We start from the raw sequence: 115,343 nt of genomic DNA, 5'->3' as shown, positions 1-115,343 counted from the left end.
GTGATGCACGGTCGTTTATCTGACATGTATCACAGCGATCAAGGCATTTTCAGCAACCTCCCTTCGCCATTTTCAGCAACGCGTTATCACTCTTTGGTAATTGATCAAGCGACTTTGCCTGAATGTTTAGAAGTGACCTGCTGGACCAATGAAGAAGATGGCACGATGGAAGAAATCATGGGCGTAAAACATAAGACATTGCCTGTCGAAGGCGTGCAGTTTCACCCTGAATCAATTCTTAGTGAACATGGCCATCAAATCTTTAAAAACTTCTTAGAAATTTACGCTTAATCGAGTGCAAAAAATATTATGAATATTCAACAAGCTTTAAATAACATCACTAAAAATATTGAACTCACTCAACCTCAAATGGAAGAAGTGATGCGTACCATCATGCAAGGTGAAGCGACCGATGCGCAAATTGGCGCACTCATGATGGGCTTACGCCAAAAAGGTGAAAGTATTGATGAAATCACTGCCGCAGCACGTGTAATGCGTGAGTTTGCGATCAAAATCGATGTCAGTGATTTGCCACATTTAGTGGATATCGTTGGTACAGGTGGTGATGGTCAAAACTTATTTAACGTCTCTACTGCGTCTAGTTTTGTCATTGCGGCAGCAGGTGCAACTATTGCTAAACATGGCGGTCGTGGTGTTTCATCAAAATCAGGTTCTTCTGATCTTTTAGAACAAGCAGGAATTAACCTTGACCTGAACATGCAGCAAACTGAACGCTGTATTCGTGAAATGGGCGTGGGTTTCCTCTTTGCACCTAATCATCATAAAGCCATGAAATATGCTGCTGGTCCACGTAAAGAATTGGGCTTCCGTAGTATTTTCAACCTACTTGGCCCGCTTACGAATCCGGCCGGCGTAAAACGTTTTGTGATTGGAGTTTTCTCTACAGAATTATGTCGTCCTATGGCTGAAGTTTTAAAACAGCTTGGTGCAGAACATGTCTTGGTGGTGCATTCTAAAGACGGTTTAGATGAAATTAGCCTTGCATCAAGTACTTATGTTGCAGAACTTAAAGATGGCGAAGTTACTGAATGGGAAATTCAGCCGGAAGCTGTTGATATCGAGTCGCAGACCTTAACAGGTCTATCTGTAGATAGCGCGGCTGAAAGTCTAAAATTAATTAAAGATGCTTTAGGTAAAAACAAAACTGCGCTCGGTGATAAAGCCGCGAATATGATTGCCCTAAATGCAGGTGCCGGTATCTATGTTTCAGGCTTAACCAATAGCTATAAACAAGGTGTTGCATTAGCACATGACATTATCTATGGCGGTCAAGCCTTAGAAAAAATGGGCATTTTGTCTGAATTTACTAAAACTTTAAAAGAATACGAAGCTTAAGATTAGGACACAGATCATGGTAGATATCGCCAATACAATTTTGGGTAAAATTGTTGAACGTAAAAAAGAAGAATTTGCAGCCCGTCTTAAACAACGTAGCTATAAAGATGTCGAAGAGCTAGCTCAAGCAGCTACACCCATTCGAGGTTTTGCACAAAACCTCGGCTCTAAACGTCCGGGGGTGATTGCTGAAATTAAAAAAGCATCACCATCGAAAGGCATCATTCGTGAAAACTTTAACCCTGCTGAAATTGCGCAGCAGTATCAAGATGCTGGTGCGGCATGTTTGTCTGTTCTCACCGATGTGGATTTTTTTCAAGGTGCCGATGAAAACATTCAGATTGCACGTACGAACTGTGACTTACCTGCGCTACGTAAAGATTTTTTAATTGACCCTTATGGCGTAATTGAAGCACGCGCTTTACATGCGGACTGTATTTTATTAATCGTGGCTTGTTTGTCTGATCAACAACTCGAAGAAATGTCGAAAACTGCTTTTGAGCACAATCTCGACGTGTTGGTTGAAGTACATGACGAAGAAGAACTTGAGCGTGCAATGCGTCTTTCTGACAACTGTCTACTTGGCGTCAATAACCGTAATTTAAAAACCTTTGAAGTTGACCTCAATACATCATTACGTTTGAAGAAGTTACTTGAGCCTTCTCGCCTACTTGTCACAGAAAGCGGTATTGCAACACCTGCAGATGTTGCCATGATGCAAGAACATGACATTCATGCATTCTTGGTCGGTGAAAGTTTTATGAAGCAGCCACGCCCTGATCAGGCGTTTAAGGAGCTGTTTGGTGTGCCTGATAAAATATAAATGGAATATGTAGGGTGAGTTCGCTCACCCTTTTTCTCCTTTGCATCCATATTAAAAAAATTACACATCCTTTTTATAATTTTTATTCAATTGAGAATTAAAAATAATGAAGTCGATTATTGCTTCTACTCTTCTATTCATTTCATTAATCTTGGTTTCACTACACCAGATAAGTTGGGCAAAAAATATAACTCTGTATACAGGCTCACCGTATCTTATTGACCAAAATCATATCCTCTACTTTAATATTTCCACTATGCCCGAAGGCATCATTGCTGCTCAGATTGACCTAAATCAAATTTTTCCAAATATAAATACTCACGTGCTAAAGGGCAAAAATTATGATTTCAATAAGAATCAAATTGAAATCATTAGTTATCAAGGCTTACCAATAGTCATTAATTTCTCAATCAATACTAAAAACAAGAATATTGAAAATTCAACCTATTTTTCTATTTCTAAAGGACATAAAAATTCTTTATCAAAACCACTCAATATTAAATCTCACCCTATTTACATGGAAAAATTAAATCATTTTGAACAGACTTTTTATAAAGATAATTCTCATTTATTGAAAAAGAATTTAGCTGATGAGCCATATTTAATAAATCTATTCATGTTCCATGCAGCAATAAATGATTTTGATGATATGAATGATTTTTTCCAAAATGCGATAAAGAACCTGACACAGAAAAATGATATTGATAATTATGAAAAAGCCAAAAATTTGTATCTTGAATATTTAAATTTTGGTGAAAACAATGAATTTTATGATACCACCTTAATTATGGCGGCAATCGAGCACACAGATATTTCTTTCATTAAAAAAATGAAGCTTAGGAAAATAAATGAACTTGTAGTAGATGAAGTTGAACCACAAACATATTATTTCACTAGATGCTCCCCATTAGGTAAAGCTATAGCCAAATCCTAAAAACTATAGAACAATAGAGATATGGGATATTCAAAAGATTTTAAAGACAAAGTCATAGAAATTATGATTCGAGATGAAATGTCTGTGCGAAAAGCAGCACAGCATTTTAACATCTGTATACAAACGATTCAGAACTGGAAAAAGTCCACTACAAACAAACCTATTCCTGGCCGTCCAGTTAAAATTAGCAGAGAGCAAATATTGAAGGATGTTGAACAATATCCTGATGATTATCAGTATGAGCGAGCTGAACGTTTAGGAGTAAGCACTCATGCGGTATTTAATGCATTACATGCCGCAGGAATATCGCGTAAAAAAAGACGTTAAAGCATCCTAAAGCAGATCAAAATCAACGTCAGCAATTTCAAAATCTCATAGAGTGTTTAGAAGGGAAATTGCCTCTGATTTACATAGATGAAAGTGGTTTTCAAAGTGAAAGTACCAGAACTCATAGTTATAGCCTTCAAGGAACACGTGCTGAAGGTGAATTTAACTGGCAGTTGAAGAATTGCAGTAATGCGATCGGTGCAATTATCGAAAATAGATTGTTGACAGTTGGTGTGTTTAATTGTTCTGTGAATACAGAAGTATTTGAATGTTGGATTGAACAGGATTTATTACCTAAGTTGAAAGAAAGCAGTGTTTTGATTATGGACAATGCGACCTTTCACAAAGGGAAAAGACTTCAGGAGTTGATACGTTGTGCAGGCCATTACATTGTGTGGCTTCCTAAATATAGTCCAGATTTAAATCCAATAGAAAATATGTGGTCACGAGTCAAGGCGATTCGAACTAAGTTTAGAGTTAAAGATATTGATAAATTATTTAAAGATTACTGTAATGATTTATTTGGTATTTAGCTATATTCGCCTAAATCAATATCAGATAATTTCTTATTTACTTGAAAAAGGCGCTTCAACCGAAATCGTGTGTATTTCTAAATTTAATGAAGAACAATCAGCATTAGCTCTTGCAGAACAATATAAAAATAAAAAAGTTATTAAATTAATTAATTCAACTTTGAAGCCCAAATAGGATTTGTAATGAATTAAGAGATCTTCTTTATATAAAGTCTTTCCAGTTCAAATCAGTGCCATTTAAGGCTATAATTGCTTTAAATTTTTGTATATTTCCCGTTTTTTCATTATGAGCAAACACGATTCTTCGCTTTCAAAAGATCAGTACAACCTACTGAAATCTTTTAAAAAGCAAATTACGAATCCACATTCCTCTACGATTGCTAAACAGCCTGAGCCAACGCCAAAGACTGTTGAACAAGAGCAGGAAGAAGACTTCGCGCTTTTCCAAAAGCAAATGCAAGGTGTTCAAAAAATGAATGCAGGAAATACTGCAAAAATGGAAAAAGTGGGTCGTAAAAAACCTGATGCGCAAACGTTGGCTAAACGTGCTGCTGCAATTGGTCCTATGGAAACAGATGATGCATTACTTTCTGATACGCAAGCGATGCTCAACCCTGTTGCCAGTCAAGCGGCCTTAAGCTATCGCATTGCAACCTTACAGCATAAAGTTTTTGAAGATTTAAAAGCCGGTAATCTACGTTGGTTCGAAGCAGTCGACTTACACGGTTGCACTGTAGAAGAAGCTCGTTCGGCTGTGCTGCAAATCATTCAAATGGCGAAAGATGACAATCAAAACGTCATTAAAATTGTGCATGGCAAAGGGCCAGAAGCAATTTTAAAAACTTATGTAAATAGTTGGTTACGTCAACACCGTGACGTATTGGCATTTGTGAGCGCCCCAGAAAAACAAGGCGGTACAGGTGCTGTACTGGTTCTGCTTAAACGTGCAGAAAAGAACCCACAGTTTAAACAATAATCGGATTTAACTCCAAAAGAAGGCATTGTAATAGTTTTCTGCTACAATGCCGTCCTTGTTCAATCTCTCAGTGTAAGTGAACACGTCTTATGTCTATGCAGCAATCCTACGCAAATATCCTAACTGCCGTTGGTGAAGATCTGAATCGCCCAGGTCTTAAAGATACGCCTATGCGTGCTGCTAAAGCTTTTTCATATCTTACTTCTGGTTATAGCCAGACACTTGAAGAAGTGACCAACAATGCGGTTTTCCCATCCGATAACCGTGAAATGGTCTTAGTTAAGAATATCGAATTCTATTCTTTGTGCGAGCACCATTTATTGCCATTTTATGGCCGTGTACATATTGCTTATCTCCCAGAAGGCAATGTTTTAGGTTTATCAAAATTCGCACGTATTACTGAAATGTTTGCCCGTCGCTTACAAATTCAGGAAAATCTCACTCAGCAGATCGCTGAAGCTGTGGCTGAAGTGACTGGTGCACGTGGTGTTGCTGTAGTGATAGATTCAGCTCACATGTGTATGATGATGCGTGGTGTTGGTAAACAAGAATCTACAACTCGTACCGTTTCTTTTGTCGGTGACTTTAAAACCAATAAAGAAGAACGCCGTGAATTCCTAAGTGCTGTACCTGAAAGCTATTAATAGAACATTCAGCGTTAGCACTCATAAAAAAGCCTCAAACTCTTGAGGCTTTTTTTATTTGTGTTTTAATGTCGCAAATCGTTTGCTTTGATAGCAAAGCACTATTTTCAGGATGAATCATGTCAGATGTATATATTGCCGGTCAGGGTTTAGCGCAAGCCAAACACAGCATAGACTTCCCTCGCCCAGACCGTTTAGTTCAGGGCAATCCTAAACGTGAAACTGCAAGCCTGTATGTACACCCCAATATGGACTGCGGGATTTGGCAATGTGAAGTTGGCGCATGGAATATTGTCTTTGCACCCAATAAACAAGAGTTTTTTACAATCCTTGAAGGTTTAGTACGTATTCATGATCAACAAGGCGGATATATCGAAGTTTCTACTGGCCATGCGGGCATTATTCCCCCATCGTTTCAGGGCAAGTTTGAAGTTGTCGAAGCCGTCAAAAAATACTATGTGGTTGTTGAAGTTTAAATTACGGCACATCTCGCCATAAAATGCATTTACCCATAAAAAACTCCCACATAAGGGAGTTTTTTATACTCTGAACGAATTAGATATACGACAAATGCTTAGTGACTTGGATACAGTTTCGACCATTATTTTTTGCCGCATACAGCGCATGATCTGCTGCATCTAAGAAACGCTGATAATCAGGATGTCCATCATACTGTACACAACCAATGCTTACGGTAAAACTAAATTGCTGACCTTGTGCCGTTCGGATCAAACCCTTTTCAATATATTGGCGAATATTTTCTGCAATTTTCATCGCACGGTTTACACCAGTATCCACCAAGAGTAATAAGAACTCTTCCCCACCAATACGGAATGCATAATCGCTACCTTGACTATAACGCTGTAAGGCTTCGGCAATAAATTTGAGCGCAAGATCACCTGCCGCATGACCAAACTTATCATTGATCATTTTAAAATAATCCGCGTCAAAGGCGAGCAAAGACAACGGCGTTTCATTTTGCCGCGCAAAGGTAATTTCACGTGAAATAATCGTACTGAGATAACGACAGTTTAGGAGTTGAGTCAAAGAATCATTGCCAGACTCAATATATTCAGCCACTTGAAATAGTTGATCAACTAGATGCTGAATTTCACGGTTCAATTCACGAATCTGTTGAATCAACTGTTGCAGCTGATCTTTTTCCGTCATCTGCATCGTTTGCTGGGTTAATTGATCCACTTCATAAATTCGATCAATAATTAATTGAACTTGATCTGAACCCGAAAAAGCATATGCCGCTTTATGAATAAACCACAATCCAAATTCTGATTTTGAAAGTAAGGAATGATAAAAACTGACATTTCCCGAAAAGATTTTAAACATCAATTCATTTTCCCAATTGAGCAATGAACCACGTTGTTTATCTTTATGCACTGCAACATCTTGCATCGCTGAAAATAAGCGATAATTATGCTTGGTTTCTTGCTTTTTTTCCGTATTGATCTCATAAGATCGGCACATAATTTCAGTGCTAAATCCCATAATTTGCACAATATAACTACACATATGGAGAATATTTTGAGTTTGGTTTAGCTCTAAAATTTCAAATATTTTACGTTCTATTTCACGTACACCACGCATAATCAACCATGACGGAATGCCGACACGCGCATGCACCATTCCAACTTTTTGCTGCCTTTTAACCGAAATTTCAAAATCATTATTTAGTGCAACATTAAATGTTTCTAATAACCATTTTCTTAAGGTGTCGATGAGCCTTTTTTGAATAATATCGTCTTTAAAAAATTCAGCTGACGCTGGTTCTCTCGACATTTGTTCATAAAAAACAGTAACTAAATGCTCAACATGCTTCTGGATAAATTGCAAAGCTGCAAGATGTTCATTTTCAGTATATTGATCACAAATATCTTTCCAAGCCTGACTTAGACCTGTAATATATTCTTGATTCATTTGGTGACACAAACCACAGCTATTACAAAGTTAGCAATCATACCTTGCTTTACTTACATAAAAAAACAAATTTATTTGATATTTCATATTTTATCTATTCTAAAAATTAATAGAAAAATACATAACTCAATTTCAATTTATTCCAATCTTGATCATCTTGTTGCTGGTATTCATAGCCAAGTCTTAACGCATTTTGCTGGTTAACGATATATTGTAATTCAGCATCGAGTTTCAGATTCCATTGATGTGCATCTTGCCAATACGGAAGCTCTGCTTGAACCAAACTATTGAATTTTTCTGACCAAGTATTTTGGCAACCCAGTGTCGGCCCAAGGCCCACTCGCCATCCATCATCTAGTGACTTACCGCCCTGCACCTGCATTTGAGACTGTACATAACACAAATGCGTACGTTCTTGATTAGCCCAGCTATAACCGGATTGCGCTTTTAATTCAGCAACACCATGTTGTTTCGTTTCACTAAATTGACCTGCATTTACAGACACTTGCTGCCAGCCAAAATTAAAACCCCAAGTTAGTGGTGTTTTAAATGGCGTGATCGGGTTGTAAGAATTGACCGATAAAAAATCAAAATGATTGATCTTGAATTGGTCGTCTCGATATTGGATCGAGCCATCCCAAAACATCAACTGCGTACCAATCCGAAAGCCACCTTGCGGATCGATCAAATCATGATAAGCCTGACGATGACCGAGTTCGATATATTTTTCACCTTGAACTTCACCTAATGTAGCTGAAAAATTTCGCGCATGATGTCCATTGACTGGATCTAGACTTGGCTGCTTAGGTTCAGTCCGTTGTTTTGGTTGCGAAGATTGACTACGTAAGGCCAAGATTTGACGTAATTTAGGCTGCGTTTCTTCCGCACTCACCTTTCTCCCAATCAGCAATAAATACAGATGGTCATACGCCATTTCTAATATTTTCGCTTGCTCTACTTCATTAAACTGAGAGAGTGCTGTAGACATGTTCTCAGTTTTAATTTCAGCGAGTTTATGCGCTTCGCGTGCTAAACGATATCCATGTTGCTGCGCTTGTGACAAAAGCTGCGTTTCTAATGCAGGACGATAAACCGCTGCTTGAATCAGTTGTTCATCATTGATCGCTTTGATCGTCTCAACGGGAATGGAAGCGACTTTAAATTTCTGGGTTAAATTCAGTGTCGGGCGAACCAAATCCATTAAGCCTAGTAAACGATAAGCACAGTTATCGCTAGCAAAATAATAGGGAAAACTGACATTTTGCATTTCCCAAATATGTTTAACCAAATAACTGGTTTCTTGCTCGGTCAGTGCTAGCTCATATTCCCACAAATCACGACTTTCAAAATCGCCATATTCTTTCACTTTACGGTAGTACGGCATCAAGGAATATTCGCCAGGATATTGCCCTGTTAATCCTTTCCATGCATAAGACCAGTTATCTTCTCCAGCAACTGTGGCTGCATAATTAATGGCGTAAGAAACCAGATTTAATTCTTTCTGATCTTTCGGATCGAGACGCAATAAGGTATGTCCAAACATAGAACTTGGATTACCCATAAAGTCTGTGGCGTAGATTAATGTCGCTTTATAAGGCTTAATTTTTCCAAACCATTCATCAAACTCAGGGCAGCTCACCACAGGTAACTGCTCTGAACGGATGGATAACTCTTGCATCAGCCACTGACTACGCGCTGGGAAACGACAACGAAAGGCTTGATTAGGTTCGGCGGTTTGAAACAATGCTGCGACATCTGCCTCTAATTCAGCTTGGGCATTTTGACGGCCATTTTCAGCTAAAAAATAACCTGTATAGGCAACTTCACTTTGTCCTTTATGATCTGTATATAAAAGTCGCTGCCAACTGATGTGTTCAGACAGTTTTTTTGATTGTGCAAGTTCAATATATCGCTGTAGCTCTGCGGTCTTAGAGATGTTTTGATCTACAACTTGCTGAGCATATAAGATGCTCGGAATCATAAAGGTACAAAATAAAGCAATTGATTTCATTCAGTTATATTCAAATCCATTTTTATATATTTTAGATAATAAAAAACCCTGCCGAGAGACAGGGTTTTGAAAGCATCGATTAAACGTATGCTTTAAGTACTTCGTCTTTCGCCATTACGCTTTGTAATGAAGCAAGTACTTGTAGAGAAGACTGGTTTTCAGCTGAATAGATTTCAGCAAAATTTGCTTTAGACACAGCAAAGAAACGTGCTTTATCTGTTGATTGAATGTTTAAAAGCTCAGCTAAGACATTCAAGCTCTCACCTTGACCAACAGCCATATCACGAGCAAGTGATTCAGCATTTTCATTGGTAAATGTTACTGCTTGGGCAGTCACTGTACCTGTACCGCTACAACCTAAAGTACCAAAGGTAATACCAAGTAACTGGTTAGTAAAAATACCGTTGGTAGTCGCAGCTAAAATTTTAGGAATTTTACCTGATTGACCCGCCCAAACTTGAGAACCAACACCACAACCTACGTCACGGTCAGCAAAAGCAGCTGTAGAACCTAGTGCAACGACTGCCACTAAAGCTAATTTTTTTAACATAGCACTTCTCCAGGGAATTTTATTCCATTGTTTTTAATTATTAAAACATGTGTAATTTTGATTACACACCTGTAGATTAACTTGATCTTTCAGATAAGGCAAAACATTTTCATCTAAAACTTTTGGCTAAAAATAATACGTTCTTTTTCACTATTTTTTGAGCAACCAAGTACCATTTTCATCACGTTTTCCAAGAATTTTGAGTACTAAAACCAAACTGAGTAATAGCAACAAATACCAAGAACCGAGTTTCCCCCAACCGACCATATGCCATGCATCGACCTGACTTGGATATAACCAAATTTGATAGAAAGTACTGATATTTTCTGCGATCCAAATCAAAAATGCCAGAATCAACAGTATTGGTAACATCGGCAACTGAATCACATGATTTTGTAATTGAAAACTGAGCTTAGTTTTCCAAAAGATCACCACACTCCAAGCAAACAAAAACATACGAATATCTGGCACAAAAAATTTGGTCATAAAATTAAGATATGACAAAACGGCTAAGCACAGCATATTGCAAAAACGCGGTAAGTTACTGAACGACACTTGATATAGACGTAGTGAACGTGCAAAGAAACTCCCCACCGCTGAATACATGAAACCTGCAAACAATGGCACAGTCAGCAGTTTAAAAACCGCAGGCTGCGGATATTGCCATGAGGCAATATGTGGATGGGTCAGAAATATTTCCATCCCCATTGCAAGGATATGAAACAGTGCTATGACTTTGGCTTCCGCCCAAGACTCGAGTTTTAAGCAGAGTAAACACACTTGAATAATCAGTGCATAAAACAATAAATAATCATAACGGAAAAAGCCAAAATATTCCTGACTTCCCATTGCTGCAGTTAATGCAAAAGCGATCAGCAGTAATATCCCAAATAAGGCAGCCGAAGCTGCCTTATAAGAGAACTCAAAACATGATTTTATAATCTTGACCACGGTTGAATCCTAAACCAATTTCCCTAAAGCCTTATAAATACTTGGCACTATATTCGTGTACCGTATCAATAAAAGCTTTTGGATTGGCTGGATCTACCCACTGGGTAATACCATGACCTAAGTTCGCCACATAACCGGTTTTTTCACCGTTGGCATATGCGTCATCTAACATGGCACGCGTCGCTTTCGCAATCGCTTCAGGCGAACCATACAATGTTGCTGGGTCTAAGTTGCCTTGCAATGCTGCACGGCCTGCGACTGTTTGACGTGCTACATTTAATGGCGTAGTCCAATCTAAACCAAAGGCATCTGCACCCGTTGCAATCATTGGCTCTAACCATTGACCACCACCTTTGGTAAACAAAATCACAGGGACTTTGCGTCCATCTTTTTCACGCTGTAAACCTGCCACGATTTTTTGCATGTAGTTCAGTGAAAATTCAATGTATTCACGGTGTGCTAATGCCCCACCCCAACTATCAAAGATTTGTACGGCTTGCGCACCTGCATCAATCTGCGCATTGAGATATTCAGTCACCGCCACAGCCAAACGGTCTAATAAGGCATGCAGCACTTCAGGTTGTGCATACATCATTTGTTTCGTAAAACGAAAATCTTTGCTTGAACCGCCTTCCACCATATAGGTTGCCAATGTCCAAGGACTGCCTGAGAAGCCAATCAAAGGAACTTGTCCGCCCAATGCTGAACGAATCGTAGTCACAGCATTCATGACATAATCTAAGTCAGATTTGGCATTAAACTTAGGTAAATTCAGTACATCTTGTTCAGTACGTACAGTTTTATGAAACTTCGGACCTTCACCAGCTTCAAAATACAGTCCCAAACCCAACGCATCAGGTACAGTCAAAATGTCTGAAAATAAAATGGCTGCGTCTAAGTCATAACGACGCAAAGGTTGTAATGTAACTTCACAAGCAAATTCTGTATTTTTACAAAGGGATAGGAAATCACCTGCTTTGGCACGTGTTTCACGATACTCTGGTAAATAACGGCCAGCCTGACGCATCATCCAAACCGGAGTTGCATCTACCGGTTCACGTAATAAGGCGCGCAAGAAACGATCATTTTTTAAGGTCGTCATTCACTTTCCCAACTTAATTCGATATTGGCATCATCATATCAAAAAGGTTGTAAATATAATAACTTCTCAAGCATTTAAAAACCGATCATGTTGAGTGCCAAAAATGATATTTACACAAAACAACTACTGCATCTCCACTTTTTTTCTGTAATACTTAGCCAGTTTTTAATACACAGTAAATGAATAATTCTTAAGGTTGAATTACATGTTCGTTCGCACCATGCTCGCACTGAGCCTAAGTTGCATATTTGCTGGTACAGCTATTGCCGCATCTACTGCTGAACAACCATTAACGCCAAAAAAAGTGACTAATGTTGCAGTTCAGGATCCCATTGATCCGTTAGCGACTGAAGCTTCATCTGCAACTAGCCAGATTAGCGCTCAAGAACAAGAAGATCTGAACCAAGCATCGCAAACTTTAGACAGCTTGCAACAATCAGAAGATGTTAAAGCCGACATCGGTGCTGCCCCTGCTACAGCGACTGCTACAACTCCAACATCAACTTCGCCTGCTGCCAAAGTTGCTTGGGGTTTAAATGACCTAAATAATGCACAGTGGTATGACAACATTGGAAAAGGTCAGTTCCCTGTTTATGCACGTGCTCATGTCATGCTCAATAATGCACATGCTTCACCGGGTGCAATTGATGGTACCAGTGGTAAAAATACCTTAAAGGCGATCGCTTCATTCCAACAAATGAATAGCTTGAAACCTACAGGGACTTTAACCAAAGAAACTTGGGATGCGCTGATTGCGAAACAAGGTTCTAAACCTGCATTTATTGAATACACGTTGACTGACGCAGACTTGAAAGGTCCTTATGCAGCATCGATTCCACACGACTATGCATTACAAGCAAAAATGAAAGGCTTGTACTACACACGTGTGACTGAAATGTTGGGTGAAAAATTCCACATGGATGAAGACTTTTTGAAAAAGTTGAATCCCAAAGCGACATTTAAAAAAGCTGGTGAAAAAATCTTAGTAGCGAATATTCGTAACGAAGTTCCTGAAGATATTCACCTGATCGTTGCACATAAAGGCGCGAAACAACTTTACTTGTTTAATAGCCGCAACCAAATGATCGGTTCATTCCCTGCAACGATTGGTAGTTCTGATACTCCATCGCCTACAGGTACATATAAAGTCACAGGTGTTGCACCAAACCCTTGGTACAGCTACTCACCGTCTAACTTTGTTCAAGGCAACAACAAAAAACCACTTTCATTACCACCTGGTCCAAATGGCCCTGTTGGTAATATCTGGATTGGCTTGAGCAAAAAATCATTCGGTATTCACGGTACACCGAACCCATCTGCTATCTCTAAAACTGCGTCACACGGTTGTATTCGTTTGACCAACTGGGATGCAAATGACTTAGGTAAGAAAGTGAAATCTGGTGTGACTGTTAAATTCTTAGAATAATTTTAGTCATATTTAAAAAAGCCTGCATCGTGCAGGCTTTTTTTATAGCTGTGCATTCATGCATAACAAAAGACTCAATCTTGGCTGAGCGTTGCAAAAATAGGATGAATTGTCGCTAAAAAACTATATATCCCAATTTAGTTCAATCTTAAAATAGGTACATATTCAATAATTAAGATAAGGATGAATGCCATGAATGCTTTTTTACATCCAAGTGAAAACCGTGGTCACGTAAAAATGGGCTGGCTTGAGTCTAAACACAGCTTTTCTTTTGGTAACTGGTATGACCCGAAATACATGGGCATCAGTGCTCTTCGTGTAATCAATGATGATTTAATTGCTGCGCATGAAGGTTTTGGTCAACACCCACATGACAACATGGAAATTTTAACCTGTGTGTTAAAAGGCACCATTACGCATAAAGACAGTATGGGCAACCATGGTGGCATTTCTGCAGGTGAATGGCAGCTGATGAGCGCAGGTACAGGTGTGCGTCATAGCGAAATGAACCAAGGTGATGAAGATGTACATTTACTACAAATTTGGATCGTTCCAAATGAACGTGATGCTGAACCGACCTATCAACAAATTAAATGTGATCCACGTGATCAACCCAATCAATGGCATTTAATTGTCGGTCCAAATGACAATGCAGCTATGCATATTCGCCAGCAAGCGGAAGTTAAATCTGCATTTTTGACGAATGGTCAAGCTTTAGACATCCATGCAACGCAGCATATCAACTATATTCATGTTATTTCAGGTTCAGTGCAAATTGCTGAACATAAAGTTGAAGCTGGTGGTGCAATTGCGTTCTTAGAAGATAGCCAAATTGAAGCACTTGAAGATGCTCAAGTGATTTGGTTTGATTTACCCGAAGTAAAATAATTAAAAGCCCTCAAATGTGAGGGCTTTTTTATCCAGCTTGGCTAAGGCGTTCACTGCGTTTATACAACCACATCAACACCAAAGTTGGAATGATAAATCCTGCAGCCACCATGATGCCATGTAGGATTGAGGCATAAGGTTCAGCAAGCATGGCCACATGTTTCATTGGAGATGTCAATGGATGGAATCACTTTAAAAGTCTCGAAGTCTAGCATTTCGAGATGTTTATATATGCCGCTCAGCATCTAATTATCGAGATAAAATTCATCAATCACTCGTGACCTTTTCTTAATGAACTTTCTCTTGGTGCACTTGCACTTTATGTACAATCCCTACAATCTACTCAATCAGCCTTAAGTTTCCACGCGATAAAAATGATTTTGCATAAAGACGCTATAGCTAAATACCAAATAAATCATTACAGTAATCTTTAAATAATTTATCAATATCTTTAACTCTAAACTTAGTTCGAATCGCCTTGACTCGTGACCACATATTTTCTATTGGATTTAAATCTGGACTATATTTAGGAAGCCACACAATGTAATGGCCTGCACAACGTATCAACTCCTGAAGTCTTTTCCCTTTGTGAAAGGTCGCATTGTCCATAATCAAAACACTGCTTTCTTTCAACTTAGGTAATAAATCCTGTTCAATCCAACATTCAAATACTTCTGTATTCACAGAACAATTAAACACACCAACTGTCAACAATCTATTTTCGATAATTGCACCGATCGCATTACTGCAATTCTTCAACTGCCAGTTAAATTCACCTTCAGCACGTGTTCCTTGAAGGCTATAACTATGAGTTCTGGTACTTTCACTTTGAAAACCACTTTCATCTATGTAAATCAGAGGCAATTTCCCTTCTAAACACTCTATGAGATTTTGAAATTGCTGACGTTGATTTTGATCTGCTTTAGGATGCTTTAACGTCTTTTTTTACGCGATATTCCTGCGGCATGTAATGCATTAAATACCGCATGAGTGCTTACTCCTAAACGTTCAGCTCGCTCATACTGATAATCATCAGGATATTGTTCAACATCCTTCAATATTTGCTCTCTGCTAATTTTAACTGGACGGCCAGGAATAGGTTTGTTTGTAGTGGACTTTTTCCAGTTCTGAATCGTTTGTATACAGATGTTAAAATGCTGTGCTGCTTTTCGCACAGACATTTCATCTCGAATCATAATTTCTATGACTTTGTCTTTAAAATCTTTTGAATATCCCATATCTCTATTGTTCTATAGTTTTTAGGATTTGGCTATAAACATAGAGGCAAATAATTGCCGATCTTGTTCAGCTTGAAAAATGCCCCCGAAATAGTCCAGATCTGTGGTTAAAATTAAATCTAAGAACGTTGCTTCCTTGGAAGTGACACCCTTTCTTTGGCAATATGCAAAATATGCGCTGACATCTTCAAATAAAATCCACCATTCCTGTGGACATCCAATTTGAACGCCACCTAATGAATGCTGAAGATCAAACATCGCATTGAGCAGATACTGAAAATTTTGCTGTGAACTCTGAAATTGAAATCTCGGATAATCTATTGTTAGATTTAAATCGATTAGATGTAAATGGACGCTCCGAGCACGCTCTAATCTACGTTTAACTTTTGAATATTGTTGATAACGATGTCGATCTTTTGCTGTGACCGTGGTTAAGCGAGACAAATCCATATTGTCATGCAAATCACTGAGTTTTACTTCACATGCTACTGCGTTTTTGGCGGTACGCTGCGCCGCTTGAAATCGGTTCTCACCTGCTGTTTTAGTCAGTGCCAGTATCGCGTCAATAATATGCGCTTGAAAACCCATGGCACGAAGCTCATCCGTCGTTGTTGGAGTATCTTCTAAAATGTCATGCAATACAGCAACGATTTTAGCGTCAGGATGTAGCACATTTTGCATCACACGAAGTGGATGCTGAATATAGGCTTGACCCGCTTTATCGACTTGTCCGAAATGGCGTTCAGTCGCCAAAGAAATCGCATTTTCTAAAGTTGAAATAAAGAATCTCCCCTTCGTGGTCTTTTTTATTTTTCTCCATCATATTAACCAATGAATACAGATATTTGTAACTCTAAGCGCTACTCGAACGACACAGATTGACTCGTAAAATACATATCTACCGTGAATTATCGTGAGGTAGATCTTTTGCAAATACTTCTATGCCATTCGCGCCAACATTTCCAAAGTAATTTTTTTCACCTCTTCTTTACTTTGCTGAATATGGCTGCGCATTTTCTCCAATGCCGCTGTCACATTATGTCCAAAGATCAATTGTAAAATTTGTTGATGCTCTGCATAAGTGGCTTCAATTCGATAATCTTTAGAAAAATCTAAACGTCGAATAATACGGATTTTTTCACTCACATCCCGATGCACCTTTGCCATTTCACTATTGCCTATTGCTTCAACCAATTGACAGTGAAATGCTTCATCTTGCATCGATAAAGTTTTTAAATCATGCAAATACTGCTCAGGCTGAATACACCACAGATTCACCAAGTCTTGTAAAGCCTGTTTGAGTTGTTCTGTTTCCATTTTGCAGAGCTGCTCAATGGCATAGCATTCAAGCAAAATCCGCAAATCATACAGTTCTTCATAAGCTTTAAAGTTCAGCGGCTTCACCTCCCAACCGCTACGAAAATGTACTCTTACATAGCCATCTTGCTGTAAACGGTATAAAGCCTGACGTACGGGTGTACGGCTCACTTCATACAACTCGGCAATTTCAGATTCGGTAAAACGTGCGCCCGGTTTGAGCTGGAAATCAAAAATATCGTTTTTTATTTTTTGGAAAACCAGCTCAGACAAGTTGTCTGAGCTTTTCCCAACAATGGTGGTTGTGGTCATGTTTATTCCATATAAACCAGCGGCTCACCGCTATGTACCGTTTGTCCTGCACGGCAGATAATCGCTTTCACGATACCATCATCATCGGCATAAACTGGAAGCTCCATTTTCATCGCTTCAATAATGGCTACAGTCTCACCTTTCTTCACAGACTGTCCCGCTTCGACAAAAATTTTCCAAATGTTGCCGGTCATCGATGCATTCAAGGCTGCATACTGGCTATAGTCGGTATCATCTTGCAGGATTTCCATTTCCGCAGGCGCATCAAACTCATCTTTCCAGCGTTCAACTTCAGTTGTAAATGCCTGCAGCTGCTGCGCTTTAAATTCGGCAATACTGTCCTTTTCTGTTTCTAAAAAGGCTTGATAGGCTGCAAAATCAAATTCAGTTTCTTCAATTTTGATTTCCGCCACACCATTGGCAAAGTCAGCACGGAATTGATCCAGTTCAGCTTCGGTTACTTCATAATATTTAATTTGATCAAAGAAGCGTAAGAACCATTGCTGATCGCCAAACTGTTTGTTCTTTTTAAACTTATTCCAAATAGGCAGTGTACGGCCAATCAATTGATAACCGCCTGGTGAGTCCATGCCATAGATACACATGTACATACCGCCAATACCCACTGTGCCTTCTGCAGTAAAAGTACGTGCAGGGTTATATTTCGAGCTGAGCAAACGATGACGCGGATCAATTGGCACTGCACAAGGTGCAGTTAAATACACATCGCCCAAACCTAAAATTAAGTAATTTGCATCGAAAATGATGTCTTTGACTTGCTCACGGCTGTCTAAGCCATTAATACGCTGAATGAAATCGACGTTATTTGGCAACCATGGCGCTTTGGCACAAACACTTTCTTGATAACGTTCTACAGCACCTAAAGTTGCCGAATCCTCAAATGCCATCGGCAAGTGAATAATACGGGATGGAATTTTAATTTGGCTCAAATCGCCCATCTCATTTTCGAGACCCAATAAGAACTGAATCAAATTCGCTTGGCTGAAACGCAATCCATCATATTTAATTTGCAGTGAACGTACACCTGGTGAAAGCTCTAAGATGCCATCAATATTCGCTTCACGAATCAGCTGCATCAGTCGATAAACACGTAAGCGCAATGCAAGGTCGAGAACGTTTTCGCCATATTCCAGCAAGATGTAACTGTCACCTGCCTGACGATATATAGCTTTCGGCGCATACGCATCTGCTTCACGCACTGCCAATATCCCTTCTGGCTTACATTCAAAAGTTGCCGCCTGTTTTGCTTCAGGTGCTTGAGCAAAGTTTTGGATATCGGCAATTTGTTGAACTTCCAAGGCATTGGCTTGTTCAACACTCATCGGATAGAAACTGATGCTGTCATCTGCTTTAAGCTGACCAATCTTCCAAAGTTCTGCTTTGGCAATGGTTACTGGGCAAACAAAGCCACCGAGGCTTGGGCCATCTTTAGCCAAAATCACAGGGAAATCACCGGTGAAGTTAATCGCCCCAATGGCATATTCACAATCATGCACATTGGATGGATGTAAACCTGCTTCACCGCCATTTTCACGTGCCCAGCTTGGTGTCGGACCTGTTAGGCGAATACCTAAACGGTTTGAATTAAAGTGCACATTCCATGTTGAAGCAAAGAATTCTTCAATATATTCAGGTTTAAAGAAATCGGGTGCACCATGCGGACCATACAGCACGCCAATTTTCCATTCTTTGCCATAGCTTGGAATACGCTCTGCTGCCAAAGCTTGTGGTGCTGCTGTAGCAATTTCCAATCCATCCAAAGGCAGGCTAGGGTTGACCATTTTAATCATGTCGCCTGCGCGCAGCACTCGCCCTGCATGACCGCCAAAATTACCCAATGCAAAGGTTGAACGACTGCCTAGATATTTAGGTACATTTAACCCATTGCGGATTGCAAGATATGTACGGCAACCCGATTCAACTTGTCCTAGTACCAAAGTTTGCCCAGCTTTGATGTTGATCGGCTGCCAAAAATCGACATTTACTCCATCTAGAGCCGCGCTGCATGGCGCACCTGCTAAGGCTACGATGCTGTCGGCATGAAATTTAAGACTTGGTCCTTGTAAGGTAAATTCAAAGCCTGCTGCCGATTTTGGATTACCCACAACTTGATTGGCCAACTGAAATGCATAATCATCCATTGGGCCTGATGGCGGTACACCAATATCCCAATAGCCCACACGCCCCGGATAATCCTGAATCGTACTTTGTGTACCTGGTTGCAGCACCTCAATCACATTTGGCACATATTTAAAATCATCCAGCAGGCGTGTCCAAATTTGCATATTTTCAAAGCGTGCATCAGACACTACGGTATGCGCATAGTCTAAGTTGGTGCTGATGCCATTCAAGCGGGTTTCAGCCAAGGCTGTTTTTAACTTGGCAATCGCACTGTCTCGGTCTGCAGCATGCACAATAATTTTGGCAATCATCGGGTCAAAATATTGTGAAATTTCAGTACCTGTAGACACCCAAGTATCCACACGAATATCTTCAGGGAAATACACATCCGTCAACACACCCGGACTTGGCTGGAAGTTTTTCACTGGATCTTCCGCATAAATTCGCACTTCAATGGCAGCACCATTGGGTTGAATATTGCTGAGTTTTTCCCAATCTAAAGCATCACCTGCCGCCACTTTCAGCATGCATTCAATCAAATCTAAACCCGTCACCATTTCAGTGACTGGGTGTTCAACCTGCAAACGGGTATTCACTTCAAGGAAATACACTTCATCACGGGCAGCATCATAGATAAACTCAACCGTACCTGCGCTGCGGTATTTCACCAATTGACCAAGCTCTACAGCAGCACGGTGCAATTTTTGACGGGTTGCTTCAGGTAAATGCGGTGCTGGTGTTTCTTCCACCACTTTTTGGTTACGGCGCTGCAAGGAACAATCACGCTCACCAAAGGCAACGACTTGCCCTAAACCATCACCAAAAATTTGTACTTCTACATGACGGGCTTTATCGACAAAACGCTCGAGGAAAACACCCGCATCTTTAAAAAACTGCTCGCCTAGACGCTTTACACTTTCATACGCATCTTTTAATGATTGTTCATCATCACAGCGGGTTAAACCAATCCCGCCACCGCCTGCGGTGCTTTTCAGCATGATGGGATAGCCAATCTCTGCAGCAGATGCGAGTGCTTCATCCAAACTTGCCAATAAACCTGTGCCCGGTGTCATGGGTACATTGGCTGCCGCAGCCAATTCACGTGCACGATGCTTCAAGCCAAATTCTAAAATTTGTTCGGCGGTTGGCCCCATAAAAGCAATGTTATTTTCCTCACATGCACGGGCAAAGTCGGCACTTTCAGATAAGAAACCATAACCGGGAAATATTGCTTCAGCACCAGTTTGTTTGGCTGCTTGAATCAATTTTTCAATACTTAAATAAGTCTCTGCAGGTTTAATACCTTCAAGAGAAACTGCCACATCTGCATCTAAGACATGTTGTGCATAACGGTCGGTCTCTGAATACACGGCAACAGATTTCACACCTAATTTTTTTAGAGTACGAATCGCACGAACAGCAATTTCACCACGGTTTGCAATTAAAACTGTTTTAAACATGATTATTTCCCCGATTTTTTTAATTTGATTTTGCTGTTGTTGCTTGCAGTGATTGGATATAGGCGCGCCAGCCGCCAAATTCACTGATATTTTTTGCACCGTTTAGGCCATAAGGTTCACAAATAAAGCCTTTCACCCAACGTCCATCGGCAAGCTCGATATTGCCCATACCCAGTGGTGTTGGAATTTCGGCGACAAATTCACCAAAGCGTGCTTTTGGAATATCCCAAAGCTCGACAATAATTTTTTGACCCGCTTCCTGACGCGCTAAACCTGGTTTCGGAGGTACTGTGCCCGGCAGTGCATAGAGGGCGTAATCGGCAGAAGTCGTTGTGGTTTCAACATGCACGGCTTGGCGTGTTGTCAGTTGGAAATTGAGTGGCATGCCTGTGAGATGTGCGCCTACGACTGCAACTCGAAAATGTTGTGCGGATGGTGCAGACATGACTGAATTTGCTTCAGGCAATGTTTTCGCTACTGCACCGAGTGGTAATTTCAAATACTTTTGCCATTTTTCGGCAAAATCTGCTAAAGCCGTATCGTGCCAAGCCGGTGCAATGAATGTGATTCCAAAAGGCAGCCCGTCGGCACGAAAGCCTGCAGGTACAGCGATGGCACTGAGGTCTGCTAAATTGGTAAAGTTGGTATAGGTGCCCAAGTGGCTATTATTTTCAATTGGCGATTCAGCCATTTCTGCAAGCGTGTGTATGGTTGGCGAGCTTGGCACCACTAAGGCATCAAATTGCGCTAAGGTTTGCTGAATGTCTCGAGCCAATTCTTGCTTTAAATATTCGGCGTTATAAGCATCAACCGCAGTGTACTGCTGGCCTTTTTGAATAATTTCTAAAACTGTTGGATCAAAGTCGTGTACCGATGTTTCTAATAAGTCTGCAACTGCAGCAGTACGCTCTGCAACCCATGACCCTTGGTAAAGTTGGCTCGCCAATTGACTAAAAGCACTGAAATCAATTTCAGTCAGTTCTGCACCTAAGTTTTTTAATTCAATTAATGCTTGCTGAAATGCAACAACAGATTGAGCATCGCCAAAAAAATCTAATTGTTTTGGAATGGCTAAATTTAATTGTGCGCTGAACTTTGCAGGCGCTGTAGCAGGATTCACACGTGAATAACTGTCGGTTACATCAAAACCTTCCATAACTTCTGCCACTACAGTTGCATCAGCGACGGTTAAGGCAAAAATTGAAATGCAATCTAAGCTTTTACACGCAGGCAGTAAGCCAGTATTTGAAAAGCGACCTTTGGTCGGCTTTAAGCCAACAATATTATTAAATGCTGCGGGTATACGCCCTGAGCCTGCTGTATCTGTACCGAGCGCAATCGGGACTAAACCGCGCGCCACCACACTGCCTGAACCTGAGCTTGAACCACCGCTTACATAGTCAGGATTAAAAGTATTTGGCACTGCACCAAATGGGGAACGTGTACCGACTAATCCTGTGGCAAATTGATCTAAATTGGTTTTGCCTACAATAATCGCACCCGCTTGTTTTAAGCGTTGCACCACAAAGGCATCTTCAGTTTTAATTTCGGTAAATAATTTAAATGCAGCCGTCGATGCAAAACCCACCACATCAATATTGTCTTTCACTGCAATAGGCACACCAAACAAAGGTAAAGCCGTAGCATTTTCAATTTGTTTTAAAGCTTCAATCTGCGCAGTTAATTGTTCTATCGATGCAATTGAAATCCATGCTGGGTCTGCATGGTCAAATTGCTCGACCAAGGCATATAAGTCTTCGAGTTGAATTGTGTTATTCGTGTAGCCCGCTTTCCATTCCGCTAAGGTCCAGCCTAAAGTTTTTATTGAGTTCATTGATGTGCTCATTCTTGTATCCAAGTTTGAATACTGTGTTGCACACATCATGCCAATTATAATTATTCCTTATTTTTCAAAAAGTTAATAAGTTTCACCAATCATTTACCTATTTTATTTAGGATGTACAAAAGGATAAGTGTTCTATTAAGTTTCCAAGCTCCACTATTTTGGTGCATGACTTTTATAATCGTGTTTTCAATAGAATCTTTTCATTTAGATGCAGATATAAATACAGTGAACTTTCTATTTTCAATATTTATAAGTTTTCGATTTAAATATTTTGTATGACTTTGAACTTAGAATAAAAACAACTGAGAAATATTTTGAACTTTATATAGAAAAAGATACATCAATGATGGCTAAAGCAATATTGGGCTTTGAGATTGATCGGGTTGAATAGAAAAGTAGTAATAAAAAAAAGCTATTGATTCGCAAAATTTAGTTAAACAGTCAAAACTAAAAAATGGTGCGCTCAGCGCGCACAATAAATACAGATCAATATATTAATTTATAAAGATATTTAAATTTTAATTTCCCTATATACCGTAAAAAATACCGCAATAACTCAACTCTCTTTCTAAACTTAACAAGAGATTAATTATGCAATCCAATAATCATGTTTAGATTCATGTCTTATCATAACCCGAATCCCGCTTAAGCCAATGATTCCATAATTTGAATTGTTGGTTTATTTTGATGATTAAGTTGATATGCACATAACGATGCGTAAATCCCACTCAGAAATCCATGAATACTACGAGCTTTACTCGTCACTAAATTGTATTGTCCTTTCAATAAGCTGAATAACGTTTCTATCTTATTTCGTTGTCTTAAGTGATATTCATCTGATGCAGATAGTTGGATGGATTGCATGTTTTTTCGATGGTAAGTAATTAAATCAATACCTTGATCTTTTAACCTGCTTTTTAGTTCCTGGCTGATATAACCACGATCTCCATATAGCTTTGCTTCTAAGCCGTCAGCCAATTGCTCAACCATTTTTATGTCAGCTATATGCCCATTTGATAAAGCAGAACAAGCGATTTCACCAAATGGGTTCATCGCAATATGTAGCTTACAGCCATAAAACCAGCCCATCGAGCTTTTACCACGAGATGCTATTTGAGCTAATGATTTATGGCGTTGAATACGTTGATTTTTACAGACTGGCAAAGTCGTTGAATCAATCCACAAATATTGGGTATTTTGACCTTTCATCAGAGCCACATGTAAAGCATGTATTGCTAATTGGTGCATATTGATCAGATGAATCATCCGTTGGTAACATGGTAAGCTTTTAAACAAATGTCTTTTATCTTCTTTTAACCATGTGAAAAAGGCTTTGAAATTGCTGAAATAAGAACATTTATACCAAATGGCAATAAAGCAGATTTCTGAGATCGTCAGATGAGCACGTCTGATTCTTAAAGAATGGCTATTTTGTTTGAGAAAGTTCCAATAAGTTGCTTCAAATTTAAGAAAGAAATCATCAATTACGCAGAATAATTCGGTACTATTGAACATTAGGACTAGAGTTGTGAGTTTTGTGTGGTAACTCAACTGATGGCTCTAGTCTTCTTATTTTCAAGTTTATTTCTTATCCGCGATTCGGGTTATCATATCATTTTCACAATATTCATCAGCTTATCTTAAAAAAATATTGAAGAAAATGCTGGCCTATATCGCCAGCAAAACGTATTGATTTCAGGTGCTACAACTACACCACCTGACTATACATTGCTCAATGACAAAATGGCTCAGCTAGTTGATTGGTACAACTCAGAATCACATAAGCTTCATCCCATTGAACGTGCAGCTAAAGTACATGCAGATTTCGTAGGTATTCATCCATTCATTGATGGCAATGGACGCACATCACGTCTATTGATGAACCTTAAGTTGCTGAAATCTGGATATCCACCTTGCGTTATTACAGTTGAAAAATCGCGTGGCTTACTATGAAGCTTTGGATCAGTGGATGGCTTATGACAAAACTGAAGCTTTTATCCAATTGATTTCTGAAGCAGTGATCGAAGGATTTAAACCATATCAGATAATTTTAGGAATTTAGAGTTACTCCCATTTATATATTTCTTTATTTGTACTGCTGCTTAGGACATTTTGTTTATTAGAGCCTTGTTGCCTAATGCTGTTATCAAAAAAATGTTCAGCAATATAATTTCAGAATGAAGAAGCCTACACATAGAATCTATCATACAAAGAATTGACCTTACCACAAACCTAATTTTATTAACTTATTCAATAAATTTAATTAACTATACAAAAAAAACCAACTTATCTTAAATATTGATGGTTTAGACAAGCCTCAGCTTTTGAGTGTTTTTGCAACAAAGCAGAACGCTAATAAAAATATTCTAAATAACATTTCACATAAAATTCACTATCAGATACATACTCTTTAATTGAGAGTAAAACGCTGAAATTTATAACTGCAAAAAATTCGGCCAATGCTTTTAAGATAGATTAAGTAAATTGTATCAAATATAAATTTATATAGGTGTATTCTTCAATGGCTATAGAATTTGTTTCCAAATCAAAGTTACCTACAGCGTTTGGTGATTTTGAAATTATAGCATTTCAAGATCAAAGTACTGGTGAAGAACATATCGCTCTTGCCAAAGATCTGGATACTATTTCTAATCAACCTGTACTCGTCAGAATTCATTCAGAATGTTTAACAGGTGATGCTTTTGCTTCACTGAAATGTGACTGTGGCCCCCAATTACATTCGACCATGAAAATGATTAATGACGCTGGTCAAGGTGTGATCTTATACCTGCGCCAAGAAGGTCGTGGCATAGGATTAACCAATAAAATTCGTGCCTATGCACTCCAAGATCAAGGACATGACACTCTTGATGCTAATTTATTATTAAATTTACCAGCAGATGCTCGTAAATACGACATGTGTACCATTATGTTAGATTATTTAAAAATAAAGAATGTAAAACTCATTACAAACAACCCATTTAAAATTAAATCTTTAAATGATTTAGGAATTAATGTTGTTGAACGTATTCCTTTAAAAGTTGGTTTAAATATTTTTAACAAAGCATATCTAGAGGCTAAGCAAAAACGTATGTCACATCTCTATGATAATAGTGATTTTTAAAAAGTGATCGATTTCATTAAAAATTTTACATAAAAAATTCCCTCTCCCTTACGGGAGACGGCTTTATGACATATAGGTCTTGATAAATTAACTCAAAGCATACTGATTTTAAAAAGGGATATTATTTATTTTCTCTAAGTATCTGTGCAAACAATTTGACCTTTTCTAAGGTCTCATTTATTCCCTTATTAAAAAAATTATCGACGAGTGCTGAACCGATAACAATAAGATCTACTTTATTTACTAGTGCTCTAACATGGCTTTCATTTTTGATCCCAAAGCCAATTGCAACTGGAATATTAAAAATAGGCTTGATTTCAGCAATCTTTTTCTCAAGATTAGACAAATTAAAGTCTCCTCCTGTTAATCCATTTTCTGCAACATGATATAAAAACCCTGTCGCGCGCGCTGAAATTTGCTCTAACCTTTCAACTGGGGTCGTCGGCGCGGTCATTGCAATTAAATGCATATTTTTTTCATTTAACTGCACTTCAAAGTTTTCTCGATATCCATATGGAGCATCTAAAATCAATATTCCATCTATAAGATTTTCTGTTTCGGCGATAAGTGTCTCGAAACCATATTGCATCATCGGATTTAAATAAGTCATGAAAATTATTGGTGTCTGGTCATCATGCAGTCTTATTGCTTTTACCAACTCAATGGTCTGTTTTACCGTTTGACCTGCACCTAAAGCCCTAAGATGCGCTGCCTGAATGATCTCTCCATCTGCCACTGGATCAGAAAATGGAATGCCAACTTCAATAATGTCAGCCCCAGCTTGACCTAATTGGCTCAACAGACGACAACTTTCTGCGAAATTAGGATCTCCAGCAGTAAAATAACAGACCAGACCACTTCGATTTTCCAGTTTCAATTGCTCTAATTTTTGATCTAGACGGTTCATGCTGTAGCTCCTGCAAGATATTTTTTGACCGTGTTTAAGTCTTTGTCACCTCTGCCGCTTAAATTGACAATAATGATCTGTTCTGGCTGCATTTCTTGAGCAAGTTGAATCGCATACGCAATTGCATGGGAACTCTCAAGCGCAGGAATAATACCCTCCTGTTGGCTTAAAAGCTGAAATGCATTTACAGCTTCTTGATCGGTTATAGCCGTATATCTCACACGTCCTGTTTCAAACAGAATGCCATGCTCAGGGCCGACACCAGGATAATCTAAGCCAGCCGATATAGAATGCCCTTCTAAAATCTGCCCGTCTAAATCTTGTAATAAATAGGTTAAATTGCCATGCAGCACACCAACTTGACCTTTGCAAATAGAGGCGGCATGTTCACCACTATTTGTTCCTTTTCCACCTGCCTCAACGCCAAACATTTTGACATTCAGGTCTTCTAGAAAGGGATGCATCAACCCCAATGCATTTGATCCACCACCCACGCAAGCAACTAGAGCATCAGGCAGTTTATTTTCTTTCAGGAGTATTTGATTTTTGGCTTCTAAACCAATAATTTTCTGAAATTCTCTCACCATGGTGGGATATGGATGAGGGCCTGCGCCAGTACCCAACAGGTAATAGGTTGTATCCACATGACGAATCCAGTCACGTAATGCTTCGTTCATGGCATCTTTTAAAGTCCCACGACCCTTTTGAACACTTTTGACTTCAGCACCGAGTAATTTCATGCGCTCAACATTCATTTGTTGGCGCTGAATATCTGTTTCTCCCATAAAAATGGTACATTTCATCTTAAACAGCGCGCAAACCGTTGCTGTTGCAACACCATGTTGCCCAGCACCAGTTTCTGCAATGATTCTAGTTTTGCCCATAAATTTGGCTAATAAGATTTGCCCTACACAATTATTGATCTTATGCGCGCCCGTATGGTTCAAATCTTCTCGCTTGAAATATATTCGAGCGCCGCCTGCATAAGCTGTTAGGTTCTTTGCATAAAAAAGAGGACTAGGGCGACCAACGAAGTCCGTTAAAATCTGCTGATATTCAGCCCAAAATTCCTGTTTGTGCCGAACAGTATTAAAGGCTTGCTCTAATTCTTGAAGTGCTGGCATTAAGCTCTCTGGCATGTAACATCCGCCAAATTTACCAAAAAATCCCAAGTCATCAGGACCATTACCTGTATAAGGAGTTGTCATCTCATATCTCTTTTACTATCAAAACTCGTTCGATCTTAAAATATTTTCATTTTGATGATAATTGATATATTTTGAGCTTATGGTGTTAGAAAATTTTACAACATGAAACGCAGAACATTACCTCCTCTTAATGCTTTAAAAGCTTTCGAAGCTGTCGCCAGAAATAAAAGTTTCAGCTTAGCTGCCGAAGAATTATGTGTAACCCATAGTGCGATTAGCCATCAAATAAAGCAGTTAGAAGAATGGTTGGATAAAAAATTGTTTATTCGACATTCCTCGACCATCTCTCTGACGGCGGATGCCGAAGAATTGTCGCTCGTTTGTATGGAGTTTTTTAATCGTTTAGAACAATGCGTCTTTGAGTTAACAAATAAAACTTCAGAAGTAGAAGTTGTCATAGGCGCTTCTCATAGTTTTATGGCAAATTGGCTGATTCCTCGATTAGAAAAGCTCGAAGTCATTTATCCCAATATCCATATCAAATTAATGACATGTAATGATTTAAAATTGTTAGAAAAAGAGAAAGTTGACATATTTATCAATAGCGTCAGTGAGCATCATCTACTTCCCAACTTTTTGAATAAATATCTGTTATTTCCCGATAACATGGGTCCTATTTGTAATCGTGAAATAAATCTTCTTCATTCCGTAAATGATCTTTTAAACTATCCATTACTTCATACCCACTCAAATAAAAGTGCATGGCATACATGGTTTGATCAGTTTCAAATAAGCTTTTGCCCAAAATCCAATGACCGTTATTTTGATAGTCTGAATTTAATGATAGAAGCTGCCGTGTCTGGGTTAGGAATTGCCATAGCACCTCAAATTCTAGTAGAAAAAGAAATGTTAAATGGAAAGATCATTGCCCCTTTTGGTTTTATCTATTGTGACTATAATTTTTATGCAATGGTCAGAAAAAATAATGAAAATCGTGATGTTATGAATATCATTAATTGGTTAATGGCCGAAGAAAAAAGTTAACCATTTAATCTTTGATTTGAAAAATTCTATTCAATTGCTTCATCTATAACGTCTATTTCACATTCTGTTCACGCTGTGCTGCCTAAGGTATAAACATACACTTCATACGGACACTGATGATGAGACTTGTAAAAACACTAACTGCTACAGCCTTATCCTTGCCGCTTCTGTTGTTAGCCGGATGTAAAAGTATTCCCAGTTATTCAGCCGATTACGCCCAATCCAGAAATGGTATTCAGGGGATAGCGCTGGATCAGGCTAAAGCTCAGGATATCGGCCTCCGCTTTACCTCAGCCTTTAATACCTTGGGCACACCTGAATTCGTTGAAAATGCTGGAGCACTGTATGCCGACCAGCTGTTTATTAACGATACGCTATCGCAATTTTCATCCCGTCAAAATCTACTCGAGCACTTTCAAGGCATGAACAAACGGGTCAGCAAGGTCAGCGTCAAGCTGTTAAACGCTTCATATCATCAGGACTCTGCCTATGTGCACTGGCATATGACCTATGATTTTAAAATGTTCGGCACGACCCGCAGTATGGACTCTTACGGTATCAGTGAAATCAAGATTAACGAAAACAACAAGATTATTTTCCAGCAGGATTTCTGGGACCCTGCGAATGGCCTGTACCGTTCCCTGCCTTATGTTGGAGGAGTCTACTCATGGCTACTGCCTTTCAAAAAATAGCGATCAGCACGGCGTTAGTGATGGGATGTAGCTTCAGTCCATGGGCCCAGGCACAAAGCCTGAATCAATGCGGCAATGGTCCGCTGATGGTGGGTCAAAAACAGGTCGGTATGGCCAGTTATTTTGCCCAAAACTGTAGCCAGTCCTGGGAAAAACAAAATATACAGATGGACTTTTCCTATACACAGAATATTCCGGAATGGGCATTTAAGCGTGTGGCCACACATTTACTGAAACGTAATGTTAAAGACGCAAAAATACATGCTCTATTCAACCCAATCACCGATTTGTATCGTCCGGTCAGATCAGGCGACCTCTACCGTTTAAAATACAACCATGCTACACAGACCCTGAGCTTATCTTTGAACCAGCAAAGTTTAGGGCAGCTTAAACATCCTCTGGCACAACAATATTTTAATATATGGCTGGGTCCCCAGCCATTTAGTGCTAAATTAAAACAGCAATTATTAAATTAGTGTCTGCCGCTATGTCGAAACATTTTATCCTGATGGTTGAAGACCATTATGAACTGGCCTCTACCCTATGCGAGTTTCTTGAAGAACATGGCTTTGTGGTCGATCACGCCCGCAATCTGAGTGCTGCTAGACAATTACTGAAACAGCAAAGCTACCATATCTTGCTACTAGACATTAATTTGCCTGATGGTTCTGGTTATGAATTGTGCGAGTGGTTACGCAATGAAGAGGGGTTGGACTTACCTGTCTTGATGCTTACCGCTCGGGATACCTTGGATGACAAACTTAAAGGCTTCAATTCCGGCACGGATGATTATCTGGTCAAGCCCTTTGACTTTAACGAGCTAGTGGTTCGGGTCAAGGCCCTGATCAAACGTTCCCTGGGTGAAGTATCTAGCAGTCGTCTGCAAATTCATGACCTAATTTTGGACCCAGCAACACAACAGCTAACTCGAGCTGGGCAGAACATTGAATTGCCTCCGATTCAGTTTAAACTTTTGAAGCTACTAATGCGACATTCTCCTAAAGTACTGACCAAACAGGAAATTATGATGCAGCTTTGGGGTGACGAAGAGCCAGAAAGTGATGCTCTGCGCAGTCATATCTATAATTTACGAAAAATGGTCGATAAACCCTTTGAACAAAAGCTGATTCACACCATATCTGGGATTGGTTTAAAGATTGCTTTCGAAGATGAAGCCTAATTTAGGTACACAACAACAATCAGTCCAGTGGTCATTGCTAGATCAACATTCTGATGAGTGTCAAGATAATATTGCCTGTCAAACAGCTCCACACGCCAACCTAGCTGTTTGCATAGCTTTTGCACCAATTGCAATCCAATACCATGCCCTTTGATTTCCAGTTGTAGCTGCTGACCAGACAGTTCCTGAACTTTAGAATTGTTAGGTAAAGGCATGCCGACTCCATTGTCAGCAATCAGTACTTTATTTTTTTCCATAATCACATCAATTTCTGTGCCCTGTGAATAGTTCAGCGCATTGCGCAGAATATTGCCAAACACCATTTTGGTCATGGATGGATAAAGTTTACGCGGCTGTTCATCGAGGTCTTTTTGCAGGTCTATCTGCATGCCTTTGTTATGACTGACACTCTCCAGATCCTGCACAAGATTGTCCAGACATTCTGAAAGCATGGTCGGTTCAGCAGTTAAAGTGTTGGTGGTATTGCGGGCAATTGCCAGCAAGGTATCGACCAGCAGCTGCATGTCTTCAATGGTGTTATGCAGGCGGGTAAAGGACTTGTTGTCGCCATAGCGTGCCTGACACAGCTGCACATTGCCTTTTAAAATGGTCAGTGGCGTGCGCAGCTCATGGCTGACATCTCCGGTAAATTCACGCTCACGCTGAATAAATTCGCTTAATACCTGATGATATTTTTCCAGCGCCTGCTTGAGGTATTCAGCTTCCAGATTAGAGTCGGTGCGGATGTCCTGAAAAGGCGAAGCCTGATTTTTCTGATGTTCCCAGTCGATATATTCCAGCGCATTGGCCAGACGGGTAATCGGGGAAAAATAGCGCCGGGCCCGACGGTTCCACCACCACAGCACACTATATAGCACAAACAGGCTGACCATCAGCGGTGCCAGACCAAACAGCCACACCAGCTTGTTGACGTTGCTTTCGCCAAAGACCAACAGGACATGCTGTCCGTCTTTTTCACCATACACAGTCATGCGCTCCTTGCCATCGACAAAATGCCGATTCACTCCTTGCTCAAGCTGCATAGTCTTAAATTGGGGTGGTGGCACAGTGTTCCAGCGGTAACCATACAGATTTTTGGTGTCGGGCAATTCTGCGGCAGGATTACGTTCTAATCGTTGCCAGTAGTGAGACATTTCCTGTTCTAGCGCCGTTCTGAGCAAAGAACCTTTAATTACCCAGGCACTGAAGCCAATCCCAATCACCACAGACAAGGCAATGAATCCGATTTGCAGCCAGTAATAGCGGTTAAACACCTCACCCAGAGGATGATCGTGTTTGTCCCTGAACAGCTTTAACATTGGTGCATTCCCCGCTACCCCATCCGATTCGCCATTCAATTATACGGTTTTCTTTTTAAACAGAAAGTGACCGATCACCCACTCGCGTCCATGCTCATAACCGAACAGCTCGGCACAGGCCATAAAGAAAATCCGCCAGCGTTGCCACCAGATTGCGGCATCCGCGCCATAAGTTTGTTCAAATAAGGGCTTTAGCTCGGCCTGTTTAGCATCCATATTTTCTAGCCAAGCATTTGCGGTACGTTCATACTGCGTGCCCGCCCATTGCCAGTGCTGTTCTAGCTGTAAATGCTGCTGAAAATGTAGGAAAGTTGAGGCTGCTGGCATCAAACCACCACTAAAGAAATATTGCGACATCCAGTCAAACTCATTTTTGACTTCAAAAGGATAATGCAAGAAACGATGACAGAAAATATGACACCACAATAAGCCATTTGGTTTGAGCCAAATACTGATATTTTCAAATAGTTTTTGATAGTTACGCACGTGCTCAAACATCTCCACTGACACCACACGATCAAAAGAGGCAAGTTCAAGTTGCAACACATTGACATCACAAGTGATCACCGTCAGGTTATCCAGTTTTTTTAAACGGGCTTGTTCCTGAATATACTCGCGCTGCGTTGAAGAATTTGACACGACTGTAATACGGGCCCTTGGATAACGCTCGGCCATATATAGACTTAAAGAACCCCAACCGCAGCCAATTTCCAAAATATCCTGCCCGTCTTTCAGTTGTGCTCGCTGGCAATAGCATGCAAGAGCAGCTTCTTCGGCTTGGTCTAGCGTTGTATCGGCATGTTCAAAGAGACTCGCGCTATATTTCAAACGCTTACCGAGTACTGCCTGAAAAAATGCGGTCGGCAGTTCATAATGCTGTTCATTGGCTTTGTCTGTCTCAATGGCAATTTCGCTGTTTTTCAGCATGGTCAGCACATCCATATAGCGCTGCGCTGCCAATGCGGGGTTAAACCGACCTTCTTGTGCCAAACGTTTTTTGCTTAAAGTACGAATGCCTGCACGAATCACTGGGTCTGGCACCTTGCCATTTTCGATCAGTTCTAAGGTTTTTTTAATCATAAAGTCCATGTATTTACCTACTCTTTGGGTGGCCACGGAATAAACATTGAAGTTCGTCGTTGATAGTCTTTATAGTTGTCGCCACGGTGGGCGAGCGCCTGTTTTTCACTAAAGGGAATACCTGTAAAGTAGTACAAGAATAGCCACATCAGCAGTGGATATATCCATAATTCATAGCATCCTGCTGCCAAACCGAGCACTGGATAGGCAAACCAATGCAGCCATTCAAAAAAATAATTCGGATGGCGCGAATATTTCCACAAGCCCTGATCCATGGTTTTACTTTGATTCTGTGGATCTAGCTTAAAACGGTAAAGTTGCTGATCGGCAGTGCTTTCACCTATCAAAGCCAAGAGCATGATCATACCCGCCCCAATCACAGTGACCAAAGTCCAGTCATTCCATTGCTCGGTCGAGATACTTAACAACTTCAGCATTGGGTAGGAAAACAGTAGCGCCAAACCTGCCTGAAATATAAAAAACACCAGAAAACCAAGATGCTGATAATCCCCCATCGCTCGGCGCATGTTGGCATAACGCGTGTCTTCTTGGGTTTCATTGGCATAGCGCCGTAACAGATGCCAAGTCAGTCGTGAAAACCAGATCCCACTCGCCAGTCCCAGAAATAACCGAACCAACAGTGGTGCACTATCAGTCGCCCAAGCGGCAATAATCACATTAAGAGCAATACTGAAACTCCAAGCGACATCGACCAGCCCTGCTCTGCGGTTATAGGTCACCAACACCCAGCTACAGAGCATGATGAAGACATTCAGCATCAGTAAATTCAGCAGCATGTCGCCCTCCTGTTTTATTTTTGCTTAGTAAGCACTGGCTTCAAACAGCAAATGAACATCGCTGATCACACCTTCGCGGAAGCCACCTTCGCAATAACACAGATAAAAATCCCACATGCGGATAAAGCGCTCATCAAAACCAAGTTGCAACACCTGATCACGTTGCTCCAGAAAACGCTGGCGCCAACACTTCAAGGTTTGTGCATAGCTTTGACCAATATCTTCCAGATGTTTGAGACGAAGTTTTTGCTCAGAAGCCGTTTGCGTCATCACACTGATACATGGAATAAAACTACCGGGGAAAATATAACGCTTAATATAATCCACCGTATTTAAAGCTTTAACATAGCGTGCATCTTCAATGGTAATCGCCTGTATCAAGGCTAGACCATTCGGCTTAAGGAGCTCGCGGCATTTTTGGAAATAAGTTGGTAAATATTGCTCACCCACTGCTTCAATCATTTCAATCGACACAAGCTTGTCGTATTTGCCTTCTAGTAAACGGTAGTCCTGAAGCTGTACAGACACCCGATGAGACAGCCCTGCTTCAGCAACTCGGGCTACAGCCTCATCATATTGTGCCTGGGAAATGGTAATGGTGGTCACCTTACAGCCATAATGCTGAGCCGCATAAATGGCAAAGCCTCCCCAGCCGCTGCCAATTTCAACCAAATGGTCCATCGGTTGCAATTGAAGTTTTTGGCAGATCAGTTCTTTTTTATAATCTGAAGCTTGTTCCAAGCTCATACAGGGCTCTTTAAACACTGCACTGGAATACATCATGCTGGAATCTAAGAACAATTTAAAAAAATCATTGCTCAAGTCATAATGCTCAGCAATATTCTGACGACTACCATCAATCGAATTATTGCGGGATTTATACCAAGCCTTGAGCACCAACTGGCTGGCTTTTGCCACTACATTTTGATTCATCCGATCAAGCACATCACGATTACGTGCTAGAATACGAATTACGTTGACCAGATCTTCACTGCTCCAGTAACCACGAATAAAGCCTTCTGCTGCCCCCAGTACACCATTACGGAACAACAGTTCCATTAGACGGGTATCGTGCACCTGAATCACGGCCTGCAGATCACTGTTTTCGCCAACTGTTCCGCTCCAGACGCCTTTAAAAATCAGCTGACCATGCCGCAATTTCAGCAAATGCCGTAATACCACCGGCAGTTCGGTGTGCTCTCCCATTAACAGTGTTTTCATAGTCATGTCTTTCCTTTTTCTTTTTTAGGATGGCGGTAAAACGGAATTTTCTTTTTCCATAAACGAAAGGCATGCAGATAAATTCCGCTGACCATCCTGAAGGGTTCAAGAACTTTCAGTACAGCATAGCGATGCTGCTGTGAAGGAACCGTGATGGCCTGCAAGGAAAATTTCAGGGTGGCATCGAATTGCAAGATTCCCTGCTCAAACAGCTGCATATAAATCACGTTCTGCCGATCCGAAAAGCTGAAGCGCCAGCGATAATCCAACCCCATTGGCATGAACGGCGACACATGAAAGGCCTTTTTAAAGTCAAACTGGTGACTCTGGTACGGCGCATGTTCGTCTGCATTGTTTCGGCAGTCGTGAATGTAGACCTGTCGTTCATTCCACGGTGTGTTGGTGATTTCACTCAGCACAAAGAGCAACTGGTCGGTCGCACTAAAGACCATATAAAACACTACGGAATTGAAACGAAAGCCGAGTGTGCGCGGTAAAGCCAGCACCCGGATGGAAGCGGCATGCGGTAACAGATAGTTTTCCCGCTTGATCAGCAGGCGTGCAATCTTCTGCCGAATCGAGCCACATTCCATAGTCAGAAAATCGAGCTCATCTAGGGTCAGGAAATTCCAGCGGTTAGATGACCACAGCCAGGATTTTCGGGTAAACGTCGCGAGTTGATCTGGATCAAACCACAGATAGCTCAGCTGGGTTTTAAAAGCATGGGCTTGGGGCAAATAACGACGATGCCGGATTTCAGCAGTGGCTATCGCCAGTGGATACATCTGCATCATGCGCTCCTAAGCTGCCTGTTCAGCCTGTTTTAATAACTGATCGATTACCCATGATGCGCTACGCGCCCCATCCTCATGAAAGCCCCAGCCCCAGTAAGCGCCACAATATGAGGTGCGGTTTTGGCCGTTGACCTCGGCCCAGCGTTGCTGTGCTTCAATCGCCGGGGCATCAAACACCGGATGACGGTAATGTCGTTCTACCCAGACTTTTTTTGGATTCAGGGCAAAATTAGGATTCAGGGTGGCAAAGACCTGGGTTTTGCAGTTCAGGTTCTGCAACTGGTTCATCCAGTAGCTAAAGCCATAATGTGTGCCACTGTGCTGGAATGGCGTCTGTTCAGTGACCTGAGTCGGCGTGACGTGTACATGCCAGCTGGCCCACTGGCGACGGGATCTGGGCATGATAGAGGTATCGGAATGTACCACCATGCGGTTATCCTGATAGCGGAACTTGCCTAGCACGTCCAGCTCCTGCGCGGTTGGGTCTTTCAGCAGTTTTAGGCTGTCATCGGCGTGGCTGGCGAAAATCACCCAGTCAAAACGCTCGCTGCCCTGTTGGGTTTCAATCAGTACATCATTGGCACTGCGAGACACCTGATGCACAGCAGTTTTACGAAGCGTGATATTGCACTGGGCCTGAATGGCATGGACGTAGCGAGCTGACCCACCCTTGACCGTCAGCCATAAAGGACGGTCTTTGAGCTGCAACATGCGATGATGCTGGAAAAAGCTCACCACAAACTTATACGGAATCTGTCCGGCCTGTTCCACCGGACAGGACCACAGCGCTCCACACATCGGATAGAGATGTTCATGACGGAAGGCATCGCTATAACCATGGTGATTTAAATACTCATCAATACTTAGCTGTGCATCGACCTGTCCCACATCCAGATCTTTATTGGCCGCATAGAAACGGAACAGATCCGACAACATCGCGCGAAAATCTGCATTAAAAAAGTTTTGAGGTCGGAACAATAACGAGAATTTTTTTGAAGGATTGTACTGTAAGCCACTGACCTGATTATTCACCGAAAAGCCCATGTCACTGCTTTGCGATTGAATCCCAAGTTCTTTTAGCATGGCGCAGAACAGCGGATAGTTATGCTCGTTAAACACAATAAAGCCACTGTCCACCGCAACCTGTTCACCATCGATATTCAGCTGATGGCTATCGGTATGACCACCAAAGTAGTTATTCTTTTCAAAGACTGTGACTTCATGCGCTTTGCTGAGTTTCCAGGCAGCGTACAGACCGGAAATACCTGAACCAATAATTGCAATTTTCATGGCGATTCCTTTGAATGAATAGTCGGAGTGCCGGTCTTGGCAGCTTTTTTCTGTTTTCGAGCCCGGGCAATTTTACTGACATCATAGACCCGTGGCGGAATCGGCTTGAGTCCCCAGACCAGCCCGAACAAAGACATGAGTTTCAGCAGGTAATAGGTCACATCAATCTGCCACCAGTAAAAACCCTGCCGTGTACTGCCAGCATAATAATGGTGATTGTTGTGCCAGCCTTCGCCCAAGGTAATGATTGACAAGAATAAGTTGTTGCGGCTGTGATCTTCAGTGTCAAAATCCCGGCTGCCATAATGATGCGCCAATGAGTTAATACACAAAGTGGCATGGAGCAGCAACACAGTGGAGACCACAAACCCCCAGACCAGCAATTGCAGGCCGGAGGTACCGAGTTGCGGCCAGGTCATAGCCAGCCACTCCCCTAGCGCATAAATACCGCCCGCGGTCAGCACCACCACAATTAAACTGAAACGGTCCAGCCAGATCAGTTCCGGATATTTCAGCCAATCTCTAATGACTTCTTTACGCGTGGCAAAGTTATATTCGTTTAAAAACCAGCCAACGTGGCTGTACCAAAAACCATGCGTGGAGGAATGCGGGTCTTGCAAGGTATCGGTATAGCGATGGTGATAACGGTGATGCGCCGCCCACCAGAGCGGGCCACGCTGCGCACTCATGGTACCCATCAACACAAACAGGAACTGTACCGGACGCGAAGTCTGAAAAGTTTTATGTGACAGATAACGATGAAAAAAAGCGGTGATGGAAAACATGCGGATCAGGTAGAACAGCAGCATAAAGCCAATCGCAAACCACGACACTCCCACCCAGAACACGGCGAGACAGGCTAGATGTAATAGAATAAAGGGTAAAATCCTCAGCCACTGAATCTTGCTGTTTTCAGCCGTCAGTGTTTCGGGCGCTGTGGGTGTAGACCAGCTGTCTATCCATCGCATCAGACTTTTCAACATGGACTCATCCTATTTTCAAGCGATTGTCTTTATTCTATTTGATGAGTGTAATCAGTCAGATATGAATTTTATGTGAAGTGAAATAAAAAAAAGCCGAACTGTAGAGAGACTAATGAGTTCGGCAAAAGAGTAACAGATTAATGCGGCAATTTGATCAGTTTTGTGATGTCATAACCATAATATTTTGCTGTATCCAGATAGGACTGATAGGTGGCTTCATCCAGTTGCGGTTCGCGCGATAAAATCCACAGGTATTTGGTACTCGGTCCACCGACCAGCGCCACTTTATATTCCGGATCCACGCGTAATACCCAGTAATGCCCTTTGGTAAACGGAATCCATCTTAAACCTGGCGGCAAAAAGCTGACCTTCAGTTTGCTGTTGCCCTGATTTTGCGAATAGGCAACACCTTCAGAGCTAATCATCTCTCCATTGGCAATTCGGCAACTATTCAATACGCCGATCGTTTGATCGGCATTGACACTATATTGTGCCGTGATATTCGATACACATTTACGCTGAAAATACATCGGTAAATGGGCAATTTCATACCATTTACCTGCATACTTCTGAATATCCACTTGATTTACTGCCTGCGGCCTCACCGTTTCTGCTCGGGTGGTCATACTTAAGCTAATGGTGACCAGCGCTGTAACTGCAAAAACCGACTTGTATAGCATCTTCATTTTTAGCCTTGTTAGATCTCATGATTAAGATAACCCAAGTCGATGTGAACAAAGTGTGAAGATTAAATGCAGCATGAAGGTAGGAGAAATTTCACTCTTACAGCCTGAGAAAATGGGGAAAATCATTTCTTCTTGGATCCCCTTTTAAAGCGGTAAATTGGTTTTTTAGATTCAATGTAGCAATATTGTCGATAGTATTATTTTAAAAAAGTCAACTAGATCAACATATTAATTCCTGAACTAATCATCTTTTATAAGGCAATTAAATATACATATAAAAAAACTTGATTAATTTTATTTTTAAGGTATAGTTAACTCAACTAGAAAAAAGTCTTGTTTCATTAAATCTCTCTTAAGTATCGTCGTTTTATTCATAATTCTTCGTTTTTTTCAGATTTTAAGTTTCATTCTTTATTATTTTCAAAGTTATATGCAGTCAATAAAATGACTAAAAATTATTAAAAAATCAGTAGGATTTATTATGTCAAACTCAAATGTTGTTAAAGGTACCGTTAAGTGGTTCAATGAAACTAAAGGTTTTGGTTTTATTCAACCAGAATCAGGTCCAGATGTTTTTGCGCACTTCAGTGAAATTGCTAACTCCGGTTTTAAAACCTTATTCGAAGGCCAACAGGTTGAATTTAGTATTGCTCAAGGTCAAAAAGGACCGAATGCAGTCAATATTGTTGCTATATAAGCACTAATACGAGTTGAAAAAGCACTACTCAGTGCTTTTTTAATTTTAAAGAAAAAGTTGTTCTTCCATATTGGAAAAAATCATAAAAACAGGATATAAATTGTTAAAAGTTAATAAATTAATTGCAAAATCTAAAAATGGTACTGAAATTATCGTTTCTTTAATTCCCTTAAATAAAATGCAGAATACACGTCAAGGTTTTAAAGAAATTGAAGTGGGGAAAAGAGTTCTGCTGGAATCTGGAATTGAGGTAGATTTAAATTTAGATGGTCGTACATTTTATACGTCTTTAAATCAATTATTTAAGCTAAATCAAAAAGTTATTTAAAAAATAATATATTGCTTAATTAATTAAATCGCCGCTCTGCCATAGTCTTGTTAAAGGTAAACTAATGTTTAAACAAAATCTAAATGTAAAAGACCAATTTGGTATCAAATATTCTATTCAGGCCACAGTTAATCACCATTTTGACGCTAGCCAGTCTTACTCCCATATCAAATATATAACCGTGGATGGTGAAGATATTCGACCTAGCTTTGATATGTTTTTCCAAAGTTCTTCAAGTGGAAAAATTTTCAAGATTATCTAAATTATTCCCAACCTATTCAGGACGGCATCTGTTTATAGAGGTCTGTAAAATACAGCACATTCACATGGTCGAACCGATGATACCACACTAAAAAACTATGCAGCACCATCATTGCCAAGCTCTTTATTTCAGTCTATAGAGTGAAAACGGGCAAAGTCCGTGGCAAGTGCTGAGAGTTCCTTTTCTAGATTTCCGTTCTTATTTCAGCCTGAAATTATCATCTAAATATTCAAACATTTCTCTTTTTAAATTTCAAAGCCATTCTTTACTGTCATCTGCAACAGGCGTTTCATGCATCACGTGCTGAATCATGGCATAAGCGATACTACCCTTGAACGGAATTTCTGGTAACTGATTAAACTTAAAAAATTGCGCATCGCTGAGCTCATCTTCCTGAATCTGAATCTCACCCGAGTGATATTCTGCTCTGAAAGCCATCATCAGATTGCTGGGAAACGGCCACGGCTGACTGGCTAGATATTGAATATTTTTGATTTGTAGCCCCACTTCTTCCATCGTCTCACGGCGTACCGCCTCCTCCAGGGTTTCGCCCACTTCGACAAATCCGGCAATCAGGCTGTACATCTGGGTTTTGTTGCGGGCATTTTTTGCCAACAGAATTTCATCTGTACCCCGAGTAATGATAGTGATCACACAAGGATTCACACGTGGATACTGGTTATAACCACAGGATGGGCAGACCATGGCATAGTGACTGACGTGTGCTGGGTCGGGTGGCCACATTTACTGCAAAAGCGGTGATTACGGCGCCACTCTAGCAACTGCACAGCACGACTGGCTTGTTCAAACTGTGGCCTGCTCCAGACCTGCACCAATTGCCGGATCGGGACTAGTTGATAGCCTTCAGGTACTAATTCATTTTCTTTTAGATCTCGTGCAATGACCTGGCCATTTTCCGACAGATCCAAGTCGTGCTGCAGTTTGGCTACCAGCGGCAACTGAAAATGCTCATCGACCATTAATTGCTGCTGTCTGAAAATATACGCTTTTGAATGCATGCTCATGACATCCACTGATTAAAAAAAATCCCATACATGGGGGTGTATGGGACAAAACTAAGGAAGCTTACATAGAGTAACTTCTCTTTAGATACTAAGCGCACGCTGCCTGAATTACAACCATAATAATTTGTATCTTTTTGATTAAAATCACATAATTTTCACAACAATTATGTCTTCAGGAATAATGCGAAGCGAATTTCATCAACTGGATGTAGCATTATAGAGATGAACACTCTGTTATTGTAGCAATCATGATTCATGTGCAATGTCAGCAGATCATCTGGTCGGGTTGAATTTACTGATCATGCGGACTGATCTGTGTTTTCACAAAAAATTGAACTGTCTGGCTTTACACTAGACTATCTTTGATCGGGTCTGGAAGGGCTATGCGTTTCGGTTTAATTTTAGGTGACCAGCTTCATCATCAGCTCGCTACGCTTAAAGCGCTGGACCGTACCCGGGATGTGATCCTGATGGCCGAAGTGGTTGAGGAAGCGACTTATGTCGCCCATCATCCGCAGAAAATTGCCCTGATTTTTAGCGCAATGCGGCATTTTGCCAAAGAGCTCAAAGCGGAAGGCTGGCGTGTACGTTACCATGCTTTTCAGTACGGCAGTCCGATTCGTAGCCTGCTGGATTTCGTACAGGCACAGCAACTGCTGTTCCCCGTCACAGAATTGGTCATGACCCGATGCGGGGAATACCGCCTGCAGCAGCAGATTGAAAAGCACTGGAGCCAGCAGCTGCAACTGCCGGTACAGTGTCTGGATGACGTTCGTTTTTTCTGTAGCCCGGAGCAGTTCCGGCACTGGGCCAGCCGCTACCAGACGTTGCGCATGGAATATTTTTACCGGGAAATGCGTAAACAGACCGGTTATTTGATGCAGAGACAGCAGCCGCTTGGACAACAGTGGAACTATGACAGCGCCAATCGCAAGGCATGGTCAGGCACTCCACCATTGCCTCCAACACTTCATTTTGAACGCGATCAGATTGATCTGGATGTAATGCAAATGGTTGAGCGCGAGTTTCCGCTTCACGCTGGCAGCCTTGACAACTTCCGCTGGGCCACCACACGTAGCAATGCTCTGCTTGCACTGGAGCATTTCATTACCCACAGTTTGCCGCATTTTGGAGATTATCAGGATGCCATGGTTCAGGGTGCAGACATGCTGTTTCACAGCCTGCTCTCGCCTTATCTAAACTGTGGCTTGCTGCTGCCGCGAGAAGTCTGTGATGCCGCAGAAACGGCCTACTATGCCGGTCATGCACCACTGAATGCAGTGGAAGGTTTTATCAGGCAAATCCTCGGCTGGCGCGAATATGTCCGCGGAATTTACTGGCTGTACATGCCGGAGTATGCCAGCCGCAATGCGCTGCAGTACTCAACCCCGTTGCCACAATTTTACTGGACTGGCCGCACTCAGATGAACTGCATGGCTGAGTGTTTCCATAATACTTTTCAGCATGCGTATGCACATCATATTCAGCGTTTGATGGTGACTGGAAATTTTGCCCTGTTAACGGGTGTAGACCCTCAGCAGATCAGCGAGTGGTATCTGGCAGTCTATGCCGATGCCTATGAATGGGTAGAACTACCGAACACACTGGGCATGGTAATGCATGCCGATGGCGGCTTGATGGCCAGCAAACCCTATGCGGCTTCGGGCAATTACATCCATAAGATGTCGGATTACTGCAAACACTGTAGCTACAATGTCAAAACCCGTACCGAGCCAGACAGCTGTCCGTTCAATAGCCTGTACTGGTATTTCATGATCCGGCATGAAGCGATATTCCGTACCCATCCACGTATGGGCATGATCTATCGGCAGCTGGACAAACAGAAAGATCGGCAGCAGATCATCAGCCATGCCCAGCAGCTTCTTAGCCGGATCAATGAGTTATAAACGATGAAAAAACAGCACCTCCCTGAAAAAATCTGTATTCACTGCTTGCGCCGTTTTACTTGGCGCAAAAAATGGCACCGTTGCTGGGAGGAAGTACGATACTGTTCTGAACGATGTAAACGTGAGTCCAGACGTTTATCAAAATCAAACACTTAGAAACGCCTGTATTGGCGTGAACAATAGGCCCGTATCACATCAGGTAAACGCAGCTGCAGATGTTTGGTTTTTCGGCCAGTCACGCGTGCACGCCACATTTTAAAGCTACTGTGTTTCATATTTTGCCGCATCAAGCGAATCACCGCCGCTTCATTTAAACCATACTGACATAAAATAGCTTCAAAAGGAGTTCGATCTTCCCAAGCCATTTCTATAATTCTGGATAAGTCCTCTTCAGAAAATTGATTCATACCATTCTCGTTTTTAATCATCACGAAGCGTCAATAAGCTTTATCGACTTTAATCTGACTAAAAGAATAACAATACAATCATGAATTTTTTGTGATTTTTCTCTAGTTTACGGACTCAGCACGAATAAAAGGGCTAGTTAAACTAGCCCTGTTAAGTCTTAGTTACCTCTATAAGTCGAATATCCATAAGGACTTAAAAGTAGAGGAATATGATAATGGCTGACACTTCCATCTACCTTAAAAATTACAGGAACTTCAGGAAAGAAAGTATCTTGCTTATTTTTTTTAAACCAGTCCTCAGTTTTAAAAGTAACTTTATAAATACCGGCTTCAAGCTTCTGATTTTCAGGAAACAATCCAGTAATACGGCCATTAGGACCAGTATATTGCTGATTTAACTTCACCCATTTATTCCCAGTACTTTTTTCGAGTACCACTTCGACTTGAGCTGAGGGTAGACCATTTTCTAGATTCAACACATGCACACTTAAAGGGTTAGTTTGTGCGAAAGTCTGAACCGTACCGGGTTTGTCGGAGACTTTTTTATTTAAGTTAGGCCACCTGACCTAACGGATTAATTTTATCATAGTACATTGCTTCAAAATCAAAAGGTGGCACATAACCTAGTGCACTATGTACACGCTCTTTATTGAACCAATCTACCCAATTTAATGTCGCAAGTTGTACATCCGCTAAACCTTGCCAATCTGCTTTTAAATATTCAATCACCTCTGTTTTGTATAAGCCATTCACTGTTTCAGCCAAAGCATTATCGTATGAATCACCGGTCGTACCGACTGATGCTCGTAAATTTGCTGCTTCTAAACGATTGGTATAACGAATGGAAAGATATTGCACACCTCTGTCACTATGATGAATCACGTTCTTTGGCATGCCTCGATCATGCAATGCTTGCTCCAGTGCATCGAGCACCATGTCTGTATTCATCCGTGTTGATACTTTCCATCCAACAATTGCTCGCGAGAACACATCAATAATAAAGGCGGTATAGACCCAGCCTGAATTTGTTTGAATATACGTAAAGTCAGCGACCCACAGCTGGTCAGGGTGATCAGCACTAAAATTGCGTTTCACCAAGTCATCTGCTCGTTTTTGATCATCTCGGCTATGGGTAGTTTGTTTATTCTTACCTCGCCAAACACCTTGTATACCTAGCTTTTGCATCAATCGAGCAACTGTACAGCGTGCAATAATATAGCCTTCACGTTTCAGTTTTTGCCAAACTTTACGTACACCATATCGACCTGAACTTTCCTTCCAAATTCGTTTAATTTGTTCAGCATGATGCAAGTCATGTAGATCTCGCTTTGCTCGATGTTCTGGGTTTTCGCAGAGATCTAGAGTCCGGTAATAGGTTGAGGGTGCGATCGGTAAAATTCTACAAATCGCCTCGACTCCGTACAGCTCTTTATTATTATGGATAAAATCCACCATTATTTGTGTGGGCGGTCGAGTTCCGCCTGGGCGAAAAAAGCGGCTGCTTTACGTAGAATCTCATTGGCGCGTTGCAGTTCTTTATTTTCGCGTTCGAGTTGTTTGATACGTTCTTGGTCTGAAAGCTGCTGTACTTTAACTGGATTTAGTTTATCTAAATATTTTTGATACCAAACACGTAGTGTTTCAGGAGTACAACCTATCTTGGGAGCAATAGCGGTGATCGCAGCCCAATTCGATGGATAATCTTTTTCAGATTCAATCAATAATTGAACCGCTCTTTCTCTGATTTCAGGGGCATATTTTAATTTTGTCATCGGGATAGTCTCTCAGAATATTGACTCTCCGACAAACCCGGTACGGTTCAGTCATTGAGGTCAACAATAGTGTTGAAAGTGGCAATAATTTTTTAAACATGATGAATTCCTTAAGGATTGAAAATAGACTTAACAGCTGTTTCAGCGCAGTAATGGTCATTTTTTGCACCCCCTGCTCCGGCAACACCAATGGCACCGACCACCTGATTTTCATAACGCACAGGTAGGCCGCCACCCAACAGCAGTAGATTAGATAAGGTGGTTAAATTTTTTGCATCCTTGTTTTCATTGGCATTTTGACTTAACAACATAGTCGCCGTTTTGGTCGATAAGGCGGTATAGGCTTTCTTTTCAGCTGCGCCCAAATTATGCGGTCCGACAGTTTCATGCCTGTTTGCCATTAACGTATTTCCGCCCCGATCCACCACCACCACAGCGATATTGTGCTGTATTTTTTGACACGCAGTCACCGCAGCATCCGTAAGAGTTCGTGCTGACTGAGAATCAAGTGAATAAACTTGATTGAATTGAACGGATTGTGCAAAAGTACTGCTACTCATCAGCATTACTGTTGCAATAAGCCCTTTGAGTTTGTTCATCATGATTGCCCTGAATTAAGTTTTAAAAATCTTATACAACCTGAACGATTTGAAGGATGACAATCACATTACAAAGTTGTCATCTTTAAAATGAGTCTGAACAAAATGTGTATTCTAATTATCGAAGATGAAGCGAAGATCGCCTCATATCTGGTTAAAGGGTTAAATGAATCTGGCTATGAGGCGCAATGCGTCCATTCAGGACTAGAAGGTTTGGAAAAGTTAAAGATGCATGCATATAGTCTAGTCATATTAGATGTAATGTTGCCCGATATTGATGGCTGGGCAGTCCTGAAAGTCTTGCGACAATTTTCCCAAATTCCGGTCATTTTTCTTACAGCAAAAGATCAGGTGATTGATCGGGTCAAAGGTTTGGAACTGGGCGCCGATGATTATCTGGCCAAGCCTTTTTCTTATATTGAATTACTGGCCCGAATTAAAAGTCTACTTAGGCGCCAGCAGTATGCACAGGAAAACCAATTAGAAATTGCCAATCTGAAATTGGATTTGATCCATCATAAAGTCTGGCGTAACGAGCAGTCGATAGAACTCAGTAGAAAAGAATTCAACCTTTTGCGCTTTCTGCTGCGCCATCCGAATGAAATTATTACGCGCAGGCAAATAGCTTCTGAAGTCTGGCAGATCAATTTTGATACCGATACCAATTTTATTGATGTAGCGGTAAGGCGTTTACGTAGTAAAATTGATGAGGGACATGATATAAAGTTAATTCATACTGTTCGCGGTTTGGGCTATAAAATTTCGGCAGAGAAATAATGTTGAAACCGATTCGTTCGCTAGAACTCCGATTAACACTCTTGGTTACAGGGTGTGCTGCAATGGTCTTGTGCGGTGTAGCATTTATGACCTATCTGGGTATCAACCAGATTTTAATTGCTCAGCAAGATAGGGCTTTGATTGAGCGAATTGAGCGACTGGAAATATTACTACAAGACAGTAGCAATATTGAACAGATTATCGCTCGCCCGAAGCTGTATCAAAACATGTTGGGAAATCAGGATAATTTGTTTTTATTGATTCAGGGTGATCAGGCGCTGATCAGCATTAATCCTCTTGGCATTCCTCTACCTGAATTTACCCATCAGCCCCAAATTCAATTCCAAGATTTATCGGCGCATGCTTATCCCACCCGCATTGCCTGGAAAACTATTCAAATTAATCGCCAGCCGTATCTGTTAATTGCAGGCAAACAGTGGTCTGAACGTTTAGGCATCATTGCACCTTTTCAAAAGAGCCTTGTCATTTATGTTTTCACAGGTATCTTGGCGATTTTCATCCTTTGTGCTATTGCTAGCCATCTGGGATTAAAAGTATTAAGAACCCTGCGAGAACAAACCCATGCGATAAATATTCAGCAACTTGAACAGCGACTCAATCTGCCCTATCCCCCTCAAGAGATTGCACAACTAGCCTCCGATATCAATGCCATGCTCGACCGTATTGAGCTGGGATATAGCCAGCTGAATCGTTTTTCAGAAGACATTGCGCATGAATTTAGAACACCATTGAATAATTTAATAGGACAAACCGAAATTTTACTCATGAGTGAACGCAGTCCCGTACAATATCAGGAAGTGCTGATTTCCAACCTAGAGGACTATCAACGCTTAAAAAGAATGATTGACAGCATGTTATTTCTGGCACGTGCAGATGCGCAGAAGGTTTGCTTAAACAGACAAAAAATCCAACTTCAATCCTTTATAGAAAATATCTTCAGCATTTTTGAGTATCAAGCCGAAGAACAACACTGCAATTTTGTTTTAAAGCTTGAGGCAACTGAGCTATTGGCAGATCCAGAACAGTTACAACAAGCTCTGTATAATCTGCTCTCCAATGCCCTGATTCATGGCGGCAAGCACCGGACTATTTATGTGCATAGCTATCGAAAGATCATCAACAAACTGCCTATGATTGCGCTATCGGTCGTGACCAGTGGTTTAGAAATTGCCCCGGAACATTTGCCGCATATCTTTGAGCGATTTTATCAATGCAGTTCCAGTAGACAAAGTTATCATCAAACAGGTGGTTTGGGACTATCCATTGTGGCATCTATTATGACGCTTCATCAAGGGATGTATCAGGCGATTAATAGCGCAGAAGGTATATGCTTTGAACTGCTTTTCCCAGATACGTGATTCACATTCACACTGAGCTTATATCATTTTTTGGAATCACTCTGAATTCTCCCATCCACCAAATTAATGGTTCGATCACAGGTTGCCGATAATCTAGGATCATGAGTCACCAATAATACTGCACAGCCATGTTCGCGATGAACTTTACGAAATAATTCAAACATTTCCGCAGCAGTTTGAGTATCAAGATTACCTGTCGGTTCATCGGCCAACAATAGTGCAGGCTGAGTAATCAGTGCACGTGCAATCGCTATGCGTTGCTGTTGCCCTCCAGAAAGCTCATTGGGTTTACGGTCAGCGAACTTATCTAACCCTACAGCGGCCAATAATTCATGGGCATATTGCAACGCAGATTGATCTGGCTTACCTTGCTTCAGCATTAATGGCATAAGCACATTATTTAAGGCAGTAAAGGCCTGTATAAGATGATGGAATTGAAACACAAAACCTATACTGTTGCCACGTAATGCTGTCCGAGCCATATCATCCATACGACTTGTTGCCTGACCCAACAAGTACAACTCACCACAGCTAGGCTGATCTAATAAGCCAAGAATATTCAGTAAAGTACTTTTGCCTGAACCAGAAGGACCAATTAATGCAGCAAAGTCATTCCGTTGAATACACAGGTCAATTCCATGTAATACCTCCACTTCATTAGGTTGCCCAACATTATAGGACTTTCGCAATGCTTCTAAACGTAGTACTTCCTCAGATGAATCAGACATGACGAATTGCCTCCACAGGATCGAGTGCAGCAGCCCGACGGGATGGTATTGCAGCAGCCAAAACTCCCGTTAAAGTCGCCAAGAATAATGCTGACAAGATAAGCTTGATTGAAATCGAAATATAAAACAAGCCGGGACCAAACTGATTAAATCCCCAAATTAGACAATAACTGACAACACTACCAAGCATCGAACCAAGCAGACCAAAAATTGCTCCCTGAAATAAGAAAACTCTTAAAATTTGCGTTTGTGTAGCCCCAGTTGCACGTAAAATACCGATTTCCCGAGTCCGTTGCACCACACTCACCGACATCACACTGGCAATTCCAAAAGCGACTGAAATCCCTACAAAAACAATAATCATGTTGGTCGAAAGACTTTGAGCGGTAATCGCATTCATTAATTGAGCATTGGTTTCAATCCAGCTTTCTGCTTTTAATCCTGTCAGGCGTCCAACTTGTGAGGCAATTTGATCCGCCTGAAAAATATCCTGAATCGTCAGATCAATCACGGTCACGCCACCTGGCAAATTAAGTAAAGATTGCGCCTGTTTCAAATCCAGATAGACATAGCGCGCATCCAATTCACGCACACCCAATTCAAATATTCCAGAGATGTTCACAACTGCATTTTTCTGTTGCCCGGTATCTAACCTTAATTTGCTCCCGACTTGCACACCCAAATCTTTGGCCAATTGACGCCCAATTAATACATTATCCGCACTAACTCGTAGTTCACCACTCACCATATATTGCTTTAACGGAATAATCTGTTGATAACGTTCAAGGTTGATACCAACCAATGCAACAGATTGAATTGCATCTCCGCGCTGTACAAATGCAGGACCAGAGACCACAGGAGAAACCGCCGTCAACACGGGCAACTGATCTAAAGTCTCAGTAATCTGCTGCCAATTATTAATAGAGCGTAAGCGTTGTGCACGCTGATCTTCTAGTAACAACTGAAGTGTTCCTGCTGCTGGTGGCACAATGTGATTCACCTCATCTGGTGAGAGCAAACGAATATGCGCCTGTGTCCCTAAGGTCCTTTCTACAATATTCGATTGTAAACCCTGAATTAAGGCGCTAATGAACACAATGACGGCTACCCCCACCGCGACGCCAATGGTAATCATCATCGACTGTGTGCGACCCTCTCGCAAAAAACTGATTGCGATGGTCCACTCGGTCCAAAGTCGCCTAAAAAAGTTTTTCAATCGAATTTCACCGGTAATTCATTTTTGCTATTTTTCTGATCCGTTTGACTCTGGAAAACAGGTTTAGTTTTCTCTATTCGGACACGAGTTCCATCTTTAAGCACTGATTCTGCATCGGTAAGGACGTGATCACCTTCTTTCAATCCAGCTACAACTTCAGACATAACCAAACCACGTAAACCCAGTGTGATGGGATGACGTTGAATTTTTCTATCTCTTACTAAAATAACCATAGCCTTGTTTCCACTTATACTGCTTAAAGCATCATTTGGAATGACCAGGGTTTGCTCGCGCTTGTTGGTTTCAACATTTACCGATACCGTCATGTCTTGACGCAAAAAATCAGGGACTGGATCAACTGTTAATCGAACGTCTACTGTGCCACGTTGAGCATCAATACTTGGGGCAATAAAATTAATATGGGCAGGAAAAGGTTGATCTGGATAGGCATCCGTAATCACTGCTGCTTTTTGTTGTAAAGCCAGCAGTGGTAAATTTCGCTCATCAAATGGCACTCGTATTTCAGTCGCACCATCCAGTGCAATAGTGAACAGAGTCTGACTCGGTTGTACCAAATCCCCTGGCTCAACATTACGGGTTAAAATAATACCTGAAACTTCTGCGCGAATTTTGGTCTTGGCGAGTTGCGCTTGTAATGCAGCGAGTTGTTCGCGTAATTTTGTCTCTTCAACTTTATTTGGGGCAAGTGAAGCAACTTTTAATCGAGCTGATTCCAAATTATTACGGGCGAGTTTTTCTGCCTCTATCGATTTCTCCCTTTCCTCTGCTGATAATATTCCTAATTCGGTATTTCGTCTGCGTACCGCCTCTCTTTGAGCCTGTTCTAATTTCACTTTGGCATTCGCTAAATCGAATTCTGCTTGCGGACGTCTAGTGGTTGCGAGTTCCTTTAATTCAGCTTCTGCCTGCCGCACCTGCGCTGAAATTTCATCAGATTTCAGTACTAAAAGAACATCCCCTCGAGAGACCCGATCTCCCTCTTGAACCAAGCGCTCAAGAACAACCCCTGTAATTTCACTACCAATCTGAGTCCGAGATACTTTCTCTACCCGTCCTGAAGCAACAACTGTCTGAATCAATGGACTAGATACGACTTCATAACTAGGTAACAATGGTCCTTGCCACCAGCGATATATAGCAAAACTGACGAGCAAAACCAGTAGTATGATCATGATCCAAGGCTTATAACGGGTAACAAGCAATTCCATTCTCCAAGCCAGTTTTAAGAAAAGTTTTTGAATTGAATAATTAATGTCTAGTTAAATATATATGAAAATTTAGTTACAACACACCAAATTAAAAAAGCACACCATTTTTATTAAATTATTTTCTCTTACTGTTATAGTTTTTTCATAATTTTGATTAAAAAAACAAACAAAAAATAAACCTATATTTCTATATATTTCATAATTTTATATAAAATAATAACACGTTTTAGACTTTAACATTCCAGCTATCAATAACGTAATACATAGCCATATTTAGTAAAGTAGCTGTGATGGTGGCAATTGAACTCAACTCCCAAGCTATTGATTTAGTGAACCATAAAGCCAATAGCATTTTTCCTGTACCCATTTTTTACCCAAATTAGATTTAGTGCATTGAATCACAAAATTTATTTTGTTCAAATCCATTAACAGGATTTGAAATGGTGTCCCGATTTTAACACGTACGCATTCAATATTAAACAATATGTTATAACATTACTTTTTTATATTTGTTTTTTTCATGTATCATTCAAGAGTACAACTTCAGGGTGAAAGTTATGTTTGACAATATAGATGCCTTAAAAACAAAATTAGATCAGCATCGCCCTCTTTCTCCTGCAATTGTAAAAAATCTACAAGAAGATCTTATTGTTCGCTGGACATATCATTCAAATGCAATTGAAGGCAATACACTGACATTGCTAGAAACAAAAGTGGTTTTGGAAGGCATTACCGTTGATGGAAAAGCATTACGAGAACATTTCGAGGCAATTAACCATAGAAATGCGATCTATTATGTTGAAGATATTATTCGTAAAGAAGAACCTTTTTCTGAATGGCAGATTCGTAATATCCATCAACTCATTCTAAAAAATATCGATGATGACAATGCAGGACGTTATCGCCAACAAAACGTGTTGATTTCAGGTGCTACGACTAACCCACCCGACTATACACTGTTGAATGATAAAATGGCTCAGCTTGTCGATTGGTACAATACTGAGGCACATAAGCTACATCCTATTGAACGTGCAGCTAAAGTACATGCAGACTTTGTAGGCATTCATCCATTTATTGATGGGAATGGTCGTACATCACGCTTATTGATGAATCTCGAATTACTTAAAGCTGGATATCCGCCTTGTGTGATTACAGTAGAAAATCGTTTGGCTTACTATGAAGCTTTAGATCAATGGATGGCTTATGGTAAAACTGAAGCATTTATCCAATTAGTTTCTGAGGCTGTGCTTGATGGATTTAAACCATATCAAGTTGTATTGGGGATTTAAGTATATCTACTAGGCCTCTACTTGAAACTTCAATTATTTTAGGGGGTATTACCCTACAGAACAATGAAATAAATATCATTCAGACACTAAAGTATCTCTAGAGACACCCATCATTTTACATGCTCTAGAAACATTCTGAAGTTCTTCAGCTAAATTAAACTAAAGCAATGACTAACATCTTATAATAAAATATTCTTAAAACCAATAATTTATTACTTATACAAAATACTTAAACATTATCACTTATTAAACAATTGCTCGCATAATAAAAAAAACTATTGCTAATAACAAAAACAACCATAAAATATCATTTATTTTCAATAAAAATCCAATCCCTCCTTGATTTTTGAAAATCCTATTCAAATTATAGTAAATAAATGCTAAATCAAAAATAACTACTACTGGAATACCAAGTATTGTACTTATTCCCAAAATATTAATAACAAGCAGTATTAGAATCTTTTTTAGATTACTCGATGTATAAACTAAATGATTTAAAAAAAAATTCTTCAATATAGCCTCAACATAAAATCAGTAGAATCTCCTTTAAATTAAAAGGAGATTCTCAAATAAAACAGCATTATTTTTAAGGTAATTAGCAAAGATAAAATCTATGATATGCTTCTAAATTCACCTTCAATAATCATCCCCTCTTTTCTCCAAGAGGCAAAAGACTTAGTCATTGATTCATGATCCATATGCATCAATTTTATCTCTTCAATTTTATCTTTGAGTTCTTTGTAAATAGGGAAAAATTTTAAAATAAATTCATCTTTATCAATTAACTCTAAAATCTCTCTTTGCTGGTTTTGTAAATTCGCTACTAAACTCTTTCTTGCCAACTGAAACTCTTCTTGTTTCTTCGCCTGATTCCAAGTATCCCAAGCTTCTACCGCAATACCAATAAGTGGTAATGCTGTGTTAATGTTGCTCGCCAGGTTAACAGCTCCCCACGGTTGGAACTTTAAAGCTTCTTTTAAATTAAGCCCAATAAATTGCCCACCCGCAACTAAGCCATCTCTTGCAGCTAAAATAGTTGTATTATCCAACTTAATATTCTTCGCTAAATGATTGAGACCTTTTTTAGTCAATGACCCAACAGCGGTGTCAATATTATCAATTTCTGCGTTAAAATTAACTGCTTGTGTATTTAATGCAATATTGATTTGATTGGTTTCATTTTGAAAATATTCATTAATCTTACTTGAGATAATTGATCCCTTATCACCAACTTCCCTCACTACGAATTCACCAATTGTTTCTAGACTCGTACCTTGGACCTGCATTACTAAGTCTTGGAAATATCCATTAAAACTAGATCTTAAATTTGTTTTTGCATTGGCAATTTTTTTGGAAATTACATTCAGTGCACCAGTTTCAATTTCATAAACTTGATTAAGTTTTTCCATTTCCTTTGATAGCAGGGATTGTTGTTCTTCAATTTCAGGTATTTTCTTAATCAAAATATCACTAATAATGGACTTTCTCGTTTCTTCAATTAAACCAGTATAACCACCACTTTTTTTCACAATTTCACTAGTTGCATTTTGCAACAATTTGATATGAGACAATTGTTCAAACTCATCTCGATTTTCCATCCAATAATTAACACCTTCATCAAATGGATTTGCTGAAACTGCCACTATTTTTAAGTTATGGGTTTCCTGCATAGAAAGAGATAAGATCGAACTTAATCTTTCTTTAACATTTTGCTCTTTAATTTTAAATTTATCTTGGTAGTCTAATTCATCCTCTACATCTGCAACTTCATCAAAACGGCTAAGAACAAATACTGTTCGTGGAAGTAAGTTCAGATCTTTAAACAACCATTTTAAATCTTCAATATGACTTTCTTTGATCGGATTTTTAGAGTTCATGACATAAAGAACAATATGTGCTTCACTTACATATTTTTTTGTGATGTCTTTATATTTTTCAATCTCTTGGGCATCGGTGTTCACTTGCTCTTTATAACCATATAATCCTGGTGTATCAATGAGTTGATACTCTTCATCAATGTCATAAATTTTAACTGCATTTGATGATTCAGAAGCACTAATATTCATGGTTGCTGGGTCAATTTTACCAGAGATGGATCCGTAAATTTGAACAACTCCTATAAGTGATATTCTGCTCCTCAAATGATGTTATAAACATCAATATATGGAGTATTTTATGGCACGTAGACCAAGAAGAAATCATTCAAATGATTTTAAAGCTAAGGTAGCACTTGCTGCGATTAAAGCAGAAAAAACACTTGCTGAATTGAGTGCTGAGTTTGATGTTCATCAAAACCAAATTATTGACTGGAAAAATCAATTGATCTCAGCTTCCTCGCAAGCTTTCGATCAATCAAAAGCTCCAACAGAACCACCCATCGATCTAAAAAAACTACATGCAAAAATCGGTGAGCAGGCATTAGAAATTGATTTTTTAGAAGGTGTGTTGAAGAAACTGGGCCGCTTCAACCACAAAAGTTAATCGACGACTCACTTCAGATTTCAGTATCTAAGCAAGCTAAGCTGCTGAAAGTCTCCCGTGGTTGTTATTACTATCGCCCAAAACCTGTGAGTGCATCAGATCTGAAGCTGATGCGATGTATTGATGAATTACATATGCAATATCCTTTTGCAGGCAGTCGTATGATGCGTGATTTGTTGAATCGTCAAGGACATCATATAGGACGACGTCATACACGTACTTTAATGAAGAAAATGGGTATTCAGGCGTTATATTGCAAACCAAATTTAAGCCAGGCTAATCAAGCTCACCGTAAATATCCATATCTGCTCAAAGGGTTGGCTATTCAGCGCAGTAATCAAGTGTGGTCTACGGATATAACGTATATCCCTATGGCAAAAGGCTTTGTTTATTTATGTGCTGTGATTGATTGGCATAGCCGCAAGGTACTTGCGCATAGGGTATCGATTAGTATGGAGGTGGATTTTTGTATTTCGGCTTTAAATGAAGCGATTGAAAAATATGGTCGACCTGAAATATTTAATACAGACCAAGGCAGCCAGTTTACCAGTGATGCATTTATTGATGTATTGAAATCAAATGGCATTCAAATCAGTATGGATGGTAAAGGTCGATGGGTAGATAATGTGATGGTTGAACGATTATGGCGGAGCGTTAAATATGAAGAGGTGTATCTCAAAGCTTATAGCAGTGTCACAGATGCGAAAAAGCAATTAAGTGCATATTTTGAGTTTTATAATTTGAAACGACCTCATTCGAGTCTAGACAAAATGACACCAAATGAGTTTTACTATGATCAGCTACCCCAACAAAACAAGGTGGCTTAACTAGAGCGGAATATCACTTATAAATACGCTTTTAGTTGTTCAAACAAGTGGGACCACCTCTACCTAACCATGCAGCAGCAATTGAGGTCTTTCCTTCAGAGAATCCACCTATAAGTGCAATTTTAAGTTTATCTCCTTGCAAAGTATTCAATGAGTTCTTTAACTTAGCTTTAATATCTGTTGATACATCTAAACCAAACTCTTGACCTTGTGTAATAAAACCTTCTAATTTACTCAATAAGTTGATAATTTTAGCCTGATTATCCTGATGATTTTTTAAAGTTTCAGACATTTATTTGACCTCATAAGCACTGCTAATATTATTTGATAACGTTTTAAACATATTGATTGATTGATACATATCTTCTACAAGCCCTGTGATTTGATCACTTGGCTCATTCAACTTTTTCTTCAAATCTGATATTGATGGCTCAATTTTTTCTTCAACATCGCTCACATTCTCCCTAGCAACTTTTTTAAGCTCTTTCACAATATTTGATAAATTTTTATCAACACTTTTCTTTTGCTCAGATTTTTTAAAGTCTGAATCAAAAAAGCTCCAAATTGCTTTTGCAAAACTAAATAACAAACCCGCAGCCGTTAATGATATTGCAACCCAGCCGACTGGATTCCACCACATTGCAGCACCTACACCAATACCAACACCAAGTAGTCCCATTTTGTTGATGCCATTATTGATATCAAATTTCAATGAAACATTATTATTCAATCCTGTCACATCATCAGCTTTAAAGTTATTTTGAATACTGGCTAACCGTGAAGAAAGTTTCTGTAATTTTTCCTTTAAATTTTCATCAAACTGCGAAGTTTCTGTTTTAAAACCAGCAATTAGATCTTTACTCACTAATTCAAGATTGTTATCAATCTGTCGCTTCAGAATACCTTTAAACTCATCATTACTAATATCACTTTCAATCCGTTTATAGACTTCTTGACGAGTCTTACGCTCAAAATCTTGAATGATTTTTTCAATCATCGTTTTAAGGCTTTGCACTAGGTCCAAATATTCACTATCAATTTCTTGCTTAGTGACAGCCACTTGCTTATCAATATTCAGCTTTAGATCACTAAAGCCATTATGAATATTATTTAACTTCTCTACTGTTTGTTTTAGAACATAATTCGCTTTATTGAAGTTACTCGCCTTAATTTTATAAGGTACGTCTCCAATGACTGTTTGAGTTAAGTGGTTTTGAAATGCGCTCAGTCCTGACTTTTCCTTTAATTCATCTCGATCAGAATTATTTAAAAACTTGATCTGATTACGATATTTTTCACCAAATGGCACCAAGCAATTGGCTACTGCATAAAATGCAGCAAGTCCAGCCACCACAGTATAATTCTTATAATGTTTATCTAATGCTGATTCCATCTGTTTATTCAGATCATTTAAGGCACCTCTTTCATCATCATTACTGATCAGTCCATTTTTTAATGATCTAGGCGATGTAACTGGTTTATTGTAAACAGTCCAAACTTCTGTCTGATCTGCTAGGTGCGTTTTTATTTTTTGAAGTGTGCCTTCATTTGGAGCTGCATCTTTACTTGTGACATAGAAAACAGCATGTGCTTTTTTAACGGCTTTAGAAATTTCGTTCTCAACTAGTTTTTCATCACCCTCAATTCCTGGCACATCGATTAATTTGACCTGTGTGCCATTAATATCAAATAAAAACTCTTTACTCTCTCGAGTGAAGTCACTACGGCCATCCCCCATAATTTGGCCATCTTCAAACTCTCTTAGCTTCTCCAACATTTTTTCAAATTGCTGTAACTGCTGTTCAACTACTTTCTTTTCATTTTCTAATTGTAAAGTAATAGAGTTGATTGGTTTTTTGGTTAACTCATATTCATCTTGTATCGTTGCAAGATGCGATTGTTTCAATGCATATTCTTTTTCGATTTTTTGCTTCAATACTTTCAGTTCAGAATCTAATAGCGCTTTCTGTTTAATTAACTCTAACTCAATTAAACCAATTTGTTTTTCCTCTTCTAGGCGCTTAAAAATATAAATAATTTTTAACCACCATGACATATTTTGTTTTTTATATTGAACTTTTTCTTTTAAAGACACAATCTGAGTATTAAAAATTTCAAGTTTTTGGTCATTTAATAAAGACTGATTAACAATCTGCTCATCATGCTCATATTTAAGAGCATTAAGTATTTTTTGATAATCTTCTAATTTTTGAGTATAGGTTTGATCTATCTCCTTTAATTTTTTATTATTTTCTAAAATTTTATGACTAATTTCATTATCAGCATTTTTTAACTCTCCGTATGCTTCTTCATCTAATGAAAATTCATCTTTAAGTGCTTTGAATTTTGCTTGTATTTCATTTTTAGTTTTTTCAGCGAACAGCAGACGTAACACTTCGATAAGTGTCGATTTACCTGCATTAGTTTCACCGAAAAAAGCAATCGTAAAGTAATCCCATTCGGAATTACGTTTAAGTTCATCTATCTTCCTTTCAATTTCTTTTTGCTGAAAGCTTAAAATTTGCTTAGATTCATTTAGTTTTTCTCCCACTAAATTAGTATCTAAAACCTGCTCATTTTTAACAATTTTCGCAATCAAATCTGATATTTTCTCTTTTAAATCATCATAAATATTCTCAGGATGATTTAAATTAATATGACTATTCACGTACCCTTACCCCTATCCAACCAACTCATAAATAATTTTTTAAATGAAATTTTTTTTAACCTAAAACCAAATATTCTTTTAAACTTATTTCTAATTGTCTCTGTAATCCTTTCGGACTCACTATTTTTAAATGAGGAATCCAGAATCGAATCAAAGGCAATAACTGCATGTCATGATTAATTTTAGAAGAAACCAGCAATCCACCATCATGTAACTCTTTGACAATTTGCTGCTCGGGCAGTATCGGACGTTGCTTAAAATAAAAAGAAACCTGACTATCAATAGATAAAATGATTTCCTGTTTATCCTGTCCAAACCAGATGCTGTCATCATCTTCCACAAGTTTTACAATATTTTGATCTGGAATAAATTGTGAATAATCATGCGAAGAGTGCGTAAGCTGAATATGTGAAATGCGATAAGTACGCAATTGATCTTTTCTAACTGCTGCCAAATACCAACTACCATGATGATGAATCAAGCGATAAGGTTGAACCAGTCTAGGTTCTCCTTTATATACAAAACCAATTTGTCGATATTCTTGAATTGCTTTTCCAAGAACTTTGAATAGTCCTTTAAACTGACTTGCATCTTCAAAAGAGTACCCCTTAGCACTATAAATCTGATGAGCTCGACTATCTAAAAGTTCACGCAGAAAGGACATATCCAATGAAGGATACAAATGACTAACTCCTGAGAGCTGTGCAAAATTACGGATATCTTTTGGTGCAATTTTCCCTAAATAATTTGATTCTAAGTAATATCTTTTATTTTCATTATCTTGTAGCAATGGCAAATAAGTATTGAGACGATCGAAATCTCTCGAGATAGTACGTGTACTTACCCCAAATTCTGAGGCTAGTTCTTTTATACTTAACTGATATCCCATATTTAATTTCGTTAAAATATTGGCCAATCGGTCAGCTAAACGCTCATGAGTAGAGTCATCACGTTTCATTAATTATCTCTAATTTTTAAAAAGTAACATCAAAGTTATATTTGATTTATATTTGAAATATAACACATTAAATGTACAAAAAGTTACACCAATTCACAAAAAATTAAGTCTTATTTTCTTTAAATTAAGTTTAGTCGATCTAAATAACGTGCTAGGTGCAACATTGCTAAATAGAATTTTCTTGATTCAGCCCACTTTATTTTCCCAAGTATTAATGCTCTAGAAATACGTTGTAAGGCGTTCTTCTTTTGTTTGTTCGTAAATGGAGTTGGGCATATTTTCATACAAATTTCCTTTCAATATTTCTATCAAACTTAACTACTTAAAGTATCAATTCAATTGAAAAATGAAGATAAGGCATGAAAATGACAGGAGATGTCATCAGTTGTACAAATTATCGTTTAAATTTCTTCTTTAGTATGTATTTCGCAGAGGTGGTGTCAACTTAACTGAAACTATAACTTACTAATATTTATTAAATTAATTACTCTACATTTTTATGCGTTAATTGATCCAAATAATCAGACCATGCTTGCATCATCACTGAACGCTCCTCCAAATACTTAGTACGGTTGTACGCTCGACCATGCATATCGCGAACCTGATGTGCAAGTTGTTGTTCTATACGTTCAATAGGAAATTTTAGAACTTCATCTAATAAAGTTCTTGCCGTAGCTCTAAAGCCATGCCCTGTTGTCTCACCATTTTCAAAACCATATTGTTTCAATCGTTTATTAATAGTTGATTCACTGATGGTTTTCGTTTTATCTCGCATAGACACAAAACAATATTCGGTATATCCAGTAATGCAATACAATTCTTGGAACAGCTTCAAGACTTGATCAGACAAAGGAACAATATGTTGTAGGGCTGTCTGATTTTTGGTCTTAGGCGGTGTATAACTCCATGTTCTATTTTTAAAATCGATATCTGCCCATTTTGCTGCACGTAATTCTCCAGGACGCACAAATACATGGGGTAAGATTTTGACTGCATAATCAATAGCAATATCCCCACGACCTGCATGTGTATTAATATTCTTTAATAGTTGTCCTAGCTTTTGCTCATCAGTAATAGCCGCTCGATGCTTAGTTTTACCCACCTTCAAAATACCGCTAATTTGGTCAGCAACATTAAATTGACATAAACCCAAAGCAATCGCATACCGAAACACCTGAGATGCTTTACTTCTCATTCGCTTTGCTGAGTCAGTCTTACCTTGTCTTTCATAAAGACGGCATACTTCCAAAATTTGAGTGGCTGTTATCGAATCAATGGGGAACTCACCAATAGCAACATAAAGCTTATCCCAGATAAACTGATTCCGACGTTGTGTACTTGATTCCAGCTCTTCAGTCTTACGGTATTCATCTGCTACTGATCTAAAACTATTATTTCGACATTGGGACTGTTTATCTTGCTTTTGAATTGCTGGGTCAATATTCTGCGCAAGCAGTTCTCTAAACTCACTTCGTTTTGCACGAGCTCTGGCCAATGTACAACTTGGATAAATACCGATAGCTATAGTGGCTCTTTTCTTAGAGATTGGGCGAATATAATCAAAACGCCAATATGCCCCACCTTTTCTATCTAACAATAAATAAAGGCCACCACCATCTGAAAGCTTAATATTCTTTTCAAATGATTTCTTTTGCATTGATATTGCAGACTTAATTTTTGAGTCAGTCAGACTGATAACTAATTTAGGCATTTTTACGGTATATTTTTGTCAGAAATGGGAATGTACCGTAAAAAATACCGTAAAAGATTACGGTATCCTAAAACGCCCTCGGACATTATCGGACAATAAGTAGATATAAGTTATTAATTTTTAATAATATTAGGATTAATTCGGATATGATCAAACAAGGAAATGGTGCGCTCAGCGGGACTCGAACCCACGCCACAGGCTTCGGAGACCTGTACTCTATCCAGTTGAGCTATGAGCGCTTATTTTGGATTGCGCACATCATAACAAAAAAAACTGTAAGGTAAAGCAACTATATAGATGTTAGGCTTTTTTCTGCTTAAGCTTTATACAACGTTCTATTTTTAAAATGCAGAATTCCATACGATTTACTTGGTTTATTTGCCCCGATATCGCACAATACTCACACTATTTATAGAGTGAATTATTTATGACTGATGCACTAACGTTAAAGCAGCTGTCAAAAACCTATAAAAATGGGTTTCAGGCGCTTAAAGGTATTGATTTAACAGTACCCGAAGGTGAATTTTATGCACTTTTAGGTCCCAATGGTGCAGGAAAATCTACCACGATTAGTATTATCAGTTCACTAACCCGTAAAACTTCAGGTACTGTCGAAATTTTTGGGCACAATTTAGATACCCATCCCTCGCATGCAAAGCAGTGTTTGGGCGTTGTACCTCAAGAATTTAACTTTGGTCAATTTGAAAAAACATTTGATATTTTGGTGACTCAAGCTGGTTATTACGGTATTTCTAAAAAGATAGCAGAGAAACGTGCAGAGGAATATTTAGAAAAGCTTGGCCTTTGGGAAAAACGTAGCACCCAAGCACGCATGCTATCGGGCGGTATGAAACGCCGTTTAATGATCGCTCGTGCCATGATGCATGAACCTAAACTGCTGATTTTAGATGAGCCGACTGCTGGTGTTGATATTGAACTACGCCGTTCGATGTGGGATTTCCTCACTGAAATGAACGAAAAAGGCACGTCTATTATTTTAACGACACACTATTTAGAAGAAGCTGAAATGTTGTGCCGTCGAATCGCAATTATTGATCGTGGTGTGATTAAAGAAGACACCAGCATGAAAGGTTTCCTCAGCCAGTTGAATGAAGAAACATTTATTTTCGATCTAGCCGAACCCATTGAACCGATCCATATAGAAATTATTGGTGTCCGTTTCAACTTAGTAGATCCTGTCACCTTAGAAGTCACTATGGATAAAGGCCATACCTTGAATGATTTATTCCAACTCATGGAATCTCAAGGTATTCAAGTTCGAAGTATGCGTAATAAATCTAACCGACTAGAAGAACTATTTGTCCGTATGGTCGAAAAAAATCTTGAAGGTGCAGCACAATGAATTTTAACCAACTGTGTATTGCCCTCTACACCTTAGTGTATAAAGAAATTCGCCGTTTCATGCGTATTTGGCCGCAAACCCTTCTCCCACCGGCAATCACCATGAGTTTGTACTTTGTGATTTTCGGTAATTTAGTCGGTTCACGCATTGGGCAAATGGGTGGTTTTAGCTACATGCAGTTCATCGTACCCGGCTTAATTATGATGGCAGTCATTACCAACAGCTATGCCAATGTGTCATCAAGTTTCTTTAGTGCAAAATTTCAAAAAAGCATCGAAGAATTAATCATGAGCCCTGTACCGTTACATATGGTGCTATGGGGTTATGTGATCGGTGGCGTTTGCCGTGGTGTTTTAGTCGGCTTTATTGTTACTGCCATGAGCCTATTTTTTACTGAATTACACCTGACCAATATCTTCGTAACTATATATACAGTTTTAATTACTTCGCTACTGTTTTCTCTTGGCGGATTTATTAATGCTGTTTATGCAAAATCTTTTGACGACATTTCGATTATCCCGACTTTCGTCCTGACTCCGCTGACTTATTTAGGCGGTGTTTTCTATGCCATCTCATCACTGAGTCCATTTTGGCAAAATCTCTCTTTAATCAACCCTGTTGTGTATATGGTCAATGCATTCCGCTACGGTATTTTAGGTCATAGCGATGTGAATGTCGGCATTTCACTGACAGTTATTACTGCATGTTGCGTTGTACTTTATGGCGTGGCGTATCATTTACTTTCTCGTGGTTCAGGAATGCGTGAATAATGAGTGTAGAACAATCCCTTTTAGGTAAAGACACCAACTACCCTACAGAATATCAACCCGATATTCTGTTTCCGATTGCACGTGCCACTGCACGTGAACAATATGCCCATGTGGAAGGCATACGCCAAGGTAAAGACTGGTGGCATGTTTTTGAAATTTCTTGGTTAAATGCTTCTGGTGTGCCTCAAGTTGCTATTGGTCGTTTAACTTTGCCAGCAAGTTCAGACAACCTGATCGAATCGAAATCTTTAAAGCTCTACTTTAATAGTATGAACTTTACCAAATTTGATTCTCAGGCAGCGTTTAAAGCAACTGTAGAAAAAGACTTATCAGCAGCAGCCAATGCCGCTGTGACTATTGATCTATTTCATGTCGATGATGTTGAAATTTCAAAACCACAAGGCATCTGTATTGATGACTTAGAACCCACTCAGTTAGAAAATCATCCAAATGCAGATTTACTCTCTTTAGATGAAGATGCAGCGCAAGAAGAAGTTGAAATTCAACTTTATTCACATTTATTAAGAAGTAACTGCCCAGTCACGGGTCAACCTGATTGGGGTACGGTATTTATAAGGTATAAAGGTACTAAGCCTTGTTATCGTAGTATTCTGGCTTATATTATTTCTTACCGTCAGCATAATGGTTTCCACGAACAATGTGTGGAGCAAATGTTTGCCGATATTTGGCAACATTTAAAACCAAGTCAGCTGATGGTATATGCTGCCTATACACGCCGTGGTGGATTGGATATCAACCCTTGTCGTGTATCGGATTTAACATGGATGCCTCGCCCCATTCGATTGGCGCGACAATAAAAAAATTGAGGTTAGTGATGCCATTTTTTGGTTTTATTCCTTCTGAGGAACTTCTAAGCAGTATCCAAAATGGTCACGCGAAAAAAAATTCGAGTGAACCACTTTATCCTTTACGTGATAAAACAGCTTTGCTGATTAATGAAGAAATCATTGGTGCAACTATATTAGCTCCTGTACATCTGTTTCCTGCAAGCGATAAGCGCGACACAGCAGAAAAACTGGCTGGCTATGTCAAATCAACAGTCGCTGTATTGTTAAAGCAGCTACTGGGTAAATCTCCGAATGATGTGGTGAAACAATCCATTGAATTTTCAGAACGAAGTTTATTTCAGGACACAGTCGGTGCTCATCGTGTAGGTCTGAGCTTAGATGCAGGACTGGTCACTAACCTTAAAAACAGTTATGCCGAAATTAAATCAGGTGTAGATGTCAATAAAGCTGCTTTTGGTGAGCTGTATAAACAGTTTGCTGAAGCTGCAGTACGTCATTTTATGAATGACTTTAATAAAACACTCGATTTAGGCATGATTAAGCGTAAAGCAGCCGATATCGGTTCTTCTGCCGTAATTAAAGCAATTCATATTGCGATTGATAAGATTTTCCCAAATCTGACTAAAGAAGAGCTAGGTGCCCTTGCAGAAGCACATGATGCGATGTTTAACAAATAAATCGCATTACTCGTCAAAACCTAGCTTCCGCTAGGTTTTTTTATGGCTAAACGCATAAAATCGAATCCCGATACAATGACTATATAGTCATGCAAACACAGTTCTAGAATTGAACAGATTTTTATTAAAAGAAAGACAGTACATTGATATCCACAATTTTTAAAAATCTACGCATAAAAGAAAGACCCTGATTAAAGATCATATTTTAATGTTAGCTGTCATTTTGGCTTAAATTTCAATGCGTCCATTTTAAAATTCAATCTCTTTGTTTTATCATTCAGTCTATATTTCTACTATATATAGCGACGTTTTCAACAGCATTGAAGCGCTGGCGAACAAAAACTATGTAATGAATAAACCACTGCTTACATATGGGTGTTTTAGACCGGTACCTTTTTAATCCTGTCCCTTTATTTTTAGATATAACATTGCAACTTTTTTAGCTTCTAAACAGTATTTCGCAACGCGATAAAGTTTATTCGTTCTGCGTTTTTATGACGCATGAGTTTTAGAGTCATCTATATTTCAAATGATTTGTGAATATTTGCAAGTTATGTAAATGAATATGTCACTTTTCAATATGTTAACTACGAAAAAATCCTTTGCTTTGTCTTTTTTTGTATATCTATTTATGAAAGCATGCGCTGTCAGTGGTATCTTAGTTGCTATTGGTAACCTTTACCTTTAATGAGCTATGAAACCAGAAGGTCATCACAATTTTCAGGATCTTTTCCCCTCGAAATTTTGTTCATACTCATCGCTAAAGCAACTGGAAATTTTTTATTTATGCTAAATCGAAATTTTTATAAAAAACTATCACATATTGCCATTATGGCCGGTTCAATTTCACTGACCAGTTTTTGTCAGGCTAACGACTTCCAATCTCATCCGGCATATGCAAGCTTTAAACAAAATGCAATGCAAACCTATGGTCTGAGTGAAAATCAAATTGATTGGGCAATGCAAGGCAGTAAAAACCTACCCAACATTATTAGCATTATGAATAGACCTGGTGAATCAAAGCCTTGGTACCAATACAAAACCAATTTTTTAGCTGAAAGTACAATTCAACGCGGCGTTCGCTTCAAAAATCAATATGCCGACACTTTAAATCGTGCAGAACAACAATTTGGTGTGCCTCAATCCGTGATTTTAGGCATTTTGGGTGTTGAAACAGGCTATGGCAGCAATAAAGGTAATTTTATTACCCGTGATGCTTTGGCGACCCTTGGTTTTGGCTATGAACGCCGTGCGCAATATTTCCAAGATGAACTTGCTGCACTGATTGCTTGGTCATATAAAGATGGTGTTCCAACCAACTCTGTCGTCGGTTCATATGCAGGTGCTGTGGGTTATCCTCAATTTATGCCAAGTAACATTCCAAAATTTGGTGTGGACTACGATGGCAATGGTCATGTTGACCTGCGTAATTCAGCTGTCGATGCCATTGGTTCAATTGCAAATTATTTAGCAAATTATGGTTGGCAGCGTAATCAACCGATTGCTTTTGCTGCTCGCTATAGCGGAAACAACCCAGATGCTATTATTGCAAAGGATTTAAACCAGCCAACACCCTATGGTGTACTCAAGGCTCAAGGTGTAACCCCTATGAATCCATTGGTAAAAATCGATGATCTCGATTTAGTCAATGTCATCCAATTGCAAGATAGTTATGGACCAATTTATTACATCACTTATCCAAATTTTCAGGTCATTACAACCTATAACAAAAGCCGTATGTATGCGACTGCACTATGGCTTTTAGGCACTGAAGTTACCAGTCGATAAGACTGGTTTTTTCTTATAGAGCAAAAAAGTCAATAAATATTTTCACCAAAATGAGCATTTATTCGACATTTTACACACCTTGTTACATTATTGATTATTTTTTAACCAGCTATTGTTAATTTTTTAGACATTTTAAAAGTATTTTAATTAAACACTAGACAGCCTATTGATGGCATGAATATTATCCATCTCGTTAAATATAGTTGCAAAAGTGAAATATCAGACGTGTTTACATGGATATCAGCGACTTAGTTGAACCAGTAAATATGCCATTGGGAGATAAACAATGCAGTCATCAATTATTAAATATGCCTTAGCGCTTGCCACGGCAGTTGCGCTAAGTCAGTCACAAGCTGAGATGGTTCAGTCATCATCATTCAATCATGATAATGACAACTCGCGTCTTGCAGCTCGTGTATTGAATAAAGAAGCTCAAAGCTTCAATTCAAACTTTACGAATTTAAGTAGCCTTTCAATCACTGAGCGTTCTGGCGATAAAATTCGTCGTCAAACAATCGCTGCTAAAATCGAAATTCCTGAAGATGAGCCTTCAGTGATTGAAAAGTTAAACACTGTCGCTTCGAATACTGTTCGTAAGTTCACTCAAACAGGTACTGCTTCTTGGTACGGTCGTCAATTCCACGGTCGTAAAACAGCAAGCGGTGAAACGTTTGACATGAACGCACTTACAGCAGCACATCGTAGCCTGCCACTTAATTGCTTTATTCGTGTTACGAATCGCAATAATGGTAAAAGCGTCGTGGTGAAAGTAAATGACCGTGGTCCATTCCATGGTAACCGTGTTCTTGATTTATCTTATGGTGCTGCTAAGCAATTGGGTATTACCAGTGCGGGTACTGCAAACGTGAGCATTGAACGCGTAGACGGTCCAAATTCTTAATTCTCCAATGAAGTGACTGCATTTAACAGACCACGCCTAGCGTGGTTTTTTATTTGAAGCCTCTTAGCCTTTCAAATCATCAGTAATCCTGATTTTGACCCTTCCCGCATTCTTGTTTATATTGAAGTCCTTCCCCATGATTAAGGACTATCATGAAAACAATCAACGAATGGTTTGATGAATACAGCGAAAGTCATCAAAATAAAACCAATAAAATGATTCACTGGATTTGCGTACCCACGATTTATTTTTCAATCGTTGGCATATTGGCACATTTTAGCGCGCTACTTACTGCTGTCTTACTTGCTTTAGCATTTATCTTTTACGCACGTTTAGACATTGTCCTTGCTGTTGCAATGGCCGCGTTAACGTTAATCATGGTATGGCTAATTTGGGTACTACCAGTTGGTTATGGCTTTTATATCGCACTCTTTGTATTCGCATGGATTGGTCAATTTTATGGCCATAAAATTGAAGGTAAAAAGCCCTCTTTTTTCAAAGATCTCCAATTCCTCCTCATTGGCCCTATTTGGTGTTTAGATACATTTGCAGACAAAGTACTTGATAATTGGAAAACACGCCATAAATCGCAAATAAAGAGCATTTAGAGCACGATTAATTTCATGGATCTCTTTTTCAGTTATTCCAGATCGGTTTTCTTCATATTCGATGCTTAAAACCCTATTATTTATAGGTGTATTTATCTCTGGTATTTCCAATCATTTTTTCTATTTATACGACCAAAAAGTCAGTGTTTAAACACTGGCTTTTACTCAATATGGTTAATCCAATTTTATGTTGATAGCTTCATCTGAATCATGATCATTTAAATGACTAAAGTTAAAAATGACTACGTGATTTTTATTGATAGGTTTTACCTTGATGCTTTAACCAACCATCCTGATGACGTCCATTCGGATCGTGATGTGTCCAGTGCATCACACCCCCTGATCTGAATATTCATATTCACCGTAAAATTGAACTGTATCGCCTTTTTGCAAGTTATCAATTCGTGGGGCTAGATCGATATTATGTGCAACTAAAAGGGTTTGACCATTATTTAAGGTCAAAATGAACTTTTGATGGCGACTACCTTCATTATCATCTCGAAGTACCGCTTTCACTTGACCTGTACCCTCAACCTGAACATTACTGAGTTTATTTTTAAATGCATGCGCAATAACATCTTCAGCACTCTGCCCTTTTTGTTGAGCATCTGCAGGTTGTACTGATTCTATTTGTGGCTGTGCGTTTTGTTCCGCTGTCGTCTGAACTGGTGCAGTTTTTTGTTGTTGTAAATCGATTCCGAAATAAGCGGCTGTAAGCGCAACAATAATTCCGCCGATGGTTAAATTTGTTTTGTTTGCCATAAGATAGTTTAAATCTAAATTTTCAACTCATTATAGTCATTAATATGGATAAAAATAGAATCTGTGAACAACAATGTACACAATATAAAGTTTAAATAGCTTTGAAATCAGTAAAGCTACAGCCATAAAAAAAGCCCTCTAAAACGAGGGCTTTTTTCTACAAATAATCAGAGATTATTTTGCAGCAGCTTGAGCAGCAGCGACTTCTTCAGCGAAAGAAAGTTCAGCTTTTTTCTCAATACCTTCACCAACTTCGAAACGTACGAAGTTAGCAACAGTAGTACCAGTTGCTTTAAGAACTTCTGCAACTTTCTTATCGTTGTCGATAACGTACATTTGGTTCTCAAGAACAACTTCGTTCAAGTATTTCTGAACTGAACCAGTTACCATTTTTTCAACGATGTTTGCTGGTTTACCAGATTCAATTGCTTTCGCTTCAGCAATTTCTTTTTCTTTAGCGATAAGTTCAGCAGAAACGCCAGCTTCGTTTACAGCAACTGGGTTGAATGCAGCGATGTGCATAGCCAAACCTTTACCAGTTTCAGCATCACCAGCGTATGCAACTACAACACCGATTTTTAAACCGTGTTTGTAAACTGCAAGGTTGTCGCCTTCAACGATTTGAGCACGACGCACTTGGATGTTTTCACCGATTTTTTGAACAAGCGCGATACGAGCTTCTTCTACAGTAGCACCATCTTCAAGTTTCAATTCAGCAATTTGAGCAACGTCAGTTACACCAGCAGCAAGCGCAGCAGCAGCAACTTTAGCAGAGAAACCAGCAAAGTTTTCGTCTTTAGCAACGAAGTCAGTTTGACAGTTAACTTCTACAAGGATTGCTTTGTTGCCTTCTTGAGCGATAGTGATCGCGCCGTCAGCAGCAATGTTACCCGCTTTTTTAGCAGCTTTAGCTTGACCAGATTTACGAAGGTTGTCGATCGCTAATTCGATGTCACCGCCCGCTTCTGTTAATGCTTTTTTACATTCCATCATTGCAAGACCAGTACGATCGCGCAATTCTTTAACCATGCTTGCTGTAACTGCAGTCATGTTAATCTCCTAAATACGGTAGAAAATGAATTCTTTTTAGAACAGAAACGGCCCAGAGCTGTCTCTTGGGCCGTCTGCATACATGACGCTTACTTTGCCACCATCACGTGTCGCAAAAATGACAAGCTTACGTCAAACGCATTAAGCCTCAGAAGCAGGAGCTTCTTCGCCTTTAGCTTGTGCATTTGCTTGTGATTGAGCATATTCTTTACCAGCAAGAATCGCATCAGCCATAGCAGAAGCGTAAAGAGTAACTGCACGGATCGCATCGTCGTTACCAGGGATAACGTAGTCTACGTTGTCTGGGTTAGAGTTTGTATCAACGATACCGATAACAGGAATACCAAGGTTTTTAGCTTCTTTAATTGCAATTGCTTCGTGATCAACATCGATTACGAATAATGCGTCAGGTAAACCACCCATGTTTTTAACGCCGCCAAGAGCGCGTTCAAGTTTTTCCATCTCACGAGTACGTTCTAAAGCTTCACGTTTAGTAAGTTTAGCGAAAGTACCGTCAGTAGATTGAGTTTGAAGGTCTTTTAGACGGTTGATTGACTGGCGAAGAGTTTTCCAGTTAGTCAACATACCACCCAACCAGCGGTGATCAACATATGGTTGACCTGCACGTTGAGCTTGTTCACGGATGATTGCAGAAGCTGCACGTTTTGTACCAACGAACAAAACTTTGTTCTTTTTGCTAGCCAAGTTGTTAGCAAAGTTCAAAGCATCATTTAACGCAGGAACAGTGTGCTCAAGGTTGATGATGTGAATTTTGTTGCGCGCGCCGAAGATGTATTCGCGCATTTTTGGATTCCAAAAACGTGTTTGGTGACCGAAGTGTGCGCCTGCTTGAAGAAGGTCGCGCATGCTTACGTTGTAATCTGCCATTTTCTTTACCTTAAAGTTTGGGTTAGGCCTCCATATACCCGCATTCTCCACCTAAAAAGGCACCCAGAGAAATGTGTCGATATATGTGCGGATTTTATTGCCCCATCGCACAAAGCTCGTGAAAGATATTCACGAAAAAGCATTTGATAAAATGGGCGGCTATTTATACCATAGTCACATACAAATTTCCAAAAGTTTTTAGAGATCATGAACAGTACTTACGAAGCTCCACGTCGATTAATTAAAACGCCTGACGAAATTGAAAAAATGCGCGTCGCGGGTCGACTGGCGGCAGAAGTTTTGGATATGATCAAACCGCATATTGTTCCAGGTGTGACTACCCTAGAACTTGATACGATTTGTCATGACTATATTGTCAACAAACAAGAAGCTATTCCTGCTTGTTTAGGTTATGGCGCTGCGCCGGGTCGTCCAGCGTTCCAGCACGTGATCTGTACTTCAGTGAACCATGTTGTGTGTCACGGTATTCCATCTGAAAGCAAAAAGTTAAAAAAAGGTGACATCTTAAACATCGATGTCACTGTGATTAAAGATGGTTACCACGGTGATACCAACATGATGTACATCGTGGGTGGTGAAACATCTATTTTAGCGAACCGTTTATGTAAAGTTGCCCAAGAAGCCATGTACCGTGGTATGGCGGTAGTAAAACCGGGCGCAACCATGGGCGATATCGGTAATGCCATTCAACAATATGTTGAATCAGAACGTTTTGGCGTTGTACGTGAATACTGTGGTCATGGTATCGGTACTGTTTTCCACGACGAACCACAAGTTTTACACTACGGTCAACCCAATACAGGCATGATCTTAGAAGAAGGCATGACATTCACGATTGAACCAATGGTGAATGGTGGCGACTGGAAAACCAAACTTCTTGGCGATAAATGGACTGTCGTGACTAAAGATCATAGCTTGTCTGCACAGTACGAACACACGCTACTTGTAACAAAAAATGGTGTAGAAGTGCTAACTGCTCGCCCTGAAGAAGATTTATCGCGTTTTGTTCAATAAGCAAAGTATTTGAAGCACAAAATTTTATTAAAAATGGTCACACATGTTGTGGCCTTTTTTATGCCCTATTTTTGTCCGTGACTTTAAGAATTTGCCATAAAATTTGATTAAAAATTTAAGTAACTCAATGTAAATTTTCTTAATTATAGGGTTAGGATGGAATATCACACTTTTTTGCACATTGTTGATTTTGCCACTCCCCATTACTGTGCATTTAAGCTAAGATAGTGTGCTTTTTATTTTTTAATCCCTATAAGAAGGAATACTGCCGTGGACGTACGTCTGTCTGATCGTGTAAATAGCATCAAACCGTCCCCTACACTTGCTGTTACTAACAAAGCTGCTGAATTGAAGGCTGCTGGTAAAAACGTAATTGGTTTAGGCGCAGGTGAACCGGATTTCGATACCCCACAACACATCAAAGATGCTGCAATTGCTGCTATCAACAATGGCTTCACTAAATATACAGCTGTTGACGGTACTCCAGGTCTTAAAAAAGCAATTATTGCTAAATTAAAACGCGACAATAACCTTGATTACGCTGCAAACCAAATCTTGGTTTCTTGTGGTGGTAAACAATCTTTCTTTAACTTGGCACTTGCTTTGTTAAACAAAGGTGACGAAGTAATTATCCCTGCTCCTTACTGGGTAAGCTACCCAGACATGGTGATCATTGCTGAAGGTACTCCTGTAATCGTGAAATGTGGTGAAGACCAACGTTTCAAAATTACGCCTGCTCAATTAGAAGCTGCAATCACTGACAAAACTCGTTTAGTGGTTCTAAACAGCCCTTCTAACCCAACAGGTATGATCTACACTAAAGAAGAATTACTTGCTTTAGCTGACGTTCTACGTAAATACCCTGAAGTTTTAGTTGCTTCTGATGATATGTACGAACCAATCCGTTGGGACGACGAATTCTACAACATCGCAACAGTTGCACCAGACCTTTACGATCGCGTAATCGTTCTTAACGGTGTATCTAAAGCTTATGCAATGACTGGCTGGCGTATTGGCTACGCAGCGGGCCCTGCTAAACTTATTGGTGCGATGAAAAAAATCCAATCTCAATCAACTTCAAATCCAACTTCTATTTCACAAGTTGCTGCTGAAGCTGCATTGAATGGTCCTCAAGACGTTCTTGAGCCAATGATTGAAGCATTCAAACGCCGTCACGACCTAGTTGTGAAAGGCTTGAACGACATCAACGGTATTACTTGCCTTCCTGCTGATGGTGCATTCTATGCATACGCAAACATCCGTCCATTGATTCGTGCAAAAGGTTTAAAATCTTGCACAGAATTCTCTGCATGGTTATTGGAAGAAACTGGTGTTGCAGTAGTTCCTGGTGATGCGTTCGGTCTAGGTGGTTATATGCGTATTTCTTATGCAACTGCAGACGAAGTTCTTGTAGATGCGCTTGCACGTATCAAGAAAGCTGCTGACTCAATCGAAGGCGTAGACGCTGCGATTGCTTCAATTGCTGCTGAAAAATAATTTGATCTAAAGATCAAATCAAAAAAAAACCCGCGAATATCGCGGGTTTTTTATACTCATCAAAAGAATAAATTAATACTCTTCACTTCAACACGCTTTTGATCAATTTTTTTCGCGGTTCAAACTAAATAACAAAGCTCATCCAGCCCATTTGACTTCCTTCAAATCGACTTAAATATTAAAAAACCAAACGATAAAACCTAAAACTAACCTTCATATTCAAATCCTTGGTTTGCATTCTTTTTACATTTTCAGCTATGTTATTTAAATAAGTTTCATTTTAGAACCCAGAACAACCACAAAACTAACCTATCCAGAGATCTACCAATGAACATCAAAGAAATGACTGGACTAGAAATTTTAAAGGCAATGATGCAAGGCCAAATTCCTCCAGCAAGTATTAGCGAAACTATTCCTATGCAGCCTTATGAAGTATCTGAGGGCAGTATTAGCTTTAAGGCTAAAGCAGATGCACGACACATAAATCCGCTAGGCGGCGTGCATGGTGGCTTTGCTGCTACGGTACTCGACTCGGTGACAGGTTGTGCCATTCACACGCTATTAGAGGCAGGTGTAGGTTATGGCACCATCGACTTAAATATAAAAATGTGTCGCCCAATCCCAAAGAATGTTGAACTTACTGCTATAGGAACAGTCATTAATATCAGTAAAAATTTAGGGATTTCTGAAGAGAAAATTATTGATGACAATGGCAAACTTTATGCACATGCAACTGCAACCTGCATGATTATACGTCCTTAATATTTTTATTTTTCTGCTCGCAATTCAATGCGAGCAGATGATGATTCAAACTTAAATTGCTGAATGTAAGGCACGAATTAATTGGCCTTCGCTTAGATCAATGCGATTACTGCCCTTTTGAAAGCAGTAATATTTTAAAGCACTATCTAACTCAACACGAAGTTCTTGTTGTTCTGAAATAGACCATACTTTAGAACGATTTGAGCCTGATAACGCATTACCGGCCAATTGGTATAAATACAAATCTTGCTTGCGTTGCAAAGGCACACGACGGCCATCATCTTGATGTTCAAAACGTAAATGACATGGCGTGTTGATCAACCATTTTTCACTAAACCACAGTTGTAATAAATCACCCAATGCCAAGTCACGTCGACCCAAAGGCCAAACGTCAACGTACGCACCTTCGACAGGTGTTTGATATTGCTCTTGATTACTAATAATGGAAAGATAGTTTTCTTGGTAAAAAGAAAAATTTGAAAAAATCTGAGAAATAGTCAGCGTATTCATTCGCTTTCTCCTGTTTAGCCATTTTAGTGCTGGCAAGTTGGGTTTAAATCCACACTGTTTAAACATATGTTTAAACGCTCTGTTGTTGCATTCAGACTATCAATTGAATTTTTTCTTTGCAAGCCTAAGATTCATTTTTTCTAAAAAATCCTTCTTTTTGTTCAAATAAAAAACATCTATCACGCATTTCTCCTCATATTGGTATTTTTAGCTTGACCCTCTTCAAAATCTGCTTATAATCGCATTCAGATTCTCCAATAGCTCAGTCGGTAGAGCGACGGACTGTTAATCCGCAGGTCCCTGGTTCGAGCCCAGGTTGGAGAGCCAAATTCTAAAGCCCATTTATTTAAATGGGCTTTTTTAATGACTATGATTTACATATAATCTATAAGTCATTGTCATTAAAATAAAAAAATGTTCATTCAAGTTGATGCTGAATCAAATAAAACTGCCTTAAAACACTATCTCACTGCATTCATTTTTCTTTTAATTTTTATCAGCCCATTTGCAATTTATTTGGTGAGCTGCACACCCGAAAGTGAAATTGAGCAACATTTCAAAACACCACCCAATTTATATAATAGTGAATCGAACACCCTTCTTGACAGCAAGCTACAATGGTTGATTCCACCTCAGCAGTTTCAAAATCACAATACTATTCCCGAAATATCTGAATCTGTATTGAACGAGATGACAGAAGGACTATATTGGTCAAGCACACCAATTACGCTGCAAAACCAATCTGATCAGTTATATGTTCATATCGATTTTGCAGGTCAGCAACAAACTCGAAAAGATCTTGAAATTTCGGTACTGCCGTTATGTATTGTTCACGAGAAAGAAACACCATGTATGAAAGCTGGGTTAAATGCAACTGGACAACTTTTTAACATCTCAACTCAAAAAAATACGCAATATCACACACTAGAGACCAATAAGTCATGGATGTTTTATGGCCATGAATTCCAAGAAAATTATATTATTCCACCACAAGCCACTCTCAAATTTTTAGTTAAAGCCAACATCCCTGAACACTTAACCCTGCAATGGCTTAGGCTAAGCATCAGTACTAGCCCCATTGTTGAGAAACAGCAAAATTTTATGCTCATGACGCAAAACAGTATAAGAATAAAATATGCACTTGCTCTATTGCCATTCTTCATATTAGCTTTGATGCACATTTTTCAAGGGTTTGAAAGCCTGCGTAATTTATCTATCGGCGCACTTTCAGCACTTTTATTTGCAATCAACACCATCATTTGGGATATCCATTATATGGTGATTGGCTGCCTGATTTTATGTTTTGCAAGTGTCTGTTATTGTTTTGAGAGCCGATATTATCGATTGCTTTATTTAACGGGTTGTTTACTGATTGCAGGCTATTCGCAGCAATATTATGGTGGTTTTAATAAACACTTTTTCACTCAAACCAGTTTAATTTTATTGATAGGTTTATCGATGTTTTATCTTGAACCTAAAGATAGCTAAATCATTTTCATAAAAAAGCTCCGCAAATCGCAGAGCTTTTTCTCTTTAAATCACATTAAAACTCAAAGTATATTTATATCGTTTTAATGCGTGTTCCTTCATTTCAAAAGGCTGTTGATAATCCATTTTCAGCAAATACTGACCACGATCTGATAGGTTAAAATTCAAATTTCCATCTTGATCAGTTTTAAGCGTTTTATAAACTTTTCCTTCACGGCTGTAATCCGTGGTTTGCTGCAAAATTTCAACCTGTAAACCCGCAACCGCTTTTTTCTGATCTAGCACTTTCAGTTGCACAGGCTCATTATGCTTTATAGCATTTGGATGGGTTTTAAATTGCACATCAAAGCCATCATGTAAATGATTCACCACATGTGTAGAGGTTGCACGGCGTGATACAAAAGTTTCAATGATTTCCTGCGTTTGAATACTTTTGATTTGCGACTTTTTAGTCAACTCGGCTGTATAAATGACATTTGCATTCGCAGTTTTTTGAGGATCACGCACACCATTGATTAACGCTTTCCACTGCTTTTGATCATAAGCAAAACGCGCTGTACTTCCCTGCTTTTCACCGCGAATACGATACGTGCCATCTTGCTTATTTTCTAAACTATAGCTGCTGACTGTTTGCGTTTTTGCCCAATCAGTTTCCGTTAAATGTAGCTTATCACCTGACGGTGTATGCACATGGAAATTAAAGTTTTTAATAGCTATTTCAGAAACAAATGGATTGTCATAAAAACCTGAAAGAATGGCACTGTGATTATTAAATGTTTGATAGTTTAGAGGCGCAACATAAGGATAATGCGCTTCAGCCTGACCAACCGCACACAAAGCGAAACAGAGTAAAGTGAATTGTAATTTCATATTGAATAAGAGAGCTTAAATTGTTTGATTCATAGAGATCGTTTCATTTTAGATTCACCCAAGCATATTGTAAATAATTCTTATTATCACTTGATTTATATGCATAAAAAATCCCCCATTCTGGAGGACTCTTTTATCAGGCTGCTTTAACGGGCACACCACTATGAAAGCGAAATAATTCATCTGGGCTGCTAATCAGATTTTTTTCAACTTCACGAATATGCTCAATACGCATCTGAATATCTTCTTTCGGGTTCTTTAGCTTATTGGTCGTCGCTACGTCCATAGCTAATGCTAAATAGTCCTCATAATGGCGTGATTCAGACTTTAGCAAATAGCGGTAGTAACGCCCCAACTCTTCATCCACATGTGGTGCAAGCGCATAGAAACGCTCGCATGACCGTGCCTCAACGAATGCACCAATCACCAAGATATCAATTAACGCTTCTGGCTCATAAGTCCGTACTTCTTTGCGTAGACCACCTGCATACCGACCAGCACTGATTGCAGTCCATTCCTGACCACGTTTTGCCATCAGTTCCAGCACTTGCTCATAGTGCAGCATTTCTTCACGAACTAGCTGTGCTAGTTTGATTTGTAAATCAGAGAAAAAACTATAACGAAACATCAAATTCATTGCTGTACTTGCAGCTTTCTTTTCACAATTGGCATGATCCTGCATTAGGATATCCAAATTATTTAAAGCTTCATCTAGCCATGCTTTTGGTGTTTCACACCCCAAGAAGCCAATGACTGGCTTCATTAGGGCATCATAATCAATATTTGACATATACTTTACTTAAAAAATTAACGTGCGGCTTTAATCGCAGCTTTCATTTGTTTCACAGACTGTGCCAATCCAATAAATAGAGCATCAGCAATAATCGAGTGACCAATATTCAATTCATGAATTTGCGCAATGCGAGCAATTGGAGTGACATTTTCAATATTTAAGCCATGACCAGCATTCACAATCAATCCTTTAGATGCCGCATATTCAGCACCTTGAATGATACGCTCCAGCTCTGCTTTCTGCGCTTCAGGTGTTTCAGCATCTGCATATGCACCTGTATGCAACTCAATCGTTGGCGCGCCACAGGCAATCGCCGCATCAATTTGAGCAAAGTCAGCATCAATAAATAATGAAACTTCGCAACCAATCGCTGCGAGTGCTTGAGTCGCATTTTTTACATCTTCAAAATGCCCAACAACATCTAGACCGCCTTCAGTCGTGACTTCTTCACGCTTTTCAGGAACAAAGCATACATGATGCGGCTGAATCTCTTTGGCAAATTCAACCATTTCATTGGTCACTGCCATTTCAAGATTCATATGGGTTTTTAATACAGAACGCATACGACGAACATCATCATCTTTAATATGGCGACGATCTTCACGTAAATGTAGCGTAATCCCTTCCGCCCCCGCTTGCTCACAAATAATTGCGGCATTCACAGGATCTGGATAAGTTGTCCCACGTGCATTTCGTAGTGTTGCCACATGGTCAATATTTACACCAAGCAAAGCTGCCATAATTCTTTCCTAATGACGTTGAGTTTGAGAATTCTGTATCCACAATTGACGACTTTTTAATGGACGATCGCCAAGCAAGGAAGTAATCATTTGTCGGTACAACTTAGACAGTAATTGTAACTGTTCAGAATTAAATTCCCCACCTTTTTCATAATCACACATACTTAAAATATGTTGACCTGACAATGTTGCGCGTGAGGCTTTAATGACAGGTTGAAAACCTTCATTTAAATGAAATTGATAATTTTCATGAAGCTGAATTTGCTGTTGATTTGCATCAGTTGAATAATCCAGCGCATAACCCAACTCTTCAAGTAGCTCATGCTCAAACTGTCTAAGGATTTGTCGCAAAAACAGGTCAGGATTTTCTTGCGCAGACATGCATTGGAGTTGTTCTAAGGTATGCGCATATTGAGCAAATGTCTCTGGCATCTCGACCTCTAAGGGACATAACCTCAATAAGACTTCATTCAAATAAAAACCTGAAAAAAAAGCATCCCCATAAAAGAATATGGGTTGATTTACAATTTCAAGTTTACTGAAATTTTTAAGCTCAGACTTGCCGGAGGCTTGCAAGCAGATCGGTTGATACTGAGGCGGAGGTGTTTGCCTGAGAATACCATCAACTCGGCCATGCTCCTGCGTAAACAAGTGCACGATATGACTTTTTTCACGATATTTACGATGGTGAATTAAATAACCATGCAGTATCTCATTACGCATGATTTAAGATATTAATCCTTGTCTTTCTTTTTCTTTTCGTCTTCTTCATCATCACCCCCATCTGGAATGACTGCACCTACAACTGCAGCGGTCCCTTTGACCACGCCTTTTGTGGTTTTATAAGCCACTTTGACAGGAACAGTAACGATTTTATGAATACACCCTTGTAGAAACAAAACACATGCCACTACAGCTAATACTTTCATCATTACTCTTCCCTCAAAGTTTTAAATGTCTAGCAATTAAATATCGCTATAACCCAAGCTTTTCAATGCACGTTCATCATCAGACCAACCACCTTTGACTTTCACCCAAAGTGTCAGCATGATTTTTTGCTCGAACATTTTTTCCATATCCACACGTGCATCCATACCGATTTTCTTCAGTTTGGCACCTTTCTCACCAATCACAATGGCTTTTTGGCCAGAGCGATCGACAAAAATCGTCGCATCAATATAGGTACACGCCGCTTTAGGACGACCTGTTTTTGGATTAATTGTTGCTTCTTCTGTTTTAAACGACTCAATTTGAACGGTTAAATCATAAGGCAGCTCTTCACCCAATTGACGCATGATTTTTTCACGGATAATTTCAGATGCAAGGAAACGCTCTGAACGATCAGTCAATTGCTCAAGTGAATACAGTGGTGGTTGGAACGGCAGATATTTCTCAATCGTACTGCGCAAATGATCCAAATTTGCACCGCGTAACGCTGATACAGGAACAATTTCTGCAAAATTCATTAATTTCGCACGTTCTTGTATCAAGGGTAATGCATGGTTTTTGTTTTCTAGCGTATCAATTTTATTGATCACAAGAATAACTGGCATATCGGCATTTTTTAGCTTCTCTAACACTAAATCATCATTCTGTGTCCATTTGTCTGCATCAATCACAAACAAAACCAAGTTCACATCACGAAGTGCAGAATGCGCCGCACGGTTCATCATTTTATTGATGGCACGAACTTCTTTTTTGTGCATCCCAGGCGTATCAACAAATACCGCTTGAGACTTTTCACGTGAGTCAATACCCACAATTTTATGACGCGTCGTTTGTGGTTTACGAGACGTAATTGAAAGTTTTTGACCCAAAATATGGTTCATTAACGTTGATTTACCAACGTTTGGACGACCAACAATCGCCACAAAACCACTTTTAAAATCGGCAGGGATTTCAGTGCCTTGTGCACTAAAAAACTGACTAATTAAATCGTTACTGTCGCCTTGCGACTCGTGATCAGCATCTACGTGATCGGAATGAGTAGTCATTAAGACTTTTTCTCCAAAATTTCTAAGATTTCTGCCGCTACAGCTTGTTCAGCAAAGCGACGGCTTGAACCTTCACCGTATTTAACAGGGAGCCCTTCGACTGTACATTCAACTTTAAAATGTTGGTTCGGAGCATCACCCTGAATATCTACAACCTCGTAAACCGGGAGAGGTTTTTTACGTGCTTGTAAATACTCTTGCAAACGTGATTTAGGGTCTTTCAGTTGATCGGTCGGTTCAATATGATCTAAATATGGCACATACCATTTAAGAACAATCGGTTCCAGAATTTTTAAATCCTGACAATCGACATAGATTGCACCAATGATCGATTCAACGGTATCCGCAAGTATAGACTCACGATGATGACCGCCAGATTTCAACTCACCTGTACTCAAGATTAATTCTTGACTGAGTTTTAAGTCATTGGCAATTTTTCCTAGCGCTTCCTGACGAACCAGTGTCGCACGCATACGCGTTAGACGCCCTTCATTTTCATGCGGGTAGGCATGGTACAGATAATTGGCAATTATCATACCCAATAATGAATCGCCCAGATATTCTAGGCGTTCATAATTGTATTTATGGCTCACCGATCGGTGGGTCAAGGCCAGTTGTAACAATTCAGGTTGTTTAAACTGATAACCGATACGACTTGCTAAACGAGCTTCATTTAGCTTGGACTGAGCTTTGATCAAAACTTTTCTCGAACTTCAACACAATATCAATATTCAATAAGAAAGGTTTTCTTATTTCATAATCTGTTTTCACTTGTAGACCATCTACATTAGTGACTTGAGCAATATCTTTAAAATTTAAATCACGTACACCATTCATATCTAAACGCTGTGACATTTGTGACTCAAACTTACTCGGAGCAATATTTTTAGGACTGCTCTTCATCAATTCTTCAATTTCATTGTTGACGAGACGGTCGTCAACATACGGTCCCCAAACCGCAATTAAAGCTTTAGCTAAAAAAGCAAACCCAATAATAGCAATTAAAATTGCGATATAAGACGTTCCCCGTTGATGTCTCATTTTATTTTCCTGATGTAAGACTAATCAATACTGCCATTACGACTAAATGAAGGCAGTTTTAAACCAGGTTCCTTATGCATCCACTTGTAAAAAGCACGTCCAGTGAGGTTTTCTTCAGGCACAAAGCCCCAAAAACGACTGTCCGCACTTTGATCGCGATTATCCCCCATCGCGAAATAGTGACCTTCAGGAACCTTAACTTCCCAATATAAACCATTTTCTGTTGAATATTTACCATTTTCAACATAGTTGATAAATGGTGCTTGGCGCGCAACATTGACGCCTTCAAGCTCACGCATGGTAAACGTATGCTTACCCATGGTTTCTTTATGATAAATCGATGTAGGTGTATCAAGTTGATCTTTTTCACGGCTAAATTCTACAGGAACTTTTGCCACCTTTTGACCATTCACACTCAGTTGACCATGATCGTAAATAATATGATCACCTGGTAAACCGACCACTCGTTTAATATAGCTGATGGTTGGTTGTGGTGGATAACGGAATACAATGACATCACCACGCTCAGGTTCACCGACATCAAGAATTTTTTTATTGACGATAGGTAAACGTACGCCATACTGATATTTATTCACCACAATAAAATCACCTGTTTCTAAGGTTGGAACCATAGAGTCAGATGGAATATTAAATGGCTCATATAAGAATGAACGCATCACCAAAACTATCGCTAAAATCGGCCAGAAATCATAAGCCCATGCGATAACGACATTTTCATTCCCCTTACCTTTGGTCTGCCGTTGCTTCCAGACAAACTTATCCAACAACCAAATTAAGAAAAAAATGACTGTGGCAGGAACAAGGATCAAATTAAAGTCAAAATCCATGAGCTCATAAACCTCTATTTATTATCTTTCTACTTTCAATACCGCAAGGAACGCTTCTTGTGGGATTTCGACGCTGCCCACTTGTTTCATACGTTTCTTACCTTCTTTTTGTTTCGCAAGAAGTTTCTTCTTACGCGACACGTCACCACCATAACATTTAGCCAAAACGTTTTTACGCATCGCTTTTACAGTTGAACGTGCAATGATCTGTGCACCAATCGCTGCTTGAATAGCCACATCGAACATTTGACGTGGAATTAAATCTTTCATTTTTTCCACAAGTGCAATACCACGATGGCGAGCATCTTGTCGGTGGCAAATCATGGCCAAGGCATCAACCTTTTCACCGTTGATTAACACATCTACCTTAACTAAAGATGAACTCTCAAAACGCACAAAGTTATAGTCTAACGATGCAAAACCGCGTGAACATGATTTCAATTTATCAAAGAAATCCATCACTACTTCAGCCATTGGGATTTCAAACGTGATCGCTACTTGGTTCGCCATAAACTTCATATTTTTTTGAACGCCACGACGTTCAACACATAACGTCATCACATTACCCAAGTACTCTTGCGGTACCAAGATATGACATTCAGCAATTGGCTCACGTAAATCTTCAACTGTTGAACCATCCGGCATTTTAGAAGGACTATCGATGTAAATAGTTTGACCATTTTTCATCACCGCTTCATAAATTACGGTTGGTGCTGAAGAAATCAGGTCCAGATCATACTCACGTTCTAAACGTTCTTGTACAATTTCCATGTGCAGCATACCCAAGAAGCCACAACGGAATCCAAAACCAAGTGCATCTGAACTTTCAGGTTCAAAGAACAACGCTGAGTCATTAATTTGCAGTTTGTGCAGCGCCTCACGGAACGGTTCAAATTCACTTGAATCGATTGGGAATAAACCTGCATAGACCTGTGGTTTCACTTTTTTGAAACCCGGTAAGCTTTGAACTTCTGGTGTAGTTGCCAAGGTAATCGTATCACCAACTGGAGCACCAAAAATATCTTTAATACCCGCGATCACGAAACCAACTTCACCTGCTTCGAGCATGTCAGTTTCTGTATGTTTAGGATTAAAAATACCTACTGAGGTGATGATGTGCGTTTGACCAGTTGATTTCATCAACATTTTATCGCCTTTACGCACACGACCTTCTTTAATACGAACTAAAGAAACCACGCCCAAATAGTTGTCGAACCAAGAGTCAACAATTAAGGCTTGTAATGGTGCATTACGATCGCCTTCGGGTGCAGGAATAACATTTACCAGTGTTTCAAGCACCCCTTCAATGCCTAGACCGGTTTTAGCTGAACATGTAGGTGCTTCAGTCGCTTCGATACCAATAATGTCTTCAATTTCTTGAATAACACGCTCTGGCTCTGCTTGCGGCAAATCAATTTTATTTAAAACAGGTAGGACTTCTAAACCTTGTTCAATTGCGGTATAGCAATTCGCTACAGATTGTGCTTCTACCCCTTGTGCAGCATCGACAACCAATAGTGCACCTTCACACGCAGCCAATGAACGTGAAACTTCATAAGAAAAGTCAACGTGCCCCGGTGTGTCAATGAAGTTGAGTTGGTATTCTTCACCATTAGGATGGGTGTAATACAAAGTCACTGACGCAGCTTTAATCGTAATACCACGCTCACGTTCCAATTCCATAGAATCTAGAACCTGCGCCTGCATTTCACGATCTTGCAAACCACCACAAGTTTGAATAAATCGGTCGGCAAGGGTCGACTTACCATGGTCGATATGCGCAATGATCGAGAAGTTACGAATGTTTTTTATATCAACAGATTTTTTAGCTTGCGCCATGGGCTACCTTGGAAAAATAAAAGCGCTATACATGCAATTCTTTATGCATAGCAAAAGCCGAATAGAAATTGCCGAGGATTATAGCAGATGGATTTTTCAAAGTATCGAAAATAATGCATTGCTTTTATGCAAGTCATTCATCCTACATGGAGAACTTGGCTAGTCTTGGTTTGAAATTTTGCGATAAAATCAAACTCAAAGATCATAAGCACTAAAATCCAGCGGATTTAGGCTATCCGCAATAGGTTGATACGCTTGGGTAAAGGTTGGCGACATGCGTTTTGGACGACCTGTGGCAATTTCAATGCATGCCCACTGCGTATTGCCTGTAAATAATATCGCTTTGTCTTTAGGTCGATAAAATACATACTGACGAAATGAATACAACGCATTGATATCATTGAGCCACGTTCGCAGAATAATCTCCTCACCTTCAACTGCTGCTTTGCGATATTGCACATGATGCTCAACAGCAACCATGGCATGCTTCAATTCAATATATTCTTTTAAACCTAAACCCAAGGCTTCAATATGTGCTGTCGCGACATCTTGCATCCAACTGACGTACACCACGTTATTCACATGATTTAATGTGTCGATATGTTCAGCTTGAACTGTAATTTTTAAATCAAAGATATCGCTCATAGCGTCCTGCAAATTTTAAAATATGCTCCACAGTCTACTCATTTTTATCTAAGGGTAAATTGCAAAAACACTAAAGTTAAAAAAACCACTCGCTTGGAGTGGTTTTCATTCAGCAAATCATTATTGAATGCGCATGCCCACAATCGCACGTTGCCCCTGACGAATCAAAGAAACACGTGCAATGCTGCCATTTTTCAATTCTGAAATAACTTTCACAAAATCTTCTGCATTATTCACAGCTTTATTATTAACTTGAGTCACAACGTCACCCGGCTGAATTCGCGCTTGTGCAGCAATACCACTAGCTCGTACATCTTGAATTAATACACCACCTTTCACACTCAGTTGCTTTAATTCATCTGCAGTTAAATTACGAATTGACACCCCAATCACCGGGCCTTTTTTCACAGGTGCAATTTCAGCTTTTGCAGGCGTATCATCTGGTGCAGTGATCAAGGTTGCTGAAATGTTTTGGCGTTTATCATCACGTAATACTTCAAGCTGAATACTTTGATTAGGACCTGTACGATTGAGATAATTCAGTAGTTCGCCAGTACGTGAAATCGGTGTACCATTAAATTTCAAAATGACATCACCCGCTTTAAAGCCAGCTTTTGCTGCGGGTGAATTCGGTGCAACTTGAGTAATCAATGAGCCCTCAGGTTTTGAAAGGTTATAGGATTCAGCAAGATTCCGATCGATATCTTGCAGCATAACGCCTAAGTAAGCACGTGTCACCTTGCCGTTTTTCTTTAATTGGTCTGCAACATCCATCGCCACATCAATAGGAATCGAGAACGATAAACCCATATAACCACCCGTACCACTAAAGATACGAGAGTTCACCCCAACCACTTCACCAGACTGGTTAAATAAAGGGCCGCCTGAGTTTCCGGGGTTCAATGCCACATCGGTTTGAATAAATGGAACCGAGGTTTCTCCCATCATATTGCGCATTTTCGCACTGACAATCCCTGCCGAAGCTGAATAGTCAAAACCAAATGGTGAACCAATAGCCAACACTGGCTCACCTACACGTAAACGGTCAACATTACCTGTGCGTAGCTCTGGAAAATTTGAACCTTTCACCTTTAGCAAAGCCACATCAGTCCGCTCATCACTCCCCACAACGGTGGCATCAATTTCACGGCGGTCATTCAATACGATGGTGACTTTCGATGCATCTTCTACCACATGGTGATTAGTTAATAGATAACCATCTTTACTAATAAAGAATGCGCTTCCATAACCGGTCTTTTCTTGCGGCATTTTTTGCTGCGGGATAACGACCTGATTACCGAAAAAGCGTCGTAATATTTCTGGGACTTGTTGCTGCAAAAGCTCTTCTTGACTAAGCTTTTTAACCACATTCACGCTTACGACAGCTGGGCTGACTTGTTCAACCAAATTGGAAAAATCAACAGGACCCGCTGCCTGAGTCTGCACGCTAGCAACCGTAAACACAGCTGCATAGAGTCCCTTTTGTAAATACGATTTATTCATTGTTAGCATTCACTCAATTGTGCTTATCATTTGAAATACGTTAGTTTTTATCACAATGCAAGTCTAAGCTTCGTAATAAAATGTTTGATGATTATTTATGATAAACAATCTTAAACATTCCTTAAATATTACAGATCTATGAATATTTTTCATTATTTAGTTAATTTATAGTCATTGCGTTTTTAGGCAAAAACAGTTGTGATGATCGGACATTTTTAAAATTAGCTGATGGACATGTCTAATTTAAACACGACACATCAATTTGATGTGATTATTGTGGGAAGTGGCGGTGCAGGCCTAAGTTTAGCCCTATCGTTACCAGATCATTTTAATATTGCTGTTTTAGCTAAATCGACGCTGACGGATGCCAGTACATATTATGCCCAAGGTGGTGTTGCTGCCGTCCTCGATAAAACAGATTCTATTGAACAACATATCAATGACACCATGATTGCCGGTGCGCATTTATGTGAAATGGCAGCGGTAAAACAAACCGTTGAAGGTGGTAAATCTTCTGTCGATTTTCTACTGAATCAGGGTGTGCAATTTACTTTAGACGACCAAGAACAGTTACATCTGACACGTGAAGGTGGTCACTCTCACCGGCGGATTATCCATGCAGCAGATGCCACAGGTCGTGCTATTTCCACAACATTGGTTGAACGTGCGCAAGAAAAAGCCAATATTCATATTTTTGAAAATTTTATTGCAATCGATTTAATCACCGCACAAAAATTAAATCCTGAAGCTGAAAACCGTGCTCTCGGTCTATATGCTTTAGATGAAAAAACCGAAAAAGTACATACCTTTTTAGCACCGTTCACTGCCCTTGCCTGTGGTGGTGCCATGAAGGCATATTTATATACATCAAATCCCGACATTGCGACGGGTGATGGTATTGCCATGGCGTATCGTGCAGGCTGCCGTGTTGCCAATATGGAGTTTAACCAATTCCATCCAACCTGTTTATATCATCCTCAAGCTCGCTCTTTCTTAATTACCGAAGCGATGCGTGGCGAAGGTGCCTATTTACGTCTCCCTGACGGTGAACGCTTTATGCTGCGCTTTGATGAGCGTGCAGAATTAGCACCACGCGATATCGTAGCGCGCGCTATCGATTATGAAATCAAACGTCTAGGAATCCGTCATGTTTGGCTTGATATCACCCATAAACCTGCAGAATTTGTCAAAGAACATTTCCCAACATTGTATGCACGCTTAATGGAACTCGGTATTGATATTACCAAAGAAATGATTCCGGTGGTTCCGGCAGCACACTACACCTGTGGTGGCGTTGTGGTTGATGAAAACAGTCAGACCGATATTCCAGGCCTATATGCCATTGGAGAAACCTCTTATACCGGCCTACATGGTGCAAACCGTATGGCAAGTAACTCCTTACTTGAATGTTTCGTCTATGGTATGAGTGCTTCAACACATATCACAGCACAGCATCAAGGAACTTATCAGGCGCCTCATGTCCCAGAATGGGATGACTCGCAAGTGACCAACCCTGATGAAGACGTGGTGATTTTGCAGAATTGGGATGAACTTCGCCAAACCATGTGGAACTACGTGGGTATTGTCAGAACAACCAAACGGCTTCAACGTGCGCTCCATCGTATTGAAATGCTCAATCGTGAAATTACCGAGTATTACCAAGACTACCAAGTCAGTAAAAATCTGATTGAATTACGTAACTTAGTGTTGGTTTCAGAAATGATTGTACGCTGTGCAATGGAACGTAAAGAATCACGTGGACTGCATTTCACTTTGGACTATCCTGAACAAGCAGCAGAATTACGAAAAACAGTCCTAACTCCACCCAATTTCCAAGTGGAATGTCCATTGGTGAATACAGAACTGGTTTCTTAAACATCTAAAATGTCTAAAAACCATAAAAAGCCGAATGTAAATTCGGCTTTTTATTTGAATCAGCAAATGCAATTGAGCCTTTATAATCGCTTCGGTGGAATAGAATAGCTCCCTGTTATATGTGCAACAGGCTCATCCACACCTTCTGAATACACCAACACCTCACCATAAATTATACTTTTGCCCACTTTTAACAATCGACACTCGCCTATTAAGTCTTTATTGGCTTCTGGTTTTCTTAAAAAATTAATATTCATATTGGTCGTGACCGCAAGCCCTACAATCCCGATCTCCCCCAATATAGCCACATATAGCGCAAAATCAGCCAAAGTCATCATGGTTGGGCCAGATATCGTATTGCCCGGTCTTAGATCTTGTTCTGTAACATGCCAAATTAAGGTCGCGGTTTGCTGTCCAACTTCTTTAATCGTGCAGTTTTTTAAACTTGGGGCAAATTCACGTTGTAAAAAATCAATAATCGCCTGCTTTCGATGCGGCATAAAAAAATCATCCATAACTTATGCTATGAATGATTTTTAAATCAAATACCTAAAGATTACTATGGCATTTTAGATCTGTTGCAAATGCAATAATGCCTGTTGAAAAACCTGTTCAGGTGTTTGCGTCGCATCGAGGCGCTTCATGCGTGCAGGCTCTTTTTCATGGATTTCAGCAAAACCTGAACGCACTTTCTCAAAGAACGTTGCTTTCTCTTGCTCAAATCGATCCAAAGCGCCTCGTTCACGCGCACGTAACATGCCCGTTTCAATTGGAGCATCCAGCCAAAAGGTAATATCAGGCATACGCGCCACAAAACCGTCATTTAAAACTTTCAGTTTTTCTCGGTCCAAACCACGACCTGCACACTGATATGCAAAACTCGAATCTGTAAAACGGTCACATAAAACGATTTTATCTGCAGCCAACGCTGGCAGAATCACGGCTTCTAAGTGCTGCGCACGTGCCGCATACATGAGTAATAATTCAGTATCATTACTCATGGTTTCTTCGTGGTTCACCGAAAGCAACAATGAGCGAATTTGCTCTGCCATAGGTGTACCACCCGGCTCACGGGTTAATACCACATCTTTTGCTAAGTGTTGGAAATGCTCATGTAGTTTACGAATCAACGTGGTTTTACCCACACCTTCCGTGCCTTCAAAACTAATAAACATGCTCACTCCTCAATTTTTCGCACGAATTACCGATAAATACTCTTGTACCGCTCGGTTATGGTCTGACAAATTACTGCTAAATTTATGACCACCGTTACCTGTAGCCACGAAATAGATGTTATTTGACGCATCTGGATGCATCGCGGCTTCAATAGCTTTTTGACTCGGCAAAGCAATCGGTGTAGGTGGTAAGCCGTTGATCGTATACGTATTATATGCAGTAGGTGTACGTAAATCTTGGCGAGTGATATTGCCTTGGTATTTATCGCCCATACCGTAGATCACAGTTGGATCTGTTTGCAAACGCATCCCTTGTTTGAGACGACGCACAAATACACCAGACACTTGCTCAAGCTCACTATCAATACTGGTTTCTTTTTCAATAATCGATGCCATGATCAAGGCTTCATATTTATCTTTATAAGGTAAATTTTGAGCTCGATTGTTCCAAGCCTGATCTAAGGCTTTGATTTGTCTGTTATACAAATCCTTCAAAATTTTGCGATCAGACTCGCCTTTTGCAAAGAAATAAGTATTCGGAGCAAATAAACCTTCTGGGTGTGAATAAGGAATACCCAGTTCCTGCAAAATCTTTGAATAAGGCAGATTGCTAATGTCATGTGTCACCAAAGGGTCATTTTTTAAAGCATCAATGAGTTGCTTAAATGTCGTCCCTTCGATCACTAAAATTCGATTCATTTGCGCATTTTCAGAGTTAGAAATCAGTTTCATGACTTCACGTACGCTCATGCCTTCATGGATTTCATACACACCCGCTTTCAAGGTGTCATTGATCATGAACTTTTGGTACAACTTCAAAATAATAGGAAAATGAACTTGTTTCTCTTTGGCCAGTCGGTCAATAAATCCTGAATAGGTATCCCCTGCACCAATCGCCAACATTTGCTTTTTGCCATCCACGGGATAGGCTTTAAATAAACTCGACCACAGTAAGATCGCCACAAGTACAACGATGCCAAGTAGCACAACCAAACATGCTTTAAATGGAAAACCTGCTTTGGCAGATTTTTTCTTATTTGTTTTTTTAGACGCGGTGGACATATTAACGAATCTGACTTAATTGAAGTGTTCGGAAAAGTTCAATACAAGCTTGAACATCTAACTCAACTCCATTCAGAGTTGATGCAATTTTCATGGGACTTAAAGCATTGCAGAAAAAAACACTCTGAAAATGCGTAATTTCATCCATATTGACGTGACGTTGAGTACATGGAATCTGAAGCTGCTGCATCCGTTTTAAAATTTCTGCACGCATGACACCATGTACGCCATTATAACGAAGTTCGGGCGTAATCCATCCTTCATTTGTACGAATAAAACAATTACTGCTCACACCTTCGACAACTGTACCTTGTACATCCGTCACCAAAGCTTCCCCCCATGGGGTTTGATCCAACTCTGCTTTGAGCATGACTTGTTCTAATCGATTTAAGGACTTTAAGCCCACCAAACTTGGCATGGTTAACCCAATAGCTTGATGTAATACACCACTTTCGACAGTTTCGTACTCAAAATCTGCAACAGCTTTGGGGTAATAAAACACCCAAACATCTGCTGGGTGCTCAGGTAAACTATAGCCACGCTGACCAATACCACGACTCAACACAATTTTTAAAGTGCCATTGACGACATCTTGTTTACGTAACAATTTTAGAGTGTATTCAATAAGGCTTAAATCTGCATTTAGCTTTAAACGTTCATTACTCAGTTTTAATCGTGCAATATGCAAAGCTAAAAGTTCTATTTGTCCTTGGCGAATACGTGCCGTGCTAAAACAGCCATCGCCATAGTGAAAGGCTCGATCAAGTAAATCAACTTGTTCTATTTGCTGCGCATTTTTAAAACAGTGCATACATCGTCATCCCAATTACATCACTTTATTTTAAAAAATAATCGTTCAGCATATATTTCTTTTTTGTTCATATTAAATTCTTTTTTAATTATTTTTTTCTGCATAAAAACTACAGATATTCTTGCCTCATCCAACAAAACATGTATAAAAATTGAGGACAACATGAATCTATCTAAATTAAAACTTGGGGTTTTGGCTGCATTCATTTCTGCCACAGCATTTAGTGCATCTGCCAAAGATTTCTTAAATGTGTCATATGATCCAACCCGTGAATTGTATGACAACTTCAATAAAGACTTTAGTGTTTACTGGAAAAAAACCACAGGCCAAGACATTAACTTTAAACAATCTCATGGTGGATCAGGTAAACAGGCTCGTGCTGTTATTGATGGTCTAGATGCCGATGTTGTCACTTTGGCTTTGGCTGCAGATATTGATGAAATAGCTGCACGTGGTTTAGTTGCAAAAGACTGGCAAAAGAAATTCCCACAAAACTCAACGCCATATACATCGACCATTGTGTTCTTAGTGCATAAAGGCAACCCGAAAGGCATTAAAGACTGGGGCGATTTAATTAAACCGGGTGTCGACATTATTACCCCGAACCCAAAAACATCGGGCGGTGCGCGTTGGAACTATTTAGCAGCGTGGGCTTGGGCCAAACATCAAGCAGGTGGTAATGATGCAAAAGCCCAAGAATTTGTCCGTCAAATTTATAAGCAAACCAAAGTCCTCGACTCAGGTGCTCGTGGTGCAACAACTACATTCGCTGAACGTGGTATTGGTGACGTGTTATTGGCTTGGGAAAATGAAGCACATTTGGCAGTTCGTGAACAGCCAGGTAAGTTTGAGATTGTGACCCCTTCACTTTCTATCTTGGCCGAGCCACCTGTTGCGATTGTAGAAAAAAATGCTAAGAAAGATGGCAATGAAAATTTAGCCAAAGCGTATTTAAATTATCTGTACTCACCTGCAGGTCAAACTATTGCCGCACAGAACTATTATCGTCCACGTAATGCGGCAGTTTTAGCAAAATATAAAAATGTTTTTAAACCTTTAAAACTCGTCACGATTGATAAAGAGTTTGGTGGTTGGAGCAAAGTGCAGAAAAAACATTTTGAAAATGGTGGTGTCTTTGATCAAATCGTGAAGATCAATAATTCAAAATAATGCTTTAAATACTGAAAAGCATCTTCCTTTCGAATAAGGTCGATGCTTTTTTTTCATAGACATGCCTTTTATCTTTTTTATTCATATAAAATTCGTTTTTAATTATTTTTTATGCATAAAGATTGGCGCTATTCTTCACCCATGTTACAGATAAAGTAAAAATTATTGAGGTTCACATGAGTATTTCCGCAAAGTTAAAATTGGGTGTTCTTGCTGCAGTCATTTCGACGGTTTCTTTTGGCGCAGCTGCAAAAGATTTTTTAAACGTATCTTACGACCCAACGCGTGAACTCTATGAAAGTGTGAATAAAGACTTCAGCAAATATTGGGAAAGCCGTACAGGTCAAAAAATTAATTTTAAACAATCTCATGGTGGTTCAGGCAAACAAGCGCGTGCAGTCATTGATGGCTTAGATGCCGATGTAGTGACTTTAGCACTTGCAGCGGATATTGATGTGATTGCAGAAAAAGCCAAACTTTTACCTGCAGATTGGCAAAAGAAACTTCCACAAAACTCAACACCATATACTTCAACCATTGTGTTCTTAGTCCGTAAAGGCAACCCAAAAGCAGTTAAAGATTGGGGCGATCTGGTTAAACCAGGCGTGGGTATTATCACCCCAAACCCGAAAACCTCAGGCGGTGCACGTTGGAACTATTTAGCTGCGTGGGCTTGGGCAAAACATCAAGCGGGTGGTAATGATACAACGGCTCAAGAATTCGTCCGTAAGATTTATAAAAACACCAAAGTACTCGATTCAGGCGCACGTGGTTCGACTACGACCTTTGCTGAACGTGGTATTGGTGATGTATTGCTGGCTTGGGAAAATGAAGCACATTTAGCGATTCGTGAACAACCGGGTAAGTTTGAAATTGTGACCCCTTCACTTTCAATTTTAGCTGAGCCACCTGTTGCTGTTCTAGAAAAGAATGCGGAGAAAAAAGGCAATCTTTATTTAGCCAAAGGCTATTTAAACTTCCTTTATTCACCACGTGGTCAGCAAATCGCAGCTCAGAATTTTTACCGTCCACGTAACGCCACAACACTTGCACAATACGCATCAGTCTTTAAGCCACTTAAACTCGTAACCATTGATAAAGAATTTGGTGGTTGGGATAAAGTCCAAAAAGCACACTTTGAAAATGGCGGCGTGTTTGACCAAATCGTCAAAGCCAACAATGGAAAATAAGACCAGTCATTGGCTGAATCAGGAGAACTTGACATGACACATACAGTAATTGTCCCGGGTGTAGGCGGTAGTGAACACGCGCATTGGCAATCTTGGTTACAACGTCAGCTCATGTCTAGCTCTCGTGTTCAGCAAAAGGATTGGAATCACCCTGTACTAAAAGAATGGATTAAACAATTCGTTCAAACCGTACGACCGTTACAGGGTGAAATTCAAATTGTGGCGCATAGCTTTGGTTGTTTAACCACGGTGGCAGCATTGGCCTTGCATCCAGAACTCAATAAAAAAATCAAAAATTTAGTTTTGGTCGCACCCGCCAATCCAGCACGCTTTGGAGAAAACGGCTTTGCACGCGACAGTACAACGGATTACAAAGCATTTTTTCATCAGCTAACTATTCGTGTGCCGACAACGATGTTGATTAGTGAAAATGATCCTTGGCTTGGCTTTGAAGATGCAAAACAACTTGCAGGTGCTTGGAAGCTTTACCCTGTGAATATGGGCGCTGTGGGTCACATTAATGTTGCATCAGGTTTTGGGCCGTTTCCTGAAATTTTCAATTACTTAATTTCAGAAAACCACATGAAACATATCAGCTTTACTGATGAAAACAAGTATTTATTTCAATTTGCTTTTTAAGTACTGAGCATTAAGCTTGTCGCAAAATCATTTATTCAATTTTGCTGACCTTTTAAGTCAGCTTTTCTCATTTTGAGGAGTCATCATGTCGCAGCGATCCCGAGTGCTGCCAGGATTTGGTCTTTCTCTAGGCTTTACCCTAGCGTATTTATCCTTAATTGTGCTCATTCCCCTTTCGGCCGTATTTATTAAATCGTTAGGTATCGGTTGGGAAGGACTATGGGAGATTTTAAGCTCAGAACGTATTTTAAAATCGTTACAACTGAGTTTTAGTGCCGCCATTATTGCTGCGTTAGTCAATGTGGTTTTTGGTTTGCTCTTAGCATGGTGTTTGGTTCGCTATACCTTCCCGGGTAAACGTATTATCGATGCATTGGTTGATTTACCTTTTGCATTGCCAACTGCCGTTGCTGGTATTGCACTGACTTCGTTATATGCACCGACTGGTTGGATCGGTCAGTACCTTGAACCCATTGGCATTAAAGTCGCATATACCCCGATCGGTATTACCTTGGCCCTCATCTTTATTGGTATTCCTTTTGTGGTTCGCACTGTACAGCCTGTACTGAGCGACCTAGAAACTGAACTTGAAGAAGCAGCTTCTGCACTGGGTGCAAATCGCTTTCAGATCGTGACCAAAGTGATCTTACCTATTCTATTTCCTGCGCTGTTAACAGGTTTTGCTTTGGCATTTGCTCGTGGTGTGGGTGAATATGGATCGGTGATTTTTATCGCAGGTAACCAACCCTTCAAGACTGAAATTGCCCCATTGATGATTATCTCTCGCCTTGAAGAATATGATTATGCAGGTGCGACCACGATTGCAGTTGTGATGCTGGTGATTTCTTTTGCTATTTTATTCTTAATTAACTTGGTTCAAGCATGGGCAAGTCGCCGTACAGGGAGAACTGCACGATGAATACGAATAGTAATGCGCTTGCGGAAAAATTACAGTCGCGTGATGCAACGCGTGAACCAACATGGGTTCGTTATACCCTGATCATCATTGCTTTAATTTTCTTCTTAAGCTGCCTGATTCTGCCATTGGTTTTGGTTTTCGTTGAAGCCTTTAAACAAGGTGTTGGCGTTTACTTCCAAGCACTGGTACATCCAGATACATTATCAGCAGTAAAACTTACGTTACTGACAGCTGTGATTGCCGTACCGTTGAACGTCGTCTTTGGTGTAGCTGCGGCATGGTCTGTTGCCAAGTTTAATTTCCGTGGTAAATCTATTTTAACCACGATTATTGATATGCCATTTTCAGTCTCTCCAGTTATTGCTGGCTTAATGTTGGTATTGATTTTTGGTACTCAAGGTTGGTTAGGCGGCTGGCTGATGGATAACGACATCAAAATTTTATATGCCGTTCCAGCCATTGTCCTTGCTACTGTGTTTATTACCGTTCCTTTTGTGGCACGTGAGTTGATTCCATTAATGGAAGCTCAAGGGACTGAGGAAGAAGAAGCAGCTATCGTATTGGGTGCTTCAGGCTGGCAGACTTTCTGGAAAGTGACACTTCCAAATATCAAATGGGGCTTAATCTACGGCGTGATTCTATGTAATGCACGTGCAATGGGTGAGTTTGGTGCTGTTTCTGTAGTTTCAGGTCACATTCGTGGCGAAACCAACACCTTACCGCTACACGTAGAAATCCTTTATAACGAATATACCTTTAGTGCTGCTTTTGCTGTGTCTTCACTATTAGCGCTCTTGGCGATTGTGACCCTGATTTTAAAAACATGGGTTGAACTACGTCAGGAACGACAAGACAAGCGTAAAGAAGATTCACAAGTTTCTTAAGGAATGACCTCATGAGTATTCAAGTAAAAAATATTGAAAAACACTTTGGTGCATTCCATGCACTTAAAAATATCTCTTTAGATTTCCCAGATGGTCAGCTCGTTGCGCTGCTTGGCCCATCAGGCTGTGGCAAAACCACCCTGCTCCGTATCATTGCAGGACTTGAATCTGCCGATAGCGGTCAAGTCATTCTAGAAGGTGAAGATGCCACTAAAGTTCATGTCCGTGAACGTGAAGTTGGTTTTGTATTCCAACATTATGCACTGTTCCGCCATATGACCGTATTTGACAACATTGCTTTTGGTTTACGTGTACGCCCACGTGCAACACGCCCATCTGAAGCCGAGATCAAAAAGCGGGTTACTCGTTTGCTTGATCTTGTTCAGCTTGGTTTCTTGGCTGACCGTTACCCTGCTCAACTTTCAGGTGGTCAACGTCAACGTATTGCACTAGCACGTGCTTTAGCGGTTGAGCCGCGTGTGTTATTACTGGATGAACCTTTTGGTGCATTGGATGCCAAAGTTCGTAAAGAATTACGCCGCTGGTTACGTACCTTGCATGACGAACTCCACATTACCTCTATTTTCGTGACCCATGACCAAGAAGAAGCGCTTGAAGTGGCCGATCAAATCATTGTGATGAATAAAGGCAACGTAGAACAGATTGGCTCGCCACGTGAAGTTTATGAAAAACCTGCAACACCGTTTGTATTTGACTTTTTAGGTCAAGCCAACCGTTTTGAAGGTCAAAATAGCAATGGCCTTATTCAAATTGGTGAAGACCGAATTTTGTTGCCACAAAATGCCAATGCACCGCAAGGCAATGTCATTGCCTTTGCTCGTCCGGATGAACTGCGTATTCATGCACAGCCGCAAGAAAATGCCATCCAAGCGACTTTTGTACGTGAGCTTTGGATTGCAGGTAAAGTCATTGCTGAACTGCATGACCGCCAAGGCAATCTGATCGAAATTTCATTAACGGCTGATGAAGCGAAAGCGCATCAATTCCGCCCAAATCAAACGGTATGGTTAAGTGCAACAAACTTGCATTTATTTGAAAACCAAGTTGCATAAAACAAAAAGTTGGGGCCGTCACAAGCCCCACTTGCTTTTAAGGTAAAATAAAATTATGAATTTCCAACAATTAAGAATTATTCGAGAAACAGTACGTCAGAATTTTAATTTAACAGAAGCATCTGCTGCACTTTACACTTCGCAGTCTGGCGTGAGTAAACACATCAAAGATCTAGAAGATGAACTTGGTGTACAGCTGTTCATCCGTAAAGGTAAACGTTTACTCGGTTTAACCGAACCAGGCCAGTCATTATTGGGTATCGTTGAACGCATGCTTGTAGATGCAGACAATATTAAACGTCTAGCAGATGACTTTAACAAAGTGGATGAAGGGACATTAACGATTGCGACTACACATACGCAAGCGCGTTATGTCTTGCCGCCGATTGTGAACCAATTTAAAAAAGAATTTCCAAAAGTTCATCTAATTTTGCAACAAGCAAGCCCTGTTGAAATTACAGAAATGCTCCTTCAAGGTGAAGCGGATATTGGGATCGCAACCGAATCGTTAACCACCGAAGATAACCTTGCAAGTGTGCCTTACTATAACTGGCAACACAGTATCATCACACCACAAGAGCATCCACTGACCCAAAAATCAAATATCACCATTGAAGATTTGTCGAACTATCCAATTATTACTTACCACGGTGGTTTTACGGGTCGTTCAAAAATTGATAAAGCCTTTGAAGATTCAGGCTTTGATGTTGATATCGTGATGTCCGCACTTGATGCAGACGTTATTAAAACCTATGTTGAACTCAATATGGGGGTTGGTATTGTCAACGATGTGGCATATGACCCAGAACGTGACTACCGTTTAAAACAAATTCCAACCGATATTTTTGGGGTCAATACCACTTGGATTGCTGTTCGCAAAGGACATTTACTACGCGGTTATGGCTATGAGTTTATTTCTTTATGTTCACCAGATGCTGACATCAAAGCGTTGAAAAAAGTCGCTTACCCAGAAGAATGATAGGCCAATTGACGAATTAAAGAGGACACCTACTGTCCTCTTTTTTTGGTAAACACATATTTTATCTAAGTTTTCTTGGCTTTATTTTTAATTTTGATTAAAATACATCCAACACAATAAAAATTAAAACCTTATTACTTCCGACCCATATTTATGAAAAATCAATTCGTCGCAGTGGCAGTCGGTATCGTCTGTCCCATACAAATCATGTATGCAGCAGGGATAGAAAACTCAGATCAATCGATCTCGGCCTTTCTTGAACCCGGAAATTATACTGAAGTCAGTTTCGCTTACGTCGATGCTCAAGTGGACGGCAAAGTTCAAAACCAAGGTTTAATCAGTGAGTTGGGCATCACTGATTTTTCTACAGGGAATCTCGCCCATCAACAATTTTCTGGGAAATTGGCACTCAAAATTCAACCACATAAAAATATTTCTGCGGGGGTGATTTATGAACAACCCTTTCATACCGATATCAGTTATCAATATAGTCCTCGCTTACTAGATGGCTCAAATATCGATATTGAAAGCGCCGATATTAACTTTAGAACGCATAACCTAACTGGACTGGTAGGCTATCAACCCAATAATAATTGGAATATTTATAGCGGTTTAAGCCTACAAACATTTAAAGGTGATTTAAAAATTTCTGGGCAACAATATGCTGCTCTCAATGGCTACCATGCCGATTTTAAACAAGATGAAGCGCTTGGTTGGCTGCTCGGTTTAAGCTATCAAATCCCTGAATATGCTATTAAAACTAGCCTAACCTATCGTTCAAAAATCAAACATGAAAATAAGACCTCTGAATCGACTTTGTATTCAAATGGTCCTTTTCAATTAGTACCAGACACCCATACCTCCATTCAAACGCCACAAAGCGTCAATTTTGAATTTCAAACAGCCATTAGCCCACATAATGTTGTATATGGCACAGTTCGGTGGATTAATTGGAAACATTTCAACATTCAGCCACCGCAGTTTAATGCCGTGCTTCAATACGCAGCACTCGATCCACAATACCGTGATTTAGCTGATATCCAATTGGTGGAATATCAGAAAGATCAATGGTCAGGAAAGTTAGGGATTGCACATCAATTGAATCCGAGTTGGCTCGCTGCTGCAGAGTTTATTTGGGACAACGGGACAGGAAATGCGGCGTCTACCTTAAACCCAAGTGATGGCTATCGAGGTTTAGGTTTAGGTATGATGCATAAATTTAACCCGAACAATTTTCTAGCGACTGGCCTGTATTATATGAAACTCTCAAAACCATCGAATACTGAAACATCTCATATTTCAGGTCTTGCAAGTGTCTCAGACAATGATGCCATGATCTATGGTCTGAAATTTGGTCACAGATTTTAAACGCTTTCTAAAAACAAAAAAAACGAGCCGAAGCTCGTTTTTTTATTTCAGTAAGAACTTACCAATGGTAGCTCACACCTACTTTACCTACTGGAAGCCATTCGTATTTGTCATCTTGTTCGATGCTACGTTCATGATCAGCAAGTAATTTGCGGTCATCAGCAGTACCACCAACAGCCGTTAATTTTGCAGTTGGGTTACCAGTGTAATAAGCACCTACTTCACCAAATACGCCCCAGTTTTTATTCAATTTTGGTGCAAAACCAAAACCTAGGTATGGTGCGATATCGTTATCGTAAGACACTTTACCGTTTAGACGATCGAAAGAAGTTTCTTTACCATCGATTTCGATTTCACCGCTTTTCGCTGTAGATTTCAAACCATATTCAGTGTCGATATAACCTACACCCGCAGCAACATAAAGACCTTGAGCCCATGGATTAGCACTTGCACCCCAAGGACGTACTTCTGCATTTAAGTAAGCTACTTTGTTATCCATATCCATGTCGTATTTTACGCCATCTACAGATAAGTCATCTGACCATGAAATATCACCACCGTTATAACCTAAAGCAAGGCCGACGTATGGGTTCGCAGTCCAAAGTAACGCACCACCATAACCAGTCGTACCCACTTCTAGACGAGCGCCAGTTGGGATAAGTTGGTTTTGATCAAATGCATAGCCATCATGAACTACAGAGGTATCTGCCATTGCAGTACCTGCAGCAGTAAGTAGAGCAGCTACTGTTAATAAACGTAATGATTTCATGTGTTTCTCCTCAAAATAAACTGTTATTCAGATTTTACAGACTTGTTATATGGCACATGTTAAAAGGAAACAAAGCTCAACATTTATGCAAATTTACTGATTTTTTGTTAACTTTTGATACATTTAGATTTTAATATTGATTAATAAAGAGTTTTTGTTTCACTTTTTTAAATATAATAATGATGCTTGAGAACAATTCTGTATATTTTGCGTATTTTTTATACAAACCTTATGAAAGTGCTACATCCATCACTCTTAATTTCTTGGTTTTAGTACTTGCTTAATAATTAATTCCGATCCTAGGCCGATTTACCATCTATTTTTAACTCAATTTAGTGTAAAATCTTGGAAAATTTTTTTCTGGATGGAAGAACATGTCTCAGCTTTCAACAATCATTGAACAAGCGTTTGAAGACCGTGCTAATTTCACTGCAGCTGACTGTCCTGCTGAAGTACGCGCAGCAGTAGAAGAAGTAATCGCTGGCCTAGATAACGGTACATTACGTGTTGCTGAAAAAATTGATGGTGAATGGATTGTTCATCAATGGGTGAAAAAAGCCGTTTTGCTTTCATTCAAATTGAACGACAACAAACCAATGGAAGCTTGTGACTTACGCTTCTATGACAAAGTAGATACTAAGTTCTCTGACTGGACTGAAGAACAATTTAAAGCTGCTGGTGTACGTGTAGTACCACCTGCTGTAGCACGTAAAGGTTCTTTCCAAGCAAAAAATGTTGTATTGATGCCTTCATATGTCAATATTGGTGCATATGTTGACGAAGGTACGATGGTTGATACATGGGCAACTGTTGGTTCATGTGCTCAAATTGGTAAAAACGTACACTTATCTGGTGGCGTTGGTATTGGTGGCGTTCTTGAACCACTTCAAGCGAACCCAACAATCATTGAAGACAACTGCTTTATCGGCGCGCGTTCTGAAATCGTTGAAGGTGTGATCGTAGAAGAAGGTTCTGTGATTTCAATGGGCGTATTCATTGGTCAATCGACTAAGATTTATGACCGTGAAACTGGCGAAATCCACTACGGCCGTGTTCCTGCGGGTTCTGTTGTGGTTTCTGGTAGCCTTCCATCTAAATGTGGTAAATACAGCCTATACGCTGCAGTAATCGTGAAAAAAGTTGACGCGAAAACTCGTGCAAAAACAAGCTTGAACGAATTATTACGCGAAGACTAAGTCTTTATTTCAGCGGAGCATTCGTGTTCCGTGGAGCCTCTATCGCTCCTCGTCTCTACGGTTAGCAATGATCGTAGAGATTTTTTGTTTTTTTATATCTGGTTAATTTTGTTATGAGTACCCTTCGATCTTCCGCTATTCCTGTTTCTGATCCGTCTGCGGGTTTACGTATTACGGAGATTTTTTATTCATTGCAAGGTGAAGCCAATACCGCAGGTTTGCCTACGGTCTTTATCCGCTTAACGGGCTGTCCGTTACGTTGCACTTATTGTGATACAACCTATTCGTTTGAAGGTGGTGAACGCCAATCATTAGAAGAAATTATTCAAACCACTTTAGATTTTAAAACCCCTTATATTTGCGTGACGGGTGGTGAGCCGCTTGCTCAACCGAACGCCCTTCCCCTCATGACTCGTCTGGCCGATTTAGGCTGCGAAGTATCTGTAGAAACCAGTGGTGCTTTAGATGTGTCTAAAGTTGACCCGCGTGTTTCAAAAGTTATGGATTTAAAAACCCCGACATCGGGTGAAGTTGCACGAAACTTGCTTAGCAACTTCGACCATTTAACGCCACATGATCAAATCAAATTTGTGATTTGTAATCGTGAAGACTATGAATGGTCAAAACAGCAAGTTGATCGCTATAAGCTAAACGAAAAAGTCAACACCATTTGGTTCTCTCCGGCCTTTGCCGTTGAAAAAGGCGCTGTTCGTTTACCTCAGCTTGCACGTGATTTAGCACAGTGGATTTTAGAAGACCATCTCCCTGTTCGCTTCCAATTGCAATTACATAAATTGCTTTGGAACGATGAAACTGGTCGTTAAGTTTTAAAGAATTATTTGGAGTAATGCATATGCGCCCTCGTGCCATAGTTTTATTGTCTGGCGGCTTAGACTCAACCACTTGTTTAGCTTGGGCTCAAGCACGTTATGAATGTATCGCCTTAAGTTTTATGTATGGTCAACGTTCTACGACAGAACTGGATGCTGCTCGTGAGTTAACCAAGCAGGCTGGTGTAGAACATCGTGTCATTAATATCGATTTAGGTAACTTAGGTGGCTCTGCGTTAACGGACCATAGCATTGAAGTTCCTGATCATGAACAAGCCGGTATTCCTGTAACTTATGTACCAGCGCGTAACACGATTTTCTTGTCATATGCTTTAGCTGCGGCGGAAGTTTTTGGTGCAGAAGCAATTGTCATTGGTATTAATGCGGTTGATTACTCAGGCTATCCAGACTGCCGTCCAGAGTTTATCGAAGCCTTTGCCAACATGGCTCGCCTTGCAACTAAAGTTGGCGTTGAAGGAAAACCACTTAAATTTGAAACACCTCTGTTACATTTATCCAAAGCAAATATCATTCGCTTAGGTATAGAACATGGCGTAGACTACAGTCAAACGGTGTCTTGCTATCAAGCAGATGACCAAGGTCGTGCTTGCGGTAAATGCGATAGCTGCCGTCTTCGTAAACAAGGTTTCGTTGACGCAGGTATTGAAGATCCGACACGTTACATACCGAAATAACAAGGTAGGGTTTATGAAAAATTTAAAATCAAACATTATTCTTTCTGCTGCTTTCTCTGCAGCTGCATTGTTTGCTTCAGTTGCACACGCTGACAACGACAAGCTTCAACAAGCATATAAGAGCACTAACGTAAAATCTTCGTTAATTAATGTTTGTAAAGAAGAAACTGGCAAAGGTAAAAAACTAACTGCCGCTGAAGTTAGCAAATACTGTACTTGTGCTGTTGAAGCAGATGGTCGTTTAACCAATGCTCAAAAATGGGAAATCCAAAGCACAATCAACCAGAAGAAAAGCCCTGCAACACTCGCTTTTGTTCAAAAACAAAATAAAGACCTTCAAGCATGTTTCGGTCCTCAGTTAACAGGTAAATTAAAAAATTTAACTGAAGAAGCAATGAAATCTGCTCAAGCGAAAAAATAATTTTCGTCTTAAAAAAGCCTGCAAATGCAGGCTTTTTTATTGCTTTAAGTTCAAAGTAAATTCTGTATGATGGTCATATTTCACATACTTTGTTTAAGCCCATTTAGGGATAAGACATGAAAAAGGAAATCTTCATGACTGAAATTAGCTTACCAAATCAAACCTTCCCAACCACCTCAGGTGAAGTCAACCTTGCAGAACTAAACAATGACTGGCTGATCATCTACTTCTACCCTAAAGATTCAACACCAGGATGTACGACGCAAGCCATTGGGTTTTCATGCTTAAAAGATCAGTTTGATGCGCTTAATACACCAATCTACGGCATTTCTCGCGACTCGGTTAAAGCCCATCAAAACTTCACTGAAAAGCAAAATCTAAGCATTGATTTAATCAGTGATAAAGAAGAAGTGCTATGTCAGCATTTTGACGTAATTAAAGAAAAAAATATGTATGGCAAAAAGGTTATGGGCATCGAACGCTCAACCTTTATTTTCCATCATGGCAAGCTGGTAAAAGAATATCGTAAAGTCAAAGCCGCAGGCCATGCAGAACAAGTCTTAGAAGATTTAAAAGCATTACAAGCAGCATAAAAGTAATGATTTGAGCCCGCTCCTTTAGGAATGGGCTCAAACTTAATAAGAAGCTTCTAACTAGAGCAATAATGAGGCTGCAATTCCCCACATCACAACGCCAATAATAAAATCTAAAACTTTCCATGCCTTTGCACTTTGGAAGAGCGGTAATAAATAGCGCGCACCAAATCCGAGGACAAAGAAAAATACCCATGAGGCTGTGATTGCTCCAGTCGCAAAATAGACTACTGTCGATTCAAACTTCGTGGAAATAGACCCAATCAGCACAACCGTATCGAGATATACATGTGGATTTAACCATGTTAAAGCCAAGCAAATCAGTACCAACTTCAATAATTTTGTTTCATTCTTCTCACTGGGCGCTAAACTGCTCGAAGTTTTAAAGGCTTGCAGAAAATGCTGTGCTCCATAAACTGCTAAAAACGTTGCGCCCAAATATTTAGCTCCATTGACAATTTCCGGATGACTTTCAACCAATTGGGAGAATCCGAGCACACCTAGTAAGATGAGTATCGAATCAGAAGCAGCACAAATAGCGCAGAGCCAAAAGACATACTGCTTTTTTAACCCCTGCTTGAGAATAAACGCATTTTGCGCACCAATCGCGATAATTAGGCTAAATCCAATTGCGAGCCCTTGCATATAACTGTGCAACATTTTTAACTACACTTTCAAAGCTTTAAATGAATCTTGCTATTATCCAAGCTAATTGCTAAAAATAAGTATTTATAAATAAATATCAATATAACTAAGTTTTTCTTAGTTTGTGAAATTTCTAATGCTCATAGGTGACTCATGTTACAAAGCAAACATAGCGAAGCTTTTCTTGCAGTTGCTGAAACAGGAAGCTTTGAACAAGCGGCACTGCGTTTAAACATTACGGCATCTGCGGTCACGCTCAGGCTGCAAACCTTAGAAAAGAAATTAGGTCATGTACTCATTGTACGTGAACGACCCTGCCGCCCAACACTCGCGGGCCAATCATTATTACATTATTTACAACACAGCAAATTACTAGAACATAATTTTCTGCAAAATCTAACAGGACAAACGGCGAATGCTTTCTATCAAGTCAATATTGCGACCAATGCTGACTCACTTGCGACATGGTTGCTTCCGCTACTCAAAGATCTCTTAATTGAAGAAAAAATCGTGATTCATTTTCAGGTCGATGATCAGTCACAAACACATCATTTATTAGAAGCAGGACTAGTCAATGCCTGTGTTACAACAGAATCAGAAGCCATGAAAGGCTGCGTTGCAGAATATCTGGGTGAAATGCATTATCGCTTTGTAGCAACCCCTGATTTTATCCAAAGATGGTTCGGTCAAGGTGTGACGCGAAATGCGTTAAGGGCTGCGCCTGCACTGATTTTTAATGAGAAAGATGACTTACATACACAATCGATTCAGAAGAATTTCGGACTCAACCCTTCACAATATCCACATCATTTCATTCCCTCTTCAACGGCATTTTTTGATGCCATTACGATGGGCTTGGGCTATGGATGGTTACCCGACTATCAAAGTAAAGACTTATTAGCAGCGGGAAAATTGATAGAGCTTTCAACAGAACTCAGTATTGATCTAGCTTTGTATTGGCATCATTGGAACCAACAATCTGTTCAATTACAAAAATTGACTGCTGTTGTGCTGCAACATGCCAAAGATCATATGTGTTAAACCCTGTAAGACTACGGTTATTCAAGCCGCCATTGGCCTTTGAGCTGTATCAATACTTGCTCACCTACTCCACCGAGTGCTTTACGCATACCAAAATCACTACGCTTAATGGTTGCTAAAGATTGAACATCCAACACTTTTGGATTTTGCGGGCTTGGGGTGAGTGTGGTATCGAAGATCACAGGTTTAGTGATACCACGAATGGTGAGATCCCCTCGAATCATATATTTCGCATAAGCCACGGGTTCGATTTGTTTACTGACAAACTTCACTTGCTTAAATTCAGCGGCATCAAAATATTCACTGCCCAAGATTAATCCCTTTAAGCTTGGATTACTAAAACTGATGCTATCTACATCTAACAGTAAATGCGCTGAACCTTTATGCGGAATTTCAGGATCAAATTTTAGGTTCGATTGAACCTTATTAAAGCGCCCTTCAACAATAGATAGCCCCACAGATTTAATGCCAAATGTGACCTGACTATTAGGCGTTAGCGTCCACTCAGCAGCATGTAGGGGCAATACGCAGCATAAAGCGAAGGCTCCCATATATTTTGCTAAGGTTCCGTGACGCAAATTCATGTTTTTCTCCTGAATAAAACACAGCCTAAAATCACTACAATGTTTATTTTTTTGCTCCATTGTAGTGCTAGAAATTTTAGCGTTTTTTTATAGCAGATTTGTTTTATCCTGAGTCATAAATTTGTGTTGAAGTTGTTTATAAATGTCTGTCTGTTGAAATTTTTTCAAAAAATCGACGGTACCTTGAGGAAAAGCATCATGCTGAATTTCACCACGATAATACGCTTCACGTACCGGTGTCGCTGAAATGGCTCCTTCTAGACTATCCAACTCAACCATTTCCCATTCGGGGAAGAATTTTAAATAATAAGAAGAATCATCTTTAAAATGCCCGATCAAACCGACTTTTGCATTCGTTTCAACTACGTCATTCACCAAAGATTTGACTAACTTTTGCCATTTTTCATCGTTATATACATCAATCACATGTACAAACTTAATTCGCTTCTGATCTTGCTCTGAAAAACTTGAAAGGATCATCTGCTCACGTTCTACAGCCAAAAATGGATTTTTGATATTTCGTTCATTTTGCGCCGAACCCAGTGCTAAAAGCACATATTGACTTTGTTGCAAGGCAATTTTAATGGTTTGCAAATGCGCTAAATGGAACGGCTGAAATCGCCCAATGAAAACCAAATAATCAAATGTATATTTCATATCAAATCAAACTTTTTATGAACTGAGCAGTTGTGCCACAGGCTGAAATATGCGACATAATGTTGAGCATAAAATCAAAACGAAACTTTTACGCAAGGATAGTACGATGACACTGAGCTGTATTCAACAACCCCATGAACATTTGAATGCGAATTTGGACAATGGCGTACTGACCTTAGCCATCAACCGACCTCAGGCGAAGAACGCGCTGTATACAGAACTATATCTGTGGATTGCAAAAGCATTAGATGAAGCTGATGAAGATACTTCAGTGCGTGTAGTTGTACTCCGTGGTCAAGATGCGGACTTCAGTGCGGGCAATGACATGCAAGATTTTATGAAATCTGCTGCTCAAAAAGGGCAAGCTCCAGCTTCTGAAGGCGCACCGTTCATTTTATTAAAATCTGCTGCTCAATTTTCTAAGCCGCTGATTGCTGCGGTTCGCGGTGTTGCCATTGGGATTGGTGTTACGATTCTGCTTCATTGCGATCTAGTCTACAGCGACAATACTGCCCTATTCCAAATTCCGTTTGTGAGCCTTGGTCTATCGCCTGAAGGTGCATCGAGCAAGCTATTGGTTCAACAAGCCGGCTACCATAAAGCGGCGGAATTACTGTTAACTGCTCAGAAGTTTGATAGTGCGACAGCGCTTTCAGCAAATTTGGTCAATAGCATTGAAGAAGATGCTTATGCGACAGCTGCGAAAAAAGCAGCACAGTTATCTGCACTTCCACTAGCGTCTTTGGTTCAATCAAAAGCATTAATGAAACATAATGTAGATGAAATCGTGGCATGGATTGACCATGAAGCTGAAATTTTCATGGATCGAGTAGGCTCTCCAGAAATGATGGAAGCTGTTGCCGCCTTTATGCAAAAACGCAAACCTGACTTCTCTCAGTTCAATTAATGTTTTAATGGAACTAAAAAACCACTCATATTTGGGTGGTTTTTTTCATCTCAGCCCCAATCTATTTTCTAAATTAAAAAACTGGATGTTTCCACATGACTGCAGTATCACAAACTGAAACTAAACCTGAAAAGAAACGCTACTACGAGCCTGCGCCTGAAGGCATCGATATCGAGAATTTTAAAAAAGTTGTACAAAGCCGTCGTTCTGTACGTAAGTTTACCGACAAGGCCATTCCAAACGACGTTTTAGATGAATGCTTAGACCTCGCCTTGCTTGCACCGAATTCATCGAATTTACAACCGTGGACATTCTATGTCGTTCAGAACCCTGCAAAGAAAAAACAATTGGTGAAAGCTTGCTTAGGGCAACTAGCTGCAAAAACTGCTGCTGAATTGATTGTCTGTGTCGCGCGTACCGACCGTGTAGATGAAATGGCAAAACGGAATATTTCGGAATTTCCATTTCCTGAAGCACCTGCAGCGGTACAGAAGTATTACAAGTTTATTCCTTATAACTATAAAACTGGTTACTTCAACGCCCTAGGTAACTTTAAGAAAGTTGCTTTCAAAGTAGCACGTACACTGGATAAACAATTGCCTGTAACAGCATTTAATGAAGCAGATGCTAAACTTTGGGCGAGCAAAACTACAGCATTGGCTTGTGAAAACTTAGTTTTGGCTTTACGCGCCTATGGTTTTGACAGTTGTATGATGGAAGGTTTTGATGAACCTTTGGTGAAGAAGATTTTAGGATTAAATGCACAGCAATACCCAGTGATGGTGATTGGTGCAGGTGAACGTGCTAAAGATGGTGTATTCTTCCCTCAGTATCGTTTTGATCGTGAGCTGTTTATTCAGAAAATATAATTTGCTTTCAAAAGAATAGTCACAACCACAATTAGCTACGTGACTTTAGTTTATAACGCGTAGGTATTACGTTACTTTGAAGGATCAAAGTAACCAAAATCCCTTGTTAGACAGAAGATTCATCCTTGAATCTCTGTCTAACGGGTTACATCCATGTCACCCTTCGTGTATCTACTTTTTTCTATAACTTAAAAATTTAAAAGCATCATTAAAATTGAATATCCACCATTTGAATAAACTCAAATGCTGGCTCTTCATAAGGATGACTTACTTTTAAAGCCCTTGCGACCTCACTCGCTTTATCTTCAGGCACTATGGTTTCCACACGCCATTCAGGGATAGATTCAAGCTGATCCAACTCACCTATAAAAGGATTTGCGCCTTTTACAGGTTTAAATTGCCCCTTCCCTAAAACTTGCCACGCGCAGTGTTCATAGTTGCCTATACCGCCTGCTCCTGCTTCAAATACGGCCAGTTTGGTAGATTCAAGATGTGATTCTGGGACGTAATAGATGAGTTTGAGCATTTTTTTACAGCCTATCGAATTCCAAATTTTATAGTAGAATAACTTTACATTGCCTATTGAGCTAAAAAACACCCATAAAAATATGAATATTATTGACCTCCAACGTATTCTATATCCCATGTCAAAATGCTTACAAACTGTAAGAAAAGACTATTTCTATTTGGGGTATTCAGCTGATCTAGCAATTTCTATTAAAAATATATCAGATGAAAAATGGGAGCTAAAGACGTATGAAAGAGGTCAAATTATTAGCCAGGAATTCTATTTAAGTGAATACATTACTTGTTTAAAACTTTTGCATCATATTGATAAAATTTCCACTGATGATCCAAACACTATGAAACTGATAGATTATTCAGAAGATTGGGCACTTTTAGAAAAAAAAAAGAATTTTATTTTTGTATCCAAAGTTCCAGACCATATCTTTATAGAGACTTTTCAATAAATTTAACCTCTACAGAAATTCAAAACTATAGATCCCTAGGTTGCAATTTTCTTTTTTCATTACAAGCTGAGATTGATGCAAGCATCCCAATCAGAACATCATCAAATTATCATAAAAGGAAAATTAATAATAATTTAGAGAATGAATTATCTAATAGGCTGCTAGATGAATTTGAACTTCTAGATGTTTTTGAATTAAATACTCAAGAAATAGTTAGCACTTCAAAGCAATCTAAATTAATTAATGACTCCACAACATTTATTAAAAACCAAATATCTCAACCACGTTATATTCTTCCATCTATTATTTTCATTTATATAACTCTGAACTACTTTTTCAACAAATAACACATAAAAAAAACCGCCTCACGGCGGTTTCTATATTTCAAATATTACATCTGCAACGCATAACCCAAAACTAAAAACACCAACTGCAAACACACCACTGCACCAAAAAGTTTCCAGCCCTTTCTACGCAGTGCAGACTTATCAACTGCCGAATATTCCACTGTTTTAATCATGTCATCACCTCATCATGAGTGTTGAGACTGAACTCGTTTAGTTATCCATCTTTCTTTTATTTTGCATAGCTATTGTGCATACATTACACACTAGCATGTTTCCACAAATATAAAAGCAAAATCTAAACCAAGTTCAGCATGGGAGACTACAAAAGTTGCAGACACAAAAAACCACCAAATAGGTGGCATAATAATGAGGCATCTTAACCAATGTTTTAATATTTTTCCATAAGGTAAAATTAAGACATTATTTTACCTTATTATTTACTACACAAATTATCATTAGCCAATGTCATTACAGTTCCATCCAGAGCCTGACTAAATGCTAAATGCGCTTTAAAACGTATTTTAGTATTCATGGTAATTGCACTGATATCTTTAACAACCGTCATTGCTCTAGGTAATTCATCTACTGGAAAACGTTCATAGATACACCCTATCGCACGTGATTTCTCAAATGAAATATGTTTAACCTGCGCTAAGTCTAGTTTATTCACTAATAGGCTTTTTTGTAATTGCACTGCATATTGGCTAACTGCCCTTTGCTGCTCTATTTGCTTAAAATTTTGAGTGATATAAAGATCAATGTCATCACGGATACCATTCAGATCTGCATCCACTCCCATTAAATTATTATCGACATTCAGCTGAAGTTGTCCGCCTCTTTTTTCCACTTCATTGAGCTGTACAACATTCTGCCGCCACATATACGCTTCACAGCCATTCAGAAAAATAATACTCGGAATAACAATCAAGGAAATTTTTACTAATTTTTGTAGATTCATAAGCAATGTATTTTTTATTTTAGCAACTCATCTTAAACGAAAAGCTAAACCATTTAAACGGCTGAAAGGTGAGTATCTCTTCGCCATAAAAAAAGCCCCTTTCGGGGCTTTTCAATTTGTTGATTAAATCAATTAACCAATAAATTTACGTGCATTACGGAACATACGTAACCAAGCACCGTCTTGATCCCAATCTTCAGGTTTCCAAGAGTGCTGAATCGCACGGAAGTTACGTTCAGGGTGCGGCATCATAATCGTTGCACGGCCGTCTTTAGACGTTACACCTGAAATCGCTTCTGGTGAACCGTTCGGGTTCATTGGGTAATGCTGTGTTGGGTTGCCTTGGCTATCTACATAACGCAAGATCACTTGATCACCTGCATTCAATGCTGCAATGTTTTCCGCGCTAGCAACCACACGGCCTTCACCATGTGCAACAGCGATAGGAAGAATCGAACCTTCCATACCTTCTAACAATACAGAATTTGATTTTTCAACGCGTACGTTTACAGCACGCGCTTCAAACATCTCTGAAGTATTGCGGTGGAAACGAGGCCAAGCTTCTGCACCCGGAATGAGTGGTGCAAGCTGAGACAGCATTTGACAGCCGTTACAAATACCTAGAGAGAAAGTTTCATCACGGTTGAAGAATTTCTCAAATTGGTCACGAAGTTTAGGATTGAATAATACTGATTTAGCCCAACCGCCGCCTGCGCCCAATACGTCACCGTAAGAGAAACCGCCACATGCCACTAAACCTTCAAAGTCATCAAGACTGATACGGCCAGCAAGCAAGTCGCTCATGTGTACGTCTACAGTGTTGAAGCCGACTTTATCGAATGCAGCAGCCATTTCTACATGACCATTTACACCTTGTTCACGCAGAATCACCATGTTTGGACGGCGTTCATTGATGTACGGTGCTTCGATTGGCTCGTTCAAATCAAATGTTGGTTTTGCAATTAAACCTGCATGTGATTTGTCAGCAATCAACGCATATTCTTGATCCGCAGTTTCTACGTTGTCACGCAGACGTTGGATTTGATGCGACACTTCAGTCCAAGCTTGCTGTAATTCAGCACGGTCTAAGCTCAAACCATTTACAGTTAAAGTATCTGTATCGTTTACAGTACCCACAACCGCAATTGCATCTTTAAGGCTAGACGCTGCAACTTCAGCTTCTAATGCAGCCCAATCCGCTTTGCTGATTTGAAGCACTGCACCAATTTCTTCTGCAAACAAGCTTGCAGTCGATTGATCTTCAAGTGCTGCACCTAAGCGTGAAGCAAACATCATTTCTGCAACAGTTGCCAATAGACCACCATCACCGATGTCATGGTAAGCCTTGATTAGACCACGGTTGTTCCAGTCTTGAACCAATGCAAAGAATGCTTTGAAGTCATCGAAGCTGTCTACGTCAGGTGTTACAGAACCAATTGCTTTATAAACCTGAGCAAGGATCGAACCGCCTAGACGGAATTGACCTTTAGACAAATCAATACGTACCAGTACAGACTCGATATTTTTAAGTTCAGGTGTCAATGTTTTGCGAACATCCGTCACAGGTGCAAATGCTGTGATCACGCCTGACATTGGTGAAGTGACAGATTTGTCTTCGCCTTCGTCATTCCAAGTGGTACGCATAGACAATGAGTCTTTACCTACTGGAATTGCGATACCTAGTGCAGGACACATTTCCATACCGATGGCTTTAACACCTTCGAATAGCGCTTGATCTTCACCTTGTTGACCTGCAGCAGCCATCCAGTTTGCAGACAATTTAATGTCACTGATCTGGTCGATTTTTGCAGACATAATGTTTGAAATCGATTCTGCTACAGATAAACGTGCAGAAGCAGCAGGATTCAACAACGCAACTGGTGGACGCTCACCCATTGCCATTGCTTCACCTGTATAACCGACAAGGCTAGTCGTTGTTACCGCAGCATCCGCTACAGGAACTTGCCACTTACCAACGAACTGATCACGTGCAACCATACCTGTAATCGAACGGTCACCAATCGTGATTAAGAACGATTTAGATGCAACAGTCGGGTTTTTAAGAACGCGGTAAATCGCATCTTTCAAATCTGTTACAGTTTCAGCAGTGAAGTCATCGCCTTTACGTTCAATGGTTTTGTATGAACGGCTCATACGCGGTGTACCGCCAAGCATTACTTGCATTGGCATATCCACAGCTTTGTTTTCAAATAATGGATCGTTCACAGTCAATTGACGCGCTTCAGTTGCTTCACCTAATACAGCGAATGGGCAGCGTTCACGTGCACACAGTGATTCAAATAATTCTAATGAGCTTGGACGAATTGCTAATACATAACGCTCTTGTGCTTCGTTCGACCAAATCTCCATTGGAGACATGCCTTTTTCAAGCGAAGGAATTTTACGTAGATCAAGGATTGCTCCTAACTCGTGATCGTTCACAAGTTCAGGCATTGCATTTGAGATACCGCCTGCGCCTACGTCATGTACAGACACGATTGGGTTATGATCTTCCATGCGCCAGCAAGCATCGATGACTTCTTGGCAACGGCGTTCCATTTCTGGGTTTTCACGCTGTACAGATGCGAAGTCTAGGTTTTCACCCAACTTACCGCTGTCTACAGAAGACGCTGCTCCGCCGCCTAAACCAATCAGCATTGCAGGACCACCTAGTACGATCAGTAAATCGCCTGGTTGAATCGCATCTTTTTCTACATGGTCAGGACGGATGTTACCGTAACCACCGGCAATCATAATTGGCTTATGGAAGCCTTTTACATCGCCATTGACATTTTGTTCAAATGTACGGAAGTAACCATTTAACGCAGGACGACCAAATTCATTGTTAAACGCTGCACCACCCAATGGGCCTTCAATCATAATTTGAAGTGGAGATGCCATACGAGATGGTTTGCCGTAGTTTTCTTCCCATGGCTGTTCAAAGCCTGGAATGTTCAAGTTAGATACGGTAAAACCTGTTAAACCTGCTTTTGGCTTACCACCACGACCTGTTGCGCCTTCGTCACGGATTTCACCGCCCGAACCTGTTGCTGCACCAGCAAATGGTGCAATCGCTGTCGGATGGTTATGGGTTTCCACTTTCATCAAGATGTGAGCGGCTTGACTCTTGTATTTATAAACGTGGTGACCTGTTTCAGCGTCTTGTTTTGGATAAAAACGCTGTGTGTCAAAACCAACTATTACAGAAGCGTTGTCTTTATATGCCGACAATACATCTGTAGGTGATTCTTTATAGGTGTTTTTAATCATTTGGAACAATGACAATGGTTGAACTTCACCATCAATTGTCCATTCAGAACCGAAAATTTTGTGACGGCAATGCTCTGAGTTCGCTTGGGCAAACATCATCAATTCGATGTCATGCGGGTTGCGACCCATTTTTGTGAATGCATCGGTTAAATAATCGATTTCTTCATCAGAAAGCGCAAAACCAAATTCAGAGTTAGCTTTCACCAACGCTTCTTTACCTTGACCCAAAATATCAATTGAGTTTAAAGGCTTTGGTTCAGTTTCAGAGAAAAGTGCCGCAGCATCTTCAATAGCATTGAAAACGCTTTCGGTCATGCGATCATGTAATGCTAGTTTTACTTCATCAGAAACAGCATTTACACCCTTCAAAGTAAACAAAACACCGCGTTCAAGGCGATGAACCGGTGTATTACAGTTGGCAAAAATGTCTGTTGCCTTAGACGACCACGGAGAGATGGTTCCAACACGTGGCGTCACTAAAATTTGGACTTCGTCACTTGCTGCTTGGTGCAATTCAAAAGATTGACCATCGTTGAGAAGCTGTAAAGCGGATTGCTGTTGTTGCTCGTTGAGCGCTTGGTCAAAAAGGTAAACCCATTGACTTTCAATTGATTGAACAGAACTAATTGACGTTAAACGTGATAATAGTTGAGTTTTCTTAAATGAAGAATGTGCAGGTGCACCGGCAACGATAAACATGCTAATTTTGGCTCCACGGGATGATCGAAAAGACCATGCCACAATGTGACTTGAGAGAGCGCATATTCTACTGTGTATTAGTTAAATCAGCTAGATGGGAAAAGCATTTTCTGTTCGAGAATGGCACAAGATTTTTTAAATTTTGTTTTTATTTTCAGTCAAAAAGATTGAATACAGCAGTGCAGCTTAGCACAAAATAAATTGTAAAAAACATTAATCGAAAATTAATATCAAATTTAGAATTTTGAAGCTTTCAAGTCCGCATTACCAAT

General features: G+C 39.8%; 114 protein-coding genes, 2 tRNA genes, 5 pseudogenes and 1 other annotated feature (1 of these 122 cut by a window edge). Of the genes and pseudogenes, 56 read left to right on the top strand and 65 right to left on the bottom strand.

Going from position 1 to position 115,343, the window contains the following annotated elements; translation table 11 throughout:
• The 9 genes from MST16_RS05895 to MST16_RS05855 form a co-directional block, all read left to right on the top strand.
• Window positions 1–291: the 3' end of an aminodeoxychorismate/anthranilate synthase component II gene (locus MST16_RS05895; RefSeq protein ID WP_078190263.1), read on the top strand. 294 nt of this gene lie to the left of the window's left edge; only the last 291 of its 585 coding nucleotides appear in the window; the start codon falls outside the window, past its left edge; the stop codon is at window positions 289–291.
• A gap of 18 nt (window positions 292–309) precedes the next feature.
• Window positions 310–1,356, top strand: a complete 1,047-nt coding sequence (gene trpD / locus MST16_RS05890; RefSeq protein ID WP_180010491.1) for an anthranilate phosphoribosyltransferase — start codon at window positions 310–312, stop codon at window positions 1,354–1,356.
• Between the two features lie 16 nt (window positions 1,357–1,372).
• Window positions 1,373–2,179, top strand: a complete 807-nt coding sequence (trpC, locus tag MST16_RS05885; protein ID WP_180010492.1) for an indole-3-glycerol phosphate synthase TrpC — start codon at window positions 1,373–1,375, stop codon at window positions 2,177–2,179.
• Window positions 2,180–2,285: 106 nt separating this feature from the next.
• Window positions 2,286–3,113, top strand: a complete 828-nt coding sequence (locus MST16_RS05880) for a hypothetical protein (protein WP_180010493.1) — start codon at window positions 2,286–2,288, stop codon at window positions 3,111–3,113.
• Window positions 3,114–3,134: 21 nt separating this feature from the next.
• Window positions 3,135–3,440, top strand: a complete 306-nt coding sequence (locus MST16_RS05875) for an IS630 transposase-related protein (RefSeq protein ID WP_180136461.1) — start codon at window positions 3,135–3,137, stop codon at window positions 3,438–3,440.
• 47 nt (window positions 3,441–3,487) lie between these two features.
• Window positions 3,488–3,973: a transposase gene (locus MST16_RS05870; RefSeq protein WP_227554803.1), complete on the top strand. Its 486-nt coding sequence runs from the start codon at window positions 3,488–3,490 to the stop codon at window positions 3,971–3,973.
• 286 nt (window positions 3,974–4,259) lie between these two features.
• Window positions 4,260–4,949 carry a Smr/MutS family protein gene (locus MST16_RS05865; protein WP_078190270.1) on the top strand — a complete coding sequence of 230 codons (690 nt, stop codon included), beginning with the start codon at window positions 4,260–4,262 and terminating at the stop codon, window positions 4,947–4,949.
• A 95-nt stretch (window positions 4,950–5,044) separates the two neighbouring features.
• A complete protein-coding gene (gene folE, locus MST16_RS05860) occupies window positions 5,045–5,593 on the top strand; it encodes a GTP cyclohydrolase I FolE (protein WP_171262632.1) in 549 nt (182 codons plus the stop codon).
• 119 nt (window positions 5,594–5,712) lie between these two features.
• Window positions 5,713–6,069 carry a cupin domain-containing protein gene (locus MST16_RS05855; RefSeq protein ID WP_180012199.1) on the top strand — a complete coding sequence of 119 codons (357 nt, stop codon included), beginning with the start codon at window positions 5,713–5,715 and terminating at the stop codon, window positions 6,067–6,069.
• Between the two features lie 79 nt (window positions 6,070–6,148).
• Here the strand turns inward: MST16_RS05855 and MST16_RS05850 are convergent, their stop codons facing one another.
• The 5 genes from MST16_RS05850 to hemE all read right to left on the bottom strand — a co-directional run bounded on the left by MST16_RS05850 (window position 6,149) and on the right by hemE (window position 12,139).
• On the bottom strand, window positions 6,149–7,525 hold the full coding sequence (locus MST16_RS05850; protein WP_180012201.1) for a diguanylate cyclase: 1,377 nt from the start codon (window positions 7,523–7,525) through the stop codon (window positions 6,149–6,151).
• 106 nt (window positions 7,526–7,631) lie between these two features.
• Complete coding sequence (locus tag MST16_RS05845; RefSeq protein ID WP_373683943.1) at window positions 7,632–9,506, bottom strand: DUF4105 domain-containing protein; 1,875 nt, start codon at window positions 9,504–9,506, stop codon at window positions 7,632–7,634.
• A gap of 109 nt (window positions 9,507–9,615) precedes the next feature.
• Entirely contained in the window at window positions 9,616–10,086 is a 471-nt protein-coding gene (locus MST16_RS05840) for a DUF3015 family protein (RefSeq protein ID WP_078190276.1), read from the bottom strand.
• 150 nt (window positions 10,087–10,236) lie between these two features.
• Window positions 10,237–11,028 (bottom strand): DUF817 domain-containing protein, encoded by a 792-nt coding sequence (locus MST16_RS05835; RefSeq protein ID WP_257245704.1) that lies wholly within the window; start codon window positions 11,026–11,028, stop codon window positions 10,237–10,239.
• Between the two features lie 40 nt (window positions 11,029–11,068).
• A complete protein-coding gene (hemE, locus tag MST16_RS05830) occupies window positions 11,069–12,139 on the bottom strand; it encodes a uroporphyrinogen decarboxylase (protein WP_078191978.1) in 1,071 nt (356 codons plus the stop codon).
• Window positions 12,140–12,344: 205 nt separating this feature from the next.
• On the opposite strand from hemE, the gene MST16_RS05825 reads away from it, so the two are divergent.
• Entirely contained in the window at window positions 12,345–13,565 is a 1,221-nt protein-coding gene (locus tag MST16_RS05825; protein WP_078190280.1) for a L,D-transpeptidase, read from the top strand.
• 192 nt (window positions 13,566–13,757) lie between these two features.
• Window positions 13,758–14,453, top strand: a complete 696-nt coding sequence (locus MST16_RS05820) for a pirin-like bicupin family protein (protein ID WP_180012207.1) — start codon at window positions 13,758–13,760, stop codon at window positions 14,451–14,453.
• Between the two features lie 28 nt (window positions 14,454–14,481).
• On the opposite strand, the gene MST16_RS05815 is transcribed toward MST16_RS05820, so the two are convergent.
• From MST16_RS05815 to MST16_RS05780, 8 genes and pseudogenes are all read right to left on the bottom strand, one after another.
• The gene (locus MST16_RS05815; RefSeq protein ID WP_180012209.1) at window positions 14,482–14,619 is read right to left on the bottom strand and encodes a hypothetical protein; all 138 of its coding nucleotides are present in this window, start codon (window positions 14,617–14,619) and stop codon (window positions 14,482–14,484) included.
• 233 nt (window positions 14,620–14,852) lie between these two features.
• A complete protein-coding gene (locus tag MST16_RS05810) occupies window positions 14,853–15,338 on the bottom strand; it encodes a transposase (protein ID WP_227554803.1) in 486 nt (161 codons plus the stop codon).
• 47 nt (window positions 15,339–15,385) lie between these two features.
• Complete coding sequence (locus MST16_RS05805; RefSeq protein WP_180136461.1) at window positions 15,386–15,691, bottom strand: IS630 transposase-related protein; 306 nt, start codon at window positions 15,689–15,691, stop codon at window positions 15,386–15,388.
• A gap of 378 nt (window positions 15,692–16,069) precedes the next feature.
• Window positions 16,070–16,471, bottom strand: a pseudogene (locus MST16_RS05800) (guanosine-3',5'-bis(diphosphate) 3'-pyrophosphohydrolase); the annotation flags it as partial.
• 159 nt (window positions 16,472–16,630) lie between these two features.
• Window positions 16,631–17,320 (bottom strand): GntR family transcriptional regulator, encoded by a 690-nt coding sequence (locus tag MST16_RS05795; protein ID WP_180007654.1) that lies wholly within the window; start codon window positions 17,318–17,320, stop codon window positions 16,631–16,633.
• A 2-nt stretch (window positions 17,321–17,322) separates the two neighbouring features.
• Window positions 17,323–20,922 carry an urea carboxylase gene (uca, locus tag MST16_RS05790; protein ID WP_180011951.1) on the bottom strand — a complete coding sequence of 1,200 codons (3,600 nt, stop codon included), beginning with the start codon at window positions 20,920–20,922 and terminating at the stop codon, window positions 17,323–17,325.
• Between the two features lie 19 nt (window positions 20,923–20,941).
• Complete coding sequence (gene atzF, locus MST16_RS05785; protein WP_180011949.1) at window positions 20,942–22,756, bottom strand: allophanate hydrolase; 1,815 nt, start codon at window positions 22,754–22,756, stop codon at window positions 20,942–20,944.
• Window positions 22,757–23,413: 657 nt separating this feature from the next.
• Window positions 23,414–24,283 (bottom strand): IS982 family transposase, encoded by an 870-nt coding sequence (locus MST16_RS05780; RefSeq protein WP_180011947.1) that lies wholly within the window; start codon window positions 24,281–24,283, stop codon window positions 23,414–23,416.
• A 95-nt stretch (window positions 24,284–24,378) separates the two neighbouring features.
• On the opposite strand from MST16_RS05780, the pseudogene MST16_RS05775 reads away from it, so the two are divergent.
• Both MST16_RS05775 and ribA read left to right on the top strand, forming a co-directional pair.
• Window positions 24,379–24,830: pseudogene (locus tag MST16_RS05775) on the top strand (Fic family protein); the annotation flags it as partial.
• 459 nt (window positions 24,831–25,289) lie between these two features.
• Window positions 25,290–25,892, top strand: coding sequence for a GTP cyclohydrolase II (gene ribA / locus MST16_RS05770; protein WP_180011945.1), 603 nt, complete (start codon window positions 25,290–25,292; stop codon window positions 25,890–25,892).
• Window positions 25,893–26,013: 121 nt separating this feature from the next.
• Here the strand turns inward: ribA and trpA are convergent, their stop codons facing one another.
• A complete protein-coding gene (trpA, locus tag MST16_RS05765; RefSeq protein ID WP_180011943.1) occupies window positions 26,014–26,799 on the bottom strand; it encodes a tryptophan synthase subunit alpha in 786 nt (261 codons plus the stop codon).
• Entirely contained in the window at window positions 26,796–28,007 is a 1,212-nt protein-coding gene (gene trpB / locus MST16_RS05760) for a tryptophan synthase subunit beta (RefSeq protein WP_180011941.1), read from the bottom strand. The genes trpA and trpB overlap by 4 nt, the downstream gene beginning before the upstream one ends.
• A 102-nt stretch (window positions 28,008–28,109) precedes the next feature.
• Here trpB and MST16_RS05755 point away from each other — a divergent pair, with 102 nt between their 5' ends.
• The 4 genes from MST16_RS05755 to MST16_RS05740 all read left to right on the top strand — a co-directional run bounded on the left by MST16_RS05755 (window position 28,110) and on the right by MST16_RS05740 (window position 30,863).
• On the top strand, window positions 28,110–28,991 hold the full coding sequence (locus MST16_RS05755) for a LysR family transcriptional regulator (RefSeq protein ID WP_180011939.1): 882 nt from the start codon (window positions 28,110–28,112) through the stop codon (window positions 28,989–28,991).
• Between the two features lie 119 nt (window positions 28,992–29,110).
• Window positions 29,111–29,683 (top strand): nuclear transport factor 2 family protein, encoded by a 573-nt coding sequence (locus MST16_RS05750; protein WP_180011955.1) that lies wholly within the window; start codon window positions 29,111–29,113, stop codon window positions 29,681–29,683.
• Entirely contained in the window at window positions 29,659–30,159 is a 501-nt protein-coding gene (locus MST16_RS05745; RefSeq protein WP_180011937.1) for a chalcone isomerase family protein, read from the top strand. Before MST16_RS05750 ends, MST16_RS05745 begins: the two co-directional genes overlap by 25 nt.
• Before the next feature lie 11 nt (window positions 30,160–30,170).
• Window positions 30,171–30,863: a response regulator transcription factor gene (locus MST16_RS05740; protein ID WP_180011935.1), complete on the top strand. Its 693-nt coding sequence runs from the start codon at window positions 30,171–30,173 to the stop codon at window positions 30,861–30,863.
• Here the strand turns inward: MST16_RS05740 and MST16_RS05735 are convergent.
• From MST16_RS05735 to MST16_RS05700, 8 genes are all read right to left on the bottom strand, one after another.
• Window positions 30,860–32,182, bottom strand: a complete 1,323-nt coding sequence (locus MST16_RS05735; protein WP_373683932.1) for a sensor histidine kinase — start codon at window positions 32,180–32,182, stop codon at window positions 30,860–30,862. The two genes, MST16_RS05740 and MST16_RS05735, sit on opposite strands and share 4 nt — an antisense overlap.
• Before the next feature lie 39 nt (window positions 32,183–32,221).
• Complete coding sequence (locus MST16_RS05730; protein ID WP_180011932.1) at window positions 32,222–33,271, bottom strand: cyclopropane-fatty-acyl-phospholipid synthase family protein; 1,050 nt, start codon at window positions 33,269–33,271, stop codon at window positions 32,222–32,224.
• 8 nt (window positions 33,272–33,279) lie between these two features.
• Entirely contained in the window at window positions 33,280–34,059 is a 780-nt protein-coding gene (locus MST16_RS05725; RefSeq protein ID WP_180011930.1) for a DUF1295 domain-containing protein, read from the bottom strand.
• 24 nt (window positions 34,060–34,083) lie between these two features.
• Entirely contained in the window at window positions 34,084–35,286 is a 1,203-nt protein-coding gene (locus tag MST16_RS05720; RefSeq protein WP_180011928.1) for a cyclopropane-fatty-acyl-phospholipid synthase family protein, read from the bottom strand.
• Window positions 35,283–36,071 (bottom strand): DUF1365 domain-containing protein, encoded by a 789-nt coding sequence (locus tag MST16_RS05715; protein WP_180011953.1) that lies wholly within the window; start codon window positions 36,069–36,071, stop codon window positions 35,283–35,285. The genes MST16_RS05720 and MST16_RS05715 overlap by 4 nt, the downstream gene beginning before the upstream one ends.
• A gap of 9 nt (window positions 36,072–36,080) precedes the next feature.
• Window positions 36,081–37,364 (bottom strand): NAD(P)/FAD-dependent oxidoreductase, encoded by a 1,284-nt coding sequence (locus MST16_RS05710; RefSeq protein WP_180011926.1) that lies wholly within the window; start codon window positions 37,362–37,364, stop codon window positions 36,081–36,083.
• Entirely contained in the window at window positions 37,361–38,347 is a 987-nt protein-coding gene (locus MST16_RS05705; protein ID WP_179994247.1) for an acyl-CoA desaturase, read from the bottom strand. The genes MST16_RS05710 and MST16_RS05705 overlap by 4 nt, the downstream gene beginning before the upstream one ends.
• A gap of 137 nt (window positions 38,348–38,484) precedes the next feature.
• A complete protein-coding gene (locus MST16_RS05700; protein ID WP_373683933.1) occupies window positions 38,485–38,973 on the bottom strand; it encodes a lipocalin family protein in 489 nt (162 codons plus the stop codon).
• A 541-nt stretch (window positions 38,974–39,514) separates the two neighbouring features.
• On the opposite strand from MST16_RS05700, the gene MST16_RS05695 reads away from it, so the two are divergent.
• The 3 genes from MST16_RS05695 (at window position 39,515) to MST16_RS05685 (ending at window position 40,320) form a co-directional block, all read left to right on the top strand.
• Complete coding sequence (locus MST16_RS05695) at window positions 39,515–39,730, top strand: cold-shock protein (RefSeq protein WP_019837890.1); 216 nt, start codon at window positions 39,515–39,517, stop codon at window positions 39,728–39,730.
• A gap of 100 nt (window positions 39,731–39,830) precedes the next feature.
• Window positions 39,831–40,058 carry a hypothetical protein gene (locus tag MST16_RS05690; protein ID WP_180011922.1) on the top strand — a complete coding sequence of 76 codons (228 nt, stop codon included), beginning with the start codon at window positions 39,831–39,833 and terminating at the stop codon, window positions 40,056–40,058.
• Window positions 40,059–40,122: 64 nt separating this feature from the next.
• Complete coding sequence (locus MST16_RS05685) at window positions 40,123–40,320, top strand: hypothetical protein (protein WP_180011920.1); 198 nt, start codon at window positions 40,123–40,125, stop codon at window positions 40,318–40,320.
• Window positions 40,321–40,572: 252 nt separating this feature from the next.
• Here the strand turns inward: MST16_RS05685 and nudC are convergent.
• Window positions 40,573–41,345: pseudogene (gene nudC / locus MST16_RS05680) on the bottom strand (NAD(+) diphosphatase).
• Between the two features lie 383 nt (window positions 41,346–41,728).
• On the opposite strand from nudC, the gene MST16_RS05675 reads away from it, so the two are divergent.
• Window positions 41,729–43,252 carry a cryptochrome/photolyase family protein gene (locus MST16_RS05675; protein ID WP_180011918.1) on the top strand — a complete coding sequence of 508 codons (1,524 nt, stop codon included), beginning with the start codon at window positions 41,729–41,731 and terminating at the stop codon, window positions 43,250–43,252.
• Window positions 43,253–43,255: 3 nt separating this feature from the next.
• Window positions 43,256–43,408 carry a DUF2256 domain-containing protein gene (locus tag MST16_RS05670; RefSeq protein ID WP_180011915.1) on the top strand — a complete coding sequence of 51 codons (153 nt, stop codon included), beginning with the start codon at window positions 43,256–43,258 and terminating at the stop codon, window positions 43,406–43,408.
• Here the strand turns inward: MST16_RS05670 and MST16_RS05665 are convergent.
• The 4 genes and pseudogenes from MST16_RS05665 to MST16_RS05650 all read right to left on the bottom strand — a co-directional run bounded on the left by MST16_RS05665 (window position 43,405) and on the right by MST16_RS05650 (window position 46,030).
• Complete coding sequence (locus MST16_RS05665) at window positions 43,405–43,659, bottom strand: TIGR03643 family protein (RefSeq protein ID WP_180011913.1); 255 nt, start codon at window positions 43,657–43,659, stop codon at window positions 43,405–43,407. The two genes, MST16_RS05670 and MST16_RS05665, sit on opposite strands and share 4 nt — an antisense overlap.
• Window positions 43,660–43,817: 158 nt before the next feature.
• Window positions 43,818–44,171, bottom strand: a pseudogene (gene uraH, locus MST16_RS05660) (hydroxyisourate hydrolase); the annotation flags it as partial.
• A gap of 40 nt (window positions 44,172–44,211) precedes the next feature.
• Window positions 44,212–45,431 (bottom strand): IS3 family transposase gene (locus tag MST16_RS05655; RefSeq protein WP_100249712.1). Its coding sequence is split into 2 segments (ribosomal slippage): window positions 44,212–45,155 and window positions 45,155–45,431, totalling 1,221 coding nucleotides; the frame shifts between segments, so codons are not numbered across the junction.
• Window positions 45,040–45,156 (bottom strand) — a sequence feature (AL1L pseudoknot). Its footprint overlaps the gene before it by 117 nt.
• A gap of 110 nt (window positions 45,432–45,541) precedes the next feature.
• The gene (locus MST16_RS05650; RefSeq protein WP_171521832.1) at window positions 45,542–46,030 is read right to left on the bottom strand and encodes a heme-binding protein; all 489 of its coding nucleotides are present in this window, start codon (window positions 46,028–46,030) and stop codon (window positions 45,542–45,544) included.
• Window positions 46,031–46,135: 105 nt separating this feature from the next.
• On the opposite strand from MST16_RS05650, the gene MST16_RS05645 reads away from it, so the two are divergent.
• Both MST16_RS05645 and MST16_RS05640 read left to right on the top strand, forming a co-directional pair.
• The gene (locus MST16_RS05645) at window positions 46,136–46,807 is read left to right on the top strand and encodes a heavy metal response regulator transcription factor (protein ID WP_005177241.1); all 672 of its coding nucleotides are present in this window, start codon (window positions 46,136–46,138) and stop codon (window positions 46,805–46,807) included.
• On the top strand, window positions 46,804–48,186 hold the full coding sequence (locus tag MST16_RS05640) for a heavy metal sensor histidine kinase (RefSeq protein WP_155756615.1): 1,383 nt from the start codon (window positions 46,804–46,806) through the stop codon (window positions 48,184–48,186). The genes MST16_RS05645 and MST16_RS05640 overlap by 4 nt, the downstream gene beginning before the upstream one ends.
• Before the next feature lie 23 nt (window positions 48,187–48,209).
• Here the strand turns inward: MST16_RS05640 and MST16_RS05635 are convergent, their stop codons facing one another.
• The 3 genes from MST16_RS05635 to MST16_RS05625 are packed head-to-tail and all read right to left on the bottom strand — an operon-like array spanning window position 48,210 to window position 51,353.
• The gene (locus tag MST16_RS05635) at window positions 48,210–48,914 is read right to left on the bottom strand and encodes an ABC transporter ATP-binding protein (protein ID WP_078194313.1); all 705 of its coding nucleotides are present in this window, start codon (window positions 48,912–48,914) and stop codon (window positions 48,210–48,212) included.
• Entirely contained in the window at window positions 48,907–50,130 is a 1,224-nt protein-coding gene (locus MST16_RS05630; protein ID WP_180009935.1) for an ABC transporter permease, read from the bottom strand. Before MST16_RS05630 ends, MST16_RS05635 begins: the two co-directional genes overlap by 8 nt.
• Window positions 50,127–51,353 (bottom strand): efflux RND transporter periplasmic adaptor subunit, encoded by a 1,227-nt coding sequence (locus tag MST16_RS05625; protein ID WP_180010012.1) that lies wholly within the window; start codon window positions 51,351–51,353, stop codon window positions 50,127–50,129. The genes MST16_RS05630 and MST16_RS05625 overlap by 4 nt, the downstream gene beginning before the upstream one ends.
• Before the next feature lie 563 nt (window positions 51,354–51,916).
• Here MST16_RS05625 and MST16_RS05620 point away from each other — a divergent pair.
• On the top strand, window positions 51,917–52,648 hold the full coding sequence (locus tag MST16_RS05620; protein WP_180092555.1) for a Fic family protein: 732 nt from the start codon (window positions 51,917–51,919) through the stop codon (window positions 52,646–52,648).
• Window positions 52,649–53,259: 611 nt separating this feature from the next.
• Here the strand turns inward: MST16_RS05620 and MST16_RS05610 are convergent.
• Entirely contained in the window at window positions 53,260–54,714 is a 1,455-nt protein-coding gene (locus tag MST16_RS05610; RefSeq protein ID WP_180092558.1) for a LeoA/HP0731 family dynamin-like GTPase, read from the bottom strand.
• Between the two features lie 109 nt (window positions 54,715–54,823).
• On the opposite strand from MST16_RS05610, the gene MST16_RS05605 reads away from it, so the two are divergent.
• A protein-coding gene (locus tag MST16_RS05605) for an IS3-like element ISAba14 family transposase (protein ID WP_223155595.1) occupies window positions 54,824–55,956 on the top strand; the annotation gives its coding sequence in 2 pieces (ribosomal slippage) (window positions 54,824–55,076 and window positions 55,076–55,956; 1,134 coding nt in all).
• A gap of 31 nt (window positions 55,957–55,987) precedes the next feature.
• Here the strand turns inward: MST16_RS05605 and MST16_RS05600 are convergent.
• The 5 genes from MST16_RS05600 to MST16_RS05580 all read right to left on the bottom strand — a co-directional run bounded on the left by MST16_RS05600 (window position 55,988) and on the right by MST16_RS05580 (window position 61,532).
• Window positions 55,988–56,248 carry a hypothetical protein gene (locus MST16_RS05600; RefSeq protein ID WP_180091947.1) on the bottom strand — a complete coding sequence of 87 codons (261 nt, stop codon included), beginning with the start codon at window positions 56,246–56,248 and terminating at the stop codon, window positions 55,988–55,990.
• Complete coding sequence (locus tag MST16_RS05595; RefSeq protein WP_120401120.1) at window positions 56,249–58,624, bottom strand: GTPase; 2,376 nt, start codon at window positions 58,622–58,624, stop codon at window positions 56,249–56,251. It abuts the gene before it with no gap.
• Between the two features lie 55 nt (window positions 58,625–58,679).
• Window positions 58,680–59,582: a YafY family protein gene (locus tag MST16_RS05590; RefSeq protein WP_120401119.1), complete on the bottom strand. Its 903-nt coding sequence runs from the start codon at window positions 59,580–59,582 to the stop codon at window positions 58,680–58,682.
• Window positions 59,583–60,066: 484 nt separating this feature from the next.
• A complete protein-coding gene (locus MST16_RS05585; protein WP_120401118.1) occupies window positions 60,067–61,293 on the bottom strand; it encodes an integrase arm-type DNA-binding domain-containing protein in 1,227 nt (408 codons plus the stop codon).
• Between the two features lie 163 nt (window positions 61,294–61,456).
• Window positions 61,457–61,532: transfer RNA gene (locus tag MST16_RS05580), tRNA-Arg, on the bottom strand.
• A gap of 188 nt (window positions 61,533–61,720) precedes the next feature.
• Between MST16_RS05580 and MST16_RS05575 the strand changes: the two genes are divergently transcribed.
• From MST16_RS05575 to MST16_RS05545, 7 genes are all read left to right on the top strand, one after another.
• Window positions 61,721–62,656 (top strand): ABC transporter ATP-binding protein, encoded by a 936-nt coding sequence (locus tag MST16_RS05575; protein ID WP_168378014.1) that lies wholly within the window; start codon window positions 61,721–61,723, stop codon window positions 62,654–62,656.
• Window positions 62,653–63,426, top strand: a complete 774-nt coding sequence (locus MST16_RS05570; RefSeq protein WP_078190306.1) for an ABC transporter permease — start codon at window positions 62,653–62,655, stop codon at window positions 63,424–63,426. Before MST16_RS05575 ends, MST16_RS05570 begins: the two co-directional genes overlap by 4 nt.
• Window positions 63,426–64,244, top strand: a complete 819-nt coding sequence (queF, locus tag MST16_RS05565; protein WP_180009937.1) for an NADPH-dependent 7-cyano-7-deazaguanine reductase QueF — start codon at window positions 63,426–63,428, stop codon at window positions 64,242–64,244. The genes MST16_RS05570 and queF overlap by 1 nt, the downstream gene beginning before the upstream one ends.
• A 17-nt stretch (window positions 64,245–64,261) precedes the next feature.
• Window positions 64,262–64,912 (top strand): hypothetical protein, encoded by a 651-nt coding sequence (locus MST16_RS05560; RefSeq protein ID WP_180009938.1) that lies wholly within the window; start codon window positions 64,262–64,264, stop codon window positions 64,910–64,912.
• Window positions 64,913–65,698: 786 nt separating this feature from the next.
• A complete protein-coding gene (gene mltB / locus MST16_RS05555) occupies window positions 65,699–66,700 on the top strand; it encodes a lytic murein transglycosylase B (RefSeq protein ID WP_078191987.1) in 1,002 nt (333 codons plus the stop codon).
• A 286-nt stretch (window positions 66,701–66,986) separates the two neighbouring features.
• Entirely contained in the window at window positions 66,987–67,601 is a 615-nt protein-coding gene (locus tag MST16_RS05550; protein ID WP_180007647.1) for a septal ring lytic transglycosylase RlpA family protein, read from the top strand.
• 152 nt (window positions 67,602–67,753) lie between these two features.
• On the top strand, window positions 67,754–68,209 hold the full coding sequence (locus MST16_RS05545; RefSeq protein ID WP_180009939.1) for a DUF962 domain-containing protein: 456 nt from the start codon (window positions 67,754–67,756) through the stop codon (window positions 68,207–68,209).
• Window positions 68,210–68,462: 253 nt separating this feature from the next.
• Here MST16_RS05545 and MST16_RS05540 read toward each other — a convergent pair.
• The 3 genes and pseudogenes from MST16_RS05540 to rpsB form a co-directional block, all read right to left on the bottom strand.
• Window positions 68,463–68,971 (bottom strand): annotated as a pseudogene (locus tag MST16_RS05540) (DUF3465 domain-containing protein).
• 174 nt (window positions 68,972–69,145) lie between these two features.
• Window positions 69,146–70,021: a translation elongation factor Ts gene (tsf, locus tag MST16_RS05535; protein ID WP_078190313.1), complete on the bottom strand. Its 876-nt coding sequence runs from the start codon at window positions 70,019–70,021 to the stop codon at window positions 69,146–69,148.
• Between the two features lie 141 nt (window positions 70,022–70,162).
• A complete protein-coding gene (gene rpsB / locus MST16_RS05530) occupies window positions 70,163–70,909 on the bottom strand; it encodes a 30S ribosomal protein S2 (RefSeq protein WP_078190314.1) in 747 nt (248 codons plus the stop codon).
• 207 nt (window positions 70,910–71,116) lie between these two features.
• Here rpsB and map point away from each other — a divergent pair, with 207 nt between their 5' ends.
• The 3 genes from map to MST16_RS05515 all read left to right on the top strand — a co-directional run bounded on the left by map (window position 71,117) and on the right by MST16_RS05515 (window position 74,203).
• On the top strand, window positions 71,117–71,944 hold the full coding sequence (gene map / locus MST16_RS05525; protein WP_168378021.1) for a type I methionyl aminopeptidase: 828 nt from the start codon (window positions 71,117–71,119) through the stop codon (window positions 71,942–71,944).
• 270 nt (window positions 71,945–72,214) lie between these two features.
• Window positions 72,215–73,441 (top strand): pyridoxal phosphate-dependent aminotransferase, encoded by a 1,227-nt coding sequence (locus MST16_RS05520; RefSeq protein ID WP_111883988.1) that lies wholly within the window; start codon window positions 72,215–72,217, stop codon window positions 73,439–73,441.
• A 327-nt stretch (window positions 73,442–73,768) separates the two neighbouring features.
• Window positions 73,769–74,203: a PaaI family thioesterase gene (locus MST16_RS05515; RefSeq protein ID WP_180009940.1), complete on the top strand. Its 435-nt coding sequence runs from the start codon at window positions 73,769–73,771 to the stop codon at window positions 74,201–74,203.
• 51 nt (window positions 74,204–74,254) lie between these two features.
• Here MST16_RS05515 and MST16_RS05510 read toward each other — a convergent pair whose 3' ends face one another.
• Window positions 74,255–74,713 (bottom strand): hypothetical protein, encoded by a 459-nt coding sequence (locus MST16_RS05510; RefSeq protein WP_180007643.1) that lies wholly within the window; start codon window positions 74,711–74,713, stop codon window positions 74,255–74,257.
• Window positions 74,714–74,964: 251 nt separating this feature from the next.
• On the opposite strand from MST16_RS05510, the gene MST16_RS05505 reads away from it, so the two are divergent.
• Window positions 74,965–75,040: transfer RNA gene (locus MST16_RS05505), tRNA-Asn, on the top strand.
• An 87-nt stretch (window positions 75,041–75,127) separates the two neighbouring features.
• A complete protein-coding gene (locus tag MST16_RS05500) occupies window positions 75,128–76,201 on the top strand; it encodes a hypothetical protein (RefSeq protein ID WP_180009941.1) in 1,074 nt (357 codons plus the stop codon).
• A 45-nt stretch (window positions 76,202–76,246) separates the two neighbouring features.
• On the opposite strand, the gene MST16_RS05495 is transcribed toward MST16_RS05500, so the two are convergent.
• The 12 genes from MST16_RS05495 to MST16_RS05440 all read right to left on the bottom strand — a co-directional run bounded on the left by MST16_RS05495 (window position 76,247) and on the right by MST16_RS05440 (window position 86,474).
• Entirely contained in the window at window positions 76,247–77,071 is an 825-nt protein-coding gene (locus tag MST16_RS05495; protein WP_180009942.1) for a DUF4198 domain-containing protein, read from the bottom strand.
• Window positions 77,072–77,207: 136 nt separating this feature from the next.
• Window positions 77,208–77,861 carry a tRNA-(ms[2]io[6]A)-hydroxylase gene (locus tag MST16_RS05490; protein WP_078190322.1) on the bottom strand — a complete coding sequence of 218 codons (654 nt, stop codon included), beginning with the start codon at window positions 77,859–77,861 and terminating at the stop codon, window positions 77,208–77,210.
• A gap of 17 nt (window positions 77,862–77,878) precedes the next feature.
• Window positions 77,879–78,604 carry a pyridoxine 5'-phosphate synthase gene (gene pdxJ, locus MST16_RS05485; RefSeq protein ID WP_180009943.1) on the bottom strand — a complete coding sequence of 242 codons (726 nt, stop codon included), beginning with the start codon at window positions 78,602–78,604 and terminating at the stop codon, window positions 77,879–77,881.
• Between the two features lie 9 nt (window positions 78,605–78,613).
• Window positions 78,614–79,330 carry a DNA repair protein RecO gene (recO, locus tag MST16_RS05480; protein WP_180010013.1) on the bottom strand — a complete coding sequence of 239 codons (717 nt, stop codon included), beginning with the start codon at window positions 79,328–79,330 and terminating at the stop codon, window positions 78,614–78,616.
• 8 nt (window positions 79,331–79,338) lie between these two features.
• Entirely contained in the window at window positions 79,339–79,536 is a 198-nt protein-coding gene (locus MST16_RS05475) for an NF038104 family lipoprotein (RefSeq protein WP_180009944.1), read from the bottom strand.
• A 33-nt stretch (window positions 79,537–79,569) separates the two neighbouring features.
• Window positions 79,570–80,598, bottom strand: a complete 1,029-nt coding sequence (era, locus tag MST16_RS05470) for a GTPase Era (RefSeq protein WP_180007638.1) — start codon at window positions 80,596–80,598, stop codon at window positions 79,570–79,572.
• Window positions 80,598–81,296: a ribonuclease III gene (gene rnc / locus MST16_RS05465; RefSeq protein WP_111883979.1), complete on the bottom strand. Its 699-nt coding sequence runs from the start codon at window positions 81,294–81,296 to the stop codon at window positions 80,598–80,600. The genes era and rnc overlap by 1 nt, the downstream gene beginning before the upstream one ends.
• On the bottom strand, window positions 81,268–81,639 hold the full coding sequence (locus tag MST16_RS05460) for a DUF4845 domain-containing protein (protein WP_168378031.1): 372 nt from the start codon (window positions 81,637–81,639) through the stop codon (window positions 81,268–81,270). Before MST16_RS05460 ends, rnc begins: the two co-directional genes overlap by 29 nt.
• A gap of 20 nt (window positions 81,640–81,659) precedes the next feature.
• Window positions 81,660–82,487, bottom strand: coding sequence for a signal peptidase I (gene lepB / locus MST16_RS05455; RefSeq protein WP_111883978.1), 828 nt, complete (start codon window positions 82,485–82,487; stop codon window positions 81,660–81,662).
• Window positions 82,488–82,508: 21 nt separating this feature from the next.
• Window positions 82,509–84,326 carry a translation elongation factor 4 gene (gene lepA, locus MST16_RS05450; RefSeq protein ID WP_180007636.1) on the bottom strand — a complete coding sequence of 606 codons (1,818 nt, stop codon included), beginning with the start codon at window positions 84,324–84,326 and terminating at the stop codon, window positions 82,509–82,511.
• A gap of 195 nt (window positions 84,327–84,521) precedes the next feature.
• Window positions 84,522–84,971, bottom strand: coding sequence for a thioesterase family protein (locus tag MST16_RS05445; protein WP_078190331.1), 450 nt, complete (start codon window positions 84,969–84,971; stop codon window positions 84,522–84,524).
• A gap of 120 nt (window positions 84,972–85,091) precedes the next feature.
• A complete protein-coding gene (locus tag MST16_RS05440; protein ID WP_168378034.1) occupies window positions 85,092–86,474 on the bottom strand; it encodes a Do family serine endopeptidase in 1,383 nt (460 codons plus the stop codon).
• Window positions 86,475–86,702: 228 nt separating this feature from the next.
• Between MST16_RS05440 and nadB the strand changes: the two genes are divergently transcribed.
• On the top strand, window positions 86,703–88,349 hold the full coding sequence (gene nadB, locus MST16_RS05435; protein ID WP_180009945.1) for an L-aspartate oxidase: 1,647 nt from the start codon (window positions 86,703–86,705) through the stop codon (window positions 88,347–88,349).
• An 80-nt stretch (window positions 88,350–88,429) separates the two neighbouring features.
• Here nadB and MST16_RS05430 read toward each other — a convergent pair whose 3' ends face one another.
• From MST16_RS05430 to pabC, 4 genes are all read right to left on the bottom strand, one after another.
• Window positions 88,430–88,849 (bottom strand): PaaI family thioesterase, encoded by a 420-nt coding sequence (locus tag MST16_RS05430; RefSeq protein WP_180009946.1) that lies wholly within the window; start codon window positions 88,847–88,849, stop codon window positions 88,430–88,432.
• A 69-nt stretch (window positions 88,850–88,918) separates the two neighbouring features.
• Complete coding sequence (tmk, locus tag MST16_RS05425) at window positions 88,919–89,524, bottom strand: dTMP kinase (RefSeq protein WP_180009947.1); 606 nt, start codon at window positions 89,522–89,524, stop codon at window positions 88,919–88,921.
• A gap of 9 nt (window positions 89,525–89,533) precedes the next feature.
• Window positions 89,534–90,586 carry an endolytic transglycosylase MltG gene (gene mltG, locus MST16_RS05420; protein ID WP_180009948.1) on the bottom strand — a complete coding sequence of 351 codons (1,053 nt, stop codon included), beginning with the start codon at window positions 90,584–90,586 and terminating at the stop codon, window positions 89,534–89,536.
• A 1-nt stretch (window position 90,587) separates the two neighbouring features.
• Window positions 90,588–91,397 (bottom strand): aminodeoxychorismate lyase, encoded by an 810-nt coding sequence (gene pabC / locus MST16_RS05415; protein ID WP_180009949.1) that lies wholly within the window; start codon window positions 91,395–91,397, stop codon window positions 90,588–90,590.
• Between the two features lie 162 nt (window positions 91,398–91,559).
• Here pabC and MST16_RS05410 point away from each other — a divergent pair, with 162 nt between their 5' ends.
• From MST16_RS05410 to MST16_RS05375, 8 genes are all read left to right on the top strand, one after another.
• Window positions 91,560–92,567, top strand: coding sequence for a sulfate ABC transporter substrate-binding protein (locus MST16_RS05410; protein WP_180009950.1), 1,008 nt, complete (start codon window positions 91,560–91,562; stop codon window positions 92,565–92,567).
• Window positions 92,568–92,743: 176 nt separating this feature from the next.
• Window positions 92,744–93,757 carry a sulfate ABC transporter substrate-binding protein gene (locus MST16_RS05405; protein ID WP_078192016.1) on the top strand — a complete coding sequence of 338 codons (1,014 nt, stop codon included), beginning with the start codon at window positions 92,744–92,746 and terminating at the stop codon, window positions 93,755–93,757.
• Window positions 93,758–93,790: 33 nt separating this feature from the next.
• Entirely contained in the window at window positions 93,791–94,396 is a 606-nt protein-coding gene (locus MST16_RS05400; protein ID WP_180003264.1) for an alpha/beta hydrolase, read from the top strand.
• A gap of 85 nt (window positions 94,397–94,481) precedes the next feature.
• A complete protein-coding gene (gene cysT, locus MST16_RS05395) occupies window positions 94,482–95,315 on the top strand; it encodes a sulfate ABC transporter permease subunit CysT (RefSeq protein WP_180003266.1) in 834 nt (277 codons plus the stop codon).
• Window positions 95,312–96,199, top strand: a complete 888-nt coding sequence (gene cysW / locus MST16_RS05390) for a sulfate ABC transporter permease subunit CysW (RefSeq protein ID WP_078192018.1) — start codon at window positions 95,312–95,314, stop codon at window positions 96,197–96,199. The genes cysT and cysW overlap by 4 nt, the downstream gene beginning before the upstream one ends.
• A gap of 11 nt (window positions 96,200–96,210) precedes the next feature.
• Entirely contained in the window at window positions 96,211–97,272 is a 1,062-nt protein-coding gene (locus MST16_RS05385; RefSeq protein ID WP_111883965.1) for a sulfate/molybdate ABC transporter ATP-binding protein, read from the top strand.
• A gap of 55 nt (window positions 97,273–97,327) precedes the next feature.
• Window positions 97,328–98,251, top strand: coding sequence for a CysB family HTH-type transcriptional regulator (locus tag MST16_RS05380; RefSeq protein WP_180009951.1), 924 nt, complete (start codon window positions 97,328–97,330; stop codon window positions 98,249–98,251).
• A 153-nt stretch (window positions 98,252–98,404) separates the two neighbouring features.
• Window positions 98,405–99,619, top strand: coding sequence for an OmpP1/FadL family transporter (locus tag MST16_RS05375; protein WP_257222597.1), 1,215 nt, complete (start codon window positions 98,405–98,407; stop codon window positions 99,617–99,619).
• Between the two features lie 58 nt (window positions 99,620–99,677).
• Here MST16_RS05375 and carO read toward each other — a convergent pair whose 3' ends face one another.
• Window positions 99,678–100,388: an ornithine uptake porin CarO gene (carO, locus tag MST16_RS05370; RefSeq protein ID WP_180009952.1), complete on the bottom strand. Its 711-nt coding sequence runs from the start codon at window positions 100,386–100,388 to the stop codon at window positions 99,678–99,680.
• A 374-nt stretch (window positions 100,389–100,762) separates the two neighbouring features.
• Between carO and dapD the strand changes: the two genes are divergently transcribed.
• From dapD to MST16_RS05345, 5 genes are all read left to right on the top strand, one after another.
• Window positions 100,763–101,584: a 2,3,4,5-tetrahydropyridine-2,6-dicarboxylate N-succinyltransferase gene (dapD, locus tag MST16_RS05365; RefSeq protein WP_078190347.1), complete on the top strand. Its 822-nt coding sequence runs from the start codon at window positions 100,763–100,765 to the stop codon at window positions 101,582–101,584.
• 113 nt (window positions 101,585–101,697) lie between these two features.
• Window positions 101,698–102,408: a 7-carboxy-7-deazaguanine synthase QueE gene (queE, locus tag MST16_RS05360; protein WP_180009953.1), complete on the top strand. Its 711-nt coding sequence runs from the start codon at window positions 101,698–101,700 to the stop codon at window positions 102,406–102,408.
• Between the two features lie 29 nt (window positions 102,409–102,437).
• Complete coding sequence (gene queC, locus MST16_RS05355) at window positions 102,438–103,109, top strand: 7-cyano-7-deazaguanine synthase QueC (RefSeq protein WP_180009954.1); 672 nt, start codon at window positions 102,438–102,440, stop codon at window positions 103,107–103,109.
• A gap of 13 nt (window positions 103,110–103,122) precedes the next feature.
• On the top strand, window positions 103,123–103,530 hold the full coding sequence (locus MST16_RS05350) for a hypothetical protein (RefSeq protein ID WP_078192024.1): 408 nt from the start codon (window positions 103,123–103,125) through the stop codon (window positions 103,528–103,530).
• A 134-nt stretch (window positions 103,531–103,664) separates the two neighbouring features.
• Window positions 103,665–104,123: a peroxiredoxin gene (locus tag MST16_RS05345; RefSeq protein ID WP_180003271.1), complete on the top strand. Its 459-nt coding sequence runs from the start codon at window positions 103,665–103,667 to the stop codon at window positions 104,121–104,123.
• Between the two features lie 60 nt (window positions 104,124–104,183).
• Here MST16_RS05345 and MST16_RS05340 read toward each other — a convergent pair whose 3' ends face one another.
• Window positions 104,184–104,783: a LysE/ArgO family amino acid transporter gene (locus MST16_RS05340; RefSeq protein ID WP_180009955.1), complete on the bottom strand. Its 600-nt coding sequence runs from the start codon at window positions 104,781–104,783 to the stop codon at window positions 104,184–104,186.
• Between the two features lie 138 nt (window positions 104,784–104,921).
• Here MST16_RS05340 and MST16_RS05335 point away from each other — a divergent pair, with 138 nt between their 5' ends.
• Window positions 104,922–105,809 (top strand): LysR family transcriptional regulator ArgP, encoded by an 888-nt coding sequence (locus tag MST16_RS05335; RefSeq protein ID WP_180009956.1) that lies wholly within the window; start codon window positions 104,922–104,924, stop codon window positions 105,807–105,809.
• A gap of 17 nt (window positions 105,810–105,826) precedes the next feature.
• Here the strand turns inward: MST16_RS05335 and MST16_RS05330 are convergent, their stop codons facing one another.
• Window positions 105,827–106,393: a YceI family protein gene (locus MST16_RS05330; RefSeq protein WP_171262626.1), complete on the bottom strand. Its 567-nt coding sequence runs from the start codon at window positions 106,391–106,393 to the stop codon at window positions 105,827–105,829.
• Between the two features lie 87 nt (window positions 106,394–106,480).
• The gene (locus MST16_RS05325; RefSeq protein WP_180009957.1) at window positions 106,481–107,050 is read right to left on the bottom strand and encodes a nicotinate-nicotinamide nucleotide adenylyltransferase; all 570 of its coding nucleotides are present in this window, start codon (window positions 107,048–107,050) and stop codon (window positions 106,481–106,483) included.
• A 106-nt stretch (window positions 107,051–107,156) separates the two neighbouring features.
• Between MST16_RS05325 and MST16_RS05320 the strand changes: the two genes are divergently transcribed.
• The gene (locus tag MST16_RS05320; protein WP_180009958.1) at window positions 107,157–107,957 is read left to right on the top strand and encodes an enoyl-CoA hydratase-related protein; all 801 of its coding nucleotides are present in this window, start codon (window positions 107,157–107,159) and stop codon (window positions 107,955–107,957) included.
• A gap of 95 nt (window positions 107,958–108,052) precedes the next feature.
• Complete coding sequence (locus tag MST16_RS05315) at window positions 108,053–108,826, top strand: nitroreductase family protein (protein WP_180009959.1); 774 nt, start codon at window positions 108,053–108,055, stop codon at window positions 108,824–108,826.
• 208 nt (window positions 108,827–109,034) lie between these two features.
• On the opposite strand, the gene MST16_RS05310 is transcribed toward MST16_RS05315, so the two are convergent.
• Complete coding sequence (locus MST16_RS05310) at window positions 109,035–109,352, bottom strand: NGG1p interacting factor NIF3 (RefSeq protein ID WP_078192030.1); 318 nt, start codon at window positions 109,350–109,352, stop codon at window positions 109,035–109,037.
• Window positions 109,353–109,401: 49 nt separating this feature from the next.
• Here MST16_RS05310 and MST16_RS05305 point away from each other — a divergent pair, with 49 nt between their 5' ends.
• Window positions 109,402–109,797 carry a hypothetical protein gene (locus MST16_RS05305; protein ID WP_180009960.1) on the top strand — a complete coding sequence of 132 codons (396 nt, stop codon included), beginning with the start codon at window positions 109,402–109,404 and terminating at the stop codon, window positions 109,795–109,797.
• A 391-nt stretch (window positions 109,798–110,188) separates the two neighbouring features.
• On the opposite strand, the gene MST16_RS05300 is transcribed toward MST16_RS05305, so the two are convergent.
• From MST16_RS05300 to purL, 3 genes are all read right to left on the bottom strand, one after another.
• Window positions 110,189–110,317 carry a KGW motif small protein gene (locus MST16_RS05300; RefSeq protein ID WP_257222543.1) on the bottom strand — a complete coding sequence of 43 codons (129 nt, stop codon included), beginning with the start codon at window positions 110,315–110,317 and terminating at the stop codon, window positions 110,189–110,191.
• Between the two features lie 260 nt (window positions 110,318–110,577).
• The gene (locus MST16_RS05295; RefSeq protein WP_180009961.1) at window positions 110,578–111,102 is read right to left on the bottom strand and encodes a hypothetical protein; all 525 of its coding nucleotides are present in this window, start codon (window positions 111,100–111,102) and stop codon (window positions 110,578–110,580) included.
• A gap of 132 nt (window positions 111,103–111,234) precedes the next feature.
• On the bottom strand, window positions 111,235–115,071 hold the full coding sequence (gene purL / locus MST16_RS05290) for a phosphoribosylformylglycinamidine synthase (protein WP_180009962.1): 3,837 nt from the start codon (window positions 115,069–115,071) through the stop codon (window positions 111,235–111,237).
• Window positions 115,072–115,343 lie beyond the last annotated feature (272 nt).

It is taken from the genome of Acinetobacter sp. YH16040_T (assembly GCF_024605785.1).
Lineage (GTDB): Bacteria > Pseudomonadota > Gammaproteobacteria > Pseudomonadales > Moraxellaceae > Acinetobacter > Acinetobacter amyesii.
Note: the sequence above shows the minus strand (reverse complement) of the source record. Positions and strands in the feature narration are given on the sequence as shown.

Bases quoted from the DNA above. Each gene is read 5' to 3' on its own strand.
- trpD (WP_180010491.1), top strand. From the start codon at position 310: ATGAATATTCAACAAGCTTTAAATAACATCACTAAAAATATTGAACTC.
- trpC (WP_180010492.1), top strand. From the start codon at position 1,373: ATGGTAGATATCGCCAATACAATTTTGGGTAAAATTGTTGAACGTAAA.
- MST16_RS05880 (WP_180010493.1), top strand. From the start codon at position 2,286: ATGAAGTCGATTATTGCTTCTACTCTTCTATTCATTTCATTAATCTTG.
- MST16_RS05875 (WP_180136461.1), top strand. From the start codon at position 3,135: ATGGGATATTCAAAAGATTTTAAAGACAAAGTCATAGAAATTATGATT.
- MST16_RS05865 (WP_078190270.1), top strand. From the start codon at position 4,260: ATGAGCAAACACGATTCTTCGCTTTCAAAAGATCAGTACAACCTACTG.
- folE (WP_171262632.1), top strand. From the start codon at position 5,045: ATGCAGCAATCCTACGCAAATATCCTAACTGCCGTTGGTGAAGATCTG.
- MST16_RS05855 (WP_180012199.1), top strand. From the start codon at position 5,713: ATGTCAGATGTATATATTGCCGGTCAGGGTTTAGCGCAAGCCAAACAC.
- MST16_RS05850 (WP_180012201.1), bottom strand. From the start codon at position 7,525: ATGAATCAAGAATATATTACAGGTCTAAGTCAGGCTTGGAAAGATATT.
- MST16_RS05845 (WP_373683943.1), bottom strand. From the start codon at position 9,506: ATGATTCCGAGCATCTTATATGCTCAGCAAGTTGTAGATCAAAACATC.
- MST16_RS05840 (WP_078190276.1), bottom strand. From the start codon at position 10,086: ATGTTAAAAAAATTAGCTTTAGTGGCAGTCGTTGCACTAGGTTCTACA.
- hemE (WP_078191978.1), bottom strand. From the start codon at position 12,139: ATGACGACCTTAAAAAATGATCGTTTCTTGCGCGCCTTATTACGTGAA.
- MST16_RS05825 (WP_078190280.1), top strand. From the start codon at position 12,345: ATGTTCGTTCGCACCATGCTCGCACTGAGCCTAAGTTGCATATTTGCT.
- MST16_RS05820 (WP_180012207.1), top strand. From the start codon at position 13,758: ATGAATGCTTTTTTACATCCAAGTGAAAACCGTGGTCACGTAAAAATG.
- MST16_RS05815 (WP_180012209.1), bottom strand. From the start codon at position 14,619: ATGAAACATGTGGCCATGCTTGCTGAACCTTATGCCTCAATCCTACAT.
- MST16_RS05805 (WP_180136461.1), bottom strand. From the start codon at position 15,691: ATGGGATATTCAAAAGATTTTAAAGACAAAGTCATAGAAATTATGATT.
- MST16_RS05795 (WP_180007654.1), bottom strand. From the start codon at position 17,320: ATGACCACAACCACCATTGTTGGGAAAAGCTCAGACAACTTGTCTGAG.
- uca (WP_180011951.1), bottom strand. From the start codon at position 20,922: ATGTTTAAAACAGTTTTAATTGCAAACCGTGGTGAAATTGCTGTTCGT.
- atzF (WP_180011949.1), bottom strand. From the start codon at position 22,756: ATGAACTCAATAAAAACTTTAGGCTGGACCTTAGCGGAATGGAAAGCG.
- MST16_RS05780 (WP_180011947.1), bottom strand. From the start codon at position 24,283: ATGTTCAATAGTACCGAATTATTCTGCGTAATTGATGATTTCTTTCTT.
- ribA (WP_180011945.1), top strand. From the start codon at position 25,290: ATGGCTATAGAATTTGTTTCCAAATCAAAGTTACCTACAGCGTTTGGT.
- trpA (WP_180011943.1), bottom strand. From the start codon at position 26,799: ATGAACCGTCTAGATCAAAAATTAGAGCAATTGAAACTGGAAAATCGA.
- trpB (WP_180011941.1), bottom strand. From the start codon at position 28,007: ATGACAACTCCTTATACAGGTAATGGTCCTGATGACTTGGGATTTTTT.
- MST16_RS05755 (WP_180011939.1), top strand. From the start codon at position 28,110: ATGAAACGCAGAACATTACCTCCTCTTAATGCTTTAAAAGCTTTCGAA.
- MST16_RS05750 (WP_180011955.1), top strand. From the start codon at position 29,111: ATGAGACTTGTAAAAACACTAACTGCTACAGCCTTATCCTTGCCGCTT.
- MST16_RS05745 (WP_180011937.1), top strand. From the start codon at position 29,659: ATGGCTACTGCCTTTCAAAAAATAGCGATCAGCACGGCGTTAGTGATG.
- MST16_RS05740 (WP_180011935.1), top strand. From the start codon at position 30,171: ATGTCGAAACATTTTATCCTGATGGTTGAAGACCATTATGAACTGGCC.
- MST16_RS05735 (WP_373683932.1), bottom strand. From the start codon at position 32,182: ATGTTAAAGCTGTTCAGGGACAAACACGATCATCCTCTGGGTGAGGTG.
- MST16_RS05730 (WP_180011932.1), bottom strand. From the start codon at position 33,271: ATGGACTTTATGATTAAAAAAACCTTAGAACTGATCGAAAATGGCAAG.
- MST16_RS05725 (WP_180011930.1), bottom strand. From the start codon at position 34,059: ATGCTGCTGAATTTACTGATGCTGAATGTCTTCATCATGCTCTGTAGC.
- MST16_RS05720 (WP_180011928.1), bottom strand. From the start codon at position 35,286: ATGACTATGAAAACACTGTTAATGGGAGAGCACACCGAACTGCCGGTG.
- MST16_RS05715 (WP_180011953.1), bottom strand. From the start codon at position 36,071: ATGCAGATGTATCCACTGGCGATAGCCACTGCTGAAATCCGGCATCGT.
- MST16_RS05710 (WP_180011926.1), bottom strand. From the start codon at position 37,364: ATGAAAATTGCAATTATTGGTTCAGGTATTTCCGGTCTGTACGCTGCC.
- MST16_RS05705 (WP_179994247.1), bottom strand. From the start codon at position 38,347: ATGTTGAAAAGTCTGATGCGATGGATAGACAGCTGGTCTACACCCACA.
- MST16_RS05700 (WP_373683933.1), bottom strand. From the start codon at position 38,973: ATGACCACCCGAGCAGAAACGGTGAGGCCGCAGGCAGTAAATCAAGTG.
- MST16_RS05695 (WP_019837890.1), top strand. From the start codon at position 39,515: ATGTCAAACTCAAATGTTGTTAAAGGTACCGTTAAGTGGTTCAATGAA.
- MST16_RS05685 (WP_180011920.1), top strand. From the start codon at position 40,123: ATGTTTAAACAAAATCTAAATGTAAAAGACCAATTTGGTATCAAATAT.
- MST16_RS05675 (WP_180011918.1), top strand. From the start codon at position 41,729: ATGCGTTTCGGTTTAATTTTAGGTGACCAGCTTCATCATCAGCTCGCT.
- MST16_RS05670 (WP_180011915.1), top strand. From the start codon at position 43,256: ATGAAAAAACAGCACCTCCCTGAAAAAATCTGTATTCACTGCTTGCGC.
- MST16_RS05665 (WP_180011913.1), bottom strand. From the start codon at position 43,659: ATGAATCAATTTTCTGAAGAGGACTTATCCAGAATTATAGAAATGGCT.
- MST16_RS05650 (WP_171521832.1), bottom strand. From the start codon at position 46,030: ATGAACAAACTCAAAGGGCTTATTGCAACAGTAATGCTGATGAGTAGC.
- MST16_RS05645 (WP_005177241.1), top strand. From the start codon at position 46,136: ATGTGTATTCTAATTATCGAAGATGAAGCGAAGATCGCCTCATATCTG.
- MST16_RS05635 (WP_078194313.1), bottom strand. From the start codon at position 48,914: ATGTCTGATTCATCTGAGGAAGTACTACGTTTAGAAGCATTGCGAAAG.
- MST16_RS05620 (WP_180092555.1), top strand. From the start codon at position 51,917: ATGTTTGACAATATAGATGCCTTAAAAACAAAATTAGATCAGCATCGC.
- MST16_RS05610 (WP_180092558.1), bottom strand. From the start codon at position 54,714: ATGAATATTAGTGCTTCTGAATCATCAAATGCAGTTAAAATTTATGAC.
- MST16_RS05600 (WP_180091947.1), bottom strand. From the start codon at position 56,248: ATGTCTGAAACTTTAAAAAATCATCAGGATAATCAGGCTAAAATTATC.
- MST16_RS05590 (WP_120401119.1), bottom strand. From the start codon at position 59,582: ATGAAACGTGATGACTCTACTCATGAGCGTTTAGCTGACCGATTGGCC.
- MST16_RS05585 (WP_120401118.1), bottom strand. From the start codon at position 61,293: ATGCCTAAATTAGTTATCAGTCTGACTGACTCAAAAATTAAGTCTGCA.
- MST16_RS05575 (WP_168378014.1), top strand. From the start codon at position 61,721: ATGACTGATGCACTAACGTTAAAGCAGCTGTCAAAAACCTATAAAAAT.
- MST16_RS05570 (WP_078190306.1), top strand. From the start codon at position 62,653: ATGAATTTTAACCAACTGTGTATTGCCCTCTACACCTTAGTGTATAAA.
- queF (WP_180009937.1), top strand. From the start codon at position 63,426: ATGAGTGTAGAACAATCCCTTTTAGGTAAAGACACCAACTACCCTACA.
- MST16_RS05560 (WP_180009938.1), top strand. From the start codon at position 64,262: ATGCCATTTTTTGGTTTTATTCCTTCTGAGGAACTTCTAAGCAGTATC.
- mltB (WP_078191987.1), top strand. From the start codon at position 65,699: ATGCTAAATCGAAATTTTTATAAAAAACTATCACATATTGCCATTATG.
- MST16_RS05550 (WP_180007647.1), top strand. From the start codon at position 66,987: ATGCAGTCATCAATTATTAAATATGCCTTAGCGCTTGCCACGGCAGTT.
- MST16_RS05545 (WP_180009939.1), top strand. From the start codon at position 67,754: ATGAAAACAATCAACGAATGGTTTGATGAATACAGCGAAAGTCATCAA.
- tsf (WP_078190313.1), bottom strand. From the start codon at position 70,021: ATGACTGCAGTTACAGCAAGCATGGTTAAAGAATTGCGCGATCGTACT.
- rpsB (WP_078190314.1), bottom strand. From the start codon at position 70,909: ATGGCAGATTACAACGTAAGCATGCGCGACCTTCTTCAAGCAGGCGCA.
- map (WP_168378021.1), top strand. From the start codon at position 71,117: ATGAACAGTACTTACGAAGCTCCACGTCGATTAATTAAAACGCCTGAC.
- MST16_RS05515 (WP_180009940.1), top strand. From the start codon at position 73,769: ATGAACATCAAAGAAATGACTGGACTAGAAATTTTAAAGGCAATGATG.
- MST16_RS05510 (WP_180007643.1), bottom strand. From the start codon at position 74,713: ATGAATACGCTGACTATTTCTCAGATTTTTTCAAATTTTTCTTTTTAC.
- MST16_RS05500 (WP_180009941.1), top strand. From the start codon at position 75,128: ATGTTCATTCAAGTTGATGCTGAATCAAATAAAACTGCCTTAAAACAC.
- MST16_RS05495 (WP_180009942.1), bottom strand. From the start codon at position 77,071: ATGAAATTACAATTCACTTTACTCTGTTTCGCTTTGTGTGCGGTTGGT.
- MST16_RS05490 (WP_078190322.1), bottom strand. From the start codon at position 77,861: ATGTCAAATATTGATTATGATGCCCTAATGAAGCCAGTCATTGGCTTC.
- pdxJ (WP_180009943.1), bottom strand. From the start codon at position 78,604: ATGGCAGCTTTGCTTGGTGTAAATATTGACCATGTGGCAACACTACGA.
- MST16_RS05475 (WP_180009944.1), bottom strand. From the start codon at position 79,536: ATGATGAAAGTATTAGCTGTAGTGGCATGTGTTTTGTTTCTACAAGGG.
- era (WP_180007638.1), bottom strand. From the start codon at position 80,598: ATGACTACTCATTCCGATCACGTAGATGCTGATCACGAGTCGCAAGGC.
- MST16_RS05460 (WP_168378031.1), bottom strand. From the start codon at position 81,639: ATGAGACATCAACGGGGAACGTCTTATATCGCAATTTTAATTGCTATT.
- lepB (WP_111883978.1), bottom strand. From the start codon at position 82,487: ATGGATTTTGACTTTAATTTGATCCTTGTTCCTGCCACAGTCATTTTT.
- lepA (WP_180007636.1), bottom strand. From the start codon at position 84,326: ATGGCGCAAGCTAAAAAATCTGTTGATATAAAAAACATTCGTAACTTC.
- MST16_RS05445 (WP_078190331.1), bottom strand. From the start codon at position 84,971: ATGAGCGATATCTTTGATTTAAAAATTACAGTTCAAGCTGAACATATC.
- MST16_RS05440 (WP_168378034.1), bottom strand. From the start codon at position 86,474: ATGAATAAATCGTATTTACAAAAGGGACTCTATGCAGCTGTGTTTACG.
- nadB (WP_180009945.1), top strand. From the start codon at position 86,703: ATGGACATGTCTAATTTAAACACGACACATCAATTTGATGTGATTATT.
- MST16_RS05430 (WP_180009946.1), bottom strand. From the start codon at position 88,849: ATGCCGCATCGAAAGCAGGCGATTATTGATTTTTTACAACGTGAATTT.
- tmk (WP_180009947.1), bottom strand. From the start codon at position 89,524: ATGTTTATTAGTTTTGAAGGCACGGAAGGTGTGGGTAAAACCACGTTG.
- mltG (WP_180009948.1), bottom strand. From the start codon at position 90,586: ATGTCCACCGCGTCTAAAAAAACAAATAAGAAAAAATCTGCCAAAGCA.
- pabC (WP_180009949.1), bottom strand. From the start codon at position 91,397: ATGCACTGTTTTAAAAATGCGCAGCAAATAGAACAAGTTGATTTACTT.
- MST16_RS05410 (WP_180009950.1), top strand. From the start codon at position 91,560: ATGAATCTATCTAAATTAAAACTTGGGGTTTTGGCTGCATTCATTTCT.
- MST16_RS05405 (WP_078192016.1), top strand. From the start codon at position 92,744: ATGAGTATTTCCGCAAAGTTAAAATTGGGTGTTCTTGCTGCAGTCATT.
- MST16_RS05400 (WP_180003264.1), top strand. From the start codon at position 93,791: ATGACACATACAGTAATTGTCCCGGGTGTAGGCGGTAGTGAACACGCG.
- cysT (WP_180003266.1), top strand. From the start codon at position 94,482: ATGTCGCAGCGATCCCGAGTGCTGCCAGGATTTGGTCTTTCTCTAGGC.
- cysW (WP_078192018.1), top strand. From the start codon at position 95,312: ATGAATACGAATAGTAATGCGCTTGCGGAAAAATTACAGTCGCGTGAT.
- MST16_RS05385 (WP_111883965.1), top strand. From the start codon at position 96,211: ATGAGTATTCAAGTAAAAAATATTGAAAAACACTTTGGTGCATTCCAT.
- MST16_RS05380 (WP_180009951.1), top strand. From the start codon at position 97,328: ATGAATTTCCAACAATTAAGAATTATTCGAGAAACAGTACGTCAGAAT.
- MST16_RS05375 (WP_257222597.1), top strand. From the start codon at position 98,405: ATGAAAAATCAATTCGTCGCAGTGGCAGTCGGTATCGTCTGTCCCATA.
- carO (WP_180009952.1), bottom strand. From the start codon at position 100,388: ATGAAATCATTACGTTTATTAACAGTAGCTGCTCTACTTACTGCTGCA.
- dapD (WP_078190347.1), top strand. From the start codon at position 100,763: ATGTCTCAGCTTTCAACAATCATTGAACAAGCGTTTGAAGACCGTGCT.
- queE (WP_180009953.1), top strand. From the start codon at position 101,698: ATGAGTACCCTTCGATCTTCCGCTATTCCTGTTTCTGATCCGTCTGCG.
- queC (WP_180009954.1), top strand. From the start codon at position 102,438: ATGCGCCCTCGTGCCATAGTTTTATTGTCTGGCGGCTTAGACTCAACC.
- MST16_RS05350 (WP_078192024.1), top strand. From the start codon at position 103,123: ATGAAAAATTTAAAATCAAACATTATTCTTTCTGCTGCTTTCTCTGCA.
- MST16_RS05345 (WP_180003271.1), top strand. From the start codon at position 103,665: ATGACTGAAATTAGCTTACCAAATCAAACCTTCCCAACCACCTCAGGT.
- MST16_RS05340 (WP_180009955.1), bottom strand. From the start codon at position 104,783: ATGTTGCACAGTTATATGCAAGGGCTCGCAATTGGATTTAGCCTAATT.
- MST16_RS05335 (WP_180009956.1), top strand. From the start codon at position 104,922: ATGTTACAAAGCAAACATAGCGAAGCTTTTCTTGCAGTTGCTGAAACA.
- MST16_RS05330 (WP_171262626.1), bottom strand. From the start codon at position 106,393: ATGAATTTGCGTCACGGAACCTTAGCAAAATATATGGGAGCCTTCGCT.
- MST16_RS05325 (WP_180009957.1), bottom strand. From the start codon at position 107,050: ATGAAATATACATTTGATTATTTGGTTTTCATTGGGCGATTTCAGCCG.
- MST16_RS05320 (WP_180009958.1), top strand. From the start codon at position 107,157: ATGACACTGAGCTGTATTCAACAACCCCATGAACATTTGAATGCGAAT.
- MST16_RS05315 (WP_180009959.1), top strand. From the start codon at position 108,053: ATGACTGCAGTATCACAAACTGAAACTAAACCTGAAAAGAAACGCTAC.
- MST16_RS05310 (WP_078192030.1), bottom strand. From the start codon at position 109,352: ATGCTCAAACTCATCTATTACGTCCCAGAATCACATCTTGAATCTACC.
- MST16_RS05300 (WP_257222543.1), bottom strand. From the start codon at position 110,317: ATGATTAAAACAGTGGAATATTCGGCAGTTGATAAGTCTGCACTGCGT.
- MST16_RS05295 (WP_180009961.1), bottom strand. From the start codon at position 111,102: ATGAATCTACAAAAATTAGTAAAAATTTCCTTGATTGTTATTCCGAGT.
- purL (WP_180009962.1), bottom strand. From the start codon at position 115,071: ATGTTTATCGTTGCCGGTGCACCTGCACATTCTTCATTTAAGAAAACT.